Here is a 111,757-nt window from a genome sequence, read left to right as displayed (position 1 = left end):
ACACGAATGGCACGGACGGGAATTTCTTCTGTAGTGTAATTGCGCTGTTACCCACTTCGCCGACCAGTATTCCACCGAAGGTCAGATGCTCTGGAGCTTCCGCCAGGATACGCTTAATGGCATCCAGACCGTCGCGCCCGGAGATCAGGGCGAGTTCCGGTTCGTAGCGGTATTCGCGCGGCAGGGATTTCATCTCAGCGCGTGTGACGTAGGGCGGGTTGGTGGCGATGACATCGTAGCGCTTGCCCTTGAGCGCCTGGAACAGGTCGGAGCGCAGCAATTGCACGCGCCGACCGAGACGGTGGCGCTTGATGTTGAGGCGTGCCACCGCCAGGGCCTCGATGGAAACATCCGCGGCCTCGACGCGCGCCTTCGGGAAGGCCTGGGCGCAGGCGATGGCCATGCACCCGCTGCCGGTGCAGAGGTCCAGAATACGACTCACACGCTTGGCATCGATCCAGGGCTGAAAACATTCGAGAATGAACTCACCCGTGAGCGATCGCGGCACGATCACGCGCTCGTCCACGTAGAACGGACGTCCTGCAAACCACGCTTCCTTGAGCAGATAGGCCAGTGGTTTGTGAGTTTTGATGCGCTCCGACGCGAGGGCGTCGATGATTTTAATCCGGGAAGGAGTGACCGGCTTATCGAGCCTTTGTGCAAGCCGGTTCGGCGCTATCCGAAGCACGTGGCTCACCAGCCAGGCGGCCTCATCCTGGGGTGTCTCGGTGCCGTGACCATAATGGAGTTTGGCGCGTTGGAAGCGACGTGTGACCGCACGGATGACTTCCGCCGTGGTGCGGGAAGTTTGACGTAACGGTGGGCGCGACACTATTTTTTAAGTTTAACCAGATCTTCACGGACGGATTCAGCCGAGCGCTTGAACTCGGCGGCCTCCTGCGCGTTCAGCGGCAGTTCGATGACCTTCTGCATCCCCTGTTCGCCGAACACCACCGGCACGCCCATGCAGATATCCGTGAGCCCGTACTCGCCGTCGAGCACGGCCACCGCCGGCAGGATATGCCGGCGGTTGCGGCTGATGGCGTCGATCATGAAAGCAATGGACGCGGCCGGCGCGTCATAGGCGCTGGCGGTCTTGCGCAGGCTCAGGATTTCCGCGCCACCCTCGCGTGTGCGCTTGACGATCTTTTCGATTTTTTCCTTCGATAAAAAATGCTCGATGGGAATACCGTTAATGGTGGTGAAGCGTGTCATCGGTACCATGCTGTCGCCGTGGCCGCCGAGCACCATGGCATTGATGTCCCTGACCGAATAGCCGGTCTCCATGGCCACGAAACTGGCCATGCGCGCGGAATCGAGCACGCCGGCCATGCCGAAGACACGTCGTCGTTCGAAGCCCGAGCGTTTCCATGCGGCGTAGGTCAGCACGTCCACAGGATTCGTGACCACCAGCAGCAAGGCCTGGGGGGCATGCTTGATGGCCGTGTCCACGATCTCGTTGAGAACGGCGAGGTTGGTATCGAGCACGTCCGAACGCGACATCCCCGGTTTCCGCGGGACACCGGCGGTAATGACCACCATTTCCGAACCGGCCATGTCCTTTAAATCATTCGAGCCGGCGAGCTTGGTATCAAAATTGTAGATCGGCGCGGATTCCTGGATGTCGAGCGCTGTTCCCTGCGGCACGCCTTCCTTGATATCGATCAGCAGGATCTCGCTGCAAGTCTCATTCTTGGCGAGGTTGTGTGCGGTGGATTCGCCCACGCGTCCGGCGCCGACAATGGTGATTTTTTTCATGACTGTTCCCTTGGTTTTGACTTAACTCTATCTTCCGAAGTTATCTCGGCAACTTGTAACGAATGGAAAGGGTAGCTCCTTTACCACGGGGTGGCTCGAACACAATTTCATCATTAGCTTTCATCAGCTGTTTCATTACCTCACAGCACACAGGCATTCTATGTGTGGAGCCAGGATAGCCGCCAAGTTTGCGATGTAAATCGCCAGAGACGATAGTAACTTCACGAATCCCATATTTATTCGCCACTTTGAATATCTCGCAGAGAGCGGCTCTGAAGGTATCTGTGTTTGGCATGTATAATTTTTTCTCAATTCGTGACATTGAGTTAGTCAGTAGCTGTCGCCAAATCTACTCGTGCCTAAAAGAGTAAACACTTGTGAACGCAGTGAAGTATTTGCAATGATGTGGACATAAAGCAGACTCATTTGGCAAGGAAGAGTTCGGTATAGCCGTGCTTCGCGCAAGTTGCCATAACAGCGATTGTAGCTGGAGAATCATCATTGCTAGTTCCTACTCCGATTACAGACGCTCCTTTCATTGTTTGTTTAAACCATACGGGAGAGACAACATATGGCGCCCAACCAGCATATCCACCAAAACTGTTTTTTGAATTAACCAAGCCACAATACACTTCGATTCCATATTTCGGAAGCGGAACCCATCTAAACTTCGCCGATTCGGAGTCTAGCAATTCGTCTTTTACAACATTTGCTATTATTTCTTTTTCTTGATCAAGAAGCTCACGCGCGAGAACTGGTTGAGAGATTAGAAGCGCAAGACCGAATGGAAGAATATGCAGGTTGTGATTTTTCTTCATCATTAAGGACTCCTTGCCCTTGGATTAAGACCAATCCAGCACACATCAATAGCCAGTATAGCCGGACAGAAAACCTGTCCGGCGTGGAAGATCATTTTTCCGGGCTCGGGTAATGGGCCGGGTATCCCGCGCGCGCTACGCCCGAATCAACCGCGGCTTTGGCCACGGCTGGCGGGACGGTTTTGATCAGGCGCGGATCGAGGGGTTTGGGAATGATGTAATCCCGGCCGTATTCCAGGTGTTTGAGACCATAGGCGCGCAATACCTCCGCAGGTACTGGCTCGTGCGCGAGTTTCGCCAAGGCCTGTACCGCGCCCCTGAGCATGGCGCGCGAAATGGAGCTGGCATGCACGTCGAGCGCGCCACGAAAGAGATAGGGAAAGACGAGCACATTATTCACCTGGTTGGGGTAATCCGAGCGGCCGGTGGCCATGATGAGATCAGCGCGGACACCAGTCGCCACCTCAGGGCTGATTTCCGGATCAGGATTGGCCAGCGCGAACACCACCGGTTTCGGCGCCATGGATACCACCATCTCGGGCGAGACCAGGTTGGGGCCCGAGACGCCAATGAAAACGTCTGCGTCCTGCATGGAATCGGCGAGGGCGCGCTTGTCAGTGACCTGGGCATAGCGGCGCTTGTAAATATTGAGATCCGGTCGGCCGGGGTGAATCACGCCCTGACTGTCGAGCAGCAGCATGTTCTCGCGTTTGGCGCCGAGCGTGATCAATAGCTGCATCGTCGCCAGTCCCGCGGCGCCCGCGCCCAGCAGCACGATGCGCGCCTCGGGCAGATTTTTCCCCTGGAGTTCGAGGGCATTCAACAGGCCGGCGCTGACGATCACGGCGGTGGCGTGCTGATCGTCGTGGAACACCGGGATGTCGAGGCGTGCGCGCAACATCTCCTCGATCAGGAAACACTCGGGCGCGGCGATGTCTTCAAGATTGATGCCGCCGAAAGTCGGCGCGATGTTGGCCACGGTGTTGATGAAGCTGTCGCGGTCGGGCGCGTCGATCTCGATGTCGAATACGTCAATGTTGGCGAAGCGCTTGAATAGTACTGCCTTGCCCTCGAGCACGGGTTTGCTCGCGAGCGCGCCGCGGTTGCCCAGGCCCAGAATGGCGCTGCCATCGCTGATGACCGCCACCAGGTTGCCCTTGTTGGTGTAGCGGTAGGCGGCCTCGGGATCCCTGGCGATCTCGCGCACCGGCTCGGCCACGCCTGGTGTATAGGCGAGCGAGAGATGCTCCTGGGTTTCGCATGGCTTGGTCGGCACCACGGCGATCTTGCCCGGCGTGGGCAGCGCGTGATAATCGAGCGCCGCCTGTTTCTTGTCATTCGTCATAAACTGATTGTAGCCGGCTTGCTAACGCCCGTTTGTCCTGCAATAGATCTTGTCTATTCGATGATCTTGATGAGTTCACCCGCGACCGGTTCGCCGTCCGGGAATTTGTCGTTGATCAGGCGCAGAGTGGATTCGCTGTATTCGGTCAGAGGTGATTTTTTGGCCAGACTGGAAAATGTCTCACCTGCCCGCGTCCGCATCAGGCGCAGGTGCTGGCCTTCGGCCAAGTTCTTTTCCGCGGGCTTCAGGGGGCGCAGGCTAGCGGCGGTGGCAATAAAATTGGGATCAAAGCGAGTGAATGTGGTGGGCTCCTTGGCCGCGCCGAAGAACAAATAGGCATTCTGCCCGTAATGAACGGCAGAGATACGCGTCTCGCGTTTGCCAAAGGGGCCGGCCATCTGATCCGTTCCCATGACCGATGGCAATTTTACATCCGGTATCGGCCTGCCATTGAATTGGGCGCCAAGTTTAACCTGGCTTTTCAGGAATGATTCCGGCGAGGCAGTATTGTCCGAAGGCAGGGCGACTTTCCTGACCAGCACCAGGGCTTCTTTCTGGACTGTCCAGCTGACAATGGCATGGGGGGAATTCTCGATGTGCCATCCTTCGGGAAAGGTTAATGCCAGGTTGAGGTCGCGGTGGTAGAACATGCGACCGCGCCGGATTCCTTCCTTGGCGCTGTCACCGTACGCCAGTTTGTCGATGCGATTGAGATAGTCCTCGCGCTTGATGCCTGGTGCTGAAAGCGTTTTGAACTTGTCCGCTTCCGCGACAACTTCCTGCAATCGCTTGTCGGCGCTGGGATGACTGGCGAAGACACCGTGATAAATGCGTGGTGGGCGCTTCTCGGCTTCGGCGCGTTTTTTCTCGAATTCCTCCTGATTCTTGAGCAGGCCCACGACCCCGATCATCGCCTGCGGGTCATATCCCGTGCGCGCCAGGTACTGGGCGCCGAGGCGGTCGGATTCCAGTTCGTGATCGCGACCGTAACCCGAGAGCATGGCGTTGCCAAAGACATTGAATAAATCCTGTGTGCCCTGGATCCCGGTGGTGGCTCCCACGATGGCCCCCACCACGCCGGTGGCGGTAGCGGCGGAATGTTGGCGCACGCCGTGACGGGCCGTGACATGGCCGATCTCGTGACCCAGCACGGCGGCAAGTTCGGCCTCGGAGTTGATATAAGCGAGTATGCCGCGGGTGATGTAGATATGGCCACCCGGCAGCGCGAAGGCGTTGACCTCCGGACTGTCGAGCACGGTGAAGTGATACTTAAGGTGCGGGCGGTGGCTCTGCGCTCCCAGTTTCTCCCCGATCCCCTGGACGTAGGCCTGGAGTTCCGGGTTGGGGTAGACGTTGTATTGTTGCTTGACCTTGCTGTCGTAACTGTCCCCGAGCTGAATCTCCTTGGCCTCGGTCATGAACACGAGATCCGGCGTGCCAGTGACGGGGTTGGTGGCGCAGCCAGCGGTGAAACCTGCTGCCGTGACGGTCAGCAGCAGGGGAACGAGTAAGTGGTGGATGACACGGTTACGCATCGGCTTAATCGCGCCATGTTAGCATGGCCGGGTGTGCCACACGCAGGCGCAGCCGGCCCTTGGACTCGGTGACCCAACCGCGCGCGATAATGCGGCGGCCGACCCATACGGAAGGTTTGCCGGTAAAGTATTTATTCCAGTCCGCGCGCGGCACGGTCAGTGTCAGGTTCGGCGATAGATCAAAGTACATCAGGTGCCGTCCCTGGCCGTGCCGCAGAATCTTGCCCTCGATGAGCAGAAATCCGGTGTCGCGCCGCGTCAGGCTATCAGCTGGTTTTGGCGTATAGGCAGGTTCGTTCCACACGCCCCGGAGCGCGGCACGCGCTTCGTTCTCGGCGGCTAAATTGGCAGACAGCTTTTCCAGGTTGGGCGGAATCGCGATCGCCCACGCCAGGCCCTCACGCAACAATCGCTCTCCGGCGTCGCTGCCATCCGCCAGCCGGACACGCGCCAGCAGGCGACCATAGTGGTCCTGACGTTCCTGTTCGAACACGAGTGCCACGCGCTTTTTTTCGATAAGGTTGACGAGGCGCTCGCGCGCCGTCCTGGCCAGTGGCTGGTTAGGCGCGCCGTCTTTTCCAAACTCGGGAGCGTTGATACCGATCAGCCGAACTTGCCGGTCATCGGCGAGGACGAAACTGTCACCGTCGAGCACATGCCGGACCGCGACTGTTTCGTCGGCAACAGAAGCCGTTGAGACTAGGATGCCAGAAAACAAAAAGGCGCTCACTCGGAGCGCCTTCTTCAAACTCATCGGAAGCACGAGTGTTATTTTTTCATGCCGTACTTCTGGCGGAACTTCTCGACGCGCCCGCCAGTGTCCACCAGTTTCTGTTTGCCGGTGTAGAACGGATGGCACACGGAGCACACTTCCAAGTGCAGGTCTTCAGCGTGGGTGGAACGGGTCGCGAACGTGTTGCCACAGCTGCAATTGACCGTGATTTCCTTGTAAGCGGGATGGATGCCTTCTTTCATTTCATTGATCTCACTGGATTTCCGCCCTGCGTTGCCCGGGCGCACCTTGAAAGGGCGGGCATTCTAAGCGGAATCAAGAGCTTGGGCAAGCTGCGCGTTTAGCGCTTCGATTTCCGGACGAAATCGAGGGCGCTAAGACAGGGAAGTCTCGTTTAGCGCTTCATGGAGTCGAAGAATTCGCCGTTATTTTTGGTCGCGCGCAGCTTTTCCAGCAGGAATTCCGAGGCCTCGAGTTCATCCATCTGATGCAGCAGCTTGCGCAGGATCCAGATCTTTTGCAGCTCTTCCGGTGCCAGCAGCAATTCTTCGCGGCGGGTGCCGGAACGGTTGATATTGATCGAGGGGTAGGAGCGCTTTTCCGCCAGACGCCGGTCTAGATGGATTTCCATGTTGCCGGTGCCCTTGAACTCTTCGTAAATCACATCGTCCATTTTGGAGCCGGTGTCGATCAGGGCCGTGGCGATGATCGTCAGGCTGCCGCCTTCCTCGATGTTACGCGCTGCGCCGAAAAATCTTTTCGGCCGTTGCAGCGCATTGGCGTCCACACCACCCGTTAAAACTTTGCCTGATGCCGGAACCACGGTGTTGTAGGCACGGGCCAGGCGGGTGATGGAGTCGAGCAGGATCACGACGTCTTTTTTGTGTTCGACCAGGCGCTTGGCCTTCTCGATCACCATTTCGGCGACCTGCACGTGGCGGCTGGCCGGTTCGTCGAAGGTGGACGAGATGACCTCGCCGCGCACCGAGCGCTGCATTTCTGTCACTTCTTCCGGGCGCTCGTCGATGAGCAGCACGATCAGGTACACGTCGGGATGATTGGCGGTAATCGCGTGGGCGATGTTCTGCAGCATCACGGTTTTACCGGCCTTGGGAGGCGATACCAGAAGTCCGCGCTGGCCCCGGCCAATGGGTGCGATCAGGTCGATCACGCGTGCCGTGAGGTTCTCGGTCGAGGAATTGTCGCGTTCGAGCGTGAAGCGGGAATTCGCATGCAGCGGCGTCAGGTTTTCAAACAGAACCTTGTTTTTGGCTTCGTCCGGATTCTGGAAATTAATCTCATCGACCTTGAGCAGGGCGAAGTAGCGTTCGGATTCTTTCGGCGGGCGGATGTTGCCTTTTACGGTGTCTCCGGTGCGCAGGTTGAAGCGCCGGATTTGCGAAGGCGAAACGTATATGTCGTCGGGCCCGGCGAGGTAAGAGGCATCCGCCGATCGCAGGAAGCCAAAACCGTCCTGCAGGATTTCGACCACGCCCTCGCCGATGATGTCCTCGCCCTTCTTGGCCTGGGCCTTGAGGATCGCGAAGATCAGGTCCTGTTTGCGCAGCCGGCCGCCGCCTTCCACTTCCAGAGCCGCGGCCATTTCGGCAAGCTCTGTCGCGGGCTTGCGCTTGAGTTCAGAAAGATTCATCAAATTTGCGTTCATGTGGTCACCGCTTTCCGAACACACTGGGGGGCGCTACCGACCCACCGTGAAGCCCGGGGAATGAATAATCAGGAGTTAGTTGGAAGAAGGAACGTCTTGGAATTTTTGTACTTCAAATAAACGATAGCACCAGTTGCGGCCCTCGTCCAGTACCGAGGGCCGGTGCCGCCTTTACAGATTGCCGTCGATAAATGCCGCCAGTTGCGATTTGGATACCGCGCCCACCTTGGTGGCCTCGACGTTGCCATTCTTGAACAGCATCAGGGTCGGTATGCCGCGGATACCGTACTTGGGCGGCGTCTGCGGGTTTTCGTCGATGTTAAGTTTGGCTACTTTGAGTTTGCCCTTGTACTCCTCGGCGATTTCCAGCAGTACCGGGGCAATGATCTTGCACGGTCCGCACCACTCCGCCCAGTAGTCCACCAGCACCGGTACCTCGGCCTTGAGCACTTCCGTCTCAAAGCTGTCATCGCTGATGTTTACAATGCCTTGACTCATGTGTCTAACGCCTCCGTCTGTATTCAAATGGGATTCGGCCGAACAGCTGGCCGCGGGCAGAATGAATGGGTTGAAGACCCATAGTTTGGGCTGAAAAAGCCCTTAAATGCAAGTCAAACCACATTCATCCCTTAAAAGTGCCGATAGGCAATCAAAATGTTATGCTTGCGGTCCCGTTTTATGAGTGATCACCATCTCACTGACAAGTCCTTCGCCGGACTGAACCTGCCCGAACCCCTGTTGCGGGGTGTGCACGAGGCTGGCTTCGAGTTTTGCACGCCTATCCAGGCCGAGGCCTTGCCTTTGGCGCTCGCGGGCCAGGATGTCGCCGGTCAGGCGCAAACCGGTACCGGCAAGACGGCGGCGTTTCTGCTGGCCGCCTTTAACCGTTTGATGCTGCACCCGGCGGAAAACCGCCGGCCCAACCAGCCGCGGGCGATCATGCTCGCGCCGACGCGCGAACTCGCGGTGCAAATCCACAAAGACGCCGAGGTGCTGGGCCGGCACGCCGGCTTCAAGCTCGGCCTGGTGTACGGCGGCACCGGCTACGACTCGCAGCGCAAGATGCTGGAAGAGGGTGTGGACGTGTTGATCGGCACACCCGGGCGCATCATCGATTATTTCAAACAGCATGTGTTTGATCTGCTCGCGGTGCAGGTGTTGGTGCTCGACGAGGCCGACCGCATGTTCGATCTCGGTTTCATCAAGGACATACGCTTTCTATTACGGCGCATGCCGGAGCCTTCCAAGCGCTTGAGCATGCTGTTCTCAGCGACGCTTTCCTACCGCGTCACCGAGCTGGCCTACGAGCACATGAACAACCCCCAATTCATCAGCATCGAGCCGGACAAGCGCACCGCCGACAAGGTGACGCAGGTGCTGTACCACACTGCCATCGAGGAAAAGATTCCGTTGCTGATACATTTGCTGCGGCAAAAGGACCCCACCCGCAGTCTGGTGTTCACCAACACCAAGGACGCGGCGGAAACCATCTCTGCCTGGCTCAAAGGTAATGGCCTGAACGCCGCGGTGCTGTCGGGCGATGTGCCGCAGAACCAGCGCCTGCGGATCTTGCACGATTTCATGGAAGGCCGGCTGCCGGTGCTGGTGGCGACCGACGTGGCCGCGCGTGGCCTGCACATTCCCGATGTTTCGCACGTATTCAATTTCGATATGCCGCAAAACGCGGAAGACTACGTGCATCGCATCGGCCGCACCGCGCGCGCCGGTGCCAGCGGCGATGCCGTCAGTTTCGCCTGCGAGCGCTATGTTTTTTCGCTGCCTGAAATCGAGGCCTACATCGGACACAAGCTCCCTACCGCCCCCATACTGGCGGAGATGTTGCCGAAGCTGGAGCCGTCGGCCCGACGCGAATATCATCCCCGTCCCGGCGTTGAGCGCGGTCGCGGTGGTCGTCCGGAACGGGGTCGGGGGCGCGATCGTGATCGTGGTGCACGGCGTCCGGAACGTGAACGGCCGCGCGCGCCGGAGGCCAACGTGGCGGTGTCGGAACCTCGCGAGTCTCACCCCCCGGAGCTCGCGCCGGAAGTCCGGGTTCAAGCAGCAGAGCCGCGCACGGAGCGACCTGTTGAGTCGCGGCCGGCTGCCCCCCCGGTGCCGCCCAAGCCGGTGCCGAGTTCGAAACGTCTGGTCAAGCCAATACTGCGCCGCACAGGCGGCGACAAACCGATCATCGGTTAACTGCACATCACAGGAGACGATCATGGCCCGGATCATTTTTCCCGATGGAAAAGAGTTGAAGGACATCCCCGCCGTCCAGAGTCGCCTCGCCGGTATCGGTATCACGCTGCATAACTGGCCAGCGCCCGCGGGCGCGCGCGCAAAAGAATTGCTGGAAAAGAAAAGCCTGAGCGACACCGAAAAGGAAGAGTTGCTGGGTTTTGTCCAGAACCGCTTCGAGGAACTGAAGCGCGAAAAGGGCTACCAGACGCACGACATGGTGGTAATCCACGAGGACATACCGGGGCTGGCTGACATGCTCGCGAAGTTCGACAAGATTCACACCCACGCCGACGACGAGGTGCGTTACATCCTCGAGGGCACCGGTTACTTCGGCTTCGTCGAGCCAGATGGAAAGCAGTTTCTGCTGGAAGTGAGCGGGGGCGATTACATTAACGTCCCGGCCAACACCGAGCACTGGTTCGAAATGCGCGGCTGCACCCGCTGCAAGGCGGTGCGCTACTTCATCGACACCTCCGGCTGGACGCCGAACTACACCGGCCGCGCTCGCGAAATCGCGGAAGCGGCGGCCACGGCCTAGGACATCAACCGCGGTAGTTTTTCCTTTGCCCAAAAAAAACGGCCCACCGAAGCGGGCCGTCAGTCGAGTCAATCCAGCAGGTCTGTCACCACCGGTGCCACAATCGCCGGCAACGCTGCCGGCGATTGCGCCATTAACAACACATTACGGAAGCTTGACGGCCTGGATGTCGGCCTTGGCCCCCAACCCCAACGTCCTGACGAACGAAACCTGGTGACCGCGGGTGGTGATGTTGTCGTCATGCACCGCGAAGCCGACGTGGTAGACCCCGCCATCCTTCAGGGTCTTGTCGTCGTCGTTGGTGAGGCCTAGCGGACGGGTCAGCACCACGGTCCACATACCCTTCTTCCAGCTGCCGGTGGCCTTGTTGTCGGCGCCGGAACCGGTGGCGTCGCTGGCGCTCAGGACGTAGCGCGGCAGCATGTCGCCCTCTTTCCACCCGGCCTTCGGGTCAAAGGGGACGGCGTTCTTGCCCTTGATCAGGAAGCTTTCCTTTTTGCCGGCCTGTTTCGCGGTTACCGCCTTGGCGCCGAATTTTTTGGCGTCGTACATGAACTTGGGCTGTTTGGTGTCCTTGTCCAGGTTCGAGGCGAAGGGGTTCTTGCCGGCGTCGAAATTGCGGTATTCGAGCACGTAACCATCGTCACCCATGCCGACCGGATTGCTGCGGTGGGCGCGCCACTGGATCAGGTCGACGAAGCCGCCATCGGCCTTGATCCTGGCGATTTCTTCAACCGACTTGCCGGTCGTCCAGTCCGACGGGTTGGTGCGCGTGGCCGGCAGGTATTTGCGCACGTCATTTTTCTTGATCGCCGCCATGAGCGGGTTGGCCGCCACTTCGTCCTTGGATTTGACGCCGGGCATGTCGCGCGAACCGTCGTGGCAGGTCAGCCAGCAACCCTGTTCCGCGAATCCCGGCACCTTGCCGTCGTCCAGCATCATGGACAGGCGATCCTCGTAGATGGGCGGCTGCTTGCCTTCCTGGACGTCTTTGTCGAGACGCGGCCCGCCGTAGACCTTCCACTCCTTGCCGTCGAAACGGTAATAGGGGTACTCGATGCCGGCCTTGCCGTTGGTCTTCCACTGGTAACGGAAGTAGGCGTTCTTGGCGTCGTAGGCGGCCTGGACCGACAGTTCCACATAACCGTTTTTGCCCTTGACCGGCATCGGCTCGAGGCGGCCGCCTTTCACCAGCTCGTTCCCTATGTCCTTCTCGGCATCTTCTTCGTCGTGGCATGAGGTGCAGGCATCACCGCGCTTGGTTTCCTTCACGGCGCCTTTGTGATTATCGCTGCGCAGCCACTCATAAGAAGACTGCCCCGGGTAGAACAGCGGCACTTTGACAACGGGAATCTTGGACCAGTCGATGGTGGCCGGATCGGCGGCCAGGGCGGGCCCGGCGGTCAAGGCGGCAAAGGCCAGGATAAATGCTCTCTTGTTCATGATAACTTCCTCCATGACTGATGATGAAACGTTAAGAGCTTCTTGCAAAATCTATGTCGAAGCCCGCGCCTTGCAGCTGAATCGTTGCCGGCCCTGCCATCGGCCGCGTTATTTGAGCTGCCGTTTTTACTTATCGAGCGACAGAATCCACTGCGCCAAATTCTTCATCGCATTCATGTCCTTGGTATCGATGGTCTTGTGTTCTTCTTCCGTGCCGTCTTCCAGCTTGACTATCGGGGCCGTGGTGAAGTTCTCGATCAGCTTCTGTTGGCCTTCCGGTTTGCCCTTGTACTTGGCAGAAATTTTCTTGTAGGAGGGACCCTTTTTAGTCTTGTCAATGGCGTGGCACTTGAAGCAGTCATTTTTTTTGGCAAGCTTCTGGGCCGCGTCCGCATCCACGGCGAATGCCTGCGACGTCGCAAAAATGGCAACGGGAAGAGCTAGCAACAGGCTGACTAGAATTCTCAGTTTCATTCCTTTCTCCGTTCAGGCAGACAACTATTTATTGTCAGGATCATTAACTAACTTTTTAAAATTTCGTCAGGCAAAATGCACCGACACGAATCTGGTCAAATTAATACAGGGAGTGATACATATCGGCTTTGATAAATATCAATTTAGTGCGGGTCAGACTAAATTGATAAATATCAATTCATGGAAAATGGATGTAAATATCATCTGTAGTAAGGTGCTCTGATAGTTGAGCCTTTTTATAAGGTTCTCCTCTTAATTGTCACGCGACGCCGCATCACAGCGACGTTTGGGGGAACAAGGCATGCGCATTAAAAAACTCGTACTGTGGTTGTCGGCGGTGATCGTGTATCTGGCGACTTCCTCAGTTCTTTTTCCAATGGCAGCGACCGCTGCCATAGACGCCAAAAGCCGTGCCGCGGAACCAGCCACAGAAAAACTCGACAACGCCACGTGTCTGATTTGCCACGGCACACAAGCCGAGAAACTGACTGTACGCCGAAAGGACGGGAAAGTTCGCGCGCTCCGGGCGATCGAAGAAAAACCTTTCGAGAAAGGCATCCACGGAGAAATGACCTGCGTCGCTTGTCACCTGGACATCACCAGTAACAAGGCGCCACACAAGAAAGGATCGGCACCCAAGGCCAACTGTGTGACTTGTCACCAGGCGCTGTGGGAAACCGTCAAGGAAGAAAAATTAACCCAGGAAAAAGCACGACTGGGAATCGTGGTCCAGAATATCGACGCGTACAAGAACTCCTATCACGCGCGGCCAAGCGCGGACGATAAAACCCTCCCCAATGCCGCCTGCGACAACTGCCACGATTCCCATTATTTCAATGTCCCGCCGCGCGGCACTTCCAAACGCACCGAGTGGCACCTGACGGTGCCGAAGGTCTGTGGCGAACAGTGTCACACCGAACAGATCGAGAGCTATGCGGAATCGGTGCATGGCACTGAAGTCATGGACAAAAAAAACCCCAAGGCGGCGGTGTGTACTGATTGTCATACCACCCACAACATTGCCAATACGTCCAAAGACGTCTTCAAGCTCCTGATCATCGAGAATTGCGGCACCTGCCACCTGGAAAATTTCCTCACTTACCGGGACACCTATCACGGCCAGGTCACCAAGCTGGGTTACGCGTATACGGCCAAGTGTTACGACTGCCACGACAGTCACAAGATTCTGAAAGTGGATGATCCGGACTCAAAAGTGCACCCGGACAACCGCCTCAAGACCTGCCAGGAGTGTCATGACGGCAAAAAGCTTCCGTTGGCGACGGCGGGATTTCTCACCTTCGGTCCCCATGCCAACGATCACGATTTTGAGCGTTATCCGCAGATGTGGATCGCCTCGAAATTCATGCATTGGTTGCTGTTGTTTGTGTTCGCCTACTTCTGGGCGCACTCACTGCTGTGGTGGTATCGCGAATACAGGGATCGCCAGGACGGCAAGAGCCAGACGCGCGTTCGCGTGGACGAACTGCCGGCAGAGGAAACTAAACAGATCCGGCGTTTCGGACCCGTGTGGCGGATTGCCCATCTCGTCTTTGCCCTGAGCGTCATGGTGCTGATCCTGACCGGCATGGCGGTGTTCTATTCGTATACCGATTGGGCGCCGGTGGTCATGAACGCGCTCGGTGGGCCGAAGGTGGCGGGCATCATTCACCGCACCAGCGCCGCCATCATGCTCGGTATATTCTTCATGCACCTGATCGGCGTCGCCTTCAATATCTACCGCAACCGGAAAACCTTCCGCTGGTTTGGCCCGGACTCGCTGATACCCAACTGGAAGGACCTCAGGGACGCATGGGGCATGTTCGTGTGGTTCGTCGGCAAGGGACCACGACCTGAATTCGACCGCTGGACTTATTGGGAGAAATTCGACTACTGGGCGGTGTTCTGGGGCATGGCCATCATCGGTGGCAGCGGCATGCTGCTGGCCTTCCCGTACGTAACGGCGTCGATCTTCCCGGGATGGATATTCAACGTGGCGTCGCTGGTCCACGGCGAAGAGGCCTTCCTGGCCGCTGTGTTTCTGTTCACGGTGCACTTTTTCAACAACCATTTCCGGCCGGACAAGCTGCCGCCGCCGGATATCGTGATGTTCACGGGCACACAGTCGCTGGAAGAGTTCAAGCGCGATCATGCGCTGCAATACCAGCGCCTGGTGGAGAGTGGAGAGCTGGAGAAGTATCTGGTGGACGCTCCGTCCCAGCCCATGACGCTGGGGTCGAAGATACTGGGTATTACCCTGCTCGTCTGCGGGCTGATACTCCTGATCCTGGTAACAGTCGGCTTCTTCGGCGGTCATACGCCGCACAGCTTTACTTTGTAGCCGGGCTGACGCAGCGGCGTGGGGTTGATGTTGACGATCGTCAATATGTCCCGCGGCCGATCGTGTCAGTTTGTGTCAGTTACGATAGAGACGAAGCGATGAAACGAGGCAGCAAATCATTGAAGCAGCAACGGCACGACGGTCACGCGGATGCCGATCCCGCGCCCGTGTGCGCGCAATGTCAATCGGCGGGCGACGCGTCGACCGCTCCCTGTTCATGTGAAAAGCAGGATTGCCAGTACTGCGAGGCGAAACTGTACGCGGGTCTTTCCGGAAAACAGGTGAATGAAATCCGTGGTCGTCTCAGTCACTGCCAGAGCGGTCCACGCCGGATGCTGTTTCGCGCCGGCGATCCATCGACGCACCTGTACGTGATCCGCGAAGGCCAGGTTAAGCTCACCCGGACGGACATCGATGGCCGCGACCATCTCCTCAACCTGGTGGGTCCCGGTTACTTCCTTGGGTTCGATACCATCGGCAACCCTTCGTACAGCTACAACGCGGAGACCCTCACTCCGATCGTGCTGTGCCGGATCAAGCATAGCGACATCGTGCGGCTGCTTACGGAAGAACCGAGGGTGTCACTCAACGTGCTCCTGGCGGTCAATGAGCAATTGGCGCAGGCGCGAAATTTGATTCGTGTGCTGGGACAAAAAACGGCGGTCGAAAAGGTCGCCGCGCTGCTTCTGAACCTGTATCCACCAAAGACCGACGGCGGAACCGGTAAGGTCATAGTGCTGCATTTGTCACGTCAAGAGATGGCGGAGATTCTGGGCCTCACGGTGGAGACGGTCAGCCGCATCATGGCGGAGCTCCGGCGAAAAAATATTATCCATGCCCCCCGCGGCCGCATCGTGATTTCCTCCCATGCGCGTCTCCGGGCGCTGGCCGACGGCTCGCCACGCGCAAGCCTCTCGAAAAGTGAAGCCCGCTCGCGCCGCCAAAGCGCCCCATCGCCTGGCAAGCCACATTCACGACGTAAGCGCGGAGAGAGTCAGAACTTGCGGCTGTCGTAAGCCCAGTGCAGCAGCGCCTGCCGTTGCCGCGGCCGGCAGGCCTTGTCGCCTGGGCGACAGTTTTTTTATCTGGGCGATGTGCCGGGTCATGGCCTTCCAGCGCTTGATCTGGCGCGCGTCATCCGGGCAGCGCCGGCCCAGGTAGTAGCGGCAATACCATTGGAACCACCCGCGCGGGTCTTCCGGGTAAATCCAGCCTTTCTTCTTCCAGTATGAAAGCGGTTTTGAAGCGTTTACTCCGAAGCAATTCAGTGCCGGATCGTGACGTTCATGACATAACTTGGCTTTGGCGAACCACGATTTGGGAAATTCCTGGCGGCAGTCGGTCATGTACTTGCCACCAAAGACACCGAGTTCAAGCATTTGCTTCGGTGTCAGTTGTGGCTTGAAGTCCGGATGGAATTTTTTGCCGACCGGTACAGAAGGCCAGTAGGTGTAATTTTTCTGCATCAGGTCATTGACCGTCACGCGTCTTTTTTTCATCGTGTCGATTCTCGCGCTAACGTCGTGCATCTGCGGATGGCAGCAGCCCGCGAAGTTCCGCTTCTGACAAATCACGCCACTGGCCGGGCTTCAGGTTGCCGAGTTTGATATTCATGATGCGGATGCGCTGCAGCCGGTGTACTTGGTACCCGAACACCTCGCACATGCGCCGGATTTGCCGGTTCAATCCCTGCGTGAGAATGATGCGGAATGCGCTGTTGGCGACGCGGCTTACCCGGCAAGGCTTGGTGCGGGTGCCGAGAATATTCACGCCGCCGGCCATGCCGGCGAGAAAGGCTTCCGTCACCGGCTTGTCCACGGTCACGATGTATTCTTTCTCGTGATTGTTTTCCGCACGCAGGATGGTATTGACGATATCGCCGTTGTTCGTGAGCAGAATCAGTCCCTCGGAATCCTTGTCCAGCCGCCCGATCGGGAAAATCCGCGCGGGATGATTGATGAAATCGACAATATTGCCTTCGATATGGCGCTCGGTGGTGCAGGTGATGCCGACGGGTTTATTCAGACAGATATAGATATGCCGTTGCTTCGCGCCAACCACGCGCTTGTCCACGCGGACTTCATCGCCCTCATTGACCCGCGTCCCGAGTTCGGCGCGCTGGCCATTGATGGTCACCCGACCGCTGGCAATCCAGGCATCCGCCTCGCGGCGCGAGCAAACTCCGGTTTCACTGATGTATTTATTTAATCTCATCGAACAGTAGAAAAGCCGAATCAGACTGAGACGTTGCCAAATGCAAGAATTGATCGCATTGTCACTGCCAGTTTCGCCGGATAATCCAGCCTAGCCATGCCGATGGGCTGTGTATCGCAGGACCAGGTAACCTACGATCGCCGAGACGACCGAGCCCATCAGGATCCCCAATCGGTCTACCGTTGAATATTCCGCCGCTGTCTGATCGAAAGCCAGCGAGCCGATGAACAGGCTCATGGTAAAGCCGATCCCGCACAGCAACGCGACACCATACAATTGCCACCAGTTGGCACCTTCCGGCAGTTTTGCGAGGCGCAGCTTGATCGTAATCCAGGCGAACACGAACACCCCCGCTTGTTTGCCCGCAAACAGCCCTAGCGCGATACCGAGCGGTACCGGCGCGAAGGCTTGTGCAAGTGACATCCCGGCCAGCGACACGCCGGAATTGGCAAAGGCGAACAGTGGCAGAATTCCGTACGCCACCCATGGATGCAGGGAGTGTTCGAGCTGAACCAGTAGCGGTTTGGCGTTCTTTGCCTTGGTTCTCAGTGGGATCGCGAAGGCCAGCACCACGCCCGCCAGCGTGGCGTGCACGCCGGACTTGAGCACGGACACCCACAGGACAATGCCGACCAGCACGTAGGCGGCCATGTGCACGACGCCGCGGAGGTTCAGGGCGAACAGGACCAGCAGTGCGATGGCCGCCGATGTCAGCGAGATTCCCGAAAGATCGCTGGTGTAGAATAGCGCGATGATCACGATGGCGCCCACGTCATCGAGAATGGCGAGCGTCACGAGGAACAGCTTGAGCGAGGCCGGAACGCGATTGCCGAGCAAGCTCAGCACGCCAAGGGCGAAGGCGATGTCCGTGGCGGTGGGAATCGCCCAGCCTTGCAGTGCTACCGGATCTCCCCGGTTCAGGAAGAAATAAACCATCGCCGGCACGACCATGCCGCCGACCGCGGCGATGGTCGGGAGCAACAACTGTTTATAGCTCGAGAGCCGCCCTTCCAGCATTTCCCGCTTCAGCTCCAGTCCTATGAGCAGGAAGAAAACCGCCATCAGGCCGTCGTTGATCCAGAGCAGCAGCGGTTTGGCTATCTGGAATTCACCGATGCGGATTTCCACCGGCGTGGCCAGAAATCCGTCGTACAGGTGGGTGATGGGCGAGTTGGCGAGCACCATGGCGATGGCGGCGGCGATAACGAGCAGAATGCCACCGGCAGATTCCAGGCGCAGGAAGTCACGGATGATTTTAATCGGCACGTTATTTCTTCCAACAGGTTGAGCGCATAGCCCGGTGTGCCCAAGGCGGGGTCGCCGTCAGATCAGCCCCGAGTTTACTCACTCCGGGCCATGAATGCTGAACAGCCACCAGCGCTCGACCCGTTTGGTGTCGCGCGGCTGTCTTTCAAAATAGATTTTCATGGTTTCGCGGGTGTTCGTGGTGATCTCGTACCAGTGTTTGCGAACATACCGTTCCGGACTGCCGTGATGGCACTTCCCGGTTTCGCGCCAGGTGCGCAGGACCGCTCTCACTACGAAGGTGCGACCGCGCCAGGCGAACTCGCGAGGGAGACCCGGTTCCCCGGCCGCCATGCGCGCGGTGTCATACGTGGCAGTAACGGGCTTGATGGCTTCGCTGACGAATCGCTCAGGCATATTGAATTCGCAGACAACACAAGATGTAGACATTGAAAATGACGCCTCTTAACATGCTCATGATGACGCCCGGCCCCGATTCAACGCAAGTCGCTAATTAAGTAATGGCCCATTCTCTCGACGACCTCCCGCCACGCGCGGCACTGGTGGAAATTGCGCGCGATTTCCATGCACGCGGCTGGATGGCCGGCACGGCGGGGAACCTTTCCGTGCGCGAAGACGACGGGCATTTCTGGATTACAGCGAGCGGTAAACCGAAAGGGCGGTTGGAGGAAACCGATTTCCTGCTGGTGCGTGTCAAGGATGGCGAAGTGGTCGAACGCGTGGGGCCGGACAACAAACCCTCGGCCGAGACCTCCATCCACCGGGCGATCTACAGCTTGTTCCCCACCGCGCGCGCCTGCCTGCATGGCCATATCGTGGAAGCGGCTGTCGCGGCAGACCGGGCGAAGCAAGGCGCGAAGGGCCTGCGACTACCGGCCACCGAGATGATCAAGGGCTTCGACATTTGGCAGCAGAATCCCAAAGTGGATTTACCGCTGTTTGAAAATCACCTCGATGTCACGAAGATCGCCAGGGATATCGAAACACGTTTCAAAAAATTGAAACCGGCTGTCACCGCCATGATGATCCGTGCCCACGGTCCGACCGTGTGGGGCGCAAGCCTGCAAGAGGCATACAACCGCTTCGAGATTCTGGAATATCTACTGCGTTATCAGGCGCAGACCCGCGCGCGTTAAAGCTAGAACCCGGCGCTGACGTACAAACCGAAGCTGTCGCCATCCACCTTGTTGGTAATCGCGCCACTGGTCATTACTAACGGTTGATTCGATTCATATTCGATCAACGTGTAGCGTGCGCCCAGCTCAATGCGCTCCGCTACCATGTAACCCGCTTGCAGCAGGAATCCCATTGAATCATCGAAATCCACCCGGCTGGTGGAGCCGTTGATAGTCGCTTCAAAGGTTGGAGACAAGTGATAGGTGATACCGGCACCGAGGGCGAAATTTCCCTGTCGCGAGATTACGAGGACATCCAATGGCCAGCGGTCGAAGTCGGCCTCGCCATTGGAAGCATCGACGCTGTCAAATTTGTAATTGATTCCTGTCCGCAGACGCAAAGATTTGTCGGTATTGAGGTCAAAGTCGTAACCAATTCCCAGATTCAGGAGCTGACCTGCCTGAAGGTCGCCACCACCACCGCTGACGACCGCCAGCTCATCGCCACCAAAGGCAATTTCACCGGTAAGCACGAAGCCTGCCGACTGTGCACTCAGGGGGATGGATGTAAGAAGCGCGAACCCGGTCGCGATCAGACTGTCTATAGCCCTGATTTGAAAATTTTTTTGTTGTTGCATGGGAAAAATCCTCCACGGGTTGTTTTTCTGGAAAGGTAAGCCATGGCGACTTGTTTGTCCGTCAATAGCATACGGATACCGGGCTACTTTTTTCAAGTATCCGGCGGCCATCCGGCAAATGCCACGGCTGGTCGCGATTTCTCCCAAGCTGCGCTTCTCTGGTATGGTGTCACGTCATGAAACGTTTGCGCATGGTGTTTTTTGGTCTGCTGGTGCTGTGGCCCGGTTTCGTGTTGCATGGCGACACCGCCGGGGCGGGCAAGGTTGTGCTGCTCAATATCGGCGGCGCCATCGGGCCGGCGACCAGCGACTATGTCCACCGTGGCCTGGAAAAGGCCAAGGACGCCGGCGCCGTGCTCGTGGTCCTGCGCATGGACACGCCCGGCGGGCTCGATACCGCCATGCGCAAGATCATCCAGGACGTTATCGCCTCGCCGGTCCCGGTCGTTACGTTTGTCTCCCCTTCGGGTGCGCGTGCCGCCAGCGCCGGCGCTTACATCCTGCTGGCTTCCCACATCGCCGCCATGGCGCCCGCGACCAACGTCGGCGCCGCCACGCCGGTGCGCATCGGCGGCGTGCCCGATCCGGGCGCGGGTTCCAAACCGCCGGAGCAGCAGAAGGAAGACAAGCAGGATTCGGCTGACAAGAAGGGGAAGGACAAGAAAGAAAACCCGGCCAAGGCCGGCAAGCCCGGCATGGACGAAAAGGCGTTGAATGACGCCATTGCCTACATCCGCGGTCTGGCGCAAATGCGCGGACGCAATGTCGAGTGGGCCGAAAAGGCGGTGCGCGAGGCCGATTCCATTTCCGCCGAGGAAGCGGTGAAGCAGAACGTGGCCGATCTGATTGCGGCCGACACCGCCGACCTGCTCAAGAAACTCGACGGGCGCAAGCTCAAGCTTCAAGGCCGAGACATCACCCTGAAGACTCAGGGAGTGGAGCTGCAGGCCTACGAACCCGACTGGCGCAACAGGATGCTGGCGGTTATCTCCGACCCGAACGTGGCCTATATCCTGATGCTGCTCGGCATCTATGGCCTGTTCTTCGAGTTGTGGAATCCCGGCTACGTGCTGCCGGGCGTGGTCGGTGGCATCTGCCTGCTGCTGGCGCTGTATGCATTTCAGGTGTTGCCCATCAATTTCGCCGGCCTCGGCTTGATCATTCTCGGCATCGCCTTCATGGTGGCCGAGGCCTTCATGCCGAGTTTCGGTGCGCTCGGCATCGGTGGCGTGGTCGCCTTCGTTGTGGGCTCGATCATCCTCATGGACACCGACGTCGAGGGGTACACCATCGCCTGGCCATTGATCGCCTCCGTCGCGGTCGTCAGCGCGGTGTTTTTCTTCGCCGTTGTCGTGATGGCGCTCAAAGCACGCCGGCGCGACGTGGTCAGCGGCCGGGAGGAAATGATAGGGGCTATTGGTGAGGCGCTGGAGAATTTCAAGGAAGCCGGCCGTGTGCGTGTGCACAGCGAGCAGTGGCAGGCGCAATCGAACGTCGCTCTTAAACGTGGTCAGAAGGTGAAGGTGCTGGCACTGGAAGGATTAGTATTAAAGGTGGAGCCGTACAACCCGGAGGATAAATAAATGCAATTGATCTCATCGAGTTTTATTCTGGTCGTCATCGTCCTGCTGATTTTCTCGGCGTTCCGCATTTTGCGCGAGTACGAACGCGGCGTGGTGTTCATGCTCGGGCGCTTCTGGAAGGTCAAGGGACCGGGCCTGATCCTCATCATCCCCGGAATTCAATCGATGGTGAAGGTAGACTTACGCATCATCGTGATGGACGTGCCGCCGCAGGACGTGATTTCGCGCGACAACGTTTCGGTCAAGGTCAACGCGGTGGTATATTTCCGCGCGCTCGACCCGCAGCGCGTCATCATCCAGGTGGAGGATTACTACTCCGCCACCAGCCAACTGGCTCAGACCACGCTGCGCTCGGTGCTCGGCAAGCATGAGCTCGACGAAATGCTGGCCGAGCGCGACAAGCTTAATGCCGACATTCAGAAAATTCTCGACGCGGCCACGGATGCCTGGGGTATCAAGGTCACGAGCGTGGAAATCAAACACATCGACATCGATCCCACCATGGTGCGCGCCATCGCACAGCAGGCCGAGGCCGAACGCACGCGACGCGCCAAGGTGATCCATGCTGAGGGCGAGCTGCAGGCGGCGGAAAAGCTGGTCCAGGCTGGGGATCTTTTGAGCAAGAGCCCGTCGGCCCTGCAGCTGCGTTATCTGCAGACCATGGCCGGCATGGCCAACGAGAAAAGCAACACCATTGTCTTCCCGCTGCCGATGGACCTGATTACGCCGTTCCTGGAGATGGCAAAGAGGATAAAATGAGGCTTACTGTACCAGCCACGCGTCGATGGGCATGGCACCGGTGGTGAAGCCGAGTTCGAGCGAGGCCGCGTAACCCTCGGCATTGGGCAGCGCAGTCCCAGTCTGCACAATAAGGCTAGGCACGCCCTGGATTACGGTGAGCGGCTTCCATTTGCCATCCGGTCCACGCATTACCAGCGGTTCCTCATTCAACTGGAAATGTGGCGCCCACTTGCCATCGGCGTTCGGGTAGTAGCGCGCCTTCACGATGAACAGCAGCGTGCTGCCCCCGCCCGTGGTTTTGTAGAAATTCACCGCGCGTTCACCCGGGCGGGTTTCGGATGAGACGGACTCGCCGGCGCGGATGATCCACTTCTCGCGCGGCTTGCCCTTGTCCTTCGATTCAACCACGCCGCTTTTCACTTCAATTTTTGTCTGTACCGCCTTGGTATCCTCGGTGTGCTCCAGGATCATGAGCACAACGGGAGCGGCGTGCAGGCCGGGGGCGAATGCCAACAGGAGGATTGTCAGGAAAAGAGTGACGCGATGGATCATGAGAAAAGACTAGTGGTTGGTCGAGGTGCTGTCTACCCGCATCCGCGAAAGTCATTCCGGTGGCACCGGGCGTTTTTTTCTGTTTCCGTCTACCGCCACATAGGTCAGCACTGCCTCGGTGACCTTGACCACCTCGCCCGGATTCGGCGAACGCAGGCCACGTTCGGCATAGACCTCGACATCGACCGTGATGGAGGTGGTGCCGACTTTCACTACCGTGGCGTAAAAGCTGACCAGGTCGTTCACGAAAGCCGGTGCGACGAAATGGAAGGCGTTGACCGCCACGGTGACCACGCGGCCCTTGGCGCGGCGCACGGCCGCGATTGATCCGGCGATGTCCACCTGCGACATCACCCAGCCGCCAAAGACGTCACCGGCGGCATTCGTATCCTTGACCATGGGCACCAGCCGCAGCGTGGGTTGCCGGTCAGGGAGCTTCACGAGATCGGTCATTTGTTCTCCGTCGCGAGCCAATCGCGGGGTTTGAGGAAAATTTCATACAGTTCCGCTTCCGGGCTGCCGGGCGGCGGGGTCCAATCGTAACGCCACTTCACCAGCGGCGGCAGCGACATCAGAATGGATTCGGTGCGCCCGCCGGATTGCAGCCCGAACAGCGTACCGCGATCGTAAACCAGATTGAACTCGACGTAACGCCCGCGCCGGTAGAGCTGGAAATCCCGTTCGCGCTCGCCATGGGGCGCGCCTTTGCGTTTTTGCACAATGGGGAGATAGGCAGGCACGAAATGATCGCCCACGCTGCGCATGAAACCGAAGGCATGATCGAAGCTTTTTTCGCTGAAATCATCGAAGAACAGGCCGCCGATCCCGCGTGGCTCATTACGGTGTTTGATGAAGAAATATTCATCGCACCATTTCTTGAAGCGCGCGTAATTATCCGGGCCGAAGGCATCACAGGCGGCCTTGGCCGTGCGGTGCCAGTGGGCCGCATCTTCCTCGAAACCGTAATACGGTGTCAGGTCAAAACCGCCACCGAACCACCACACGGGGTCGGCCCCGGGTTTCTCGGCGCTGAAAAAGCGCACGTTGCAATGTGAAGTCGGAACATATGGATTGAGTGGATGAATGACCAGCGACACACCGAGCGCTTGGAACGAGCGCCCGGCCAGTTCCGGTCGGTGCGCGGAAGCGGAAGGCGGCAGATTTTTTCCATGGACATGCGAAAAATTCACCCCGGCCTGTTCAAAGACTTCGCCGTCTGCCAACATCCGTGATCGCCCGCCGCCACCTTCGGGCCGGTCCCAGGTGTCCTCGCGGAATTTTTGTTTTTTCTCTTCCTGTTCCAATGCGGCGCAGATACTGTCCTGCAACTTAAGCAGGTAGCTCTTGACAGCATTGACATCAATGGTTGTCATGGCATTTAACCCGGTCGCACCAGTACGCCGCTCACCGCGTCTCGGATGGGCGTGGGTGACGATGCATCGCCTACCTGTCCCGACAGGATAACATCCACTTCGTCCTTGAACTGGCGTGCGACTTCACGATCGGAGCGTATGGGTTTGCCACCACCACGGTTGGCGCTGGTAGAGACGATGGCCATGCCCGCGGCCCGGCACAAGGCCGCCGCCTGCTCGTGGGCGGTCACGCGCACGGCCAGCCGAGAATGTTCACCGGTGATCCAGCCGGGCACACCGTTACGAGGCTCCAGCAGCCAGGTATGTGGCCCGGGCCAAGTGGCGGCGACTGCAGGCGGAATGTCATCCACGTAGGGCGCCAGTTGTTCCATATTGGCAGCGAGCACAATCAGGCCCTTCTGCACCGGCCGGCGTTTTAGGCGCAGCAGCCGCAACACCGCCATACGGTTCATGGGGTCGCAGCCGAGGCCGAAACAATACTCGGTGGCGTAGGCAACCACGCCGCCTTTCTGGATGGTACGCGCGGCCTGGGCGACATCGCCGGAAATCACGGTGCGCGCTCGCGTGCAATGGCACGGTAGCCGATGTCGTGGCGGTACTGCACCTGGGACCATTGAATCTGGTTAACGACTTCATAGGCGCGCTTTTGAGCCGCGCCCACAGTGGCTCCGAGCGCGGTGACGCAGAGCACGCGCCCGCCGCTGGTCACCACAGAGTTGTCCTTCAGCGCCGTCCCGGCGTGGAACACCTTGGTCGCTCCCGGCATCCTGCCTCCCGCGACACTTGCTCGTCCCTGTGCGTCGCGATCGGTAATAGATTCGTCCGGCAGGCCGGTGATGACGTCGCCCTTGTGGTACGTGCCGGGGTAACCGCCGGCGGCCATGACCACGCCGAGCGCGGCGCGGCTGTCCCATTGGGCCTCGACCCGGTCGAGCTTGCCGTCGAGAGCGGCCTCGATGAGTTCGATAAAGTCCGACTTGAGGCGCAGCATGATCGGCTGGGTTTCCGGATCGCCGAAGCGGCAGTTGTATTCGAGTACTTTGGGCGTGCCGTCGAGGCCGATCATGACGCCGGCGTAGAGAAATCCGGTGTAAGGGTGTTGTTCCTGGCTCATCCCGCGCACGGTCGGTTCGATCACCTCGCGCATGATGCGCTGGTGCATGGCAGGCGTGACCACGGGCGCCGGTGAATATGCCCCCATGCCGCCGGTGTTGGGGCCGGTGTCGCCGTCACCGACGCGTTTGTGATCCTGCGAGGTAGCCAGTGGCAGGATGTGTTCACCATCCACCATGACAATAAAACTCGCCTCTTCACCAGTGAGAAATTCCTCGACCACCACGCGGTGCCCGGCATCGCCGAAGGCGTTGCCCGCGAGCATGTCGCGCACCGCCGCCATGGCCTCATCCGTGGTCTGCGCGATAATCACACCCTTGCCGGCGGCGAGGCCATCGGCCTTGACCACGATAGGGGCGCCAACCTTCTTGATGTAGGCCTCGGCCGCAGCGACTTCCGTGAAGTTGCCGTAGGCGGCGGTCGGAATTTTGTGACGCGCGAGAAAATCCTTGGTAAAGGCCTTCGAGCCTTCGAGTTGGGCGGCGGCCTGGGTCGGGCCAAAGCAGCGCAGCCCCGCGGAGCGAAAACGGTCCACTACTCCGAGCACCAGCGGCGCCTCGGGACCGACGACGGTGAGATCGATTTTGTTTTGCTGTGCGTAGTTGAGCAGACCGTCCACGTCCTCCGCGGCGATGGCAACATTCTCGCATTGGGCCTCGCGCGCGGTGCCAGCGTTGCCGGGCGCGACAAAGACTTTTTCGACCTTGGGCGACTGTGCGATTTTCCACGCCAGCGCGTGCTCGCGTCCGCCGCCGCCAATGACGAGGACTTTCAGTTTCATTTAAGTTTCAGCGCAAAGTGATGGCAGGTGATGTCCAGGCGATGTGCGAGATAGAAACGATGGGCACCGAAGCGCTGCACGCCGGAATCGAGATGAAATTCATCGCAATGATTCTGTTTCGCCTGTGCTACCAGCCAGTCCAAAAGCTGGCCACCATGCCCGCGTGAGCGCATGGCCTCCGCCGCGACCAGATCGTCCACGTAGAGAATCTTGCCCCAAGCCAGCGTTTCGAGATAGCGGAACCCGGTCACGGCGCACACCGCTCCCGCCTCTTCCAGATAGGCCAGATGGAAGCCCGTAGCCTGCTGTTTTCGTACCCGCGCCGGAAAGTCAGCAGCTTTGAGATGCGGTCGCAACTCGACCATGACCGGGTAGCAGCGCGCGATGTCGGCCTCGTTCTCGGCGAGCGCGATTTTCATCGTTCAGTGGCGGAAGTGGCGCATGCCGGTGAAGACCATGGCGATGCCATGCTGGTCAGCAGCCTCGATAACCTCCTTGTCACGCATCGAACCGCCCGGCTGGATGACGGCACTGACACCGACTTCGGCGGCCTGATCGAGCCCGTCACGAAAGGGGAAGAACGCGTCCGAAGCCATGACGCAGCCACGCACTTCCAGGCCGGCATCAGTGGCCTTGATCGAAGCGATGCGCGCACTGTAGACGCGGCTCATCTGGCCGGCGCCCACGCCGATGGTGCGACCCTCCTTGCAGTACACGATGGCATTGGACTTGACGTACTTGACTACTTTCCAGGCGAACAGCAGGTCACTCAGCTCCTGTGGGTTCGGCTTGCGCCGGGTGACGACCTTGAGTTCCTTTTCCGTGATCTGTCCGTGGTCGGCATCTTGAACCAGCAGACCACCAGTGACACGCCGGTAGTCCAGTTGCGGCGGGCGCGCGGCGCCCCAAGCGCCGGTTTCGAGCACGCGCACATTGGGCTTGCCTGCGAGAATGGGTTTGGCGTCGTCATGGACTGAAGGCGCGACGATAACCTCCACAAACTGGCGCTCGAGGATGGCCTTGGCCGTGGGCGCGTCCAGCGGGCGATTAAAGGCAATAATGCCGCCGAAGGCCGAGGTCGGGTCGGTGACATAGGCATGCTTGTAAGCGTCGAGCACGGTATCGGCGATGGCGACGCCGCAGGGATTGGCGTGCTTGACGATGACGCAAGCGGTTTCCTCAAAAGACTTCACGCATTCCAGCGCCGCATCGGCATCGGCGATGTTGTTGAAGGACAGCTCTTTGCCTTGCAGCAGCCGTGCCGTGGCGACGCAGGCCTCGGTCGGACGTCGCTCCACATAGAACGCCGCTTTCTGGTGCGGGTTTTCGCCGTAGCGCATCGCCATGGCGTGAATGAATTGCGCACTGAAAGTGCTCGGAAAATCGGCGCGCGCGCTGCCCGGTTGTTCACGCCCGAGGTAATTCGCGATGGCCCCGTCGTAGGCGGCCGTGTGCGCGAAGGCCTTGGTCGCGAGATGAAACCGGGTGGCGTCGCTCACGGACCCTTTCCGGGTCTTCATTTCCTCGACGACCAGATTGTAATCGGTGGCGTCCACGATGACGGTCACCGCGCCGTGGTTCTTGGCCGCCGCGCGCAGCAGCGTCGGGCCGCCGATGTCGATGTTTTCAATCGCGTCAGCCAGCGTGCAATTCTTGCGCGCGACGGTTTCCTCGAAGGGGTACAGGTTGACCACGACCAGATCGATGGGCGGGATGTTGTGATCTCGCATGGTCTTCGCATGGCTATCCAGGTCACGCCGCCCGAGGATGCCGCCGTGAATCTTCGGGTGCAGTGTCTTGATGCGCCCGTCGAGCATTTCTGGGAAGCCGGTGTAATCCGAGACTTCCATCACTGGCACGCCGTTGTCGGCCAGCAGTTTGGCGGTGCCGCCGGTGGACAGAATTTCGATATTATGGTTTTTCAGCGTGCGCGCGAATTCGACCACGCCGGTCTTGTCGGAAACGCTGATCAGCGCACGCCGGATGGTCGTCATAAGAAAGCGCGGGACGGAGAAGACAGAAGTTGGAAAGGGCGTATTTTAAGTTCCGCCGCCCGTGTCCGCAATCGCGGGATTCAGTCGAGCTTGTGCCGCTTGAGTTTTTTACGCAGGGTATTGCGGTTGATGCCGAGCATGGCGGCTGCCTTGCTCTGGTTGCTTTTGACGTGGCGCATGACGATTTCGAGCAGCGGCCGTTCTACCTCGGCGATGACCATGTCGTAGATGCCCGAGGTTTTCTCACCGTTGAGGTCGTTAAAGTAGCGTTCAAGCGATTGCTTTACGCAGGGGGCCAGCGGTGCCTTGCGGTCTTTGGTCATGCCGCGAGCTCCATCGATTCCGCATGGCGGTCAAAGAACTCCCGCACCATCGCGAGCTGCGCTTCGCGCGTCTCTACCTGGTTGACGCGGTGGCGAAAGGCGGCGCCATCGCGCAGACCCTTGCTGTACCAGGAGATGTGCTTGCGCGCCATACGCACACCGCTGTATTCGCCGTAGAACGCGTACAGGGTTTCGAGATGATCCAGCAGCGTGTCGCGCACCTCGGTGACCGGCGGCGGCGCGAGTCTCTCGCCCGTCATCAAATAATGTTCGATTTCCCGGAAGATCCAGGGATTGCCCTGGGCGGCACGACCGATCATGAGGCCGTCGGCGCCCGTGCGGGCAAGCACGAAGGCGGCTTTTTCGGGTGTGCTGATGTCGCCGTTGGCAATAATTGGTATTCGCACCACCGACTTGATGGCGGCGATGGTGTCGTATTCGGCCTCGCCCTGGAAGGCGTCGGCGCGCGTGCGCCCGTGTATGGCAAGCGCCTGGATACCGTTATCTTCGGCGACGCGCGCGATGGCCGCGCCATTCCTGTTAGCGCTGTCCCAACCGGTGCGGATCTTGAGTGTTACCGGAACATCGACGCTTTTCACGACGGCATCGAGAATATCAGCGACGAGTTTTTCGTTCTGCATCAGCGCCGAGCCGGCGTACACATTGCAAATTTTCTTCGCCGGGCAGCCCATATTGATGTCGATGATTTGCGCGCCGTTATCCACGTTGTAACGCGCGGCCTGTGCCATCATCGCGGGATCGCTGCCAACGATTTGCACGGCGCGCGGGTCTTCCTCGCCGGTGTGATCGGCACGGCGCAGGGTCTTTTTGCTGCCCCACAGCAGGGAATTCGACGACACCATTTCCGAGGCGGCCATGCCGGCGCCAAGCCGGCGGCACAGGCTGCGGAAGGGCCTGTCGGTGACTCCGGCCATGGGCGCGAGGAACAGATTATTTTTCAGTTTGTACGGTCCGATTCTCATGATCGGTTTTCTCTACCTGGTTACGTCGCGAAAGGGCGGCAATCTTAACCAAAAACTCCAAGCGCAGGGAAGAGGGCACGCGATGAACGGTGAAATGAATATACATATTGGTGTGGAGCGCCCTGTTTCAGTGTGTGACCAAGCGGATTTCGTAGCCGACGGCTTTTCCCTCGGGATTAATGACATCCAATAGTGCGGTGGCGACCACGTTTGGCGTCAACACGCCCTCCAAAGGTGTCTCTGAATATTGAATAGGCGAAAAAGTCCGGCGCGCGATGACATTCCCGGCGTTGCTGGTGAGACTTACTTCCATCCACGGGTAGTCCTGGCGGAACGCAGCGCGATTGACCAGCGTGGCGCGTATGCGCAGGGCGTTCTCATATTGTGGATGCGGCGCGATGCTGGTTTGAAGCAACTCGATGCGCCCCACGTCCCGCAACGGTTGCAATTTACACCCCGTATAAAGACAGATATCCACCAAATAGGGCCGCCAGGTCGGGATGGTGGCCAGTTCATTGCGGTAGAAATACACGAACTGACCCGCGAGCAGCATTAGCAAGGTGAGGCTTCCGAATCCCCAGAGCAGGAAGCTGGAGCGCAGCCGTGGTTTGGCGAACAGCGGTTGTTTGGTGACGATGGGAATGCCCGCCTCTTGGGCTAATTTTTCGTCGATGGTCCGGAGCTTGTCGATGCGCCGTCTCCCGGAGCGGCGCCTGCTTTTTCCAGAACGTCTGCTTTTATCTTTTTTTGTCGCCTCGGGTTCTTGAGACAGTACGGCTTCTGCCTGATTGGAATTGGGCTTTTCTTGCAACAGCCGTTGCTCGGCATGAAAGACCGCGGAGCAGATGCCGCAGCGCACCATGCCGCCATGCACTTCAAGCTGCGCAGGCGTGACCTTGAAGGTCGTGAGGCAGGCGGGGCACTGGGTGTACATTTTATGAGCTTAGCCGACTTCAGCCTGTTTGCGCCCGGCCAGCAAGAACCATTTTTGTTTTTCACGGCGCGTGAAATCAAACGGCGGTTCGTAATGCGGCCGCACTTCCGTGGCCTGATCGTCCCCAAGCAGGCCCGACAGCACCAGCCACCCGCCCGGCCGCACGCGCGCTTTGATCTCCGGCGCCAGTTCGATCAGCGTGCCGAAAAGAATATTGGCAATCACGATATCGGCCTGGAAATTTTGTGGCAGCTCGGACGGGAGCATGACTTGCATTCCATGGTGAATCCCGTTGTGTGTAGCGTTGCGGCGCGTAACTTCGAGCGCCTGCGCGTCGATGTCCACGGCATAAGTTTCATGTGCGCCAAGTTTGAGCGCGGCAATGGAAAGAATTCCCGAGCCACAGCCGTAGTCGAGCAAAGTTTTGCCCGCCAGCGTTTGTTCCGAAAGCCATTCGAGGCATAGCGAAGTAGTGGGGTGATCGCCGGTGCCGAAGGCCAGCCCCGGATCGAGGATGATATTGATCGCTGAGGGTTCGGGCGCTTCGCACCAGCTCGGCACCACCCACAGATTATGTCCAACCTGCAGCGGCTTGTAATGCGCCATCCAAGAGTGCGCCCAGTCCTCGTCGCCGAGCAGGTCGATTTCGTGTGGCGGCGTTTCCGCGACGCCCATCAGCTCGCGCACACGCGCGAGAGTGTCTTCAGTGTTGGTATATTCCGGGAACAGTCCGGTGACCTTGACCTGCGACCACAGCGGATTCTTGTCCCAATGGGTTTCGAAGATCGGCTGATCGGCAGCATCCTCGAGTGTCACCGAAATCGCGCCCCATTCCTCCAGCGCTTCCACGAGTGGTTGGGCGTGAGTTTTAGCGACGTTCAGCTTCAGTTTCAGCCAAGGCATGGAACGGTGTCATAGAAACTCATACAACCTTGCCCGATCTGGGTTCAGAGACCTAGCTTTTTTTGCAGGTAGTGGATATTCACGCCGCCACGGATGAAGGCGGCGTCGTTCATGATGTCCTGGTGCAAGTGAATGTTGGTCTTGATGCCTTCCACGACCATCTCGGACAGGGCGATGCGCATCCGCGCCAGCGCTATCTCGCGCGTGTCACCGAAGGCGATGAGCTTGCCAATCATGGAGTCATAGAACGGTGGCACGAAGTAATTGGTGTACGCGTGTGAGTCCACGCGAATGCCGGGCCCGCCTGGCGCGTGCCAGCCGGTGATGCGCCCCGGTGAGGGGATGAAATTCTTCGGGTCTTCGGCATTGATGCGGCATTCGATGGCGTGCCCGCGCCAGATTATATCTTTCTGACGGTAGGCCAGTTTCTCGCCGGCCGCGATGCGCAACTGCTCGCGCACGATGTCCACGCCCGTAACCATTTCCGTGACCGGGTGTTCAACCTGGACGCGCGTGTTCATTTCGATGAAATAGAACTCGCCATTCTGGTACAGGAACTCGAAGGTGCCGGCACCGCGGTAGTGGATCTTGCGACAGGCCTCGGCACAGCGCTCGCCCATTTTGTGCCGCAGTTTTTCGGGGAGGCCCGGCGCCGGGCTTTCTTCCACCACTTTCTGGTGACGGCGCTGCATCGAGCAGTCGCGTTCGCCCAGGTGGATCGCGTGGCCGTGGGTGTCGGCCAGCACCTGGAATTCGATGTGGCGCGGGTTATCGAGGTACTTCTCCATGTAGACCGTGTCGTTGCTGAAGGCGGCCTTGGCTTCGGATTTGGTGAGCGTCAAGGCATTGAGTAGCGCGGCCTCGGTATGCACCACGCGCATGCCCTTGCCACCACCACCGGCGGAGGCCTTGATCAGCACCGGGTAGCCAATGTCCGCGGCCATCCGGTGAATTTCCTTGTCGCTGCCAGTGACCGGCCCATCGGAACCGGGTACGCAGGGCACGCCGGCCTTTTTCATGGCCCGGATGGCGGAGATTTTGTCGCCCATCAGGCGGATGGTTTCGGCGCGCGGGCCGATGAAGATGAAGCCGCTCTGTTCCACGCGTTCGGCGAAATCGGCGTTCTCCGAGAGAAAGCCGTAGCCGGGATGGATCGCCTGGGCGTCGGTGACTTCGGCGGCGCTGATGACGGCCGGGATATTCAGGTAACTGTCGGCCGCACGCGGCGGCCCGATACACACCGACTCGTCCGCGAGCTTGACGTACTTGGCCTCACGGTCGGCCGTGGAGTACAGGGCCACGGTGCGAATGCCGAGGGCGCGGCAGGCGCGCTGTATACGCAGCGCGATCTCGCCGCGGTTGGCGATAACCACTTTCTCGATCATGGCTTACTCGATGATGAACAGGGCCTCGCCGTATTCCACCGGCTGGCCGTTTTCCTTGAGGATGGCCTTGACGACACCGGCCTTGTCGGACTCGATCTCGTTCATCATCTTCATGGCCTCGATGATGCACAGGGTGTCACCGACATTGACCTGGCTGCCGATATCGACAAAGGACGGGGCGCCGGGTGTGGAAGAGCGGTAGAAGGTGCCGACCATGGGCGAGGCGACGGCGTGACCTGCCGGGGCCGCAGGGGCAATGGCAGCTGCCGGAGCCAATGCGGGAGCGGGATGCGCGGGCGCCACGTGTGCCGGCGTCATGTGCACGACCGGGCTACCCGTGGGACTCCGGCTAATGCGGATAGCCTCCTCGCCTTCGCGAATTTCGATCTCGGCGAGGCTCGATTCCTCCAGCATCTCGATGAGCTTTTTGACTTTACGTATATCCATGCGTCTTCCCTATTTTTTTAATCGTTCAATGGCGGCGGACAGCGCCAGTTCGTAGCCTTGGGCACCGAGGCCGCTGATCACGCCGACGGCGAGATCGGAAAAATACGAGTGTTTGCGGAACTGCTCGCGTGCGTGCACGTTGGACAGATGCACCTCGATAAACGGGATATGTGCTGCCGCCAGCGCGTCGCGCAGTGCCACGCTGGTATGGGTGAACGCCGCCGGGTTTAGCAGCACAAACGCCACCTTGTCTTTCATCGCCTGCTGCACCCGCTCGACCAGCTCATGCTCCGCGTTGCTCTGGTAAAAACTCAGGCGATGTCCGGCGTGCTCGCCCAGCTTGGCCAGTCGTTGATTGATGGTCTCCAGCGTGGTGGTGCCGTAATGTTCCGGTTCCCTTGATCCCAGCAGATTGAGATTGGGGCCGTTCAGTACCAGGATTTCAGCCATGTTCTATTAGAGTCATTAAAGGAATTCCGGAATTTGGCGGGAGGAACTGTGCCAAATTGCATTTAATTTCCGTGTTACTGCTGTTATTTGTCGTTATCTCCATCATTTTCACATTGTGCATGTGAAAATGCTTTTTGTCCAGCCATGGGGGTAATAATACACGATAGACGAAGTTAGGCCAAATTAGCCCTAAGATTGCGGATAATATCTAGGAAGTTTGGAGTTTTTCTGTCTTGACCGCGCCAATCAACGGCTCTATCAGGCTTTCGAGTTCGTTCTTGTTGAACGGACCCAGTTTACGCACGGCGATCGAGCCGCTGCGGTCGATGATAACAGTAAACGGCAGGGCGCCGGAGCTGTTCCCGTAGCGGGCGACCAGATCGAGGGTATCATCGGCGCCCATCAGGACAGGGTAATTAATGCCGGCGGACCGGCTGTACAGCATCACTGCCGTCTTGTTGTCGATAGCCACTCCAAGTATCTGCAGACCGTCCGCCCCATGCTTTTTCTGAAGTTCGACCAGCAAGGGAATTTCCTCACGGCACGGCGGGCACCAGGTGGCCCAGAAGTTCAGCACAATGACCTTGCCGCGCCATTCATCGAGGGAGTGTTTTCTTCCATCGAGTTCGGGCAGGGTGAAATTAATCATCTCGCCGCCACCGTAGGATAGCGTGGTGGTGACCTCCTTTTCCGAGCGCAAGGATTGGGCCGCCCAATAGCCGCCCACCAACGCCAGTACCGCCAGAATCAGCAGCAGGAAATTTTTAAAAGTGGGTGACATCCGTCAGGCAGAATGCCCGCGGTCAGACTTGGCGCAACAGGGCAAAAAATTCATCCACGTTGCGGAAGCCATAAGTGCGGAGTTCCCGGCGCTCTTGTCCATTGGCGGAAAAGAATAGCATGGCCGGCGGTCCGTAAACACCAAAGCGTTGCTTGATCGCCTTTCCGTCCGGGTGGTTCGGGTCGGTCACATCAATCTGCAGCATCACAAAACGCTGGCGCAATTCCGCACGCACGCGCGGGTCGGCAAAGGTGGCCTTTTCCATGCGCAGGCAGTCGGTGCACCAGTCGGCGTAGTAATCCACGATCACCGGCTTGCCCGCAGTTTTGGCGGCTGCCAGCCGGCTTTCGAGGTCGCTCAGATTGCTGACCCGGACGAACAAATGCTCCTCCGCGGGGGCCGAAGCACCCGGCATCACGCCGGAGGAAAACGAGGATAGCGGCAGTGGATTGAGGACGTCGCGATTCCCGGCGAAACCGCCAAGGAACGCCAGTATGCCCCAGATCAGCAGGAAGGTGCCTGAGCCTTTCCAGAGGTAACGCCAGCCGCTCGCGTGCTCGGGCAGGCTCTGGGTGGCACCGAGATAGACGCCGGAGACGATGAAGAAGGCCGCCCACAGGAACAGCACCGGTACCTGCGGCAGGTAACCCAGCAGGTAGATGGCGACCGCGATCAACAGCGCGCCGAAGAAATGCTTCACGCTATCCATCCACTTGCCCAGCTTGGGCAGCAGGAATCCGGCGCCAATGCCGAGCGCCACCAGGATCGCGCCCTGTCCGTGTGCCAGCGAGAACATGATGCTGGCACCGAGCAACGGATCTTTTGCGGCGATCGCCGCGCCGAGCACCGAGACCAGTATTGGTGACACGCAGGCGCCGATGATGAGCGCCGAGATCAGGCCGAGGATGAACGCCCCGATCAGTTCGCCGCCGAACCATTGTTTGACGTGGCCATGCATGCGCGCTGAGTGATGGTGCAGCAGTGACTGGATCGAGGAGGGCACTTGCAGTTGATAGAATCCGAACATGGACAGCGAGAGCAGCACCAGGAGGCCGGCGAAGATACCGATGGCCGAGGGGGTCTGGAAGTAAGCCTGTAGCTGATCCCCGGTGGCGCCGGCGACGCCGCCGGCGACGGCGTAGGTGAGCGCGGTGCCGAGCACGTAGGTATACGAGAGCAGCCCGCCGCGTAGCTTGGTGATCTGTGTACCTTCGGTGCCCACGATGATGCCCGACAGGATCGGCACCATGGGCAGCACACAGGGAGTGAAGGTGAGCAGCAGACCCGCGCCAAAGGCCGCCAGCACAGCGATAACGAATTTGCTCATGTCGCGTGAGTCCGCGTTGCCGGGTATTGAATGCGACAGGATCGAGGTGCCTGCCACGCTCAACACGCCGCCACGAAATTGCACATCGTAGGTTTTGGTTGTCGGCGGGTAACAGATGGCAACACCTTTTTCGGAGCAGCCCTGGTAGGTCAGCTTGAGTTGCATGTTCCGGTCAACGGCGCCGAGACCTGTAACCGGAAGGGTGACCTCAAAGTCTTTTTCGTAAACTTCGGTCTTGCCGATGAACTCGTCATTTTTGGTTTTGCCCGGCGGCAGGGTGATGTTGCCAAGACGCACATCGGAAATCGGTGCACCATCGGCCGTCACCAATTCGAATTTGGTTTTGTCACGGTAGAGATAACAGCATTCGTCGATGTCGATGCGCGCCAGCAGTGTCGCGTTGTCGTGTGCCATGACGCTGACCTGGAAGGCCTGCTCCGGATCCACCGGTTCCTGTTCGCCGCCTATGGGCGCCAGACGGCGAGTGAGATCTTTGAGCGATGAAATTTTGTCGGTTATTACTGTGGCCGGTGTGGTGGAGGAGACGGGCTTCGTCTTGCCCGGCGGTAGTTTGAAATCGACTTCCTTGATGATGGGCGGGTAGCACACACCCACCGGTTCATTGCATCCCTGCGAGGTGATGCGCAGGCGTGCCGTGTTGGTGCCCTCGGCGCGTGTGAACGGCAGGCGAATCTTGACAGCCTTGGTGTAAGTTTCGACTTCGCCGAACAACGGATCCTGTTTTTTCTTGCCGCGCGGGAAAACCGGGTTCTTCAGCTGGGTGCCGTCCAGTGTTTCGAACTTGAATTTGTCCCGGTACATGTAGTAGCCGGGGGCAATTTTCCAGCTGGCTTCGAGCGTGGTGGCGTTGAGTGTGCGCGTGGTCAGGCGGAAGGCCTGGTCGCCCTCGAGCAGTTCCTCGTCGGGCGCGGCAGCATGCGCTGGAGACAACAGCAGGAACAGCAAGGCAAGGAGGGATTTCATCATTATGTTTTATCCGGGTTGCGAATCCAGGCGAGATAGTCAGGGAGGCCGTCGGCAATAGGGACCGCGATCACCTCGGGAAGTTCATAGGGGTGCAGCTCCAGAATGCGTTTCTGGATGGAGCGAAACGCGCGCGCCATGGATTTGATGATTAGTAATTGCTCGGTCGCCGATTCCACTTTGCCTTTCCACAAGTAAATCGATTTGGCGATGGGTAGTATGTTGACGCAAGCGGCGAGTCGTTCCGTCACCAGAGCCTGGGCAACGCGTTCCGCCGCCTCGGTATCGGGACAGGTTGTGAGGACCAGTTGGTATTTGTGCCGTTTCATCAGGTTGGCGTTCCATTGCCCGCCTTCATGACGGCGCGGGATTCCGATTTATTCATTGTAGCGAAAGCGCGTTGAATGCGCCCCGGATGCGAGGTGGCAGCTAACCGGGTTATGCTGCGGTTTTGACAGTGAAGGATACGGCCTGATGCTTTTTCTGTTGTTGCTGGCGATACCGGTGGCCGAGATCGCGGTATTTGTTCAGGTCGGTTCGCTGATCGGCGTAGGCGCGACCCTGCTGCTGGTGCTCGCCAGCGCCGTATTCGGCATCTGGCTGGTTCGTACACAAGGCTTCGCCGCCGCCACCCGGGTCCAAGCCATGATTGCCCAGGGCGAGTCACCCGCCCTGGGCATGCTGGAAGGACTGGCCTTGCTGGCGGCCGGAGTGCTGCTGCTGATCCCGGGATTTGTGACTGACTTGGCCGCCTTTGTCCTGCTGATCCCTCCCCTGCGACGCGGGATCATCCGGTTTTACCTGGGCCGTGCCCGTCTGGTGGGCAGCGTTACCCACCATTCTCACGGGACACCCGGGACGGACAAGCCCGGAAGCACCCCCTTGGAGGGGAAATCCCGCCGGGAAGACTGATTTCTTCCCCCCGGTTGACAAGAAAACCTCGCCGATTATCATTAGCACTCTCTTGAGCCGAGTGCTAATATCCCCGGCACCCGGATTTTAAGGGTTTTTATGTATCCCAAGCCGTACTGGAAAGATCACTAAAGGAGCACAACATGAGTGTACAAGCCGCTAGCAAAGGAGAACCATCCGTGAAAATCCGTCCGCTGCACGACCGCGTGATCGTGCGACGTCTCGAAGAAGAGCGTAAGTCGCCCGGCGGTATCGTCATCCCCGACAGCGCCAAAGAAAAACCGATCCAGGGCGAAGTTGTCGCCGTGGGTCATGGCAAGATTCTTGAGGACGGCAAGCTGCGTCCGCTGGACGTCAAGGTCGGAGACAAGATCCTCTTCGGCAAGTATTCCGGCACCGAGGTCAAGATCGGCAACGAAGAACTGCTCGTGATGCGTGAAGAAGACATCATGGGCGTGGTCGAGAAGTAATCAACCCAAACGAATTTTGAAGAGAGGAAACTATGGCTGCTAAAGACGTTATATTCGGCGATCCCGCCCGCACGCGCATGCTGCGCGGCGTAAACATCCTGGCCGACGCGGTGAAAATTACCCTCGGTCCCAAGGGCCGCAACGTGGTGCTGGAAAAATCCTTCGGCGCCCCGACGGTGACCAAGGACGGCGTCAGCGTCGCCAAGGAAATCGAGCTTAAAGACAGATACGAAAACATGGGCGCGCAGATGGTGAAGGAAGTCGCTTCCAAGACTTCCGACGTGGCCGGCGACGGCACCACCACTGCTACCGTGCTGGCACAGGCGATGCTGCGCGAGGGCCTGAAGTCGGTGGCCGCGGGCATGAACCCGATGGACCTGAAGCGCGGTATCGACAAGGCCGTCACCGCGGCGGTCGCGGCGCTGAAGAAAATCTCCAAGCCCTGTTCCGACCCCAAGGAAATCGCCCAGGTGGGCACCATCTCCGCCAATGCCGATGAATCCATCGGCAAGATCATCGCCGATGCCATGGCCAAAGTCGGCAAGGAAGGCGTGATCACGGTTGAGGAAGGTTCCGGTCTCGATAACGAACTGGATACCGTGGAAGGCATGCAATTCGACCGCGGTTATCTGTCGCCGTACTTCATCAACAAGCAGGAGACGATGAGCGCCGAGCTCGAGAATCCGTCAATCCTGATTTACGACAAGAAAATCTCCAACATCCGCGAAATGCTGCCGATCCTGGAAGGCGTGGCCAAACAGGGCCGTCCGTTGCTGATCGTTTCCGAGGACGTCGAGGGCGAAGCGCTCGCGACCCTGGTGGTCAACAACATTCGCGGCATCCTCAAGGTCTGCGCCGTGAAGGCCCCGGGCTTTGGCGATCGCCGCAAGGCCATGCTGCAGGATGTCGCTATCCTGACGGCGGGCACGGTGATCTCCGAGGAGCTCGGCATGAGTCTCGAGAAAGCTGACGTTAGCCTGCTCGGTTCCGCCAAGCGCGTGGTGGTGGACAAGGAAAACACCACGATCATCGATGGCGCCGGCAAAAAGGTGGACATCGAAGGGCGCATCAAGCAGATCAAGGCCCAGATCGAAGAGGCCAGCTCCGATTACGACAAGGAAAAGCTGCAGGAACGCATGGCCAAGTTGGCCGGCGGTGTGGCCGTGATCAAAGTCGGCGCCGCGACCGAAATGGAAATGAAAGAGAAGAAGGCGCGCGTGGAAGACGCGCTGCACGCGACCCGTGCCGCGGTGGAAGAAGGTATTGTCCCGGGCGGTGGTGTGGCTCTGGTGCGTGCCGTCACGGCAATCAAGGGGCTCAAGGGTGACAACCATGACCAGGACGTCGGTATCCAGATCGCGATCCGCGCGATGCAGGAACCGTTGCGCCAGATCGTGGAAAACGGCGGTATCGAAGGTTCGGTGGTGTACCACAAGGTCGCCGAGAGCAAGGAGACCAACTACGGTTATAACGCCGCGACCGACGAGTACGGCGATATGCTGAAGATGGGTATCCTCGACCCGACCAAGGTGACGCGTACCGCGCTGCAAAACGCGGCCTCCGTCGCCGCCCTCATGATCACGACCGAAGCCATGGTCGCCGAATCGCCGAAGGAAGAATCTCATGGCGGTGGTGGCATGGGCGGGATGGGCGGAATGGGTGGCATGGGCGGGATGGATATGTAATTGCCGTTCCGGCATACGCGGTAAATCGAAAGGCCCCGGCAACGGGGCCTTTCTTTTTTCCCTTCCCCATCTCCCCTGGAATATCTGTCGCTGGCAATTTCCTTCAAATTGGATGATGATTTCCCGCGTCTGCTGCTTTTCAAGGCAAACCAATCACCTAAGGAGGAGCTATGCGCACAAAAACATTGATGTTTGTGGCCGGCCTGTTCATGGCGGGCAGTGTCGCCGCCGCGGCGGAAGGACCCAAGGTTGAGTACTCGGCCGACTCCTACATGGAGACGGCCGAAGGGACGATGGAGGGGAAGGTCTACTCCGCGCCCGGCAAGGAACGGCGCGAATCCGTGCAGCAGGGCGAGAAGATGATCACGATCATGCGCCACGACAAGAAGGTCATGTGGATGCTGCAACCCGAAGACAAAACGTACATGGAGATGAAGATGTCCAAGGGGGGCCGCAAGGATGATCTGAGCAGCTACAAGATGGAAACGACCACGGTCGGGCCGGAGACGGTCAATGGCGTGAAAACCACCAAGAGCAAGATGATCATGACCGGTCCCAAGGGGGACAAGCTGGGCGGGTTCGGGTGGCGGACGAAGGAAGGAATCGTGGTGAAGATGGACGCCATTGCCGTGGACAAGAAGAGCAAGGAGCGCATCAAGAGCGAGCTCAAGAACCTCAAGGTTGGCAAGCAGGATTCTTCGCTGTTCGAGATCCCTTCCGATTACACCAAAATGGATATGGGCATGGGTGGTATCGGCAAGATGATGATGGGCGATGACGACAAGGATGACAACAAACAACCGAAAGAGAAGGGCAAGAAGAGTGGCTTCGGCTGGAAAGACGCTGTTGATCTTCTGAAGTAGGTGGGGAACGATCATGAATGCGATGATGAAAAATGCTTTTATCGTGGCGATAGCGCTCGCGTCCGCCACGCTGGTGAGGCCGGTATTCGCCGAATTCGGGGTGGACTGTCACGACCCGAAACATGTGAAATTGAAAATTGCGGCGAAGAAGACTTACGAGGACATGCTTGCGCACGACAAGGCCGGGAGGACAAAAGCGGCCTTCGATGCCGCCAAGAACCTCGTCCCCGACTGCGCCAGCAATAACAAGCAGGAGATTGGGCGCATGGAGGCAGCTAAATTGGCGGTTCTCAGGAAAACGAGCCTCAAGCTGGGCGAGCAGGCCGAGAGCAAGGGACTCTTCACCGAGGCCTACAAGTACTTCAGCGAGTACTACCATGGAATCGCCGCGGACCGGGTGCAGATGAAAATCGCCACGGCGAAGCCCGGCGATTTCGAGACCGTGCGCACCGGCGTCAACTACTTCCGCAACACGCAGAAATACCTGAGCAGGAGTACCGCCGAGGCGATGGATGCCGACCGCGATGCGCGCGTCAATGCGATCCCCGGCCATCTCGACAAGCTTCGCGCCATCGCGACGAAAAATGGCGAGAAATTCCTGGCCGACGAGGACAAAATTTTTAACGCGCGCAAAACATCCGTGGCAGCGAAGGGCAATACGCTCGCCGAGCTAAACAAGGCGAGAGACTGGCTTGGTCTCTTCGGACAGGAGAATCGCGCGAACGATCGGGCGGTGAAGCGCGGCGACACCCTGCTGGCGGACGACTCCCGGAAATCGCTTGAGCTCGCGATCTCTTATTACTCGTTCCCGATTGACGACTTCAGGGAGAAGCGGGCCCAGAAGGTCAAGGACAAGGCGCGCCGCCTGGGAGACGCCCACCTGAAGAAGGGCGAAAAGCAAATCGCGGCAGATTATTACAATCTTGCCGGACTCGGCGACAAGGCCTCGAAACTGGAGGAGTCCCACGAGGCGGAAAAGGAGAAGGCCGAGACCAAGCGCCAGGGCCAGTTCAAGAAGGACCAGAAATCGCTCGAAGAGGAACTCGGGCTCTGACGCCGCGCGCGTCATGAAACGCCGGCGCCCGCCGGTGAAATAACGAGGGGAGGAGCGTATGAACAGGATCGTTGCGCATGCCGTTGTCAGTGTTCTCTTGCTGGCCGCGCCAACGGCCACATACGCCGGCGAGACCGGCATGTCGCACGACGACACGGTCAACCCCGGCGCGCCCCTGCCACATATCGCGCCGCCGGGAGGAAGCACCAGTCCGCAGCCGCTCTCGACGAATACCACCCCGCGTACCGGAGCCACGCCGCTGCCATCCGGCCTCCCGCCGCGCGAGGTGCAACCCGGCGAAGAGACGCCGCAGACCGAGGATGAGTTGTACGTCGGCAGGAAAGCAGGTGGTGGGTCGGTCAGTTCCGGCGACGAAGACGAATTTGAAGACCTGGATATCGAGCGTCGTACCGTGCAGGGCGCGGAGAAACCCGGCGCGCCGTCTAAAAGACCAAGTGCGGGACCCGGTGGCCAAGGCGTTGGCCTTCCGCCACGACGCAAGGAAGGGCCGATGGCGCGGGGCGCACCGACCCCCGGCGCACCGGCGCCGGGCGCGGATGTGACCGCCAGCAAACGCGGACCGAACTGCGGCACCTTCTGGACAACGCGCGTGGAGGATCCCGAAGTCAATGTGAATCCTTGCCCGAAGAATTGCACCCGCGGCGAGCGTCAGCTCGTCAATACGTACAAGCAGGGCAACAAGACGCTCTACGACGCCAGGTATCAGTGCTACCAGATGGCCACGGTGCCGCAATCCAAAGGGGGTGCGGCGCTCACTCCCGACAATTCCCCGCCCGCCCGCGCCCGGGCGGTGATAGAGAAACCGGCAGCCGTACCGGCGGGTACCGTCACTCCCGCAAGCGGACCCTGGGGCATATTTGCGCGCCTCAAGGGGTCGCGGTTCGCCAGCGCGGACAGCGTGCGGGCGTTGTGGTATCCGAATAACGACACCACCAAGGCGCCGACCCTGTCGGCCAGCGTTACGATCCGTGGGCGTCACGGTCCCGATGAGATCGCTATCCAGATTCCGCTCGATCCGGCCAAATCCGGGGGGGTCGGAAATTTCTCGAGCGGCCCCCTGCATATCCTCTTGTTTATGCCGGACGAGAAGACGGTTATCTATGCCGGCCGGTATACGGTAGACACTGGCATTGCGCGCAAAGATTTGCGCAAGGCGGTGGGGGCGGAGGTCGCCGTGAAACCAACGACATCCACAGCCGGTACGGCCCAGCCCGCGGGAAGCGGCGAGCCGCGGCTGGTCACTGGCGGGACGCAGGGCGTACAGGTGGCGGGCGGTGAGACCGCGTCAACTCAATCGGGGATTGGCGGCGCGCCACGCGAACTGAACCGCCCCGCCGCCGCGGACCGTGAGGTTTCGACGCGCAACATCGTCCCCGGACCGACGCTACTGGCGGTAACCGATGTGACCGCCACCACGCTGACACTCAAATGGAAACCGCTTGCCGGAGCGGGCGGTTACACGCTCCACGCCGCAGCCAAAGGCCTCAATCATTCCGTCACCGGGCCGGAAGTGAAGCAGCCAGCGAGCATGTCCAATGACCTGAGCGCGCCATTATCGGGTCTCGTCCCCGGTGTGGAGCACAGTGTGTGGGTCACCGTGAATTATCCGGATGGCAAGCGCGGCAGCAGCGATCCGAAGAACGTAACCACGGCAGCGGCGGAAAATCCCAAGGGCTTGAAGACCTCTGCCATCGGACCCGGCGCGATACGGCTGGAATGGGAAGCCAGCCCCGGCGCCAGCCATTACCTGGTGCAGGGCAGTAATCTGCAGCGCACGCAGACCACCAACACCGCCGTCGCCGTTTCCAATCTCGCCGCCGCCACTCACGAATGGAGCGTGATCGCGGTCTATCCGCCGGGTGTTTACAACGATTTGAATCCATCGCGTGTTTCCGCCACCGTCGCCGCCGATGTCTCCGGCCGGGCGCGCTATCGGATCACCATCAATGGCTTTCGTGTGGACCAAGAGACCATGGATGATCCACTGCAGCGAGACGGGAAAGGCGACGAGGTCTACTTTGCCCTAAGGGTCGAGGAGTATGACCGAACTAACCTGACGCGCAGCGGCCACGCTTTGGTAAAGAGCCCGGTTTTCGGTGACAAGAACGGCTTTCCTGCTCAGAGCCGGGTAATGGCCGGTAGAGCGGGCGAATCCGGAGGATTGCGGCGCGGTGACCTCTATCCGGGTGCCAACCCGGTGACCCGATCGAGAGAGCCTTCATCGATTGATCTGCCGCTCTTCGTTTGGGACGGATACCTAGAAGCCGGCAAGAGCGCCCTGCTCATCTATCCCGCGATTTGGGAGTGGGACGGCGAACAGGCCGGCGAGCGGTTCAGCCATTGGTTGGGGGACTTCAACAACGATGGCTTTGCAAATACCTATGGCGCAATCAAGCGCGATTCGGTCATACAGCAGTTTACGGCCGATCGAGTGAACGTGCTTACGCTGGATGCGGCTGCCCACGCCACTGGCGCGACGTGGATCAACATCACGAACAGCGAATTGTCGGGGGACCGACCCATTGGATTCTCGCAGGTCAGGAGCGCCCTGGAATCGATTTTTACCTTGGGAAGCTATACCTATTTCGAACGCGTGATCGTGCTTACACGCGAGGCAATCGAGAGAGAACTCGCGGCACGCAACACGAGCAGCCTCCCCCCCGGAATTGTTGCTATCAGATACAGAGATGATCCAGCTGCGGACGGAACGTTCGGTGGGGACTACACGCTGTACCTCCAAGTTGAACGACTGCCATGAAACACGCGCCTGCCAGCGGGATTTTGCTTGGCTGCATGATCGCCGCTTCCACGGCAGCGCAGCAGCCCGACGTACATGAACTTACCCCCTGGCTCGACGTCCCCGCCGCCTGGTCGCGCACGGTCGAAAACGACGTTGTCGCCGTCTCACCCGACGACCTTCCACTGGGCGCGCAACTGCTTCTGCTCGTTGAACCGGCGACAAAATCTCACGAATCGCTCGCCGTTGCCTACGCACAGGCGCTGCGAGACCTCGGGCCGTGGCGGGCGGTGGGCGAGCCGGTCGAGCAGCGCTTCGACAACGGCTGGGTATTCCGCATGGGGGTAGGCGTCGCCACGCTCGAAGGCAAGAACTACACGGCACAGACCGCGGTCGCCCATAGCGGCGATCTGCGCGTGCGCTTCTGGGCGCTCGCCGATTTGGACGACACGTTTAACCGCTACAAGAACGCGGTCGGGACCGCCATCGCGAGCGCGCAGGACATCAGCCATCCGCCCGCAATCGCCACGGCGCCGTCTGGATCGCCGGTCAAGGCCGCGGCTCTCAAGACACACAAACCGGACACGGCCTTCGGCAAGGGAATCTCGGGTGTTTACGTCGGCATCGAACGCGGTCTTTCCGCGAGTGCCGGCGTCGGCAGCGGCCCGCAGCAGGTCTTCAACCAATCCACCGGGCGCTACGAGACCTCGAACACCGGCACCGCACCCGCGGTGCAGACGCAAATCAGCGACTACGCGGAAGTGGATGTGTTTTATCCGGACGGCACCTACCGTCGGCGCCTGCCAGTACGCGGGCTGGCGTCCGACCCAAACTGGGAGCGCCGGCAGCAGAAGGACCTGTGGGGCACTTGGCAGCGGAATGGCAACAAAATCATCGTGCGCCGCGGCGCCTACACCACGAGCTACACCGTCGAGAACGACAACACGCTCATTTCGGATCGCGGTCGCCCCTGGGCGAGGATCGCCCCGAGCAGCGGCAAGCGCCTCGACGGTATGTATGCCCGCGCCGATTACCGCGATGCCGTCGCGCCGCGCCTGGTGCTGCGCGCCGACGGCAGCTACGAAGACCGCGGCGACTTCCTGCGCATGATCGGCTCGGCCACGAACCTCGTGGCGCCGGACGGCGACGCGATGCTCGCGCGCTGGAGCGACGCCGAGGCGCGCCGCGCGCTGGCTGGTGACAGCGGCACTTATACGTACGAGAACTTCACGCTCACCTTGCGCGACCGCGACGGGCGTGTGTGGCAACTCAATGCCTACGTGCCGCCGGGCGAGGCGCTGCCGAGGCCGCGGCGCCTGGTCATCAACGGCCGCGCGCTGGTGCGGGATTGAGTCCTGCAACGAACCCATAAAAATGTTTCCGAGAAAATCAGGAGAAGAACATGTCTTGGCGCACTGACCCGAAATATCTGAAAATGATGGCGTTTATAATCTGCCTGTTCGCAGGCTCCGGGGCCGCCGCAGGGCCGTTGCCATCCGCCCTTTCCGACCTGCGCCTGATCCCCGGACTCTCCGGGCTTGAATGCCCCAAGACCGAGGCGGAGCCAAAATCGGCCGATGCGCCGCATGAGATCGAGGGGCTGGTCGGTGGAGCCTCACTTAATTACACGCAGGCGCTCGGTAACATCAAGGCCGCGCTTGAGGGCAGCGTGAGCGCCAAGGCGATGAACGCGCTCGACGCGAACCCGGTTGCCAAGGACCCGGTCGCCGCAACCCGGCTCGGTTTCATCGCCATGGCGGCAGAGAAACCGCTGGCTACCGTGGCGCTTGCAGTAAAGGCGCATGAAACGGCCCCGACCGAGCCAGTGTTTCTGGCCAACCTCGCGGGCATTGCCAATTATTATGGGTTGCACCGCGAGGCGCTCGCGTTCGCGCAGAAGGCCGAACCGCTGGCGAAAAAGATGCCGGCATTCCAGCACGCTGCGTTGCTCAGCAACAAGGGCTACGCCCTGAATTCGCTCGGGCGCCCGCAGGAAGCAGAGGCCGCGCTGAAAGAAGCCATCCGGCTGGCGCCTGATCTTTCGGAAGCCTACAACAACCTCGCCTTTTCACTGGGTGATCAGGACAAGTGCCCGCAAGCGAAACGTTATTTGCGCGCCAGCAAAACACGACGGCCTGCAGCAGTTTTAAAAACAACACCACAAATAACAGAAGAAACAACCGATAGCGAAGAAACACCGGAGCGCCTGCCGTTAGGCCAAGTGATTGATTTATCCAAAGGCAAACGCGGTGTCTTGCCGGCAGTACCCTACGCGTCTGATCCATCTCAGGTCGAAGCCGTCGCAAAACAACTCAATAATCTCCGAGAACAAACGAAACCACTTGAAAAAGACTTTAAAGAGATGGCTGCCGAAGCCAAGGGAGACGCTATCAAACGCCTTATGCATTGGAGGGCGCAACAAGACACATCCGGTATTCTTACGGCCGATTTTGCCGAAGCCCTGCTCAATGCGCTCGATGAATATACGGTACATATTATGGCGTTCCATCAGACATGGTTAGGCGACGACAAGCATCCGCAACATCCTGATCCCGACATGCGCTCCTTGACTGATGCCGCCGCCGAAACTCACAAGCGATTGATTGGCACCACGATTGAGCAGAGCCGTACATGGTCTGAACGTTATAAATCCATCATCAAGGAATATGACCGCGAGATAAAACCCTGCGAGAAACTTACGAATCCGTCGAGCTGCAGGTCGCTCGCCGAATTACGAAAAAATTCCGCCATTTGCATGCTCGGCAAGGGACATGCCTCTCAACTTATACCCTTTATGAAAGCTTACGATCAGGCAGTGCGTAATCTCTATGCAGAATCTTTTTATCGGGCGAGTGCTGTGGCTGCGCACTTTAGCGACCCGGCGCTTAAGAAATGGTCGAAACTATTACTTGGAGCATACACCGTGAGTTCTCTTGAATTATTGCTAATGGAGGTTACACCATTGCGAAGCGTCATCAGATACTGTGAAGCAGCCAACTACACACCCATGGACGTAATGTTCGCAGAACTAAAACAAATGGCAGCTGATTGTGAAGCCTCTGCAAAAGCCAAGGCCAGCGCATCGGTTTTTGAAATATCAGCGAACTGCGAACAAATCGAGGTTGGCGTTTCGACACCGGGGGGTGTGGGTCTGTTCTCACAGGTGTCTTATGAATTCTCGCAGCGCTTCGCCCGCATCAAGGACCCGAAGGAGCGCTTTCTCGAAAAGCAGGCCGGACGCGACCCGGATGTCAAGCTTAACTTGCCGGGATATGGCGATGCCTTCGACGGCAAGCTGACGGTCTTTACCGGCGTACAAGCCAAGGCGTCCACGCCCGGCGGCGTTGCCGAAGTCAGCGTGAAGGCAGGAGGTTCCACGACCTTTGGCGGCGATGGCAATATCGTCAATGCCGGCGGAAAGGTCGAAGTGTCTGTGTCTGTGCAAGCTGGCGCTGGTGGCGCGAGCGCAGGCGTCGAGGTCTTAGTTTCGAGTCACGGCGGCAGCAAGTGAATGGCGGACCGCCCGGAACGAATGCATGCGATCGGCGCGAACAGCACAACGAAGCCACCGAAGAAACGGCAACGCTAATTAAGCCCGTCGATGTAAACGTTTTCTGATCAGACTTACGCCATCACGTACAGGCAGCATCACGCACTCGACGCGCGGGTCGCGGTGGACGTGCTTGTTGAACTTGACCACGGCACGGTCGGCTTTTTTCTTCGGGGCGAGCACCCGTCCGGACCACAGCACGTTGTCAGCCGCGATCACGCCACCGGGACGCAGGTGTGGCAGGACCGCCTTGTAGTAGTTCACGTAGTTTTCCTTGTCGGCGTCGATGAAAACAAAATCGAACCTGGCCGAGGCCGGCAAGGCGGCAAGCGTCTCCAGGGCAGGGCCGAGGCGTATTCTGATCTTGTTTCCGTGCGGGCTGCGTTTGAAAAACGTGCGCGCAATCTTGGCGTGCTCCGGCTTAAGTTCGCAGCTGATGAGCTTGCCGTTTTTGGGCAGCGCTTCGGCCATGCACAGCGCGGAATAGCCGGTGAAGGTGCCGATTTCCAGGATGCGCCGCGCGCCGGACAGGCGCACGAGCATGGCGAGCAGCGCGCCCTCGTGCGGCCCGATCAGCATCTGCGGATCGTCGCAGTGCCGCCGGGTGTATTTTTCCAGTTCACGCAGCAGCTTGCTGCCCACGCTGGTGTGACGCAGGCAGTATTTTTCGATTCTTTTGGGGATTATCGCTTTCACGAGCGGTTTTTCTGGTTCAGCAACAGGAACCGCCAGATGTGGCGCTGTCTCCCGGTCCGGTGGCAGCGGACTTCGGTTCGCAACCGAACAGACCGTAATGGACGCGTGTGTCACCGATGATTTTGAAATGTGGCGCGTAGCGCGTTTGGCTCAGCATCGCGGCGGTGTTACCGCAGACCGGATGCGGCCGGCCGGGCTCGAACACGTGATGGTCGTCCAGCATGAAACGCTGCGGGTGCTCCGGAACGGTGCCGAGGTAATGTGCCACTTGCCCGTAATCCTCGCAACGATCCTCGAGGTCGAGCTTGAAGGCGCGCACGGTGAGCGAATGGAAACCGATCATGCCGGCCTTGCGTTCGATAGCGGGATCGGTGAGCGCGAGTTTTGAATTGCTCACGATCCGGTAATCGGGGCACCCGACCCTGGCCAGCAGCCGCCGGAAATCCTCGAGGTAGAGCGCGCCGCCCAGACACTCGCCCAGCAACACCGGATCTTCGGCCAGCGGCGGCGGGATTCTGCGATCGGCAAACACGTCGGAGAAATACAGCTCACCGCCCGGCTTGAGCACGCGGAAAATTTCCGCAAATACACGCTCCTTGTCCGGCGAGAGATTGATGACGCAATTGGAAACCACGACGTCGACCGAGTCGTTTTCGATGCCGAGACTTTTCAGGTCCTCGATGTAGCCCGACAGGAATTCGACGTTGGGTCGCGCGAAGCCGAATTTTTCCATGTGATACCCGACGTGACGGCGGGCGGTGTCGAGCTGTTCCGGCGTCATGTCCACGCCGATCACATGCCCGCCGGGGCCGACGAGCTTCGAGAGAATGAAGCAGTCCCTTCCCGAACCCGATCCCAAATCGAGCACCGTCCTGCCCGTCAGCTCGGGCGGGATCGGCGAGCCGCAGCCGTAGAATTTGGCGATGACGTCGGGGTGAATCTGCTTGAGAATTTCCCGGGCCGGCGGCGCGAACGAATCGCCGCTGCAACAGACGCCGGTTTTCAGGTCGCGGTTGGTCTTGAGCACGCGCCCGTAATAGTCTCTTATATTCTCGAATATCTGTGCTTCGCTATTCATCTTTAACCCCCGCCTAAAATGAAGAAACCCAACCCCGCCGACGCGGCGGCGACCGGCAAAGTGACGATCCACGCGGCGATAATACCAGCGATGGTTTTCCAGCGTGCCTGTCCATTGACCACGCCGGTTCCGAAGAGTGCCCCGCAAGACACGTGGGTCGTGGAAACCGCCAGCCCGAACTTTGATGCCAGCAGCACCAGGACGCTGGTAACAAGATTCGCCGTGAATCCCAGACCGGCGTTCATCGCCGTGACGCGATGCGCCATCGTTTCCGCAACCTGGCGGGAAGATATCAGACCGCCGAACGCCATCGCGAGCGCCACGGCGGCGATGACGAAGTTCGATGATAGTGCCTGGCTGGCCAGCAGAATCGCCGCGATCTTGGGCGTATCGTTCACCGCGCGGGCAAAGCAGACTGCGCCCGCGCTGGCGAAGTGAGCGGCATCCAGAACTGTCTTGGCGTTCACGCCCACGAATGTGCCGGCATACTGCTCGCGGCAAATTCTTTCCTCCGCGATCCTGACCGTGGGCACGGTCATCGCCGCTGTCGCGATCGCCTGCGGCGGCGTGGTGCCCGCGGGAAACCGCGCCATCACCTCCGTTCCCACGCATACGCAGATTTCCTTTTGTACCCCGAGCCGGGTCCGTATCCATTGGAAGGCGGGGCACAGCAATATCACCCCGCCCAGCGCGAGCAGGGGGCTGAGCACCAATGGCAGAAAGAAGTCCGATCCCAACCTGAGGAAGTTTATCTGCGTGGGCGCCGCCGCCAGACCCGCCCCCACGAGCGCTCCCATGATCGCGTGGGTGGTGGAGACAGGCAACCCGAGCCGGGTCGCCAGCCACACCGTGAACGCCGCGGCGCAGGCAACCGCCATGGGGAATTGCCGGGTTTGCAACACCGACTCCGGGACCAAGCCTCTACCGGAAAAGGTTTGTAACAGTTCCGAAGCAAGTGCCAAGGCCACGAGCGAGCCGACGAACGTCATCGCCGTCGCCCAGCCCAGCGCTACGCGGTAATCCGTGGTTCCGCTCCCGAAGAGCGTGGCGACCCCTTTGAAGTTGTCGTTGGCGCCGTTAGCATAGGCGAGAGCCACCCCAAAGAAAACGGCGGCGAGCAGCTCCATTACGCGATTTCCCCCGGCGATGTTTTGATCATAGAGTAAAAGAATCCCGGGAAAGTTCCTGTGCTTAATTTCCCTGCGATGCGGAATATATCTGGTGGTCCGGTTTACGCAAGATTACCGCCAGAAACCCGCCCCACGGCAATACGTCGGGGAGCACCGCCTCGGCCACGTGCGCGAAAGCACCGCCGCCGGGCAGAAAAATTGCGCTGCGCACCGTGATCCGTGGCGCGGGTTCGAGTGTCTGGGCCCAGCGCCTCAGCTCCGCGGATACGTCCCAACGTGCGCCGCGATAGGCACCGCGATCGTGTTTCCGCCGGTAGAGCAGGCTGCGGCGATTGAGCAGCCCGAGCAACACCGCGCGCCGCGCCACCCGCCACATCTCCCGCAACGCGCCCGGCGCATCGGGGATGAAACAAAGACTGGTCACGGCGGTGATGTAGTCATACGCGCCATCGGGCAGCGGCAGCTCTGTGGCCGTGCCGCGCAGATAGTTCACGCCGCCACCGAGGCGGCCCGCGTATTCCAGCATGGCCGGATCGGGGTCGAGCCCGGCAACCCGCAGGCCGGCGGTGGCGAAGCGGCGGCTGAAATGGCCGGTGCCGCAACCGACGTCGAGCAGCGTGGCGCCAGTCGGTGGATTCAAAAGGCGCATCATCAAGTCGAATTCGCGGTCGGCGATCCATCTCCCGCGCGCGGTTTGGTACCACGCCTCGTACTCGCCTGGGTTCATTCCTGTCTGGTTGTCTCCGCTGTGGAGCGAGGGTGATCGGTTAGGGTAGGTCGCTTCTTACTCCCACTCCATTTCCTGAAAGACCTGCTGCGCATTGCGGCCCTTGAGTTCTTCGTAAAGTTTGATATGCCGAAAGCGTGACTGGTCTATCTTCCCGACGTCATAAATCTCGCCGCCGCCGTCCATGAACGCCTTGACTTGCGTCCGCAGCGCGACCAGATAGTCGTAGGTATCGGCGCGTGCCCGCGCGAGCGTGGTCGCCGGCCCGTGGCCGGGGACGACGTGTTCGGGATTGAGCGCCGCCATCTCCTCAAACGCCTTGATCCACGATCGGCTGCGCGACTCGGCGGTCACGACGAGCAGGCGCTCGACATAGACGATGTCGCCGGCGAAGACCACCTTCTTCTGCGGCAGCCACACGAAGCTATCGCCCGGGGTGTGTGCCGTTCCCGTGTGACGCAGCACCAGGCGCACGCCGCCGACCTCGAGTTCGAGACGATTTTCAAACGTTTCCCCGGCATGCACCGCTTCGGTCCCCGCCATGAGTTTCTCGCCGACTAATCTGTTCAGGGTGATCAGCTGGTCAGTGGTGCGGGCACGCTGATCCGCGACCGCAGCTGCCGAGGCGATGATGCGCGCGCCTTGCGCCTTGAAGTAGCCGTTGCCGAGCCAACGGTGGTCCTGTCCGCCGGTATTGATGACGACCCGGACGGGCTGCTTGGTAATGGATCGGATCGCCTCATGGATCTGCTTGGCGCCGTTGTAGCTGCCGCCCGGGTCCACCAGCACGACGCCGTCGCGTGTGACAATCACACCGAAGGTGGCACTGTTGCCAAAATTTTCGGGTGAGCGTTGACCGATGTCGCCAACCAGCGCGTACACGCCGTCGGTGACTTTCTGCACCTGCAATGGTGCCGCGAATAGGGGAGTGATGTATATCAGCAGCGCAGAAAACAGTGCAAACTTTGCCAGAGATTGGGTCATCTGTTTGACTCCTCGGTATAAAACAAGGGTTGGGTCAGAAGAAAGCTCTCGCGGGGAGAATGGCTGATATTTTTCAGCTTTTCTTGTTGGTCTCCTCGACCGGCAATCCAGCCAGTTTCCATTCTGGATATCCGCCTTCCAGGCGGCGCGCCTTGAAGCCTTTTTGCCGGAGCCTTGCCACCGCATCGTACGCCAGCACGCAATAGGGCCCGCGGCAGTAGGCGACAACATCCTGTTGCCGCGGCAGGCTCTCCAGATGTTCCTCCAGCTCTTTCAGCGGAATATTGATTGCACCAGACACATGCCCCGCATCGTATTCTTCTCGCGGGCGCACATCGAGCACCGTCACAATCCCATCGCGAACACGGGCGAGCAGTTCGGCCCGCGGCACCGGTTCCATGTCGTCCTTTTTGGTCAGGTAGTTCTGCACCAAGCGCTCCACTTCGGCCAACTGGCTGGCAGCGAGCCTGCCCATCACTTCGATCAGTTGGACCACTTGTGGCTCGGCCAGCCGGTAATGAATGTAGAGTCCTTCGCGCCGCGTGTTGACGAGTCCCGACTGGCGCAGTATCTGCAGATGTTGTGAAGTGTTCGCGACCGATAACCCGGTTAGTTTGGCTAGAACTTCGACCGTGCGTTCCCCCTGGGCCAGGTATTCCAGCAGTTCCAGACGGTGACCGTTTCCGACCGCCTTACCAAGTCGGGCGATCTGGACGTACAACTGTTTTTTAAAGCTCAGGTTTGACACGTTGGAAATGGCTCTATAAACTATTCAATAAACTAATTGAATTATATATTCCCTAACGGGAAAAACAAGTTATTCCGGGAGAAAAGCCGGCAATAACTGCGCCGGGAGAGAAAATATTAAGGTCAAATCGAGACCAACCTGTGGAGTGATTGTGTATGACGGAATTCATTTTGAATTACGAGCCGACCATAAGGTTGAGCTTTTTCCTCGGGATTCTGGCGGCCATGGCGGGATGGGAATTCCTGGCGCCGCGCCGCGCCCTGATCCTCGCCCGCCCGGCGCGCTGGACCGCGAATCTGGGAATTGTTTTCCTGAACAGCGTGATCCTGCGCCTGATCTTCCCCGCAGGGGCCGTGGGCGTGGCGGTGTTCGCGGCCAGTGAGGGCTGGGGGTTGTTCAATCATTTCACAGTTCCGTATGTGGTAGCGGTCGTGCTGTCGGTGGTCGCCCTGGATTTCGCCATCTACCTGCAGCACGTCATGTTCCATGCGGTGCCGGCGCTGTGGCGGCTCCACCGCATGCATCACGCCGACCTCGATTTCGATGTCACCACCGGGGCGCGCTTTCATCCGATCGAGATCGTTCTCTCCGTGCTCATCAAGTTCGCGGTGATCGTGGTGCTGGGCGCGCCGGTGCTCGCGGTGATTGTGTTCGAGGTGCTGCTCAACGCCACCGCCATGTTCAATCACAGCAACGTGCGACTGCCGCTTGCGCTCGACCGCGTATTGCGGCTGCTCGTCGTGACGCCTGATATGCACCGCGTGCATCACTCGATCCACGCTCATGAAACCAACAGCAATTTCGGTTTCAATCTGCCGTGGTGGGACCGTCTTTTCGGCACCTACCGCGACCAACCCGAAGAGGGTCATGAAAGGATGACCATCGGAATCCGCGATTTCCGCGAGCCGAGGGTGGCTGACCGCCTTCCCGGCATGCTGGCGATTCCGTTCCGCGGCAAGGTGACGGACTACGCCATCAACCGTCGCGAATGGGGGCCGGCCAAATGAATGCGGCTCGATGGATACGCATCGCGCTGGTGCTGGCCCTCGCGGCTGCTGTCGCCGTGGCGTTTTACTACCGCGACCGGCTGAGCCTGGAGACGCTCGATGCCTCGATCCGGCAGGCCGGTATCCTCGGTCCGCTTATGTTCATGGGAATTTATGCGCTGGCCACCGTGCTGTTTCTGCCGGGCTCGGTACTGACGCTCGCCGGTGGCGCGTTGTTCGGGCCGGTGGCCGGGACATTTTACAACCTCACGGGCGCGACCCTCGGCGCGACCCTCGCCTTCCTCGTCGCGCGCTATCTCGCCTCCGACTGGGTGACGCGGAAAACCGGCGGAAGGCTGAAGCAGATGATCGAGGGCGTGGAAAAAGAAGGCTGGCAGTTCGTGGCCTTCACACGTCTGGTCCCGTTGTTTCCGTTCAACTTACTCAACTATGCCCTGGGCTTGTCACGCATCAAGCTCTTGCATTACGTCATCGCCTCTTACCTGTTCATGTTGCCGGGTGCGCTGGCCTATACCTATCTCGGCTACGCCGGGCGCGAGGCCGTGGCCGGCGGCGAGGGCCTGATCCAGAAAGGGCTGCTCGCGCTTGCGCTGCTCGCGGTGGTGGCATTCCTGCCGCGGCTCATCCGCCGCCTGCGCCGCCCCGCCCCGCCGTCATTGAGCGTCACCGAACTCAAGCAGCGGCTGGACCGGAGCGAGAACATCCTGGTGCTGGATGTCCGCAGCCCCGAGGAATACAGCGGCCCGCTGGGGCATATACGCGACGCGAAATTGATTCCGATCGCAGAACTCGGACGGCGCCTGGAAGAGCTCCGCGACGGCACCGACCGCACCGTTGCCGTCATCTGTCGCACTGCCCGGCGCTCGGCCCAGGCCTTGGGACTGCTGCAACAGGCCGGATTCGGCAACAACTTGCGGCTGATACGCGGCGGCATGACGGCCTGGAACAAGGAGGGATATCCGGTGGAGTACGGCGGCTTTCCCGAAATGGCTTCCCTGTCTCAATCGGGGAACCCATCATGACCTCGAGCACCGCCGGGAAATTGCCCCTCGCGCCGCCGGCTCCCGGCGAGTATGTGCGCCGTGTCCAGCGTTCGAAGGCGATATCGTTTTGATCTTCTGAGGACACGACCATGTGCGAATTGTTCGGGCTCAGCAGCAACCGGCCGGTGCAAGCGGAGGAATTGCTCTGCCGCTTCGGCGCGCGCGGCGGTGACACCGCCGACAACCCTGACGGCTGGGGCCTCGCCACGCTCGATGACGGCGCATTTCGTCTGACGAAAGAACCGATTGCCGCGGCCCGCAGCACCCGCTTCCAGCAACTGTGCGGGCAGACGCATTCTTCGCTGATCCTCGGGCATGTGCGCAAGGCCAACCCGCCCACTGCGCTGGTGCTCGCGAACACCCACCCGTTTCGCCGCGCCTGCTGCGGGCGTGAATGGGTGTTCGCACATAACGGCATCCTTCCCGACACGGTCGGACTCGTTCTGCCGAACACGCTGCACCTGTGCGCGCCGTCGGGCGACACGGATTCCGAGCACGCCTTCTGCGTGGTGCTGGACCGTATCGCGGCGGCTTTCTCCTCATCGGACGCGACGCAAGGCCATGATTGGCTCGATGCGCTCGCGCGGGCGGCCGAGATGCTCGCCTCCCACGGCCGCTTCAACTTCCTGATGTCGGACGGCGTGCACCTTATCGCCTACGGCCACGACCGGTTGCACAGCCTTGCCGACGCGCGCGCCACGTTTCGGCTCGATGCCGCGACCGAGACGGTGGTCATCGCCACCGAGCCATTGACCGAAGGCCCGGGCTGGATCGCCTTTGAACCCGGCGAACTGCGCGTCTACCGCGCCGGGCAGCAGATCGCACAGTTCATCACCCACCCGCGCGCCATGGAGTCCGGCGAGGACGCGCTGCGCATCAAGTCTATTGTGTCCGATACCGGGCGGCCCGCGCCGCTCAAGAACGGAGGGCCGCCATGAAAAAAGTATCCGTGATGTGTTTCCACGACGAGCTGTGCCTGGTGTTTAACGCCCTGATGACGGCGCTGAGCCTCTTGCGAGAAGGCGCGAAGGTGACGCTGTTCTTCGGCTCGCGCGGCATCAATGCCGTGCACCGCGAGAAGTACATGGCGCTCACCTGCCTGCCGGACGCGCCACCCGAGGTCGGCCAGATGATTATGAAAAGGATGGACGAATTGGACCTGCCACTCCTCGAGGACATGTTCGTCATGCTGATCGCGGAAGGCGCCACCGTGCTGGCCTGTCCGCTCAATCTCTCGGTCTTCGGAATGGCGGAGCGCGACCTCGTGGACGGCGTCAAGGTGGCCGACCCGGCAAAGTACTACAAGGAAGTTGTCATCCCGGCTGACATGAATCTGACCTTTTAGGGAACCTGGCGACACGCAACCGGCGAAGGAGGAAACAATGTGGAGCGATATGGGCAATCACGGTTGGGGGTGGGGTTTCGGCCCGCTTCCCATGCTGTTGTTCTGGGTGCTGATCATCGTGGCGATCGTGGCGCTCGGGAAATGGTTTTTCGATCGTTCGGGTGATGCGCCACGCGGCAAGTCCGCGCTCGACATCCTTAAGGAGCGCTACGCCCGCGGCGAGATCGACAAGGACGAATTCGAGCAGAAGAAGCGTGACCTCGAAAGCTGAGAAGGGAAATCCCGTGAAGATCGAAGGAGAGAGCTGATGGACTCCAAGACTATTGTGATCCTCGGCGCCGGAATCGGCGGCATCGTTGCCGCGAGCCTGCTGCGCAAGGCATTGCCGCGCGCACATCGCGTGGTGCTGGTGGAGCGCGAGGAGCGCCATGTGTTCCAGCCGTCCCTGCTGTGGCTCATGACCGGAAGCCGCACGCCGGAAAATATTTCCCGCCCGGTCGATGCGCTCAAGAAGCGCGGCATCGAGCTGGTGCGGGGAGACATCGAACGCATCGACCCCGCGCGGCGGGCGGTACAGGTGAATGGAACCGAATTGACGGGCGACTATCTCGTCATCGCGCTGGGCGCGGAGCTCGCGCCCGAAACCATTCCCGGGCTGAGCGAGGCCGGGCACAACTTCTATTCGCTCGCGGGCGCACAGGCGCTGCGCGATGCGCGCTTGAGACTGAATGAAGGAAAGCTGGTCGTGCTAGTAGGCGGCGTTCCCTTCAAGTGTCCGGCGGCGCCGTATGAGGCCGCGATGCTGCTGGAATCCGATTTGCGTCGGCGTGGTTTGCGCGAGCGCGTCAGCGTGGCTATCTACTCGCCTGAACCCGGGCCGATGGGCACGGCCGGCCCGGAAGTTTCGGCCATGCTGCGGCAGATGGTGGAAAGTAAAGACATCGCCTATTACCCCGAACATGTGGTCACCAAGGTTGATTCGCAAGAACGGCAAATTTACTTCACCAATAACGCCACAGTGAAATTCGATCTTCTGGCCTATGTCCCGCCGCATCGCGCGCCGCAGGCGGTGCGCGATGCCGGCCTGTGCGGCGAATCCGGCTGGGTACCGGTGAACCGGTTCAACCTCGAAACGAAATTTCCCGGCGTTTATGCCATCGGCGATGTCACCGGCATCGCGCTCGCGATCGGCAAGCCGCTGCCCAAGGCCGGTGTATTCGCCCATAAAGAAGCCGAGGTCGTCGCGCACAACATCGCGTGCGCTATTACCGGCCAAGGCGAGGTGCAAACATTCGAAGGGTACGGCGAGTGCTTCGTCGAAATCGGCGACGGCCGCGCCGGTTTCGGCAGCGGCAATTTCTACGCCGAGCCGAAACCGCAGGTGGCCCTCCACCCGCCCAGTCGCTGGCGGCATTGGGGCAAGATCGCCTACGAGAAATACTGGTTGTTCAAATGGTTCTGATACAGCACGGGAAATGGCGAGGAGGGTAAGATCGGTGACGTAACCTGGGGCAGTGCGTCTTATGCATGAGGAATTGGGCAACGACGGCAGATTTTGGATGGCATCAGGAAGAAAACAACAGTATCCGACGCATAGTGGTTACACCCATCATTAGCTTCAGATGTTTGAGCCAATTTCGCGTTTAGATACACAATTATTTATTCGAGGTCCTCTCAAGTCCTTTGATGAATATATCGTCTACAGTTTTGGTGGCGTATTCTGTCGGGGTTATTTTTACCATCTGCGAACCCTTCTTTATTCCCCATATCAACAGCGCTATCAAAACCGCTGTATAAAGCAATGCAAAACCGTACTGGATAAAAGGAGTATTCGGAAGAAACTCGAGTATATTCTTTTCTCTTATAAAGCCTGTGCCAAAGAAGACTTCATCAAACTGTTTTTGATAAAGCGTGTAGGGAAGGTAGCCAAAGAAAAAACCAGGCAGGGCGGCCAGACCTGTCATGTACCCCATGCCTGTCCTGGCATAGGTTCTGATCTCGCAGCCGAGCATCAGAACACTGCCTATGCCCAGGAGTGGGCCGCCAACAAGATGGCCCAGATGAAACCCCCAATTGTACGCGCCCGATTCCACTACGATTGGAATGGGCCAGCCAAAGCCTATCCAGGTAACAAGTATTGCAATATTCAACATGAGCACGGCAATAATCAGCCCCACAAATGGCATGAGTCCCGTAAACATGGTCCGGGCAACCCGCGCAACGCCCAATGACTCAAACTGCTTTGGCTTCATATGAAGCGCGTGCGGCGCCATGACGGCGCACTCCGTTCCGAAACCGGATTTTGCGATACCGAAGCCGAGCATGGAACCAACCAGCGTATTAAGGAATATGTCCAGCGTGGACATGTGCCCAATACTGCTGGCAGAGGCACCCTGGAATGCCGTCCACAAAGAAGATAGTAATACGGTAAATAAAAATGCCATCAGGATTAGGCGTAAAGGATCCTTGTATGGCTGGTAGCTGGCGTCAAAACCCAGGGTATCAGTCTTGTACCCAAGCTCTACACTTTTAAGAACGGTTGCTTTTGACTCCTGATGTTTCAGGAATCCACTCACACCCATTTTTGACATCAGATAAAACGCAAGAAATGCGAAGGGGACGCTGACGAGCGCAACAACGATGGAGGTGAGGCTCATGGCGGGAATGCCACCGAGGTAGTGCCATGTTGTGCACCCCTGCGCGAGCCTGGTGCCAAAACCAAAGATGGCTCCGCCGGAAAATGCAAGTACCGAAACACGCCAGGGATACTTGACCCAGGCTTTGTTCTCCCGCTCAAGAATGGTTACAAGTACGGCCCCCAGAAATATGCCGATGATGATCCAGTAGATGTCATAGCCATAGGCTCTTTTTACGAAATCCGTTTTGGTAATGTGTTCTTCCACTGAACCGAACATTTGTGCCAGGCCCGTGGTGACCGGGATTGGGTACTTGTATTTAAGATAATGAATGACCTCGGCGAGCCCCACGAGGAATCCGCCCCAAACAAAGGACCAGGGTTTTGTAAAAATCTTCGAAATCATGTCAGTGACACCTCCATAGCCTGTTCAATCAACATATGCCGTTAAGTCTAAAAATGGCGGAGAGGGTAGGAGTCGAACCCACCAGAGACAGGTTTGCTGCCTCTCATCGGATTTGAAGTCCGAGGATGCCACCGGGCCATCATCCTCTCCGTGCACAATTTTTAGACAACCAATATCTCACCCCTGCCGCGTTCCGTGACGTGACCGATGGTGAACGCCTCAATGTCGTTTTCACACAGGCGAAACAGCAGGCGTGGCGCATCCGCTTCGGGCAGTGCGATCAACAGCCCGCCCGAGGTCTGGGGATCGAACAGTAACTCACGCCACACCTCGGGCACCGCGTCGTCGAACCGGACGCTTTCGGAAAACGCCTGGCGATTGCTTGCGAGTCCGCTCGGCCGGATACCACGCGCGCACAGATCCAGTGCCTCCGGGAAGTGCGGCACTTTCTGGTGTTCGATGCGAAGACGCACGCCACTGGCGCGCGCCATTTCGAGTGCATGTCCGAGCAACCCGTAGCCGGTGATGTCGGTGCAGGCGTGCACGTCGTGCAGCAACATCGCCTCCGCCTCCGCGCGGTTGAGCCGGCGCATCACGGTGGCCGCGCGTTCCACGAGCGCTGCCTCGGCGCACTCCTGTTTGAGCGCGGTGGTGATAATCCCGACCCCGATGGGTTTGGCGAGAATCAGGCGATCGCCCGGTTGTGCGCCGCCATTGCGGATGAGACGCGCGGGATCGATCAGGCCGGTAATGGCCATGCCGTATTTCACTTCCTGATCGGCCACCGTGTGCCCGCCCACGAGTGCGACACCGGCTTCTGCGAGCTTGTCAGATCCGCCACGCAGTATATCGTGTAACACCGATAGCGGCAGACCATTGCGTGGGAAGGCCACCAGATTGAGCGCGGTCACCGGCCGACCGCCCATGGCGTAGATGTCGGAAAGGGCATTGGCAGCAGCGATCTGCCCGTAGGTGTAGGGATCGTCCACGATGGGCGGGAAGAAATCCACGGTGTTGAGCAGCGCGAGATTGTCCGCGATGCGATACACGCCCGCGTCGTCCGAGGTTTCCGGACCGACCAGAAGATCGGGGTCGGTGCTGCGCGGAAGTCGCGCGAGAACATCGGCCAGCCGGCCGGCGTCCATTTTCGCCGCGCAACCGGCGCAGCTCGCCCATTGGGTCAGACGGATTTTTTCCGGCACGGTCATGCCTGCTGCGCCTGCGCCGCGACGCGCGTTTCGCCCTGGCGGCGCGTCACGCCCGCGCGATCGAAATAATCGAGCAAATGCACGGTGAATTCCCGTCCGGCGCCGATGGCGTCGCGGAACTGGGGGAGCGTTACGCTGCCCTGTTGCGCGAGCAATTCGTCGAGCCGGCGTCGCCAGATCTCGGCATCTCCGCGCGTGACATAAAGATCGGGCGCGAGCTTCACCACGCGCCCGGCGCGCTCCAGCTCGCCGAGAAAGCGGGTGAGGCGCGGCGCCGGCTGGCCCACGACACGCGCCAGCGCCTCGAGTTTCGGCAGCGGTTTGCCGCGAAACTCCAACGTGGATTCGATGCGATCGGCCAGCAGGATTTCTGCCGCGGAGAATTGCTGTCGATGCCCCGCCAAGCACAAGCCGTCGGATGTCTGCTGTACGCGCCCGGCGGCGAGCAGTCGGGCGATGAGCGCGCGGAAGACGCGCGTATCGAGGCGCGGACAGGCCTGCTCGTGCAGGGTTGCCGGCGGCATGGCGGTGGCACGCGGATGCGCGTGCAGGTAATCGATGATGGCGGTGTGCAGGTGGTCGAGCTGAGCGTCCAGGGCGGCAGACGGCGCGACCCAGATATCGTCGCCGATTTCCTCGTGCACCAGGTCGGTTTGCGCCGCCAGGCGCTCGCGCAGTTGCTCCGGCGTTTGCGCCAGTTGTTCCGCCAGTTCCGACACATGCCAGCCGTCGGCGCCGCGCGCCTCGAGCCATGCCTGTAACGCCTCGTCGACATTCCCGGTTTGCAGACGTTGCAGGCGCGCGCGTCGCTCGGGCCGTGCGACGGCGCGACGGGTGGCAAATGGATCGAGCACGGCGCCGCCACCGACGGTGACCTCCGCCGATTCGTTGCGCAGGATGAAGCGGTCGCCATACAACAACGGCATGCCTTGCTCCAGCCGCAGTTGCGCCTGGCCCGCGCCGTCTTGCGGCGTTTCTCTGATCCATATCAGACGCGCGAACCTTTCCGCCGCGCCGCAGTGGAAACGCACTCGCCGGCGGTCGCGCGGCGTCTGTTTCAATCCGTGCGCCAGCCGCAGGGAGACGTCCACGGTGTGCGCGATGCGCTCGAGGCGCGGGTCGCCGATTACCATGCCGCGGGCGAGCGCGTCTTTTTCAACGCCCGCGAGATTCATGGCGCAGCGATTGCCCGCCGCCACGCTCTCAACGGCTTCGCCGTGCTGTTGCAGGCCGCGCACGCGCACGATCTGTCCGCCCGGCAGAATCCGCACGCTGTCGTCGCGGTGCACATGCCCGGAGGCCACCGTGCCCGTCACCACCAGCCCGAAGCCGGGCAGGGTGAAGGCGCGGTCGATCGCCAGACGGAACCAGCCGCGATCGTCACGCGGCGGAATGACGCGCAGCGCCCGAGTCAGTTCCCGGCGCAACGCCTCGATGCCCGCGCCGGTGTGCGCCGACACCGGGACGATCGGTGCTGTGTGCAGGAACGGCGCCACGTCCGCGAGCGCACGGATTTCTCCGCTCACCGCCTCAATTCGATCCGATGCAACGAGGTCACTTTTGTTGAGCGCCACCACGGCGTGGCGGATGCCGAGCAGCGCGATGATCTCGACATGTTCGCGCGTTTGCGGCATTACGCCGTCGTCGGCCGCGACCACCAGCAGCACCAGATCCATGCCGCCTGCGCCCGCCACCATGTTGTGGACGAAGCGCTCGTGGCCTGGCACGTCCACAATGCCCACGCGGCCCACGCCTTCGAGATCGAGATGCGCAAAGCCAAGGTCGATGGTCATGCCGCGGCGCTTTTCCTCCGGCAGCCGGTCGGTATCGATGCCGGTCAGGCGCCGGATGAGCGCTGTTTTGCCGTGGTCGATGTGTCCGGCCGTGCCGATGATCATGGCCGGGTGGCCGTTTCGATCGCCCCGATCAGCGGTTGCACTTCGAACAATCCGCGCAAGTCGAGCAGCACCTTGCCGCCGTGCACGCGTCCGATCACCGGCGGGCGCAATTCGCGCAGCGCTTTCGCCAAGGCTTCGGGGCTGCCGCGCAACGGCGTGAGCGCAATGAGCCGGGTTTCCAGGGTCTGGTCAGGCAACGAGCCGCTGCCGATCTGCGAGTGTCCGGGCTCGACCGTCACCGTCGCACGATTCTGCGCCCAGCGCTCGACGTGCGGGCGCACGGTATCCACGAGTTTCTGGATTTCATCCAGACTGCGTCCGATCAATGCATACGCCGGTAATGATTGCTCGATCGTGGCTGGCGAGAGATAGGCGCGCAGCGTGGCGTCGAGCGCGGCGAGGATGAGTTTGTCGCAGCGCAGCGCGCGTTTCATCGGATTGCGCTTGATGCGTTTGATCGCCTCGGCACGCCCCACGATCAGCCCGGCCTGCGGGCCGCCGAGCAATTTGTCGCCGCTGAAGGTGACGACATCCGCACCCGCGGCAATGGATTCCTGCACGGTGGGCTCGCCCGCAAGCCCCCAGCGCCGCATGTCCACGAATGCCCCGCTCCCCAGATCCGTGACGACGGGCACATTGTGCTTGCGCCCCAGCGCGACAAGTTCCGCGAGCGATACCTCGTGGGTGAATCCCTGCACGCGGTAGTTGCTGGCGTGTACCTTGAGCAGAACCACTGCGCCTTCCTCCAGCGCGTGGCGGTAATCCGACAGATGCGTGCGGTTGGTGGTGCCGATTTCCATGAGCTTGCAGCCACTCTTCTTTACGATATCGGGAATGCGGAAACTGTCGCCAATCTCCACCAGCTCGCCGCGGCTGACGACAACGCGCTTGCGGTCGCCGAGTGTGTTGAGCGCGAGATACACCGCGGCGGCATTGTTGTTCACCACGGTCGCCGCCTCGGCCCCACTCAGGCGGCACAGCAGTTCCTCCACCAGCGTGTCGCGATTGCCGCGCTGGCCCGCGTCGAGATCGTATTCGAGATTCACTGTGCCGGCGGCAGCGGCCATGGCCGCTACGGCGGCCTCGGAGAGCGGGGCACGTCCGAGATTGGTATGCAACAGAGTGCCGGTGAGATTGATGACGGATTGCAGCCGTGGGTTGAACCAGGAACCCACTGCCTCGGCTACTTCGCTGGCGAGCATATTCACATCAGGCGCCGCGCCGCCGTCCTGGCGCAGTGCTTCGCGGTGATTTTCAAGGTGGTGCTGGATTTCGGCGACGAGATACTCGTGTGCCACGCGCGGCCTGAGCGATGCAATCAGCGGATGTTCCAGAACCTGATGGACGGCGGGCAGTGATCGAAGAGGGGAGGGTTTGGGCATGGGTCGATTATCGCAGAGGTCCCCTGGATTGACATGACTCGACACACTCCCTCCCGCCACACCGGTTTAGATCAGGTTTTTCGAATGTAGTAATGGAACTTTTCACCTTCCTCCTTGGCCTCGAGCAGTTCGTTCCTCGTCGTTTTGGCGAACGACGGGATGTCGTTTTTCGAGGCCGGGTCAGTGGAAATGATATGCAGAACCTCGCCACTGGCCATGCCATCCAGCGCCTTCTTGGAGCGCAAGACGGGCATCGGGCAATGCAGGCCGGAAGCATCGAGTTCTTTGTTAAAAGCGGTCATCGTTTTCTCTCCTCTCTTGGTTTTAGTGTGGTGTTTTAAGGAACTTAATCGGATCGCGCGGCGTTATGCCGCAACTACCGAGAGTTGGTGCGTCAGGTGCAGGACGATTTCCCGGAAGGTCGTGGCCGTCGGCGAATCCGGCTGCGCCAGCACCGGCGGCAGCCCCAGGTCTCCGCACAGGCCGATCTGCGGATCGAACGGAATGCGGCCCAGCAGCGGTATGCCGAGCTGTTCGCTCAGGTCCTGCGCTCCGCCGGGGGTAAACAGATCCACGTGACCCTGGCAGTGCGGACAGACGAGCCCGCTCATGTTCTCGATGAGCCCGAGCAGGGGGATGCCGAGTTCGCGGCAAAGCGCGGCGGCGCGTGTGGCGTCGGCCAAGGCCACCGCCTGCGGGGTCGTCACGAGCAGCGCGCCGCGGAAGGGGATCGCCTGATGCAGCGAGAGAGGAACGTCGCCGGTGCCGGGCGGCAGATCCACGATCAGGTAATCGCACTCGCCCCAGTCCACGTCGTGGATGAAGTCGTGGATAAGCTTGTGCAGGATGGCGCCGCGCCACATCAGCGCCTCGCCTTCGGGAACCATGAAGCCGATCGAGACGATCTTGATCCCGTGGATCTCGAGCGGCCGGATGCGTCCTTCTGCGCCGGTGCGCAGGCGCCCGTCGCGCAGTCCCATCATGAGCGGGACGCTGGGCCCGTAGAAATCGGCGTCGAGCAGCCCACAACGCGCGCCCGCTTGGGCGAGTGCCGCGGCAAGGTTCACGGCGACGGTGGACTTGCCCACCCCGCCCTTGCCGCTCGCCACGGCGATGACGTGCCGTGGCGCGGGCGCCCGGCCCGCCTCCGGCGCGGTCATGGCTTCTTCAGTCCGTCCAGGCATTGTTGCAGCCACAGGGCATGAGTGCGCCCGGCCTTGGCCAGCTCCACGAACCAGCGTGCGATTTCGGGAAAGTCTTCCTGCGCCGCAACCTCGGCGTAGCGCGTGTAGAGCGCGGTGAACTCGTGGAGTTCCGCCTCGATCGCGGCCGTAAGATCGTCCTCGAGCTTTCCGCAGACAAGCTCCGGCGTCTCGGCGCCGTGCTCGACGAGCAGATCGAGGAACTCGAGCGCGTGTCCTCTTTCCTCGTCCGCGGCGGCGCGCAGCACCTGCGCGATGTCGGGTCGCCGCGCCATGTCCGCGAGGCGCGCGCCGAAGTGATAGCGCATGTTGGCCTGGGCCTCGCGCCGGTAGGCATCCTTGAGATGATCCAGCGTCTGCGTTTCCCCGAGTTTTACGGCATGTCCGGGCATGTTCGGTTACTCAGCGCAGCGCCTGTAGAAACGCGGCGATGTCGCGCTGTTCCTGTTCCGTTCCCTGGAACGGCGGCATGAGTGAAACTTTTTTCCCGTCCTGCACCATCGAGTACCCCTTGCCAGGCACGACAAGCTTCGAAGGTTCCGCGATCGATTCGAGCAGATAATCGGCGTGATGGATGCCGCCGGCGTAAGAGAGGCTGGGGCCCACTGCGGGCTGCGCGGGATTGCCGGGGAAGGCGTGGCAGGCGGCGCAGCCTTTTTCCATCATCAGGCGTTTGCCCGTGGCGGGATCGCCGGTCACCGATGACACAAGTTGCCGCGCATAGTGTTCATCCGCCGCGCCCTTCTCAAAACGCAGCACCTGCCAGGCGGACAGGCGCTTGGCGCCGTCGCGCTCCGCCTGTGCGCCGTTCCAGAACGCCAGCGCCACCGGCACCAATCCCTGTTTGGCAGAATCGACGCGCACGCAATATTCACCGCCGGCGGCAAGTTTGCGCCGGAACACCACGCGCCACCGGCCGTCCTTCAAAACGCCTTTCGCCTGTATGCCGTCGGAGGCTTGCACGGTGAGCGTGCCAAAACCCTCGGCGGCGAGCGTCTCTGTTGTTCCGTCGGCGCGCCACAGCCACATCGTCACGGGCGCGCCCGGATTTCCCATGCCGATATAGGGCAAGCGCACGCCGGGCCCATATTGCATCGGCCATTGCACCGCCGCCGCGTCTGCGAACTTGCCGACGCCGCGCGTTTTCTCCACCGAGGCATCGGACCATTCGAGCCGCAGCGCCAGCTCTTCCGCGCTGTACAGCGCGCGCACGGTCACGGTGCCGGCCTCGGCGATCTCGCCCGGCAGACGTATCGTGTTCTGCGGGTAGACGCGGACCGTCGTTGCCGGCGCGGTCTGCCACAAGGCATCGTCCGGATCGAGCGGCAACGGAGCGGAAGCCTGCTTCGCGAGAATCGCGCCATCGTCACGCTCCGCCAGCGCCACGACGCCCGCGAAAGAGAAAGCGACAACCAACAGCGCGGGCAACACGCGCCCCCATTGGCGGATCATGCCGTCTCCGAAGGTCATGTCGTTTCTCCCGTGTAATTGCCGGCCGCCACCTCGAGATTGTCGAGCTTGTCTTCCAGGCTCTCCTTTTTGTTGAGGGCAACGATTGGAATCACGCGCCGGGAACGGCCACCGGGAGACGCGGCCGCGGCGGGCGGTTGGGGCGCGCCCGGTTTGCGGTAGTAGTCCGCGTCCAGCTTGAACATCTCCTCGTGACGGTAGGCGATGAGCAGGTCCATCAGCTCCGATTCCTTGCCGCGGCGTTTTTTCTCGCGCTCCTGCTCCAGCCGCTTCAGCACCTCCGGCACGCGCGGACCCAGGAGCCCAGTGAGAAACGCATCCGGAATGCGGCGCTCGCCCGTCATCCGGCCTTGCGCGTCGTATTTGGGAGGCGAAAGGGGCGGAACGTAATAAACATTCGGCTGAGTGCCATACTCCGCGTGCAGCGGCAACGCCACTTTCCATTTTTCGACAAGCTTGTGGACCGGTCCGTCCACATCATCCAGATAACCGATGAAGCGAATGCGCCCCACGCACTGCTGCGCGCAGGCCGTCGCCAGGCCTTGTTCGATCCGCGGATAGCAGAAGATGCACTTCTCGGACTTGTTGGTGACGGGATTGAAGTAAATCTTCTTGTACGGGCAGGCGGCGACACAGTGCTGGTAGCCGCGGCAGCGCTCCTGGTCGATGAGCACGATCCCGTCTTCCTCGCGCTTGTAAATCGCCTGGCGCGGGCAGGCGGCGAGGCAGGCCGCGTTGGTGCAATGGTTGCAGATGCGCGGCAGATAAAAATAGTAGCTGTTGGGATGTTCGCCCGCGCCCTGGTCCTCGTCCCAGTTGGGACCGTTGACGGGCGGCGTGACGGGCTTCAGCTCCGGCCGCTCATTTCCGGCGCAGGCGGAATGCTTGTCCACGGTTACGCAACCCAAGGCTTCTTCGTAGTTGAGTTCGAACGGCGCGCCGTAGTCCTGATGGAGATCCGGAATACGTCCGGGCTTGAGGTTCCCGGCGTCATCGAACCCGCCGCCCGATTCCTCCCACTTGCGCGGGTAGCCGTTGCCCGGATGGGTTTCGACGTTGTTCCAGTACATGTACTCGCGGCCGTTGCGGTTGGTCCACTGGGTCTTGCAGGCCGTGGTGCAGGTCTGGCAGCCGATGCACTTGTTGAGGTCCATCACCATCGCGATCTGGCGTTTAGACATGGTTGCCGCCCTCCGCCTTCGCCACGTCCACCGTGGATTCGTAGGCGATCTGGTTGCCGTCCCACTCGGCGCCGAACTTGAGATGCCCCCAGCCGCCGGCCAGCTCCAGGGGCGACAGCACACCCGCCACCGGCGCGTCCATGCCCACGCGCTTCCGGAACTGATGCGGCTCCCAGGCGTGATCCATCATGAGCGTGCCGGGGCGCACGCCCGGCAGCAGCTTGGCCATCGCCGTGAACTCACCGACGTCATTGAATATGCGCACGGTATCGCCGTCGCGGATGCCGCGCGCGGCGGCGTCCGCGAGGCTGAGGTTCACGTGCGGCACGCCGCGCTGCTGCCGCAGCATGTATTTGTTGGAGCGCCACGTGGAGTGGATGCCCCAACGCGTGTGTGGCGAGTAGAACTTGAGCGGGAATTTCGCGGGGTGCAGCGATTCGCGCGCCGTGGGCACGGCCGCGCCCAGCTGCAGGAACACCTCGTGGTCGATGTAGAACGTCTGCCGGCCGGAAAGCGTGGTGTAGGGCCGGCGCAGGTAGAACTGCTGCTCGAAGGAACGGTAGGGTTTGTTCGCGTACAACGGCGAGGTGAGCCCGGCGTTGGTGTTGAGGATGAGAAAGCCGCGCTCCACCGCGTCCTCGAACTTCCACGGCTGGAACGCCGGGACGTTCTCGACGAGCCACTTCACCACGTCCTTGTCGGTGTTGAGCTTGCCGTCCATGGTGTAGTCTTTGTGCAGCGTGTCGAGATCGCGCGTGACCGGCATGTCCTTGTCGTCCACTTTCACCGTGAACTCCGTGTCGGTGAGCTTGGTAATGCCGCGTTTTTTGGCAGCCGCTTCGATTCCCTCCGCGAACAGCCGGCAGATTTCCCACTCCGATTTCGTCTCGCCGACAGGCTTCAGGCCCGGCGGTGGCACGGTGAGGTTGACGAAGCGGTGGTAACCCACTTCGCCGCGGATGTCCCAGCCCTCGTAATGGCTGATGGCCGGTAACACGTAGTCGGCGAGCTCGGCCGAGGAGTCCATGCGGAAGTTGACGTTGACGTAGAGCTCGGTCGCGTCGAGCACAGACTTTTTATAGTGCTCCGAGGATTTGTTGCGCCGGAATATGTTGTCCGCGAACAGGATGCGCGCCTTCGGCTCGCCGTAATTGGCCATCCATTTCTCGTCGCGACTCCGTTCGGCCAGCTTCACCAGGTCGTCCGGACTCAATCCCGCGCGGCGCTGGAATTCCCGTGCGTCATCGTAGTGCTTGTGGAATGTCTCCCACATTTTTCCGGACAGCCACTCCCCGAGGAAGCCTGACTCGAAGCGCGCCGGCTTGGGGGTCGAGAGCGGGCCGATCCCGCCCAGGCTCCACTGGTGCTCGGTGTCCACGACGTCATGGCCGGTGAGCGCGCAGAACAGCGCCTGCGCCCAGTTGGTGAGGATGCCCCAGGCATACTTGTGCAGGGAAAATCCGATCGTGAGTCCGGGATCGTGCGCCCGCGAATACTCGTGCGCCAGCTGGCGCACGAGGCTCGGGTGGATACCGGTGTATTTCTGCGTCTTCTCGGGTGAAAATTTTGCGGCCTCCTGCGCCACCAGCTCGAACACCGTCGTGACCTTGACCGATTTGCCATTTTTGTCCTTGACCGTGAAACGGCCCTTCAGCGCCGGGTCGATCTTGCCCAGGCGCAGGGTACCGCGCTTGCTGCCGCGTGTGCCGGGCGCGGCCACGGCCCGCTGCGTCGTCCGGTCCCAGACATAAAAGATTTCATCATTGTTTTCCTTAACTTCGGGCCCCCCTTCTTTCGCTTCTTCGCCCGTCTTCTTGACGGGAGGTGCCTTGGCCTCGTGCAGGAGATCGCTGGCGCGCAGCAGCTTGCGGTTGTCGAGGCGCACCAGGAACGGCAGGTCGGTCTGCTCGCGGATGAACGCCTCCTTATAAAGTTTTTCCTTGAGCACCACGTGCACCAGCGACATGGCCAGAAAACTGTCGCTGCCGGGATTGATCGAGATCCACTGATCGGCATGGATCGCGGTCGGGTTGTAGTCCGGCGCGATCACGACGATCTTGGCGCCGCGCCACTTCGCCTCCCACAGGTAATGTGCGTCCGGGATGCGGGTAACGTTGGGGTTGAAGCTCCACAGCACGATGTAATCCATTTCGAACCAGGCATCGAGCGAGGTGCCGACGTTGGGGATGCCGTAGGCCAGCGTGGCACCGGTGAACATGTCGCCCACGGCGCTCGAGGGATAGAGCCGGGTGGAACCGAGTAGCGAGCCGAGCCGCAGCGGGCCCGCACGCCGGCCCTGGGACAGGATGCCTGTGCCGCAGTAGACCATGACGCCGCCGGGGCCGTGCTGGGCGAGCGTGTCCACCGTCTTTTCGCTGATTTCGGCGATGGCCTGGTCCCAGGGAATGCGCGTCCATTTGCCTTCGCCGCGGCTGCCTGCGCGCTTCATCGGATACAGCAGGCGGTCCTTCTCGTACATCGCCTGCGAGTGAATCGTGCCCTTGTTGCAGCCGCGTGGATTGGCGTCGGGGATATCCAAGGCGATCTGCGGATACTGCGCCAACTGCTCCTCGCGCGTCACCATGCCGTCCTTGGCAAAGATCTTAAAGGCGCAATTGCCCTGGCAGTTGGAGCAGTGGAACGCGAACCCCTGCGCATCGCCGCGCGTGGCGGCGAATTCCCGGCGGTAGAAATCCTCCCAGGCGCGGTTGGGATAACCCTGGAGCGGGTCGTCCACCGTCACGATCTTGGCCAGCGCATCGAGCGGCAGGCCGAGCTTCAGGGCGCACAGGCTGCCGGAGTATTTGAGAAAATCGCGTCTTGTGGTCATGCGCTCATCCCTCGTTGTTCTTGCGAGACTCCTGCAAAAGCGTCTTCACGGTGTCGCGCCCCTCGGGCGAGAACCAGTCGTATTCGCCCAGCACGCGATGGGTAATCCGTCCCTGCCGGTCGATGAGATACGAGACCGGTACCCCCGGGTTGCTGTAGAGATTGCTGATAATGCTGTCGCGGTCGTGCAGCACGGGAAAGGTGAGTTTCAATTCTTCCGCGAAGGCCTTGACCTTTTCGGTCGAGGCCTGATCCACGGATATGGCCACGATCTCGAAACCGTCGGTGCGCAGGGACTGATAGAGCCGTTCCATCGCCGGCATTTCCTTGCGGCAGTTGGCGCACCACGTGGCCCAGAAATTGAGCAGCACCACCTTGTCTTCGAAGTCGCGGAGGCTCACGAGTTTTCCGTCCAGGTTCCGCAGCATGAAGGCGCTCGCCGGGACCGGATTTTTCACCTGCCGCAATTCCCCGGCCGTGGTGGTGACCGTGGCAACACTGAACGCTGACAGGAACAGTGCGATCAGCCCGAGTCTGGTGGTCGAGGTGGTCATGGCATCAACTCTCTGTGCTGTCTATTTCTCCAGCGGCAGGCGCGGGTCGGCGGACCACTCTTCCCAAGAGCCGGAGTATTCGAGCACGTTGTCGTAGCCAGCGAGCTTCATCGCCATGGCCATCATCGTGGAGCGGCCGAGTCCGATCTGGCAATAGGTGATCACCTTGGTGTCCTTGGAGATGCCCTTCTTTTCGAGAACCTTTTTTATATCGTCCGCCGATTTGAACGTCTCCAAGCTGTCGGCGAATTCGGTCCACTCCAGAAACACGGCACCGGGGATGTGACCGCCGCGCGCCGCGCCTGGAACGAGATCCTGACCGATGAATTCCTTGAACGAACGCGTGTCCGCGAGCACCGTTTTCCGGTCGCGTTTTTTCACGTCCGCCAGCGTCACCACGAGTTCCGGGCGCGGCGTGGCGGTGAATTTCTTCTTTTCCACCTTCACCGCTTCCTGTGTTACCGGACGGTTCTCCTTCATCCACTTGCGGAAGCCGCCGTTCAGCACCTTCACGTTTTTGTGCCCAAAAAAGTCGAGAGAGAACCACACGGCCGAGGCGAGCGGGCCCTCGCCGCCGTCGTAGACGACGACCAGGGTGCTGTTATCGATGCCCGCCGCGCCGAATATTTTTTCGGCGTCCTGCGGGCTGGCGGGATAGCCGTTCTCCTTGCGCGTTTTCAGCGTCGCCAGCAGCTGGTAAAAAATGTTTACCGAGCCCGGAATATGCGCGCGCTGGAAGGTTCCCGGGTCCACCGCGTCCACCACGCGGACGTTGGGCTGATTCATGATTTTGACCAGCTCATCCGTCTCGATCAGCAACTCCGGACGTGAGTAGCCTTTTGCCGCCCACGCGGGCGACGCTAAAAACAGCACCAGGATCGCCGCCAAAATCGTTTGCATACGTTTCATTAAATACATGACTTCTTGCCCCCGTTTGTTTGTGCCATCAATCAGTTCGTCTGATTTACGAATTACAATTCACGATTTGCTTCTTGCAGCCTTTTTTCCTGGGCCCCCGCCGGGGGCCGCGGATTTACAGTCAACCCTTGAAGAATTCCTTCTTGCCGGGCGGATTGAGGATGGTCAGTTTCGCCACCTCGATCTTGCCCTTGTCCTGGCCCTGGTCCAGGATCTTGCCTTCCAGCTCGACCTCCAGCCCGAAGGCCTTGTCGAGCGATAGCTGGTCGAGGTCCTTGCCGGCGAACGTGTTAGGATCTTTTTCCTGGCCGAGTTGCTTGTCGAGCGAAGCCTTGTCAAGGTTTTTGCCGGCGAGCTTGATGTGGAAGTAATCGCCTTCCTGCGTCCAGAAGACCATCGGATCGGCCCATTGCAGGTAGCACTCGCCGATCTTGCCGAGCTGGGCGCACTTCTCGCCGAGTATGCGCCCCTTCATCGTCTCCGCCAGCGCCAGGTCCACGGCAAACACCATCGCCAGCGTGACCAGTAACAACGTGATTCTGTTTTTCATATCTCAGATATCCTTCGTCAGAACGTCACTACGAGATCGCTGCTGCTCACCCAGCTCGCGAGTGTCTTCATGGATCCACGCGGGATGCCGTCGATCATCTCGCCTTCCGGAATGCGGCAGCCGTCGAGCGCCAGCCCGCAGGCATTGACCTCGAGTCCGTACTCCATAAGTTCTTTCAATAATTCCTCCAGATTCACCACGCCCTCCGGCGGTTTCTGGCCGCGCTTGCCGACTTCCACGCCGTCGTCCAGCAGATGCACGTGCACGTTCATGCCTTCTGCGATCGAAGCGCCCGCGAAACGCAGCGCATGCCATGCCTTGTTGTCGCCCTTGTAGGGTGGGTTCTGGATGATGATGGTGATGGTCTTGGCGCCGTTTCCCGCCGGCGCCGGTTCAACCGCGGGCGAATCGCCGCAGCTGGACAGCATTTTCTTCAGACCCTCGGGAACCGGACGGCCGGAACAGTCTCCGCTCATGATGGGCCTCCCGGAACTGCCGGTTTGTGGAACCTTTTTCGCCTGCGCGAGGGTGTAATAACCGGTCAACGCACTGCCTACGAAGATGGCGGCGAGCGTGACGATGCTGCCCGGCGCCAGCAGCGGGACACCAGTGAGGCCGTGGCCGACGGTGCAGCCTGCGGCGAGCGAGGCGCCGACACCGAGGCCAACGCCGCCCGCGAACATCTTGGCGAATTCCTCCGGCTTGGGGATGGACAGTTTCATGGGGCCTTCCTTGCGCGCGGCGAAGTAAGCGCCGAGCGGCAGGCCGAGCACGAAGAGAATGTCCCAGCCGCCGAAACCCTTGGCCGGAATCGAGGCGCCGCTCGTGAGGCGTGTGAGATCCACGGCGCCTCCGATTACCGACATGCCAAACTGGCGCTCGACCAGCGCCGACAGCGGCCATGCCATCACGCCGACCGACCCCAACAACAATCCCGTGCGCCGCCAGGTCCAGGCGCCGGCCTTTGTGGTTTCTGTGCGCATAAGGAATACGAGCAGCAACACGCCCAGCGGGACCAGCAGTGCCCACAGCGGCAGACCGAGCGACGTGGCGTTGAACGATACCGCGCCAAGGCCGTGAACGGCATCACGCAAACCTTTCAGCGGTCCCACTTCGAACAGGGTGGCGCCCAGCATCAGGCCGATGACGCCCGCCACCGCACCCAGGTTGCCCGCGCCGGATTTGAACCATACCCCGGCGGCGCAACCCGCCGCCCAATGCATGGCGACGCCGAAGAGCAGGCCGCCCAGAATGGCGCCCACGGGAAAAAAAGAAGGAAAGGTCGGTTGTGCCCACCCCAGCGCGAACACTGCCGGCATGGCGATCATCTGTACCGCAATCGCGAGCCCCAGGGCCTTGACCTTGGTGTAATCGCGCTTGGTAATGACGAAACGGAAACCGGAATTGAGGCAGAATGCCCCGCGCTGGGCGATATAGCCGTACAAACCGCCGATCACCAGACCTGTTATCACTGCCGTGCTCATCTATAACCCCCTCACAAACAGAAAGCGGCGTTGGCCGCTTCCCTGAAATACGTTTTGTTATCCATCACCTGAAATGCCAGCCTTATATTGACAATATCAGGGAGTTCTTATACTAATAAAGTAATCACTTGATTAAAAGAATATAGAATTTTTAGACCTTGTCAAGCAGCTACTTCTTGGCAGGGAAGGAATTGAGCCAATGCCTTAATCCGGCAGGTGTTTTACTATGTCTTTGCCGGACGAAGGTGGCCGAGATAGTCCGCGGGGACGGCAGCCGATGAGAATCAGCCTGATCAATGTGCAGATATCCGAGGGCAATAATATCGTGCCGCCCCTCGGCATACTTTATATCGCCGCGGTTCTGGAACAACAGGGGAATGAGATCCAGGTATTCGATATTGATCCGGACGTTTCCCCGTGCATCGATCAAGTCAGGAAATTTTCACCGCATATTGTCGGCATCGGCTGTTATACCAATACCTATCCGAAGGCGCGGCGTCTGGTCGCAAAGCTGAAACAGGAGTTGCCGCAGGCGATCTTTGTCTGTGGCGGCGTCCATGCTACGGCGAAACCGCAGGAAACCATCCGCGAACTGAAAGTGGACTACCTGGTGTACGCTGAGGGCGAGCGTTCGATGAGCCAGTTGGTGGGATGTCTGGAGTCCGGTTCTCACCAGGAAATACCCTCCATCAAGGGGCTCTATTACTGGAAGGACGGCGAAATTGCCCACACCGGCCCGCCCGATCTGATCGATGAACTCGATTCCCTTCCCTTTCCGGCGCGTCATCTGCTCGACTACCGTCCATATCTTGTTCCGCCGGGCATGATCCGTGGCTACGCGATGGAGTGCGTGACCACCATCTTCACCAGTCGCGGTTGCCCTTACCCCTGCACCTATTGCGCCAGCCACATCGTGCAGGGAAAAAAGGTGCGGCGCCGCACGGCGGCCAACGTGGTCGCCGAGATCGAATCGCTCGTGCGCGATTACCGCATCCGCGGCTTTTACTTCTGTGACGACCTCGTCACGGGCGACCGCGAGTGGATGATGGAATTCTCCCGCCAGCTCGCGGAGAAAAATCTTGGCTTGCGCTGGGCCTGCCAGTCGCGCGTGGACTACGTGGACGAGGAAATGCTGCGCCCGATGAAACAGGCCGGCTGCGTGCAGCTCGACTTCGGCGTGGAGAGCGGTTCGGACAAGACGCTGAAGACCATGAAAAAGAAGGCAACCGCGGACGAGGCGCGCGCCGCGTTTGCGTTGATGCATCGGATGAAAATGCGCGCCTGCGCCACCTTCATCCTCGGCTTCCCCGGCGAGACCGAGGAGGACATGGAAGAAACCTACCGGCTTGCCAAGGAGATCAACGCGGACTACACGGCTTTCTATTTCCTCACGCCCTATCCCGGGACCCCGATCTACAACATGGCGGTACAGAACGCCTGGATAGACCCCAAGCTGATCGCCGAGGAGCGCTTCACGCACCGGCAGGCCGCCGTGCCGATCATGGCGATCGAGCATTCTCCCGAGAAGCTTGCCGCGATACGCCGACGGTTCCAGAACCGCTTCTTTGTGCGCAATTACCTGCGCTGGCGCAACCTGCGATTTTACGGCTCGCTGCTGCTGGCGCTGCTCAGTAGCCCGCGCGACACTGGACGCGCCCTCGCTGGCTTTTTCAGAACGCTGCGCCTCGATGATTTAGTCGAGTCGGTATTCGAGCTGCACCAGCGGCGCCATCGCGCGCGCTTCGGAGCCCGCTGAATGTCATTCGCCGGATTTTTGCAGGGGGGATTTCTGGCCGTCTATTTCCTCGCACTCGGCCTGCTCTGTCTCTACGGCCTGCACCGCTATCACCTCGTGTATCTGCGCTATCGGTACCGGGATCGTCCGCCCCTGACTGCGCCTGTCCGCGACTGGCCGACGGTTACTGTTCAGCTGCCCATTTATAACGAGCGCTACGTCGCCCCAAGGTTGCTCGAGGCGATCCGGTGGCTGGATTATCCGCGCGACCGCCTGGAGGTGCAGGTGCTGGACGATTCCACCGACGACACCACGTTGCGGCTCGAACCGGTGATCGCGCGCCTTCGCGCGGAAGGGTGGCGCGTGACGCACACGTGTCGCGGGAACCGCCGTGGCTACAAGGCCGGCGCGCTGGCCGAGGGGCTGGAGCAGGCCGACGGCGAGTTTGTCGCAATCTTCGACGCCGATTTTCTGCCGCCACCGGATTTCCTGCGGCGTATGCTGCCGTATTTCACGGACGCGAACATCGGCATGGTCCAGGCCCGCTGGGGATTCCTCAACGGCGATTACTCCCTGTTGACGCGGTTGCAGTCCATTTTCCTGGACGCGCATTTCCTGATCGAGCATCTCGCGCGCCACCGTTCCGGACGCTTCTTCAATTTCAACGGCACCGCCGGTGTGTGGCGCAAAAGCTGCCTGATAGATGCCGGCGGCTGGATGGCCGACACGCTGACCGAGGATCTCGACATCAGCTACCGCGCCCAGCTGCGCGGTTGGCACTTCGTGTTCGCCGCGGACGTGATCGCACCGTCGGAACTCCCGGTGGAAATGACGTCTTTCCGTCTGCAACAGCACCGCTGGGCCAAGGGCTCGATTCAGACCGCACGCAAGTTGCTGGTCGCCGTAATCGCAAGCCCCTTCTCCTGGAAAGTTAAAGTCGAGGCGTTTTTTCATCTCACCAACAACGTCGCGATGCTGCTGCTGGTGTTTTTCTCCGTGGCACTGCTGCCGTCCGTGCTAATTCGCCAGAGTCTCGGTTGGCAAATGGCGGCCTGGATTGAGCTGCCGTTGTTCGTATTGGCGGCGCCTTCTGCGGCTTTATTCTATGTCACGGCGCAGCGCGCCGCCGGCGTCGGCGGGTGGTGCAGTCTCGGTCGCGTCCCCCTGCTGATGGCATTGGGAACGGGCATGGCGCTCAATGCCGCACGGGCGGTGCTGGAGGGATGGCTGGGACGCGAATCCGAGTTCCGGCGCACACCGAAGCACGGAATACAGACTGGCGCGGATTTCCCGGCAAGCAAGGTTTATCGCGGCAGGTTGGATGCCGTTACGGCGGGCGAGTTGCTGCTGTCCGCTTATTTTCTTGTCGCCTTCGTCTTCGCCATGGCGCAGCGGTTGTACATCCCCGCGCCGTTCCTGTTCATTTTCTTCTCCGGTTATGCCTATGTGTCCTTGGTCTCGCTGCGGCAGAATGCGGGCCGGTGGCGTGCCGGCAGATGGCAGCTAAGTCAGGATATTCCGGCGCCATGAGTCTTGCCATGATTCGCAATCCGACTGGAAAGATTTTTCTCCATGGCATGGCGCTGGTAATCCTGTTTGCCGGCATGCTGGCGCTGGGCGATCTGAAGCACGCGGTGCCAACTTTCCTGCTGCTGTATTTTCTTGCCTTCGCCGCCTATGCCTGGGTGGTGCGCAAGATTCTCGCGGACGCCAGGGCTTTTTCGACTCCGGCGGCAATATTTGTAATCGTGGGTTTAGCCTTGTTGTTCCGCCTGACGCTTTTTTTCAGCGCCCCAAGTCTTTCGGACGACATCTATCGCTACGTGTGGGACGGAATACTGGTTAATCACGGCATCAACCCTTATCAATATGCTCCGGGCGCGCCGGAGCTGGCCCCGTTGCGCGATGCACTCCACGGGCATATCAATCACCAGGGCGTCGGCACGCCCTACGGGCCGGTGCTGATGGGCGTGTTCGCCGCCGTGCAGAATGTCGCGCACTCTGTGTATGTGATGAAAATCCCATTTGTGCTTTTCGACGGTTTGATCGTTCTCTTGTTGCTGCGTCTGCTGGACATCGCAGGCAAACCGCGAAGCCTCGTGCTGATCTACGCCTGGAATCCACTCGCGGTGGTGGAAGTCGCCGGCAGCGGGCATAACGACACTGCCGCCATTTTGCTGCTGCTGGGCGCGATCTATTTATTGATGCGCGGGCACGGCCGCCTGTCCGCCGCGGGACTTGTCGGCGCCATCGCCGCCAAGTATTTCGCGTTGCTGTTCCTGCCCGCCATGTGGAAGCGCCTTGACCGGGCCAAATGGCTGATCCTGCCGCTCGGCCTGGCGCTGCTGTTCGCTCCGTTTGCCAGCGCGCTCGACCAGCATTTTGCCAGCGTGTTCACGGTCGGTACCTACTGGCGTTTCAACGACGGCCTGTTCGCGCTTCTGAACTTCGTCACGGGTTCAGCGGACGTCTCCAAGGCGATCGCGGCGGCGATTTTTGCTGGTGTCGCGATCCTGGTTTACCGTAGCGATATGCCGGTACTGAAAGGCGCGCTGTGGCTGATGGGCACGGCGCTTCTGCTCACCAGCACGCTGCATCCTTGGTATCTGCTGTGGCTGCTGCCGTTTCTGTGTTTCTATCCGCAACGCGCGTGGATCCTGTTCACGGGGCTCGTCGCGCTTTCGTACCATGTGCTGATCCGTTATGCCGCCGAAGGCGTGTGGGAGGAAAGTCCGTGGGTCAAGCTCGCCATCTATGTACCGTTCTTTTCCCTGCTGCTGGTCGATATGTGGCGCAGCCAGCGGACGCGCGCCGCCGGGTTTCTGGCCGCGGCGAACCGTGGAGAGTCGCAGTGATGAAACGCAATCTTGTTACCGCGCTGATCGTAGCCGGGGGATTATGGCTGGCCGGGTGCACTGAGGCGCCCCCCCCGTCCACGGCGCCTTTCGATCACCGACATGCGCTGCTCGACCAGGTGCTGCAAAAACATGTCGAGAACGGTCTGGTGAATTACCGCGCGCTTCAGGCCGATCAGGAAACGCTCAATCGTTATTTCCAGACGCTCGCTGGCGTGGACCCCAAGGCTTACGAGGGCTGGACGCGCCAGCAGATGCTGGCCTTCTGGATTAACGCCTACAACGCCTACACCCTGCGCGTGATCGTGGATCATTATCCCGTCACGCGCTCGATCTTCGCCGACCCCCTGCGCCGTTATCCCGCCGACAGCATCCGCCAGATACCCGGTGTATGGGGTTGGCGGAAATGGCCGGTCATGGGAAGCAAATTCACGCTCGACCACATGGAGCACACCATTCTGCGCCAGGAACTGATAGAGCCGCGCATACACTTCGTGCTGGTGTGCGCCTCGATGGGCTGCCCTTTGCTCGAAAGCCGCGCCTTCGACGCGGAATATCTGGAACAACGGCTGGACCGGGCGGCGGTCAACTACATCTACCGCGACCGCAAGGTACAGATCGACAAGGCAGGCAACGCCGTGCGCTTGCCGCAGATCTTTAACTGGTTCGCCGGGGATTTCACACCCGATGCGCAGACCGCCGCGATCTTCGCCCGTTACCCGCACGCGGCGGTGGGTTCGCTCACCTGGGTTTATCGTTACGCCAATGCCGAAGATCGTGAATTTCTGCGCCAGGGAAAGTTCGGGCTGGCTTATCTGGAATACGACTGGGCCCTCAACGACGGGCGCTGACTTATGTCACCGAAAATCGGAGTTATCATCCCCGCGCGCGACGAAGAGGATTCGATCGCGCATGTCCTGCGCGACATCCCGGCGGATCTCTCTCCGTGTGTGGTCGTGGTCAACAACCGCAGCACCGACCGCACCGCAGAGATCGCCCGCGCGCACGGCGCGGTAGTGATCAATGAACAGCGGCCGGGCTACGGGCGCGTCATGCTCACGGGCCTGGAATATTTTGCGCGGCATCCGGTGGACATCGTGGTCTTCCTCGACGGCGATTACAGCGATTATCCAGCGGAGATGGGACGGCTGGTGCAGCCGATTGTCGAGGAAGGTTACGACCTCGTATTGAGCACCCGTTTGAATCCGCTGCTCGATAAAGAATCGCTGGGACCGCACGTCATCTACGGCAACAAGCTGGTGGTGTTCCTGATGAATCTCCTGTCTGGTTCGCGCTACACCGATCTCGGCCCGTTCCGCGCGATCCGTTACGACGCGCTGCGCAAACTCGACATGCGGGACCTGAACTACGGCTGGACCGTCGAGATGCAGGCCAAGGCCTGGCGTCTGGGTCTCAAGGTCATGGAGGTGCCCATGCGTTACCGCAAGCGCATCGGGCAATCGAAAATTTCCGGGACCATCAAGGGGACGGTGCTTGCGGGCAGCAAGATGATATATATGGTGTTCAGGCGTTGCCTGTGGCCGCGGCGGCGGTAATCCGCCAGTGCTTTGGGTATCATGGCCGGGCGGGCGCCAACGTGTGCCGGCGTCAAGGCTATGAACAACTCCGCCAAACAAACGTTCGATGTGGCCCTCGCTGCGATTCCTGAACCATTGCGGGCCCAGGTGTCCGCCCATTGGCAGGAACTCGCGCCGGAGGTGGCGCAACTTCCGCCGGGAAAGTGGCTCGAAACCCTGCCGCGCGTATTTGCCACGAGTGAATTCGTCGCCCGTGCCTGTGTCCAGCAGTCGGCGCTGTTAAATGATCTGATTTCTTCCGGCGACCTGCTGCGTCCCTATCCGGCCGGCGATCTGGCGGCGCGCGTGGCCAAGTCACTGGCGGAGGCCGCGGACGAGCTGGCGCTGAAAACCCGGCTGCGGCAGTTGCGCCGGCGCGAGATGGTGCGTATGGCCTGGCGTGATCTGGCCGGCTGGGCCGATCTCAGGGAAACCCTCGCCACACTTTCGGAGTTCGCCGATGCCTGTGTCGACGGCGCACTCGCGAAACTCCATGCCTGGGCGGTGGAGAAAAGCGGAGAACCACGCGGCGAACAAAGCGGCAAGCCCCCAAAGTTGGTGGTGCTGGCCCTGGGCAAGCTCGGCGGACAGGAACTCAATTTTTCCTCCGACATTGATCTCATTTTTGCTTATCCGGAAGAGGGCGAGATACAAGGTCCGCCGGCGCTGAGCAACCACGAATTTTTCCTTCGCCTCGGCCAATCACTGATCAATGTGTTGAATGAAAATACCGCCGACGGTTTCGTGTTCCGCGTGGACATGCGCCTGCGCCCGAACGGCGCCAGCGGCCCACTGGCGTTGTCGTTCGCGGCCATGGAGCACTACTACCAGACGCACGGACGTGAGTGGGAGCGCTATGCCTTCATCAAGGCGCGAGTCATTGCCGGTGACAAGGCGGCGGGCGAGGAGTTGCTCAAGACGCTGAAGCCGTTCGTGTACCGCAAGTACCTCGACTACGGGACCATTGAATCGATACGCAACATGAAAGGCATGATCGAGCGTGAGATGGTGCGCAAGGGCATGCATGGCAACATCAAGCTTGGGAGCGGCGGCATCCGCGAGATCGAGTTCATTGCCCAGACACAGCAGCTGATCCGCGGCGGCCGCGAACCGCAGTTACAGGAGCGCCATCTGCTGGCGGTACTGCCGCGCATGGTAGCGGCGGGTTGCATGGACCCTGGCACAGGAGATGAGCTGATGCAGGCCTATGTGTTACTGCGCAATGTCGAACATCGCCTGCAAATGGTGGCCGATCAGCAAACCCAGCAACTGCCCACCGACGAAACCGCGCAGCTGAAGCTGGCCTTCGCCAGCGGTTTCGCCGATGTCAAAAGCCTGGCCGTTGAGCTCGAACGGCAGCGTGACAATGTGCATCGGCATTTTGCGCAACTGTTTCGCACCGAAGGCGAAGCCACCGGTGAGCACGAAACCGACAAGCTCGCATCAGTCTGGCTGGGTACGGCCGATGCCGAGATCGCGAAACAGATACTGCGTGACAGTGGTTATGCACAATCGGAAGAGGCACTCAGTCTGGTAAACGGGCTGCGCGAGGGGCCGATGGTGGCGGCGTTTTCAACAGGTGCCCGTGCACGCATGGACCGCGTGGTGCCGCTGGTGCTCGAGGCGGCGGGCAAAAGCGACGAATCGCTGACGACCTTGCAGCGGTTGGTACATCTGCTCGAGGCCGTCGGCCGGCGCACGGTTTACTTCTCGCTCATGGCAGAGAATCCGCAGGTGCTGACCCAGCTGGTGCGGCTCGGCGGCGCGAGCCCGTGGATCGCCAACTGGATCGCGCAGCATCCGATCGTGCTCGATGAGTTGCTCGATCCGACGCTATACGAGTTGCCGACACCGGAGGCGTTGCAGGATGAGTTGCGGCAGCGGTTGGCACATATTCCGGAAGAGGACCTCGAACTGCAAATGGAAGTGTTGCGTGAGTTTCGTCATGGGCATGTATTGCGCGTGGCGGCGTCCGATGTCGGCCCGGGCCTGGCGCCGGAGCAGACCGGCGCGGCGCTGGCGGCGGTGGCGGAAAGCATGGTCACGGCGGCACTGGATCTGGCGGCACGCGATCTCGAACGCAAGCACGGTGCACCGCAATGCCCGGGCAGGGAGACGCCACCCGGCTTTGCCGTCATCGGTTATGGCAAGCTTGGAAGTCGTGAGCTCGGTTACGGTTCCGATCTCGACATGATTTACCTGTATGAAGGATGCGCAGACGGCGCTACCCGCGGGTCGCGCCCGCTTCCGAACGAAGCCTTCTTTGCGCGCCTCGGCCAGCGACTGATCCACATTCTCACCACACGCACGCCCGGTGGCATCCTTTACGAGGTGGACATGCGCCTGCGTCCGAGCGGCAAGAGCGGTCCGCTGGTGACGAGCCTGACCGCCTTCCGCGATTACCAGCGTGACCATGCCTGGACCTGGGAGCATCAGGCCCTGGTACGGGCGCGGCCGGTAGCCGGTAGGCCGGGGCTGGCACGACAGTTTGCCGAAGTTCGCGAGGAAATCCTGTGCCGTCCACGCGATCTTGCCAAGCTCAAGACGGAAGTGCGGGAGATGCGGGGGAAGATGGTGGCGGAAAAAGTGGATCACGATACGACCCAGGCCGATGTGAAGCATGACCCGGGTGGTATCGTGGATATCGAATTTATGGTGCAATACTGGGTCTTGCGGTGGGCGCACAATCATCCCGGGCTCACCCGCCACACGGAAAATATCCAACTCCTGGAAGCCCTCAAGGCCGAGGGTCTGCTGGAACCGGCACGGGCGCAGTTGCTCACGGAGGCTTACCGCCGTTATCTTTCCGTGGAGCATCGCCTCAAGCTGATGGAGCGCGGTGCGCTGGCCAATCCCGCGGAACTCGGCGACTGGCCGGAAAGAGTGCGAGAGGTTTGGAAGGAAGTATTTGATTAAGAGTTTGAACCGCTGAGATCGCAGAGCACGCTGAGTTTTTGAAATTGGGATTTCTCTGCGTCCTCTGCGCGCTCTGCGGTGAAATTTAATATCTTGGAGATAACTTCGATGTCGATGGCGGATCGTGACGGTGTCATCTGGTACGACGGCAAACTGGTGCCGTGGCGCGAGGCCACCACCCATGTACTGACCCACACCCTGCATTACGGCATGGGCGTGTTCGAAGGTGTGCGCGCGTATAAAACTCCCAAGGGTGCGGCGATTTTCCGGCTGCAGGCACACACCGACCGCCTGTTCCGCTCGGCGCATATCCTCGATATGAAAATTCCCTACGACAAGAAAACGCTCAATGAGGCGATTCGCGCGGCGGTGCGCGAAAACAAGCTCGAATCCGGCTATATCCGCCCCATGTGTTTCTACGGCGCCGAGGGCATGGGCCTGCGCGCCGAGGGACTCAAGGTGCACGTGATTGTGGCGGCCTGGTCGTGGGGTTCGTACATGGGCGAGGACGGCATCAAGAACGGCATCAAGGTGCGCACCGCGTCGCTCAATCGCCATCACGTCAACATCAACATGTGCCGCGCCAAGGCCAACGGCAATTACATGAATTCAATGCTGGCGCTGCGCGAGGCCCTGTCCGCCGGCTGCGACGAGGCCATGTTGCTCGATACCGAAGGTTACGTTTCCGAGGGCAGCGGCGAGAACATTTTCATCGTGCGTGACGGTGTCATCTACACGCCCGATCTCACCTCGGCGCTGGACGGCATCACGCGCGCCACCGTCATGCAGCTGGCCGGCGATCTCGGCATCAAGGTGCTGGAAAAGCGCATCACCCGTGACGAGGTCTACATCGCCGACGAGGCCTTCTTCACCGGCACTGCCGCCGAGGTTACGCCGATCCGCGAGGTTGACGGGCGCGCCATCGGCACCGGCAAGCGCGGGCCGGTGACTGAAAAACTGCAATCGCTGTATTTCGACATCGTGCACGGCCGCAACGCCAAATACGCCGACTGGCTGACACCGGTGGCGTGAGGAAGTTGCCGTGGCAGCCAGCATGAAAGAAGAAAAGCTGATCGAGCCCAACGCGCAGATGCGCTACGAGGTCACGCGCGCCGATCTGCCGTTGTCCTGTCCGATGCCGGGCATGTCGCTGTGGAATTCGCACCCGCGGGTGTATTTGCCCATCGAAGACAGCGGCGAAGAGCGCTGTCCCTACTGCGGGGCGGTGTACGTCCTCAAGGACAAATAAACCATCTGGTTGTTGGCGGAAACTAGGCAGCGCCAAGCTGCGGCTTGTGTGCCTTATGGAATCCCACCGTTCCTCCAAGTACCGAATTCCCGATGACATTTTTGAATCCCAGATCCACGAGCAGGGCGGACAGCTCTTCCGTCGAATAGAACAGGCGGATGGTCTGGATGAAGTAATCGCGGCATTTCATCGACGCTGGTCCGCTGCGGAACAGCCGGGGGATTACCCCCATGAGGACTTTTAAGTATAGGTAGTAGGCCTGCTCCACCAGCTTGTTGGCCGGCCGCAGCATGTCGCAATGGTGGAAATGGCCGCCGGGCTTGAGTACCCGGTTGATCTCGGAAAAGACGTCGATGACGCGCAGGTGCCGAGTCGCCCATTGCAGTGTCACCACATCGAAATAGTTGTCCGGGAAAGGCAGACGGTGCACGTCGCAGATGAATGACTTGATTCGAAATCCGTGATTTTGAGCGCGGTCCCGGCCGACCTGCTGCATCGCGATGCTTCGGTCCGCCGCGTACACGTCGAGTCCCGGTTGTTTTTTCAAAAGACTGATCCCGATTACATTGGTGCCGGCGCACACGTCCAGCACCTTGTGATGGGGCTGGATGTCGATGGTGGAGATGAACCGGTCGCGCAGCCGGTTCAGCATGCCGAGACTGGCAAAGATATTGGCGCGGTCGTAATAACGCGCGACGTCGGAGAACACGGCATTGATTTCATTTGACCAGATAGCTTTGAATGCCTTTTCCCGGTCATTTTCTTTTCCGGCATAGCAGCAGTTCATGGTGTTCACTTGTTCTGGAATCGATGCGTTCATTCTGACACCTTATAGTGGAATTCTCTCCTATATATGCGAATCTGCGTGTCCGGTAATTGACATAATTCAACTTTTGCAGGAAAACTAGTTTCCCCCGGCAAAACGGGCGATGGCGAAGATCCCCAGCATGGTGAAGGCAATTGCCAGCTTGGCGGCGGTTCCGAGCACGATTCCCACGGTGGCGCCGAAGCCGGCGCGACCGGCTTTCCCCAGGTGGCGCTGAGTGGAAAACTCTCCGATAGCTGCTCCGAAAAAGGGTCCCAGCAGCACCCCGGGAAGACCGAAGAAAATACCTATGACAGCACCCATTACGGCACCGGTGATGGCGCGTGGAGAGGCGCCATAGCGTTTGGCGCCGAAGGCGCTGGCCATGAGATCGGCCGGATAGGTGAGCAGCGCGAGTATGCCCAACACCGCCAGCGTGCCCCAGCCGACGTACGCGAAATTGTCAACCCAGGCGGCAACCACAAGACCGGCGAACACCAGCACGGCACCGGGAATGACCGGGAAGAACAGGCCCGCGAGTCCCACGAGCATAAGCGCCACGGCAAGCACCCACAACAGGATGGTGACGGTCGTCACGAGTTTGGCCGATCAGATGAAATTGGTTTCAACGGCGTGCTCAGGAATGTCTCTCTTGTTTGTTCCCTGCCGCATTCTTGATGACATGTACCATGAACGGCAACATCAGGGCGGCACCGATGCCGATGAAAACGGGACCGTAATGATCAAACCGCCATGACGCCGGGAGAATGTCGACGCCCGCGACATAGTTTGCCAGTCCGAGACCCAGCAGTGCGGTTCCGATGATGTCGAGAATGAGAAGAACGGGTGGAAACAACAGGGAATTCTTTTCCGGCATGTCAGTCTCCTGTGGCCGTGTTTCCGGGCCAGTATAGCAAAGGCGATTCCGTCGATTCTGGCGGACCGCTGGCGTGGTTGATGCCGCCTTCACACCTGCCTAGAATCGCCGGGATGCGAGGAATGCCCGCCGGGATTCAGCCGATGACTTTCGTCCTGCGACACAACGGACGATAACGCCGCGCTTGGAAAAAAATCCTCCACGTTTCCTGATCGTTGGACCGTCCTGGGTCGGCGACATGGTGCTCGCGCAAAGCCTGTTCAAACTCCTCAAGCAACGTCATCCGGATTCGCGTCTCGATGTGCTTGCGCCCGCCTGGACGCACCCGTTGTTGGCGCGCATGCCGGAGGTCGACGAGGCAGTCGCTGCTCCCTTTGTTCATGGCCGACTCGATTTGGGCGTGCGCTATCGGCTTGGACGCCATTTGCGGACACGCGATTACGATCGCGCCATTGTCCTGCCCAATTCGTTAAAGTCCACGATCGTTCCTTTCGTGGCGCGCGCCCGCGTTCGTTCCGGTTTCATCGGCGAGTGGCGCTACGGATTGCTCAATGACATCCGCAGGCTGGACAAACGGAAACTCCCGCGTACCGTGGACCGGTTCGTGGCGCTGGCGCTGTCTCCTGATGAAGAGCTGCCGGACATCCCCTTGCCGCGGCTGAAGCCGGATACGGACAAGGCCCGCGCCACGCTGTCGCGTCTGAATCATCCATTGCCAGCGACGCCGGTACTGGGCCTGTGTCCCGGTGCTGAATACGGTCCGGCCAAACGCTGGCCGGCGGAAAATTTTGCCGAAGTGGCGAAGGCAGGACTCGCGAAGGGCTGGGAGGTGTGGCTGTTCGGTTCCAACAAGGACAAGCCTGAAACGGACGCCGTTCAATCGCTCACTCAAAACCGTTGCTTCGATCTTGCCGGCAAGACCACGCTGGAGGAGGCCATCGATCTGTTGTCATTGACCGCCGCCGTGGTGACCAATGACTCCGGGTTGATGCACGTGGCCGCGGCGCTCTTGCGGCCGGTCGTGGCCCTCTACGGTTCCTCGGACCCGAAGCATACGCCGCCCATGAGCAGCAAGGCCACCGTGCTTTACCTTGGCCTCTCGTGCAGTCCGTGCTTCGAGCGCGAATGTCCGCTGGGACACCTTAATTGTTTGCGACAGATCGGGCCGGAGCGCGTAGCGGCGGCGCTCAAGGGGTAAGCCGGAAAAAAATCTGCTATCGTTGGCGCGATGCTCAAGGACGCCGTCGACCTTTCCGCCCTGCACCGCGTGTTGGTGATCAAGCTCCGCCACCTCGGCGATGTGCTCCTGACCTCTCCGGTTTTCACGGTCCTCAAGAATCATGCCCCGCATCTCGAGATCGATACGCTGGTGTACCGTGATACTGAACCGATGCTGTCGGGCCATCCCGCCATCACCAACATCTTCACTATCGACCGCGACTGGAAGCAGGAAGATTCAACGTCGCGTTTGGCACACGAGTGGCGCCTGCTGCGTAATCTGCGCAAGCGTCACTATGATCTGATCATCCATCTCACGGAAAATTCTCGCGGCGCGGTGCTCAGTCTGTTGCTGAAGCCGCCTTATAGTGTCGCGCGCGATTACCCCGCCAAGCGTGGGCGTCTGTGGCGCAACAGTTTTACCCATCTCTACCCGTCACCGAGTCGGCGCCATACGGTGGAAATGCATCTCGATGCCCTGCGTCGCCTTGGCGTATGCCCGGGTGCGGACGAGCGCCGGTTGGTGTTGGTCCCGGGCGCCGAGGCCGAGCGCTCGGTGCGCGATTTGCTGGCGCGCCACGGATTGGCAACCAGGGGGTTTATCCACCTGCATCCCACATCGCGCTGGATGTTCAAAAGCTGGGACACGGACAAGAACGCCGCGCTCATTACTGCCTTGCAGCAGTCGGGCGAGTCGGTGGTGCTTACTGCTGCGCCCAGCGATCCCGAGCTCCAGTATGCCGCGCGCATCACCGCGCAGCTGAAGAAGCCGGTGGTGGACTTGTCCGGCAAGCTCAACCTCAAGCAGCTTGCCGCGCTGACGGCGCAGGCCAAATGTTTTGTCGGCGTGGACTCCGTGCCCATGCACATCGCGGCGGCGGTGCAGACTCCCTGCGTCGCGATGTTCGGGCCGAGCAACGAGCTGATTTGGGGTCCGTGGCAGGTGAGTCACCGTGTGTTGACGCTGCCGTATTCCTGCCGGCCCTGTGGCATTGACGGCTGCGGTGGCGGAAAGATCAGTGAATGTCTGACCGATATATCTGTAGATGATGTCCTGAACGCGATAAATGAGCTAATTAAAAAATGAACTGCCAAGACGCCAAGACGCCAGAAAAAGGCGGTCAAAACTTGAAAAAATCCAGAATAGAACCTGACAAAAGGCTCGATCAGCTTGCGAGCGTAATCGTAGATGCGGCACTTGAGGTTCATAGGTATCTTGGCCCAGGTTACCTTGAGTCTATTTATGAAGAAGCCTTGGCAGTCGAGCTGACGTTACGTAATTTGCCGTTCGTACGCCAAATTTCAATTCCAGTCAGATACAAAGGACAGTCAGTGGGACAAGGACGTCTGGACTTTCTGATTGACGGAGCACTTGTTGTTGAGCTGAAGGCGGTTGATGCCTTACATCCGGTTCATAAAGCTCAGGTCATCTCTTATTTAAAAGCGACTGGCCATCAACTCGGCTTGCTCATGAACTTTAACGTTCCTGTGTTGAGCCAAGGTATTCAACGAATTGTTTATTCTAAATAACTTGGCGTTCTTGGCGTCTTGGCGGTTCGCAATCAAATGCTGAAAATTGCTCTCATACGCCAGCGCTATGCGCAAGACGGCGGCGCGGAGCGTTTCGTGGCTCGCGCCATCGATGCGCTCAAGACACAGGACGTCCGCGTTACGCTGGTGACGCGTGAATGGAGCGGTGGCGATGGGTTCGAGGTGCTGACGTGCCGGCCGTTTCATGTTGGAAGCTTGTGGCGTGATTACGCCTTTGCACGTTGTGTCTGCAGGACGTTGGCGCAAAAAAAATTTGACCTGGTTCAGTCGCACGAGCGCATCGCCTGTTGTGATATCTACCGCGCCGGGGATGGCGTGCACCGCGAATGGCTGAAACAACGTGCCCGCGCCCTCGGTTGGGCCGGCCGCTTGCGCCTCGCGCTCAATCCCTATCATGCCTATGTGAAAGCGGCGGAAAAGGGCATGTTCACCGGCCCGCGACTCAAGGCGGTGATCTGCAATTCACGCATGGTACGGGACGAGATCAAGCAGTATTTTCATCTGCCCGACGACAGATTGCCCGTGATCTACAACGGCGTGGACACGGCGGTTTATCATCCCGACCTGAAGGCGCACCGCGACGCCATCCGCGCGCGTCATGGCGTTCCGTCCGATGCCACGCTTTATTTGTTTGTCGGCTCCGGGTTTGAACGCAAGGGCATGTCCGTGCTGCTGCAAGCCATGGCCAGACTTCCGGAGAATGCTTTTTTGCTGGTGGTGGGCCGCGACAAGCAGGCGGACCGGTTTCAGCAACGTGCCCATGCGCTCGGCCTTTCGCGGCGCGTGATTTTTGCCGGGGTGCGGGAGGGCGTCAGGCTTTATTATGGTGCGGCCGATGTGCTGACATTGCCCACGCTTTACGATCCGTTCCCCAACGCGGTGCTGGAGGCGATGGCCAGTGGGTTGCCCGTTGTCACCAGCCTCAAGTGCGGCGCGGCGGAGTTGATCGAGAATGGAAAAAACGGTTTTGCCTGTGATGCCCTGGATGTCGAAAACCAGACGGCGTTTATGCGTACCCTGCTCGATGCGGAAACCCGGCGGCGTATCGGATGGGCCGCGCGCCAAACTGTGGAGCCACTGACGCTCACGGCCATGAGCGACAGTCTGGTGCGGCTCTACCGCGAACTGCTCGCGAAGCCATGAAGTTCATCGTCAATTACCGCAACTTCATCCCCATTCGCGAAGGTCTGGAGAGCAGCGGCTATACCGTTTACGAAAATCTGTGGAATCCGACGGATGAGCAACTACAGGATTGCGACGGCTATCTGCTGGACATGTATGACGCCATGAAGCGCCCATGGGACACACTGCGGCTCAAATCACGTTTGCGCCAGCGCCGGATTCCGCTGATCGGATGGAATCGCGATGCGCCGTGGAACAAGGGCGCCAAGCGCCGGCGTCTGTGGTGGTTCCGAAAATTGCGCGTGCTGGATATCTACATGGCGCACAGTCTTCAGGGGGCTGCGGCGTTTACATCCGCTGCCCACTACCTGCCCAATGCCGCGTGGGTCGCGCGCTACAACCTGGCGGGCCGTACGCTTGATGAGCTGCGTGACTCGCAGCGCTACCGCTATGATGTTTCGTTTGTCGGAACCCTGGACGCGCAGAAATATCCCGAGTTCACTGAACGCGCGAAATTCTTTGCCGAGCTGGAGCGGCGCCTGACCGGTTTTGGCGTCTCGATGTGGTTCCGTCACGGCAAGAACATGCCGCTCAAGGATCAGATCGAATTGATCCAGCGCAGCCGGATCAACCTGAATTTCGGCGCCGCCTGCGATGACGGTCCCGAGAAAAGCTGGGGCCTGCCCGAGCGCTGCTACGGCGTGCCGGCGTGCGGCGGTTTCCTGCTGAGCGAGACGCGCGAGCATGCCGCGAGGGATTTCGATATCGGCAAGGAGTGGGTGGATTTTTCGAGCATGGAAGATTGCGTCGGCAAGGTCAGGCATTATCTGGCGAACTTTCCGGAGGTGCGCGCTATCGCCGAGCAGGCCCACCGGCGCGTGCTCCGGGAGCATACCTATGAGCACCGAGCCCGGACGATGGTGGCGGCCGCACGGGAATGGAAGGCGCGGGCGCAAAGCCGTGCCGCACCGGCGGATTGATCCCATGCATATCGTTCACACCGAGGCCTCGTGCGGCTGGGGCGGGCAGGAGATCCGCATCCTCACCGAGGCAGGGGGAATGCTCCGCCGCGGGCACCGGGTCACGCTGTTATGTCCGCCCGAAGCGCGTATTCTCGTCGAGGCGCAGCAGCGCAAAATTCCTGCCGTGGCACTGCCCATCGGGCGCAAGCGTTTGCAAGGCGTCTTGGCACTGCGCCGATGGCTCAAGGCAACGTCGGCCGATGTAGTCAATACACACAGCTCAACGGACACATGGCTGGTCGCGTTGGCTTCATTGTTGCTGGAGCGTCCGCCGCCACTGGTGCGCACCCGCCACATATCGGCACCGGTACCGAAGAACCGGCTGACGCGTTGGCTGTACCAGAAAGCCACGACGCACATCGTCACCACCGGCGAAAAGCTGCGCCTGCAGCTTGCCATGGAGAATGGCTACGATCCTGCCACCATCACCTCGGTGCCGACGGGAATGGACACTGAATACTTTGTTCCCGGTATTCGCGCTGCTCGACGTGCGCAGCTGCACCTCGACAGCAACACATTGATAGTCGGGATCGTTGCGACCCTGCGCAGCTGGAAGGGGCATGAATACCTGATTGACGCCTTCAGCCGCTTGTCCGCGCAACCGTCCCGGCTGGTCATCCTGGGCGACGGCCCACAGCGTGAGGCACTGCATCAACGCGTGCAAACCCTGGGCCTGCAAGATCGCGTGTTTATGCAAGGCGATCAGCCCGAGGTTCTGCCCTGGTTGCAGGCCATGGATATTTTCGTGCTGCCGTCCTATGCCAACGAAGGCGTGCCGCAGGCCATCATGCAGGCGATGTTGTGCGCGCTGCCGGTGGTAACGACCCCGATCGGCAGCATCGGTGAGATCGTCACGCACGATTCCACCGGCCTGATGGTCAAGCCGAAGGACTCCGACGATCTGTGGCAAGCGCTCGAAAAGCTCGCGGCGGATGCCAGTCTGCGCAACCGGCTGGGAACGGAGGCGCGGCGGTTTGCGCAGGCGCATTTCAGGCTGGATCTGATGCTCGACAAAATGGAAAAGGTGTTTGCCGGCGCTATCGCCGCGCCGCGCCATTAGATTATCTCGCCACGCCCACACATGAAATGCCGGATCATTTATCTGCACCGCCTGGAGTTCACGGGCTCGGGCCAGACCATCCAGGTCTTGCGCGATTACGATTCCCTCGCACGCCTCGGTTACGAGGTGCATGTGTTTTACCGCGCCCCCCGTGCGTTGTCCGATGCCGAGCTGGCGGAGGCGGCATCACGGCACGGACTGACAGCGGAGACGCCCCTGAAATTTCACTGTATTTCGGAGGGGTTCGGCGGAAAACGCCGCTTGTTCCGCGCCGCCGATTCGCTGATGGAGAAAAGCGACCTTCCTGTTGTGATTGCCGTGCGCACGATGGACCATGCGCGCCTGGCGCTGGCTCTGCGTCGGCGCACGCACCGCCAGCCGGTCCGGGTGATTATCGAACTGCATGAAGGTGCTTTCCCGCACATGGTTTACCGCGAGCGCGGACGGCGCGTGCGGGCATGGTTCAGCCGGCGCAGCGAACGACACGTGCTGCGAGAGGTGGATGGTATTGTCGCCACGGTGGGATCGCAGGAGACGCTGTTAAAAGAAATTTTCCCGGCGCACGCACGTGTCGCGGTGCTTCCCAACGGTGTCGATCTTCCTGCATTTGAGAATGCCTCCAGCGCGACCACGGCAGGCGATGGACGTTTTCACCTGCGCTACGCTGGCCAGTTTTTGGCGTGGAAGAACACCGATATCATGATCGAGGCCATTAAATATTTGCCGTCGTCAGTTATCCTCGAACTGGCCGGCGGAAAGCCCGGCGCCGAGGAACAGACACGCCATGCGATCGAAGTGGTGGCACGACGTCATGGTGTCGAGCGGCGGGCTCACTATGTGGGTTTCCTGTCGCCGAAGGATGTCCCGGCCTTCCTGATGCAGGCGAATGCGCTGCTGCTGCCGCTGGGAAATAATGTCCAGTCCCGCTATTTCACTTCACCGATGAAACTGTTCGAATACGCCGCGAGCGGGGTGCCGATGGTGGTGGCGCGTCAGCCGACCACCCTGAGCCTGGTGCGAGACGGCGAGGAAGTGCTCATGGTCGGTCCGGACTCGGCGCGTGAAATGGCTGATGCGGTGAGTCGGCTCATGACTGCGCCAGAGTTGGCCGCCCGCCTGGCCGCCCGCGCCCGCGCATGGGTAAGGCAATATTCCTATGAGGAGCGCGCGCGGCGCTACCATGAGTTTTTGGAGGCTCTGTCGCAGGCTTGAGTGCCACTGCAGGCTCGCCAATCAGGGAATGCGTGAAACCGTGGCCGGGCTGGATCGCCCGCGCGATAGTTCAGGCGGTTTTCGCGGTCGACGTGGGTGGTTTTTCGAACAGGAACATGACGTTGACGCTCATCAGGTTCGGTGGGAACAGCTTGGCCGCGAGTTCGCGCAGCACATTGCGCCGGTCATCCACCATCATGGATACCGTCGGCAGCAACAGGTCGAACTTGTGCGCCATGTGCGTGGCGAATGCATACGAGGTGGTATACGAGGGCAGCCAGCGATGCCGGTCCTGAATGGGTTCGGGGGGCATAATGTGTTTGCCGCCTTCCTTTCCCCGCAGGAAACGCAGGCGCTCTTTCCAGTGGTAAGAATTTGGCAGGATCACCATGAGCTGGCGGCGAGAAATCCGCACCAGCTCGCTGAAGGAAAACCAGATATTGTCGGTATGCTCGAGAATATCGAGTGCCACCACAGTATCGAATGCGTTGTCCGGGTAAGGGATGCCCTGTTCGATATTACAAACCTTGCTTACGAACGGCCCGGGAAAGAGATCGATGCCGCTGTACTCTATGGTCGGCGGAAGGTATTTTTTCATCCGGCCGTCACGGCAGCCGACGTCGAGCAGCGTAAGGGTGTTCGGATCGAGAAGCTGCACGACTTCTTCGAACTTCGAGCGATATAATCTCATTTCCGGGGACTCTCTTAGTTATTAATGATCTGCGCGCTTTTCAGGTTGCTGGCACACATGTCGCTCGGTATCGTGGTGTTCGTGCGCCTGAGCATGAGCACGCGACGAATGATCTTTACGGCGCCGCGGTGGTCTCTCCTGAAAACAGGCGAAGTTTGCCTGATCGCGGCGTCTGCCGCCAGCGTGGCGCGCACGGTCATTCACCGATGTATGCTGGCCGGTGCTTGCACCGTAAACGGTCGCAATGTGCCGTCGGAAGTCCAGGCATGAGGGCGGCCGGCATGGCGCGTCTCGATCGCGCCGAATATTTCCTGTTGTGCGCGCTGGCGCTGGTTCTTCCCATCCTCGAAATGCCCAAGAATCTCATCCTGTTTCTGTTGCTTCTGCTGACGGTGATTCGGATCGTGGGCCGCGATATCACATGGCGGTGGCCAGACCGGGTCGAGACCAGTCTGCTGTTCATCCTTGCGGTATGTATTTTGAGCACCGCCATCAATTGGCCGCTCGTCAACGGTCTGAAGGGCCTGAAAGATACGCTATCGCAGGTGCTCGTGTTTTGGCTCATCTACCGTGCAGGGTATTCTGATAAGAAGAACTATGGCCTCGCAGCGCTGGTTGCAGTGGGCGTAGTGTTTGGTCTTGGCTGGGGTATCGTCAACGTGTTGCAGTTTGGGCAAGGGCAGCTCCAGTTCCACTCAGCTGGTATTGTCTCGCAATCGGCAATCTATCTTGGTGTGGCATTCATCATGACACTCGCAGTGGCATGGGGTGATGTCGCGATGGTAATTACCCGGCGAATAAGAGTGTTGTGGTGGCTGGGCACGGTTGTCATGGTTATTGGATTATTCCTGATGGGTAGTCGCGGGCCCATCGCCGCGGTACTGATTACGGGTTTTGTGCTCGCGATCATGGCTGGCAAGCGCCATCTCTGGCTGGTGTTGACCGGTTTAGTTGGGGTGGCGCTCGCTCTAGCCGTCGCGCTGCCTGATCGTTTCTCTCAACACCGCGCGCTTGAAAAAACTTGGCAGACCATTGCTACGGTTGCCTTGGTCGCGGCTGACCAGGAACGTTACGACAATTGGCGTATCGCGATACGTCGTATCGCACAGGGAGATAGTCTGGTGCTGGGCATTGGCCCACGCAACTTTGCCGCGATAGACCAGGCCAAGATGCACTTCGACCCTCCGCTTACCATCAATCCAGGGCGGCTTAACCACGCTCATAATATGTTCCTCAACAAATTAGTCGAAGAGGGTATTCTCGGACTCGCTGCATTACTGTTCTTCTTCTGGTTGGTTCTTGTGAAACTGGCGCGCGATCGTCGCGATAATCGTTGGCAACACTGGTTGTGGATGGCGGGGATTGGTGCGTTGGCCGTTCCTGTGATTGCTGGTTTTTTTGCAACGCCGTGGTATCAGGAGCACGCACTCCTGGCAATGGTGGTACTGGCGATGTATCTCGGGTCAGAACGACAGGTGGCGCGAAGGCTCAGCGTTTAGCACTGCGCGCAAGCTCGATCAGCTTTGCGTATTTGCAAAAACTGTTGAAACAGCCGATCGAGATGTGAATCAGCCCCGGCACGCCATCGAGAAATCCCAGCCGTATAAAATAAAATTTGAAGAAACGAAACAGCGGGCTCAATACCAGCTTGAAGGGATTGACGCGCCGGCCGGCGCGGTGCAGCGCTTCGGCCTGCAGGGTGGTATAGCGGTTCTGCTTGGCGAGATAGTCGGCAAGGCCCTGTTCCGATTCGTGCAACAGGTCGCCGTGCAGCGTGATCGTTTTGCCATCCGTCATCACTTTTTCGTGCACCGAGTCGTCGCTCCAGCGCGCATGCTCGCGGTGATACAGCCGCAGGCTCCAGTCGGGATAGCCCTCGCCGTGGCGCAACCACCGGCCCATGAAGCGGTTGCGGCGCGCCATGCGACCGGCCTGAAAGCGTGGCGCCACCAGTGCTTCCTGGATGCTTTGCCGCAGTTCCTCGCTCACGCGCTCGTCCGCGTCGAGTGACAGTACCCAGTTGTTCTTGGCCTGGCGCGTGGCGAATTCCTTCTGTTTGCCGTAGCCCAGCCACTCCTGCTGAAGGATCCGCGCGCCGTAACGCCTGGCGATGTCGAGCGTGGTGTCGGTGCTGCCGGAATCGACAATCAGGATTTCGTCGGCAAAGGCGAGGCTTTGCAGGCAGGGTTCGATCCGGGAGGCCGCGTTGCGGGTGATGATGACAGCGGATAAAGGCAGCTCTGTTCGAGGCGCTTGCTCGTCTTTCCTTATTAATGGTTCTGCCATGGCGCTATTCTATGTGAAAATTTTCGCACACGTTTTTAGTTGTGAATGAATAATATGCGATCGACTTTGCCGATGCGCAAACGCGGCGCACCGGGTTTGTGTTTCTGTGTAAGCCACAGGTACAGTTGCCATTTCCAGTAGCGAATAAGGTTTTCAACATTGCAACCGGCGACGAGGCGGTCAATAAAATCACCGTCGGCGGTGTAACCTTTTTTCTTGAAGCCCACCGACTGAGCCAGGCGCGTGCGCAAGATAAAGTTTCCAATGTCGATATATTTTCGTTTTGGAAAGGATTCAAAGAGGTGGTAATCGTCCTGTTTGTACTTGCCGGGGCGCTTGTGGCTGTGGATCATGTTGCACAGCACCAGATCGAGATCATCGCGATGAATGGCTTCAAACATGTATTGCAGGAATTTCGGGGCGTAGTAGTTGTCGTCGTTGGTAAACATGATGAATTCTGCATCGGCCTGATTAAGCCCGATTTCACGTAACGAGTAGCCATAATCATTGTAACGGCGGTCGGTTTGTTGATAGGAGATGCGCGCATCCCTGTGCTGATAATCGCCGACAATCCGTTCCATGGTTTCATCAGGCCCGTCATGGATGACGATGAGCTTCCATTTTTCGAACGTCTGGCACAGAAAGGAGTTGAGCAGTACGTGGATGTGACGGTAGCGCTGGTACGTGACGCAGACAATGGTTAGCTCGGTATTCAGCATGAATGCGGCTGAATAACAGTGGCCACCGGGAACGATTCGGACATGGCGCTATTCTATGCGAAAATCTTCAAGTGCGTTTATTGATAATAAAAACCTCCTCGCTCGGGGACGTGGTCCACAATCTGCCGGTGATTTCCGACATCGTCGCCCGCGTTCCCGACGTCGTCATCGACTGGGTGGTGGAGGAAAGCTTTGCCGAAATTCCCCATCTGCATCCGCGGGTGCGCCGGGTAATTCCCGTGGCATTGCGGCGCTGGCGCCGCGGTATCTTCGACCCGGCCACGTGGCGCGATTTCTCCCGGTTTCGCCGCGAGCTTCAGTCCGAAACCTACGACAAGATCATTGACACCCAGGGGCTGGTAAAAAGCGCCTGGCTGGCGCGCCTGGCACGCGGGTCGTCCTGCGGGCAGGACAGTAACAGCGCGCGCGAGGCGCTGGCGGCGTTTTTTTATCAGCAGCGCTTTCCCGTGGCGCGCAGCCGGCATGCCATCGTGCGCAACCGCGATCTCGTGGCGCAGGCGCTGGGCTATCCGCTGCCGGATGGTCCGCCCGATTACGGTATCAAGGCGCCCAAAGCCAAGTTGTCCTTCAGCGTCCCGAAAAAATTCGTGTTGGGCCTGCATGCCACCAGTCGCGACAGCAAGCGTTGGCCGGTGGATCATTGGATCGCGTTCGGCCAGGAGCTGCACGCCCAGGAAATCAAATTGCTCCTGCCGTGGGGCAGCGCCGAGGAGGAGCAGCATGCCGGAGAAATCGCACATTATTTGAAGAATGCCACCGTGCTGCCGCCGCTAAAGCTGCATGAACTCGCCACGCTCATGGGCCGCGCGCTGGCGGTGGTGGGCGTGGACACCGGCCTCGTGCACCTCGCCGCTGCGCTCGGCCGCCCGACGGTGGCGATCTACACCGATTCCACGCCGGCGCTGACCGGCGTGGTCGCCCCGAAGTCCGGGAACGTGTGCAATCTTGGCGATGTCGGCCGCGTGCCGGAACCGGTGGCCATCAAACAGGCGCTCACGGGTCTGGGTTTGCTGGGGACATGAATCGCCTCGTCTATCTCTGGTTCCTGCGCCTGATGTTGCCGGTGGTGCTGGTGCGGCTGGCGTGGCGCGGGCTGCGCAACCCGGATTACTGGCAGCGCATCCCGGAGCGTTTCGGGTTCATCGAGCCCGTGACCAAGCAGCGCGTGATCTGGATACACGCCGTGTCGGTGGGCGAGGTGCGCGCCAGCGCGCCGCTGGTGCGCGAACTCAGCGAACACTATCCCTATCATTCCCTGCTGATCACCACCATGACGCCAACCGGCTCGGCGCAGGTGCGCGCGCTGTTCGTCGACAAAGTAGCGCATTGCTATGCGCCCTATGATTACCCTTCGGCGATCCGGCGCTTCCTCGATCGCACCAAGCCGGTGATGACCATCGTCATGGAAACCGAGCTGTGGCCGAACATTTTTCACCTGTGCCGCGAGCGCGGTATTCCGGTATTTGTCACCAACGTGCGCATGTCGGATTTTTCGATGCGCAAGTACCAGCGCTTCGCCAGCCTGGCGCGCGCAACCCTGTTGCAAGTATCCCGCTTTGCGGCGCAGTCGCCGGCGGACGCGAACCGGTTGATGAACCTCGGCGCCGCTCCGGAAACAGTGACCGTCACCGGCAGCATCAAGTTCGAACTCAACATCGGCGCCAGCATGCGCGAAGCCGCCGAGGTGCTGCGCCTTACCTGGGGTCAGGACCGCCCGGTGTGGCTCGCGGCCAGCACCCACGAAGGCGAAGAAGAGACGGTGCTCATGGCACTCGCGGCACTCAAGACCCAACCGCGCTTCGCCAACATGCTGCTGGTGCTGGTGCCGCGCCACCCGGAGCGTTTCACGGCCGTGGCCCGGCTGTGCAAAAAGAACTTTCGTATTGCGCTGCGCAGTGAAACCCCCGGCGCCATCGATCCCGCGACCGAGGTCCTCGTCGGCGACACCATGGGTGAGCTGCAATTATTTTATGGCGCGGCCGACGTCGCCTTCATCGGCGGTAGCCTGGTACCGACCGGTGGCCACAATCTGCTCGAGGCCTCGGCCTTGGGCAAGCCGGTGGTATTCGGTCCGCACATGTTCAACTTTCAGGAAATCAGCCAGATGACGCTGGATCGCGGCGCCGGCGTGCAGGTCCAGTCCCTGGATCAGCTCTCTGCCGCGGTATCGGATTTTCTGGGGAATGCCAATCGCCGCGACAGCGTCGGCGAGGCCGGCCGCAAGATGGTGGAGGAAAACCGCGGCGCGCTCACGGCCAACATGCGGTTGATTGAACAGTTAATTAAATAAAGAAATAGACAGGATTCACAGGATTAATTCTGAAAATCTTTAATCCTGTAAATCCTGAAAAATCCTGTTAATCCTGTTCATTCGTTTTTTCAATGTAACGTCGGCGAGTCGGTCTTTGACGGCGGACGTGAAGGCGAAGCGTGGTGCAACACCATGCGCCAGCCGGTGTCGGTGAGGCGGTAAACGTTGGTAGCGTGCATCGGTGTGCCCGGCGGTTCATTGCCGGCGCGGATATGTTCCTCCACGAGGTGAACCGCAAACGTGCCGTCCTGCCCGCGCGAGCGTCCGTTGATCATGATCTGCATGTCCGGCGAGTTGCGGAAAATCGTCAGCCACGAATCGCGGACGGCGGCGCGCCCGAGGAGGATCGAGCCGAACGGATGGATGCAGCTGACGTCGTCGTCCGCGGCCCACACGTCCATCATCGCGTCCACGTCGCGCTTGATGAAGGCGGCATAGAAGGCGGCCTCGGCCTCCTGCGGGGTTTCGAATTTTTTCTCGCTCATTGCCGCCAGTCGTTGATTTGTGCCATGGGGTGCGGAAGCATATTCAGTAAGTCGGCATCTTGGTGTCGACTTCGCGCGCCCAGGCGGCGATGCCGCCCACCACGTTGTGGAGCTTGTCGAAGCCCACGCGCTCGAGGTACAGCGCCACCTGCTGGCTGCGGATGCCGTGATGGCACAGCACCGCGATCTCGACATCCTTCGGCAGCTCGGCCGTGCGCGCCGGGACTTCGCGCATCGGGATGGTGAGGGTGTCCGGCAGTTCACAGACGTTGCGCTCCCATGGCTCGCGCACGTCCAGCACCACCAGCTTGTCGGGTTCCTGGTCGAGCTTTTGCTTCAGCTCACTGACGGTCAATTGCCGGATCATGGCGCAACCTAAAATACGAACTTCGCGGGTTCGAGGGCGTTTTGCAGTTTGGGTAGGACCGTTTCGAACATCGAATCGGTCTCGAAGGAATATTCGCCGATACGGCGGAGGCGCCGCACGTCCATCGCCGGGGCCGTGCCCACGATGGCGATCATTCTGCCGCCGACCGTGAGGCTTTGCTGAAACGCCTCGGGCAGCAGCGGTGTCGAGCCGGTGAGCAGAATGACATCATAAGGTTTCTGCCGCTCCCAGCCGCGCGCGCCGTCGCCGTTTTCGAGTGTGATGTTGTGCACGCCGTGGTGCGCCAACTTCGTGGCGGCCTCGGCCGTGAATTCGGGGCGGATCTCGACACTGATTACATGCTTCCCGAGCGCCGCCAGCAGCGCCGTCATGTAGCCGCTGCCGGTGCCGATCTCCAAAATCTTGTCGGTGGGGTTAATCTCCAGCTCCTGCAGCAGGCGCGCCTCAAGCTTGGGCGCCATCATCACTTCGCCGTGGCCGAGCGGGATGTTCATGTCGACGAAGGCGAGATTGCGGTGCGCCTTGGGCAGGTAGTCCTCGCGCGGCAGGCGCCCGACCAGTTCCAGCACGCGCTCATCGAGCACGTCCCACGTGCGGATCTGACTGTCAATCATGGTCCGGCGCGTGACGTCGAAATTTGGGGAAGACATATATTGCTTACAGGTCGTACGGGTAAACGGGCGCCTAGCCTAAAGCAGTTTGGCGGGGGCACGCAAGCTGTGGCAGTTATTTGGCGCGCGCGACTCAGTGGCAGCTGTCTTCCCCCGAATCCAACACCACGCCCGGGACCGCGATAAATTCCCAGGCGTAAGTTCCCGGTTTGAGCGTCATCTTTAATACTCCGAACGCGGTATTGTTTCGCGCCTCGCTGTTCGGCTTCGGATCGTGAAATTCGTACAGTCGGAAGCCGCCGGTGCCGGCAATGAACTGGCGAATGCCGCGCTTCGGGTCGGCGATACCGTCCGCTGTCTGCGACGCGAAGCGTTCGTATAAATGATCGTGCCCGGAAATCACCACGTCCGCGCCATGCGTGTAAAGAATTTTCCAGATCCTCCGCATCTGCGGGTGGTTACCGTGATGGCCGGAGCTGAAGCGGGGGTGATGCCAGTAAGCCAGCGTGCACCGGGCCGGATGCGCGGCCAGGTCGGACGCAAGCCACCGCTCCTGGGCGAGGGGGTCGATGTGCTCCAGCATGCTGTTGATCACCACGATGTGCCATTGCGCCAGGTCATAGCTGTAATAACCCCGGCCTGGCGGCCCTGCCTGGTCGCCGAAATAGGCGAAATAGCCGGCGGCGTCGCGCGTCAGGTATTCATGATTCCCCACGGCCGGCCGCGTGCGCGCCTTATGGCGTCCCCAGGACGGCTCGTAACAGCTGGTAAATTCAGCGGGCGAACCGGCGCGGTAGGCAGTGTCGCCGACGGCAAATACCACTCCCGGAATCCGGTCCAGGAGGAGTGCGGTCTGCTCATCGTCATCCGAATGGCACGACGCGATGTCGCCCGCGCCCACCAACACCGCTTCCTCCAGCCGCGCCGGTTCCTGTGGTCTCTGTGGTTCCTGTGTCGGGGTGGCGCACGCGGAGAGGATCAGAAACAGCAAATAATAAACGCGAGAGAGTTTCATCCGGCCTTCATGCTCCATGGCCCCGGGCCGGAGAAACCGTCCAGGGAGTCGTCTGCCTCGAACGTCATTGACGCCTGCTTTGTTGTTGCCTCACAAAATCGCCCCATGGATTGTCTTAGATTGTAGCTCGGCGAATAACGCAATCCAGCCGGTAAATATCTCATTGTTGTTGCATTCCCCCCATGAATCCTTTAGCGTGAATCCATCTGTATGAGCTAGGGGTGCTGGCCGGTGGCCAGCTGAGATACACCCTTCGAACCTGAACCGGTTAGTCCCGGCGTAGGAAAGCTATCCGAAGCTTCTTCAGTTTCACCCCGCCGCTCATACCCCGGTCAGTTTTTACGAGGTAGTCCCATGAGCGCCAACCCCAAAGATTTTCTGCAACCGACCTCGACGCTTTCGGCCGAGGCCATCCGCCCGTTCCCGGCGTCGCGCAAGATTTACGTCGCAGGCAGCCGCCCCGACCTCCAGGTCGGCATGCGCGAAGTTACGCAGACGCCCACGCCCTCGAGCCACGGCGCCGAGGAGAATCCACCCGTCACGGTGTACGACACCTCCGGCCGGTACACCGACCCGACCGCGCGCATCGACCTGCGCGCCGGCTTAGCACCCCTGCGCGAGAAGTGGATTCTGGAACGCAACGACACCGTGCAGCTCGACGGCCCCAGCTCCGAATACGGCCGCGCCCGCGCCCGCGACCCGAAGCTCACGAGCCTGCGCTTCGAGCACATCCGCAAGCCGCGCCGCGCCAAAGCCGGGGCGAACGTGTCGCAGATGCACTACGCCCGCAAAGGCACCATCACGCCCGAGATGGAATACATCGCGATTCGGGAATCCATCCGTCTCGAAGAATTCCGCCAGGACCCGCGCTACGCCAAGCTCCTGAGGCAACACAAAGGCCAAAGCTTCGGCGCCGCCATCCTCGAGGAAATCACGCCCGAGTTCGTGCGCGCCGAAGTCGCGCGCGGGCGCGCCATCATCCCCAACAACATCAACCACCCGGAATCCGAGCCGATGATCATCGGCCGCAATTTCCTGGTGAAGATCAACACCAATATCGGCAACTCGGCCGTGTCCTCGAGCATCGAAGAGGAAGTCGAGAAAATGGTGTGGTCGGTGCGTTGGGGCGGCGACACGCTCATGGACCTGTCCACCGGCAAGAACATCCACGAGACGCGCGAGTGGATCATCCGCAACTGCCCGGTGCCCGTCGGCACCGTGCCGATCTACCAGGCACTGGAAAAGGTCGACGGCAAGGCCGAGGAACTCACCTGGGAAATCTACCGCGACACGCTCATCGAGCAGGCCGAGCAGGGCGTGGATTACTTCACGGTCCATGCCGGCGTGCGCCTGCCGTGGATCCCGCTCACCGCCGAGCGCGTCACTGGCATCGTCTCGCGCGGCGGCTCGATCATGGCCAAGTGGTGCCTCGCGCATCACCAGGAAAGCTTCCTCTACACCCACTTCGAGGACATCTGCGAGATCATGAAGGCCTACGACGTCGCCTTCTCGCTCGGCGACGGCCTGCGCCCCGGCTCGATCGCCGACGCCAACGACCGCGCCCAGTTCGCCGAGCTGGAAACGCTGGGCGAACTCACCAAGATCGCGTGGCAGCACGACGTGCAGGTGATGATCGAAGGCCCGGGCCACATCCCGATGCAGCTGATTAAAGAGAACATGGACAAGGAACTCGAAGACTGCTTCGAGGCACCGTTCTACACCCTCGGCCCGCTGACCACCGACATCGCGCCCGGCTACGACCATATTACGTCCGCCATCGGCGCGGCCCAGATCGGCTGGTACGGCACCGCGATGCTGTGCTACGTCACGCCGAAGGAACACCTGGGGCTTCCCGACAAGCAGGACGTGCGCGACGGCATCATCGCCTACAAGATCGCGGCCCACGCCGCCGATCTCGCCAAGGGCCACCCCGGCGCTCAGTTGCGTGACAACGCGCTAAGCAAGGCGCGCTTCGAGTTCCGCTGGGCCGATCAGTTCAACCTCGGCCTCGACCCGGAGAAAGCGCAGGAATTCCACGACGAAACGCTGCCGCAGGAAGGCGCCAAGCTCGCGCACTTCTGCTCCATGTGCGGCCCGCATTTCTGCTCGATGAAGATTACCCAGGAAGTCCGCGACTACGCCGCCAGCCAGAAGCTGTCGGAAGCGGACGCGCTGAAGAAAGGCATGGAACAAAAGGCGGTGGAGTTTGTGAAGCAGGGGGCGGAAATTTACCGTAAAACATGACCGCACCGTTCGTAACGCCGCGCTGATGCCCCAGGATTTCGTGAAAATCGCCCAGCGCGGCGAACTGATGCCCGGCAAGATGAAACGCGTCGACCTCGACGGACGGCGCATCCTGCTCGCCAACGTGGACGGCAGTTACTACGCCACCGACGACACCTGCACCCACGAGGAATCCTCGCTGTCGAAGGGCTTTCTCAAGGGCGACACCGTCAAGTGCCCGTTGCACGGAAGCCGCTTCAACCTCCGCACCGGCCAGGTTCTCGACGACCCGGCGGAAGAAAATTTGCGAACCTATCCCGTCCGCCTGGATGGCGACGACATCCTGATTTGTCTGACTTAGGAGTTGCCCGTATGGATATGCCTGCGTCAAATCTTCCCGACAACCCCACCGTCACCATGCGCTCGATCCTCAAGCGCATCGCCACCGGTCCCGAACTCAGCAAGGACATCTCCTACGAGGAGGCGCGCGCAGGCATGCGTTACGTCCTCGACGGGCTCGTGGACCCGGTGCAGGCGGGGATCTTCCTGATTGCGCTGCGCATGAAGCGCGAGACTGACGACGAGAACCGCGGCGTGCTGCAGGCGATCCGTGACGCCACGCACTCGGTCACCGCGAACGTGGACGAGGTGCTCGATCTTGCCGACCCCTACGACGGCTTCACCCGCACCTTGCCGGTCTCGCCGTTCCTGCCGGCGGTGCTGGCCGCCTGCGGCGTGGCCTGCGTCACCCACGGCGTGGAGCGCATGGGACCGAAATTCGGCGTGACCCACCGCCAGGTGTTGCGCGCCGCCGGGCTGGCGGTGGACCTGTCGGTCGAGGAGGCCGCCGCGCGTCTCGCCGATCCGGCCATCGGCTGGGCCTACGTGGATCAGAAGGTTTTCTGCCCCAAGCTCCACCGGCTCACCGATTTCCGCACACTCATCGTCAAGCGCCCGGCGATCACCACGGCCGAGGTGCTGGCCGGGCCGATCCGCGGGCGGCAACGCACGCATCTCGTGACCGGCTACGTGCACAAACCTTATCCACGCATTTACGCGCTGCTGGCGCGCCACGCGGGTTTCGACTCGGCGCTGATCGTGCGCGGCGTGGAGGGCGGGGTGCTGCCGTCGCTGCGCCAGAGCGGCAAGGCATTTTATTACCACGTCGGTGGCGCAGAACACGCGCTCGATTTCACGCCGGCCGACTTCGCCATCGAGCAATCGCTGCGCGCCGCGCCGTTGCCAGCGGGACTTGCGAGCGGATCGGAGGGCGGCGATGACGTCGCGGTCACAATCGATCCCGCCGCCATCGCCCAGGCCGCGGCGGCCGAGGGAAGCGAGGCGCTCGCCGGCCAGCCCGGTCCGGTGCGCAACAGTTTGGTGAGCGCCGCCGCGCTATGTCTGTTTCACCTCAAGCGCCATGATTCGCTCCGCGTTGCAGCCGATGTCGTGCGGGCCGTGCTGGACAACGGCGCCGCGCTCGAACGCCTCGCGCGCGCAACTTGAGCCAGAAGCTCTCGGAAGTGGAGGCGCTTCAGAAAGGTATGGAAGCCAAGGCGGTGGAGTTCGTGAAGCAGGGGGCGGAGATATATAAGAAAGCGTAATCTAAAAATGTCCCATATGGTTTTTCTACTATTTTTCTACTAATTATTGCCAAATTAGTAGTTTAGGATGGAGACCTCCGGCCGTACCATGAAAATCGGATAGGTTGTGTTCGATTTTCATGGCAGCACCGTTTTGAACAGCTTGGTTGCACTTTGCAACCACCCTGGTCTAAACTGTCTGGACGAACAGCGCGGAAACCAAACATGGCAACCCTTCACGTACGCAACGTCCCTGACAAACTTTACAAGCGTATCCATAAGCTCGCGGAAGCAGAGAATCGCTCGGTAACGGCCGAAGTCATCCGGCTTTTGAGCCAGGGCGTGCAGGCGCGCGAGGCCCGCAAGGGCGTGGCGGACGTTATTAATCGCATCCGACGGCGCGCCCAAAAGGTCGAGCTCCCTCGCGGTTGGACAGATTCTGCCGAGCTGATCCGCGAGGACCGCAACCGGTGAACCCCGCCCCGTTGCGGGCGGTGGTGGATGCCAGCGCGGCGGTAAAGATTTTTGTTCCCGAGGCGCTTTCCGCTCAGGCCCAAGAGGTATTCGCTCGCTTCGCCCTGGAAAATGGTGCTGAGTTGATCGTCCCCGATTTTTTCTTCGTCGAATGTGCCAATGTGTTTTGGAAATGGGTTCAGCGGTCGGCATACCCCGACAAGGATGTTCAGGCGCATCTGCGTGATTTAACCAGTCTCGGGCTAACGGTGATTCCAGCGCAAGCCATCGCTGAAGAAACCTTGGAGATTGCCTTGAAACACCGGATCACGGCCTACGACGCCTGTTATGTCGCCGCATCAAAGCAAACGCGGCTTCCGTTGATCACCGCGGATGAGAAGCTGGTAATGAAACTGGCGAAGGGTTCTTACGACGTGCAATGGTTGGGCGATATCGAGGTAGCATTGAAATAGAGGATTTTTGGACGGTTGAGTTCAAAAAGGCCGGTGTGGAAATTTACCGCAAGGAATAAGGACAGACAGTAGCGTGGCTAACGATAAATCTACACTAACGGACGAGCGCCTCTACCCGGCAACTTGGGACGAGGTCAAGGAGGTGGAGTTAGACGACGCCCTGCGCGCCACCCCCGCACAGCGCTTGGCCTGGTTGGAAGAGGCGCTGAAATTAGCGTGGATGGTTGGCGCCACCAAAGGAGAGTAGCAAACGTAGCCCGGATGGAGTGAAACGAAATCCGGGCTGAATCCCGGATTCAGCTGGCGCTGCATCTGGGTTGCTGACTAAAAACTAAGGCATATGGCAAACCAACCAAACCCGGATAAAGCGCCAGCGCCCTTCTGGCCTGTCATCTTTGCCGAGGTGGAGGAGGCACAGCTCAAGGCGTCTCTCGCCGCAACACCCGCAGAACGATTGGTGATAGCCGAAGAGCTGCTGGAGTTTGTGCGTTTGGCGCAGCAGGCCCGCAAAGGCTAACTCCGCAGAAAGGCATGGAAGCCAAGGCGGTGGAGTTCGTGAAGCAGGGGGCGGAGATTTATAAAAAGGCCTGATGTTATCGATTGAATTGTAAGCTTATATACTTACGTAATTATTAAAATAGTAAATCTATATATTTACTATTTACAATATAAAGTAAGTATATATACTTACTTTATGGTCAAGAAATACCAAAAAACTGCTCTTTCGCAACTGGATGCAAGCCTTGCCCAGTTCGTGCCGTTGCGCAATTTGCAGCCACCTAAAAAAGGATGGATCAGAGCTATCCGGGACGCGCTCGGCATGAGTGGGCGCCAACTGGGCGAACGTATGGATGTCAGCAAAATGTGGGTTGGAGATATGGAGCGGCTGGAAGCGACAGGCGCCACCACACTGAAAACCTTGCGGCGCGCGGCGGAGGCCATGGATTGCGTGCTGGTCTATGCGCTGGTTCCCAAAACCACGCTCAAAGAGACATTGCTGAAACAGGCCAGACAGAAAGTCCGGCAGGATATGGTGCGCGCCTCGCACACCATGGCGTTGGAAGATCAGTCTTTGTCGCAAGACGAAGTCGGCAAGGCCACGGAAACCGCCGCCGTGTCCCTGCTGAATAAAATACCGAAAACATTCTGGGACTGAGCGCGTGAGCGAAACGCGGACGACCGGCGCCACGCCGCTGGATCCGGATGAAGCCGAAGGGCTGATTCCCACCCACGTCACCACCCGGGAAGAACTCAATCGTCTGGAGCAGGAAAACATCGTCGAGGCCATGCAAGGCCTGAACACGTCCCGCCCCCAATCCATCCTGGACGAAGGCTTCATCCGCAAATTGCATCGCCAGATGTTCGGCCGCGTGTGGAAATGGGCGGGGAAATTTCGTACCAGCGACAAGAACATCGGCGTGCCGAAGGCGCATATCGGCGTCGAGCTGCACAAGCTTTGCGAGGACATCAAGGCGCAGATCGAGCACAAATCCTATCCCCCGGATGAAATCGCCTGGCGGTTCCATCACCGGCTGGTGTCGATTCATCCGTTCCCGAACGGGAACGGTCGCCACGCGCGACTGGTCACGGATCTGTTGCTGGAGAGGGTTCTGCACCAACCCCCGTTTACTTGGGGCGGCATGAGCGGAGTCCCGCAAGGAGAAGTCAGGGCGGCCTATCTGGATGCCTTACGCGCCGCGGACAAGAGCGATTACAACAAGTTGGCCGAGTTTGCGCGCCTGGCGCAACAGTCCCGCAAAGACTAGCCGCGTTGAAGGGCATGGAAGCCAAGGCGGTGGAGTTCGTGAAGCAGGGGGCGGAGATATATATGAAGACCTGAACAAAACATTAACCCGCCTTCATTTTTTTGAAAACAAAGTAATTTCGATTGAAAAGTGACTCAGCCTCTTTAGTTCGTATTCGAGCTTGGAACCAACAGAGAAGTTTTATGGAGGTACTCCGCGCTCGTACCAATGTATGTATCCACTCAAAATCCAAAAATGAGAGTAGCAGCCGTACTTTCGCCAAATGGATGGTCGTAAGCTAACTGTTCCATTTTGGTGTTGCATAAGGTTCCAATAGGGGCGCTCATCTTGAAGCAGATTCAGGTGAAGTGTCTCTCCACATCCACATGGACAAATCAAAGAAACGTGTTCAAGGAATCCATCTTCTTGGGTAACATATATTGTCTTGGCGTCTATCTGTTTTGGTAGCGCACCCTCAATGAATTGAGTCCTATATGGGGCAGCCTCTCTTTTCTGAGGCCTGCGGAAAAGTCGGTCGAATAGTAGCTTGAGCCAATGCATTGACCATGTGCTCCTAACTAAGCTCAACGATATCGAGCAAAGGCGTCACATCGCCTTTGCCCACATATTGTTGAAGGACGGTACATGGGGTGCCCTCTGGTTCCGGAAAGAGCTCCAGACTACTTAAGCTAGCTTCAATGCTGGCAATCTTACAGTTTGGAGCTTCCCTATACGGGTGTAATCGTGCAAGAAAGTCATTTATTGCCAAGGCTGCAATGTACATGTTTACACTGATTACCGCCGGTCGATATTCTTGTATGCCCTTTATATAGCCATCCTTTACTTGCTGTTCATGTGCAGCAGGATCAGTGTGTCGAAGACGTGCATGGGCAACTTGTTCCATTGTAAAGAGACCACGACTAATTAAGCTGGAACGCCCCGGTTGGAGATAATGGACCGTTCCACATACTTCTCTGATTTTGCCCTTTTGCGGACCATTAGGTATGGCATCAAGTCGGACGCCTAAATCAAAGTACGATATCGTGTAATAAGTAGCTAGTGTGTTAAGCAGAAAGCGTCCATCGACTGTATCCATGCAGCCAAAGACAATGTCACATTGTGCAACCTGACGAATCACTTCTGGGTCCCATAGGTTGCGACAGATTGGGATGACACGGGTGCCGAGACCTATCTTATCTATTGCCAGTGCGAGCATTAATGCCTTTAAACTGTGCTCGTTCGCATCAAGTATTGTGGAGTTCAGTATGCGGTTTACATTACGATCATCCATTCGATCATCATCGACAATAATAAGTTCGCCAACACCGAGCCGGATAAGCTGTTCGATTACTGGGCTGCCCGTGCCAGAACAGCCAATTACCGCAATTGAAAGACGGCGTAATCGTTCAGTTGTTCCTGCTCCGAAAAGCTGGGCATGAGATGCAACAAAACTGGGCATCTCCGAAGTATTGGCATCGGAATACCAAAAATACAAATCATCACCAACCACGTTAATCAAGTCCAATTTTATGAAGTCGTTTTCTGAACCGAGAACACGACCAAACATCTCGCCGTTTGGCAAGACAACAACACTGCCATGAATTACATCTGCTTCAACCCACCCTCGGACCAATGGCAGAAGATCACGATCAGCGATGTCATCTGTTTGGGAGAATCTCGGGTATCCCCTAGGATGGCTGTGTATCTTGATGACGGAGAGCGCATACTTTGTTGCGCGCTCGAGAATAGGTTCAAGTAGATCAGTTGGCCAGGTTACCTGTGTTTCCGTACGCACTGAGCATTGTTCGTGGGGAATCAAATGGATCTCACGTGCAACAAGACGGTGTCGTCGATCACCAGCACGTCGATTACAAAGCAAAATAGCAACAGCTTCTTTGTTGTCGCCAGGGTACAGGTGCCCCATTAATAAAGCATGCTGATCGCCGGTCAGGCTAAGCGTAGTGAAGGGATTATTCATCGCTCAAATTCCCGGGCGAGCCAATCCTCAATCAGCACGATATGCGTTCCGATATTATCTTGACCAATGACCCAAGGGTTTTGTGCTGTTCGATGTCGTGACCATCGTTGGAACGTTTGGTTTGCAATGACTTGTGTTCCTTCCGTTCGATTTATCGGTTTGCCGTCAGTTCGAATAAGCGCGGGAAAGAAGTAGACCATGTCGAGTCCGGCGCGCGGATATCCTGCTTCCAAACGGATAGCGGCTGTGACTTTTGGATGGTTGTATCTTTCATCTGTCGCAAAATTGTGAATCAGCACCCAATGGGAGCCGTCCACAATCGTTTCCCACGGAAGACCATAGTCGTTAAGAAACAACTGGTCTTCCATGGGAAGGTCGAACTGACGCCGCAAGTTTTCCATCTAACCTTCGGTCTGGTCCCGTGGTAGGGCTTTGAATTTCTCCACTCCAGGTGCCCGGAGGTCGACTTTTTCATCCAGACTGACTTTACGTGGCGGCTGACCAGCTATTTTGACGCGCAAGGTGTACTGCTCTGGGGGCGTAAGAGCAGCAAGTGTGAGGACCTCACGGCCTGTCACTATCGGCTGCTCCACAACAATCAGCTCCCCGTTTACGCGGAAGCGGTATCCGCGAGCTAATGGGGGCCGCTTCCCATGACGCGAGTATTCCTCTAGGTCGATTATCTCATCGAGGAAATCCTCTTCTTCCTTCGATTTTGCCTTTTTTTAGCCTATTTCTGCATGTTGGTCTGTCATTTGTGGATACCTCTGAAAGGTTGATGTAGCTATATAATAGCTAATAAATATGTATTGTCAATATACTTATTAGCTATTTTAAATTTACTTTTTGGGGTCTAAAAACTATAATTTACGTATATCAGTAGACGCTAACTAACCTGGAGACGACCCATGTTCGAGAAACGTACGATGACGTTTAACTTGAGCGAGCCAGAAATGGTGACTCTCGAGACGCTTTGCAATCGCAAAGGGATGTCAAAGACAGCCTTGCTCCGACAAGCTTTAAGACTTTATCA

The 111,757-nt window shown here is 59.7% G+C and carries 117 protein-coding genes, 1 tRNA gene, 1 pseudogene and 1 riboswitch (2 of these 120 only partly in view); of the genes and pseudogenes, 50 read left to right on the top strand and 69 right to left on the bottom strand.

Translation table 11 applies throughout. The features are described from left to right. From prmB to trxA, 10 genes are all read right to left on the bottom strand, one after another. A protein-coding gene (gene prmB / locus NUV55_RS11630; protein WP_296673174.1) for a 50S ribosomal protein L3 N(5)-glutamine methyltransferase crosses the window boundary here: on the bottom strand, positions 1-832 show its 5' portion. It extends 92 nt beyond the left edge of the window; 832 of the gene's 924 nt are visible here — the first part of the coding sequence; its start codon is at positions 830-832; its stop codon lies off the left edge, out of view. Beyond that, entirely contained in the window at positions 832-1,758 is a 927-nt protein-coding gene (mdh, locus tag NUV55_RS11625; RefSeq protein WP_296673172.1) for a malate dehydrogenase, read from the bottom strand. The genes prmB and mdh overlap by 1 nt, the downstream gene beginning before the upstream one ends. 40 nt (positions 1,759-1,798) lie before the next feature. Continuing rightward, the gene (locus NUV55_RS11620; RefSeq protein WP_296673171.1) at positions 1,799-2,080 is read right to left on the bottom strand and encodes a hypothetical protein; all 282 of its coding nucleotides are present in this window, start codon (positions 2,078-2,080) and stop codon (positions 1,799-1,801) included. A gap of 100 nt (positions 2,081-2,180) precedes the next feature. Further along, positions 2,181-2,579 carry a hypothetical protein gene (locus NUV55_RS11615; RefSeq protein WP_296673169.1) on the bottom strand — a complete coding sequence of 133 codons (399 nt, stop codon included), beginning with the start codon at positions 2,577-2,579 and terminating at the stop codon, positions 2,181-2,183. An 88-nt stretch (positions 2,580-2,667) separates the two neighbouring features. Beyond that, positions 2,668-3,921, bottom strand: coding sequence for a malic enzyme-like NAD(P)-binding protein (locus NUV55_RS11610; protein ID WP_296673168.1), 1,254 nt, complete (start codon positions 3,919-3,921; stop codon positions 2,668-2,670). 53 nt (positions 3,922-3,974) lie between these two features. After that, entirely contained in the window at positions 3,975-5,456 is a 1,482-nt protein-coding gene (locus tag NUV55_RS11605) for a M48 family metalloprotease (RefSeq protein ID WP_296673167.1), read from the bottom strand. A 4-nt stretch (positions 5,457-5,460) separates the two neighbouring features. Further along, positions 5,461-6,186, bottom strand: a complete 726-nt coding sequence (locus NUV55_RS11600; protein ID WP_296673166.1) for a thermonuclease family protein — start codon at positions 6,184-6,186, stop codon at positions 5,461-5,463. A 38-nt stretch (positions 6,187-6,224) separates the two neighbouring features. Continuing rightward, positions 6,225-6,431, bottom strand: a complete 207-nt coding sequence (gene rpmE / locus NUV55_RS11595) for a 50S ribosomal protein L31 (RefSeq protein WP_296673164.1) — start codon at positions 6,429-6,431, stop codon at positions 6,225-6,227. A 152-nt stretch (positions 6,432-6,583) separates the two neighbouring features. Then, positions 6,584-7,840, bottom strand: coding sequence for a transcription termination factor Rho (gene rho / locus NUV55_RS11590; RefSeq protein ID WP_296673249.1), 1,257 nt, complete (start codon positions 7,838-7,840; stop codon positions 6,584-6,586). A gap of 186 nt (positions 7,841-8,026) precedes the next feature. Beyond that, positions 8,027-8,353 (bottom strand): thioredoxin TrxA, encoded by a 327-nt coding sequence (gene trxA, locus NUV55_RS11585; RefSeq protein ID WP_296673163.1) that lies wholly within the window; start codon positions 8,351-8,353, stop codon positions 8,027-8,029. 180 nt (positions 8,354-8,533) lie between these two features. Here trxA and rhlB point away from each other — a divergent pair, with 180 nt between their 5' ends. Together rhlB and NUV55_RS11575 are read left to right on the top strand one after the other, a co-directional pair. Further along, positions 8,534-10,054: an ATP-dependent RNA helicase RhlB gene (rhlB, locus tag NUV55_RS11580; protein ID WP_296673160.1), complete on the top strand. Its 1,521-nt coding sequence runs from the start codon at positions 8,534-8,536 to the stop codon at positions 10,052-10,054. A gap of 22 nt (positions 10,055-10,076) precedes the next feature. Then, positions 10,077-10,634, top strand: coding sequence for a cupin domain-containing protein (locus NUV55_RS11575; protein WP_296673158.1), 558 nt, complete (start codon positions 10,077-10,079; stop codon positions 10,632-10,634). 144 nt (positions 10,635-10,778) lie between these two features. On the opposite strand, the gene NUV55_RS11570 is transcribed toward NUV55_RS11575, so the two are convergent. Both NUV55_RS11570 and NUV55_RS11565 read right to left on the bottom strand, forming a co-directional pair. Next, on the bottom strand, positions 10,779-12,077 hold the full coding sequence (locus tag NUV55_RS11570) for an ethylbenzene dehydrogenase-related protein (RefSeq protein ID WP_296673156.1): 1,299 nt from the start codon (positions 12,075-12,077) through the stop codon (positions 10,779-10,781). Between the two features lie 126 nt (positions 12,078-12,203). Continuing rightward, on the bottom strand, positions 12,204-12,551 hold the full coding sequence (locus NUV55_RS11565) for a c-type cytochrome (RefSeq protein WP_296673154.1): 348 nt from the start codon (positions 12,549-12,551) through the stop codon (positions 12,204-12,206). Positions 12,552-12,852: 301 nt separating this feature from the next. On the opposite strand from NUV55_RS11565, the gene NUV55_RS11560 reads away from it, so the two are divergent. Both NUV55_RS11560 and NUV55_RS11555 read left to right on the top strand, forming a co-directional pair. Further along, entirely contained in the window at positions 12,853-14,889 is a 2,037-nt protein-coding gene (locus NUV55_RS11560) for a cytochrome b/b6 domain-containing protein (protein WP_296673152.1), read from the top strand. A gap of 98 nt (positions 14,890-14,987) precedes the next feature. Continuing rightward, positions 14,988-15,905 carry a Crp/Fnr family transcriptional regulator gene (locus NUV55_RS11555; RefSeq protein ID WP_296673151.1) on the top strand — a complete coding sequence of 306 codons (918 nt, stop codon included), beginning with the start codon at positions 14,988-14,990 and terminating at the stop codon, positions 15,903-15,905. On the opposite strand, the pseudogene NUV55_RS11550 reads toward NUV55_RS11555, so the two are convergent. The 4 genes and pseudogenes from NUV55_RS11550 to NUV55_RS11535 form a co-directional block, all read right to left on the bottom strand. Next, a pseudogene (locus NUV55_RS11550) lies at positions 15,884-16,388 on the bottom strand (hypothetical protein). The gene NUV55_RS11555 and the pseudogene NUV55_RS11550 overlap by 22 nt on opposite strands. A 16-nt stretch (positions 16,389-16,404) precedes the next feature. Continuing rightward, positions 16,405-17,103, bottom strand: coding sequence for a 23S rRNA pseudouridine(2604) synthase RluF (gene rluF, locus NUV55_RS11545; RefSeq protein ID WP_296673147.1), 699 nt, complete (start codon positions 17,101-17,103; stop codon positions 16,405-16,407). Between the two features lie 90 nt (positions 17,104-17,193). Further along, positions 17,194-18,369, bottom strand: a complete 1,176-nt coding sequence (gene nhaA, locus NUV55_RS11540) for a Na+/H+ antiporter NhaA (protein WP_296673146.1) — start codon at positions 18,367-18,369, stop codon at positions 17,194-17,196. A gap of 78 nt (positions 18,370-18,447) precedes the next feature. Then, positions 18,448-18,765, bottom strand: coding sequence for a DUF6504 family protein (locus NUV55_RS11535; protein WP_296673144.1), 318 nt, complete (start codon positions 18,763-18,765; stop codon positions 18,448-18,450). Positions 18,766-18,869: 104 nt separating this feature from the next. Here NUV55_RS11535 and mtnB point away from each other — a divergent pair, with 104 nt between their 5' ends. Continuing rightward, entirely contained in the window at positions 18,870-19,505 is a 636-nt protein-coding gene (gene mtnB, locus NUV55_RS11530; RefSeq protein ID WP_296673141.1) for a methylthioribulose 1-phosphate dehydratase, read from the top strand. A 2-nt stretch (positions 19,506-19,507) separates the two neighbouring features. On the opposite strand, the gene NUV55_RS11525 is transcribed toward mtnB, so the two are convergent. Further along, positions 19,508-20,269 carry a hypothetical protein gene (locus NUV55_RS11525; RefSeq protein WP_296673140.1) on the bottom strand — a complete coding sequence of 254 codons (762 nt, stop codon included), beginning with the start codon at positions 20,267-20,269 and terminating at the stop codon, positions 19,508-19,510. A 29-nt stretch (positions 20,270-20,298) separates the two neighbouring features. Between NUV55_RS11525 and NUV55_RS11520 the strand changes: the two genes are divergently transcribed. Continuing rightward, complete coding sequence (locus NUV55_RS11520) at positions 20,299-21,705, top strand: nodulation protein NfeD (protein WP_296673138.1); 1,407 nt, start codon at positions 20,299-20,301, stop codon at positions 21,703-21,705. After that, positions 21,706-22,464 (top strand): slipin family protein, encoded by a 759-nt coding sequence (locus NUV55_RS11515; protein ID WP_296673137.1) that lies wholly within the window; start codon positions 21,706-21,708, stop codon positions 22,462-22,464. It begins immediately after the preceding gene. A 3-nt stretch (positions 22,465-22,467) separates the two neighbouring features. Here the strand turns inward: NUV55_RS11515 and NUV55_RS11510 are convergent, their stop codons facing one another. The 17 genes from NUV55_RS11510 to cutA all read right to left on the bottom strand — a co-directional run bounded on the left by NUV55_RS11510 (position 22,468) and on the right by cutA (position 37,105). Continuing rightward, complete coding sequence (locus tag NUV55_RS11510) at positions 22,468-22,998, bottom strand: hypothetical protein (protein WP_296673135.1); 531 nt, start codon at positions 22,996-22,998, stop codon at positions 22,468-22,470. A 51-nt stretch (positions 22,999-23,049) separates the two neighbouring features. Next, positions 23,050-23,451 carry an acyl-CoA thioesterase gene (locus NUV55_RS11505; protein ID WP_296673133.1) on the bottom strand — a complete coding sequence of 134 codons (402 nt, stop codon included), beginning with the start codon at positions 23,449-23,451 and terminating at the stop codon, positions 23,050-23,052. Further along, positions 23,448-24,371, bottom strand: coding sequence for an oxygen-dependent coproporphyrinogen oxidase (gene hemF, locus NUV55_RS11500; RefSeq protein ID WP_296673131.1), 924 nt, complete (start codon positions 24,369-24,371; stop codon positions 23,448-23,450). Before hemF ends, NUV55_RS11505 begins: the two co-directional genes overlap by 4 nt. 5 nt (positions 24,372-24,376) lie before the next feature. Next, entirely contained in the window at positions 24,377-24,922 is a 546-nt protein-coding gene (locus NUV55_RS11495) for a Sua5/YciO/YrdC/YwlC family protein (protein ID WP_296673130.1), read from the bottom strand. Next, complete coding sequence (gene purD / locus NUV55_RS11490) at positions 24,919-26,259, bottom strand: phosphoribosylamine--glycine ligase (RefSeq protein ID WP_367280412.1); 1,341 nt, start codon at positions 26,257-26,259, stop codon at positions 24,919-24,921. The genes NUV55_RS11495 and purD overlap by 4 nt, the downstream gene beginning before the upstream one ends. A gap of 2 nt (positions 26,260-26,261) precedes the next feature. Next, on the bottom strand, positions 26,262-26,684 hold the full coding sequence (locus NUV55_RS11485) for a GNAT family N-acetyltransferase (RefSeq protein ID WP_296673127.1): 423 nt from the start codon (positions 26,682-26,684) through the stop codon (positions 26,262-26,264). 3 nt (positions 26,685-26,687) lie between these two features. Next, a complete protein-coding gene (gene purH, locus NUV55_RS11480) occupies positions 26,688-28,259 on the bottom strand; it encodes a bifunctional phosphoribosylaminoimidazolecarboxamide formyltransferase/IMP cyclohydrolase (protein ID WP_296673125.1) in 1,572 nt (523 codons plus the stop codon). Positions 28,260-28,339: 80 nt separating this feature from the next. After that, a complete protein-coding gene (gene fis, locus NUV55_RS11475) occupies positions 28,340-28,582 on the bottom strand; it encodes a DNA-binding transcriptional regulator Fis (protein ID WP_296673124.1) in 243 nt (80 codons plus the stop codon). Next, complete coding sequence (gene dusB / locus NUV55_RS11470) at positions 28,579-29,565, bottom strand: tRNA dihydrouridine synthase DusB (protein WP_296673122.1); 987 nt, start codon at positions 29,563-29,565, stop codon at positions 28,579-28,581. Before dusB ends, fis begins: the two co-directional genes overlap by 4 nt. Positions 29,566-29,692: 127 nt before the next feature. After that, a complete protein-coding gene (locus NUV55_RS11465; RefSeq protein ID WP_296673121.1) occupies positions 29,693-30,499 on the bottom strand; it encodes a zinc-ribbon and DUF3426 domain-containing protein in 807 nt (268 codons plus the stop codon). A 9-nt stretch (positions 30,500-30,508) separates the two neighbouring features. Then, the gene (prmA, locus tag NUV55_RS11460) at positions 30,509-31,402 is read right to left on the bottom strand and encodes a 50S ribosomal protein L11 methyltransferase (protein ID WP_296673119.1); all 894 of its coding nucleotides are present in this window, start codon (positions 31,400-31,402) and stop codon (positions 30,509-30,511) included. Between the two features lie 44 nt (positions 31,403-31,446). Then, positions 31,447-32,787, bottom strand: a complete 1,341-nt coding sequence (gene accC, locus NUV55_RS11455; RefSeq protein WP_296673118.1) for an acetyl-CoA carboxylase biotin carboxylase subunit — start codon at positions 32,785-32,787, stop codon at positions 31,447-31,449. A 3-nt stretch (positions 32,788-32,790) separates the two neighbouring features. Next, positions 32,791-33,234 carry an acetyl-CoA carboxylase biotin carboxyl carrier protein gene (gene accB, locus NUV55_RS11450; RefSeq protein ID WP_296673116.1) on the bottom strand — a complete coding sequence of 148 codons (444 nt, stop codon included), beginning with the start codon at positions 33,232-33,234 and terminating at the stop codon, positions 32,791-32,793. 9 nt (positions 33,235-33,243) lie between these two features. Next, positions 33,244-33,684, bottom strand: coding sequence for a type II 3-dehydroquinate dehydratase (gene aroQ, locus NUV55_RS11445; protein WP_296673115.1), 441 nt, complete (start codon positions 33,682-33,684; stop codon positions 33,244-33,246). Positions 33,685-33,892: 208 nt separating this feature from the next. Next, complete coding sequence (locus tag NUV55_RS11440) at positions 33,893-34,465, bottom strand: TlpA disulfide reductase family protein (protein WP_296673113.1); 573 nt, start codon at positions 34,463-34,465, stop codon at positions 33,893-33,895. Between the two features lie 22 nt (positions 34,466-34,487). Then, positions 34,488-36,779 carry a protein-disulfide reductase DsbD gene (gene dsbD / locus NUV55_RS11435; protein WP_296673112.1) on the bottom strand — a complete coding sequence of 764 codons (2,292 nt, stop codon included), beginning with the start codon at positions 36,777-36,779 and terminating at the stop codon, positions 34,488-34,490. Beyond that, positions 36,779-37,105 (bottom strand): divalent-cation tolerance protein CutA, encoded by a 327-nt coding sequence (gene cutA / locus NUV55_RS11430; RefSeq protein WP_296673110.1) that lies wholly within the window; start codon positions 37,103-37,105, stop codon positions 36,779-36,781. The genes dsbD and cutA overlap by 1 nt, the downstream gene beginning before the upstream one ends. A gap of 145 nt (positions 37,106-37,250) precedes the next feature. Between cutA and NUV55_RS11425 the strand changes: the two genes are divergently transcribed. The 8 genes from NUV55_RS11425 to NUV55_RS11390 all read left to right on the top strand — a co-directional run bounded on the left by NUV55_RS11425 (position 37,251) and on the right by NUV55_RS11390 (position 48,029). Further along, positions 37,251-37,688: an FxsA family protein gene (locus tag NUV55_RS11425; RefSeq protein ID WP_296673108.1), complete on the top strand. Its 438-nt coding sequence runs from the start codon at positions 37,251-37,253 to the stop codon at positions 37,686-37,688. A 179-nt stretch (positions 37,689-37,867) separates the two neighbouring features. After that, positions 37,868-38,158: a co-chaperone GroES gene (groES, locus tag NUV55_RS11420; RefSeq protein WP_296673106.1), complete on the top strand. Its 291-nt coding sequence runs from the start codon at positions 37,868-37,870 to the stop codon at positions 38,156-38,158. Positions 38,159-38,190: 32 nt separating this feature from the next. Beyond that, on the top strand, positions 38,191-39,843 hold the full coding sequence (gene groL / locus NUV55_RS11415) for a chaperonin GroEL (protein ID WP_296673104.1): 1,653 nt from the start codon (positions 38,191-38,193) through the stop codon (positions 39,841-39,843). A gap of 170 nt (positions 39,844-40,013) precedes the next feature. Then, positions 40,014-40,706: a DUF4412 domain-containing protein gene (locus NUV55_RS11410; RefSeq protein ID WP_296673102.1), complete on the top strand. Its 693-nt coding sequence runs from the start codon at positions 40,014-40,016 to the stop codon at positions 40,704-40,706. Positions 40,707-40,719: 13 nt separating this feature from the next. Continuing rightward, positions 40,720-41,760 carry a hypothetical protein gene (locus tag NUV55_RS11405; protein WP_296673101.1) on the top strand — a complete coding sequence of 347 codons (1,041 nt, stop codon included), beginning with the start codon at positions 40,720-40,722 and terminating at the stop codon, positions 41,758-41,760. A gap of 58 nt (positions 41,761-41,818) precedes the next feature. Then, positions 41,819-44,539, top strand: a complete 2,721-nt coding sequence (locus NUV55_RS11400; RefSeq protein WP_296673099.1) for a hypothetical protein — start codon at positions 41,819-41,821, stop codon at positions 44,537-44,539. Further along, a complete protein-coding gene (locus tag NUV55_RS11395; RefSeq protein WP_296673098.1) occupies positions 44,536-45,870 on the top strand; it encodes a hypothetical protein in 1,335 nt (444 codons plus the stop codon). Before NUV55_RS11400 ends, NUV55_RS11395 begins: the two co-directional genes overlap by 4 nt. A gap of 50 nt (positions 45,871-45,920) precedes the next feature. Next, complete coding sequence (locus NUV55_RS11390; protein ID WP_296673096.1) at positions 45,921-48,029, top strand: hypothetical protein; 2,109 nt, start codon at positions 45,921-45,923, stop codon at positions 48,027-48,029. A gap of 78 nt (positions 48,030-48,107) precedes the next feature. On the opposite strand, the gene NUV55_RS11385 is transcribed toward NUV55_RS11390, so the two are convergent. The 6 genes from NUV55_RS11385 to NUV55_RS11360 all read right to left on the bottom strand — a co-directional run bounded on the left by NUV55_RS11385 (position 48,108) and on the right by NUV55_RS11360 (position 53,431). Then, the gene (locus NUV55_RS11385) at positions 48,108-48,755 is read right to left on the bottom strand and encodes an O-methyltransferase (protein WP_367280411.1); all 648 of its coding nucleotides are present in this window, start codon (positions 48,753-48,755) and stop codon (positions 48,108-48,110) included. 25 nt (positions 48,756-48,780) lie between these two features. Then, positions 48,781-49,842 (bottom strand): methyltransferase domain-containing protein, encoded by a 1,062-nt coding sequence (locus NUV55_RS11380; protein ID WP_296673093.1) that lies wholly within the window; start codon positions 49,840-49,842, stop codon positions 48,781-48,783. Between the two features lie 2 nt (positions 49,843-49,844). Then, positions 49,845-50,969 carry an inorganic phosphate transporter gene (locus NUV55_RS11375; protein WP_296673091.1) on the bottom strand — a complete coding sequence of 375 codons (1,125 nt, stop codon included), beginning with the start codon at positions 50,967-50,969 and terminating at the stop codon, positions 49,845-49,847. Between the two features lie 64 nt (positions 50,970-51,033). Further along, positions 51,034-51,699, bottom strand: a complete 666-nt coding sequence (locus tag NUV55_RS11370; protein WP_296673089.1) for a class I SAM-dependent methyltransferase — start codon at positions 51,697-51,699, stop codon at positions 51,034-51,036. A gap of 57 nt (positions 51,700-51,756) precedes the next feature. Beyond that, the gene (locus NUV55_RS11365; protein WP_296673087.1) at positions 51,757-52,683 is read right to left on the bottom strand and encodes an MBL fold metallo-hydrolase; all 927 of its coding nucleotides are present in this window, start codon (positions 52,681-52,683) and stop codon (positions 51,757-51,759) included. Positions 52,684-52,756: 73 nt separating this feature from the next. Beyond that, a complete protein-coding gene (locus tag NUV55_RS11360) occupies positions 52,757-53,431 on the bottom strand; it encodes a metalloregulator ArsR/SmtB family transcription factor (protein ID WP_296673085.1) in 675 nt (224 codons plus the stop codon). Between the two features lie 155 nt (positions 53,432-53,586). Between NUV55_RS11360 and NUV55_RS11355 the strand changes: the two genes are divergently transcribed. The 6 genes from NUV55_RS11355 (at position 53,587) to NUV55_RS11330 (ending at position 58,288) form a co-directional block, all read left to right on the top strand. Further along, complete coding sequence (locus tag NUV55_RS11355) at positions 53,587-54,438, top strand: sterol desaturase family protein (RefSeq protein ID WP_296673083.1); 852 nt, start codon at positions 53,587-53,589, stop codon at positions 54,436-54,438. Next, positions 54,435-55,460: a VTT domain-containing protein gene (locus NUV55_RS11350; RefSeq protein ID WP_296673082.1), complete on the top strand. Its 1,026-nt coding sequence runs from the start codon at positions 54,435-54,437 to the stop codon at positions 55,458-55,460. Before NUV55_RS11355 ends, NUV55_RS11350 begins: the two co-directional genes overlap by 4 nt. A 110-nt stretch (positions 55,461-55,570) precedes the next feature. Next, entirely contained in the window at positions 55,571-56,419 is an 849-nt protein-coding gene (locus NUV55_RS11345) for a class II glutamine amidotransferase (RefSeq protein ID WP_296673080.1), read from the top strand. Next, on the top strand, positions 56,416-56,826 hold the full coding sequence (locus NUV55_RS11340; protein ID WP_296673079.1) for a DsrE/DsrF/DrsH-like family protein: 411 nt from the start codon (positions 56,416-56,418) through the stop codon (positions 56,824-56,826). Before NUV55_RS11345 ends, NUV55_RS11340 begins: the two co-directional genes overlap by 4 nt. 37 nt (positions 56,827-56,863) lie before the next feature. Next, positions 56,864-57,097, top strand: coding sequence for an SHOCT domain-containing protein (locus tag NUV55_RS11335; protein ID WP_296673077.1), 234 nt, complete (start codon positions 56,864-56,866; stop codon positions 57,095-57,097). Positions 57,098-57,133: 36 nt separating this feature from the next. Continuing rightward, positions 57,134-58,288 (top strand): FAD/NAD(P)-binding oxidoreductase, encoded by a 1,155-nt coding sequence (locus NUV55_RS11330; protein ID WP_296673075.1) that lies wholly within the window; start codon positions 57,134-57,136, stop codon positions 58,286-58,288. Positions 58,289-58,481: 193 nt separating this feature from the next. Here the strand turns inward: NUV55_RS11330 and NUV55_RS11325 are convergent, their stop codons facing one another. The 15 genes from NUV55_RS11325 to NUV55_RS11255 form a co-directional block, all read right to left on the bottom strand. After that, a complete protein-coding gene (locus NUV55_RS11325) occupies positions 58,482-59,867 on the bottom strand; it encodes a YeeE/YedE thiosulfate transporter family protein (RefSeq protein ID WP_296673074.1) in 1,386 nt (461 codons plus the stop codon). A 54-nt stretch (positions 59,868-59,921) separates the two neighbouring features. Continuing rightward, a tRNA-Sec gene (locus NUV55_RS11320) sits at positions 59,922-60,017 on the bottom strand. A gap of 11 nt (positions 60,018-60,028) precedes the next feature. Beyond that, on the bottom strand, positions 60,029-61,075 hold the full coding sequence (gene selD / locus NUV55_RS11315; protein WP_296673072.1) for a selenide, water dikinase SelD: 1,047 nt from the start codon (positions 61,073-61,075) through the stop codon (positions 60,029-60,031). Next, positions 61,072-62,973, bottom strand: a complete 1,902-nt coding sequence (selB, locus tag NUV55_RS11310; RefSeq protein ID WP_296673070.1) for a selenocysteine-specific translation elongation factor — start codon at positions 62,971-62,973, stop codon at positions 61,072-61,074. Before selB ends, selD begins: the two co-directional genes overlap by 4 nt. Beyond that, entirely contained in the window at positions 62,970-64,355 is a 1,386-nt protein-coding gene (selA, locus tag NUV55_RS11305; protein ID WP_296673068.1) for an L-seryl-tRNA(Sec) selenium transferase, read from the bottom strand. The genes selB and selA overlap by 4 nt, the downstream gene beginning before the upstream one ends. A 71-nt stretch (positions 64,356-64,426) precedes the next feature. Next, entirely contained in the window at positions 64,427-64,657 is a 231-nt protein-coding gene (locus tag NUV55_RS11300) for a sulfurtransferase TusA family protein (protein WP_296673066.1), read from the bottom strand. A gap of 63 nt (positions 64,658-64,720) precedes the next feature. Continuing rightward, the gene (locus tag NUV55_RS11295; protein ID WP_296673064.1) at positions 64,721-65,515 is read right to left on the bottom strand and encodes an Mrp/NBP35 family ATP-binding protein; all 795 of its coding nucleotides are present in this window, start codon (positions 65,513-65,515) and stop codon (positions 64,721-64,723) included. Beyond that, the gene (locus NUV55_RS11290) at positions 65,512-65,949 is read right to left on the bottom strand and encodes a rubrerythrin family protein (protein ID WP_296673063.1); all 438 of its coding nucleotides are present in this window, start codon (positions 65,947-65,949) and stop codon (positions 65,512-65,514) included. Before NUV55_RS11290 ends, NUV55_RS11295 begins: the two co-directional genes overlap by 4 nt. 10 nt (positions 65,950-65,959) lie before the next feature. Continuing rightward, positions 65,960-67,027 (bottom strand): ethylbenzene dehydrogenase-related protein, encoded by a 1,068-nt coding sequence (locus NUV55_RS11285; RefSeq protein ID WP_296673061.1) that lies wholly within the window; start codon positions 67,025-67,027, stop codon positions 65,960-65,962. Next, positions 67,024-68,208 carry a 4Fe-4S dicluster domain-containing protein gene (locus NUV55_RS11280; RefSeq protein ID WP_296673059.1) on the bottom strand — a complete coding sequence of 395 codons (1,185 nt, stop codon included), beginning with the start codon at positions 68,206-68,208 and terminating at the stop codon, positions 67,024-67,026. The genes NUV55_RS11285 and NUV55_RS11280 overlap by 4 nt, the downstream gene beginning before the upstream one ends. Further along, complete coding sequence (locus NUV55_RS11275; RefSeq protein WP_296673057.1) at positions 68,201-71,038, bottom strand: molybdopterin-dependent oxidoreductase; 2,838 nt, start codon at positions 71,036-71,038, stop codon at positions 68,201-68,203. The genes NUV55_RS11280 and NUV55_RS11275 overlap by 8 nt, the downstream gene beginning before the upstream one ends. Before the next feature lie 4 nt (positions 71,039-71,042). Then, positions 71,043-71,591 carry a TlpA disulfide reductase family protein gene (locus NUV55_RS11270; protein ID WP_296673055.1) on the bottom strand — a complete coding sequence of 183 codons (549 nt, stop codon included), beginning with the start codon at positions 71,589-71,591 and terminating at the stop codon, positions 71,043-71,045. 21 nt (positions 71,592-71,612) lie between these two features. Next, complete coding sequence (locus tag NUV55_RS11265; protein WP_296673053.1) at positions 71,613-72,500, bottom strand: sulfurtransferase; 888 nt, start codon at positions 72,498-72,500, stop codon at positions 71,613-71,615. 130 nt (positions 72,501-72,630) lie between these two features. Beyond that, positions 72,631-73,059, bottom strand: coding sequence for a hypothetical protein (locus NUV55_RS11260; RefSeq protein ID WP_296673052.1), 429 nt, complete (start codon positions 73,057-73,059; stop codon positions 72,631-72,633). A 17-nt stretch (positions 73,060-73,076) separates the two neighbouring features. Continuing rightward, entirely contained in the window at positions 73,077-74,543 is a 1,467-nt protein-coding gene (locus tag NUV55_RS11255) for a YeeE/YedE thiosulfate transporter family protein (RefSeq protein ID WP_296673049.1), read from the bottom strand. A gap of 277 nt (positions 74,544-74,820) precedes the next feature. On the opposite strand from NUV55_RS11255, the gene NUV55_RS11250 reads away from it, so the two are divergent. From NUV55_RS11250 to NUV55_RS11215, 8 genes are all read left to right on the top strand, one after another. Next, entirely contained in the window at positions 74,821-76,299 is a 1,479-nt protein-coding gene (locus tag NUV55_RS11250; protein ID WP_296673047.1) for a radical SAM protein, read from the top strand. Then, positions 76,300-77,808: a cellulose synthase family protein gene (locus tag NUV55_RS11245; RefSeq protein WP_296673045.1), complete on the top strand. Its 1,509-nt coding sequence runs from the start codon at positions 76,300-76,302 to the stop codon at positions 77,806-77,808. After that, a complete protein-coding gene (locus tag NUV55_RS11240; protein ID WP_296673043.1) occupies positions 77,805-79,133 on the top strand; it encodes a hypothetical protein in 1,329 nt (442 codons plus the stop codon). The genes NUV55_RS11245 and NUV55_RS11240 overlap by 4 nt, the downstream gene beginning before the upstream one ends. Next, entirely contained in the window at positions 79,133-79,984 is an 852-nt protein-coding gene (locus tag NUV55_RS11235; RefSeq protein WP_296673041.1) for a DUF547 domain-containing protein, read from the top strand. Before NUV55_RS11240 ends, NUV55_RS11235 begins: the two co-directional genes overlap by 1 nt. A gap of 3 nt (positions 79,985-79,987) precedes the next feature. Then, on the top strand, positions 79,988-80,689 hold the full coding sequence (locus NUV55_RS11230; protein ID WP_296673039.1) for a glycosyltransferase family 2 protein: 702 nt from the start codon (positions 79,988-79,990) through the stop codon (positions 80,687-80,689). A 60-nt stretch (positions 80,690-80,749) separates the two neighbouring features. Continuing rightward, positions 80,750-83,626: a bifunctional [glutamate--ammonia ligase]-adenylyl-L-tyrosine phosphorylase/[glutamate--ammonia-ligase] adenylyltransferase gene (glnE, locus tag NUV55_RS11225; RefSeq protein WP_296673037.1), complete on the top strand. Its 2,877-nt coding sequence runs from the start codon at positions 80,750-80,752 to the stop codon at positions 83,624-83,626. A 108-nt stretch (positions 83,627-83,734) separates the two neighbouring features. Continuing rightward, positions 83,735-84,658: a branched-chain amino acid transaminase gene (locus NUV55_RS11220; protein WP_296673035.1), complete on the top strand. Its 924-nt coding sequence runs from the start codon at positions 83,735-83,737 to the stop codon at positions 84,656-84,658. A gap of 22 nt (positions 84,659-84,680) precedes the next feature. Beyond that, the gene (locus NUV55_RS11215) at positions 84,681-84,875 is read left to right on the top strand and encodes a zinc-finger domain-containing protein (RefSeq protein ID WP_367280410.1); all 195 of its coding nucleotides are present in this window, start codon (positions 84,681-84,683) and stop codon (positions 84,873-84,875) included. A gap of 22 nt (positions 84,876-84,897) precedes the next feature. On the opposite strand, the gene NUV55_RS11210 is transcribed toward NUV55_RS11215, so the two are convergent. From NUV55_RS11210 to NUV55_RS11200, 3 genes are all read right to left on the bottom strand, one after another. Then, positions 84,898-85,695 (bottom strand): class I SAM-dependent methyltransferase, encoded by a 798-nt coding sequence (locus tag NUV55_RS11210; protein WP_296673032.1) that lies wholly within the window; start codon positions 85,693-85,695, stop codon positions 84,898-84,900. A gap of 84 nt (positions 85,696-85,779) precedes the next feature. Continuing rightward, on the bottom strand, positions 85,780-86,277 hold the full coding sequence (locus NUV55_RS11205; RefSeq protein WP_296673031.1) for a DUF456 domain-containing protein: 498 nt from the start codon (positions 86,275-86,277) through the stop codon (positions 85,780-85,782). Positions 86,278-86,317: 40 nt separating this feature from the next. Continuing rightward, positions 86,318-86,557 (bottom strand): hypothetical protein, encoded by a 240-nt coding sequence (locus NUV55_RS11200; RefSeq protein WP_296673029.1) that lies wholly within the window; start codon positions 86,555-86,557, stop codon positions 86,318-86,320. Positions 86,558-86,741: 184 nt separating this feature from the next. Here NUV55_RS11200 and waaF point away from each other — a divergent pair, with 184 nt between their 5' ends. From waaF to NUV55_RS11165, 7 genes are read left to right on the top strand one after another with little or no spacing between them, the layout of a single operon-like run. Continuing rightward, positions 86,742-87,755: a lipopolysaccharide heptosyltransferase II gene (waaF, locus tag NUV55_RS11195; protein WP_296673027.1), complete on the top strand. Its 1,014-nt coding sequence runs from the start codon at positions 86,742-86,744 to the stop codon at positions 87,753-87,755. Positions 87,756-87,785: 30 nt separating this feature from the next. Continuing rightward, positions 87,786-88,862, top strand: coding sequence for a putative lipopolysaccharide heptosyltransferase III (gene rfaQ / locus NUV55_RS11190; RefSeq protein ID WP_296673025.1), 1,077 nt, complete (start codon positions 87,786-87,788; stop codon positions 88,860-88,862). Next, positions 88,859-89,305: a GxxExxY protein gene (locus NUV55_RS11185; protein ID WP_296673023.1), complete on the top strand. Its 447-nt coding sequence runs from the start codon at positions 88,859-88,861 to the stop codon at positions 89,303-89,305. Before rfaQ ends, NUV55_RS11185 begins: the two co-directional genes overlap by 4 nt. 36 nt (positions 89,306-89,341) lie before the next feature. Then, complete coding sequence (locus NUV55_RS11180) at positions 89,342-90,469, top strand: glycosyltransferase family 4 protein (RefSeq protein WP_296673022.1); 1,128 nt, start codon at positions 89,342-89,344, stop codon at positions 90,467-90,469. After that, entirely contained in the window at positions 90,466-91,428 is a 963-nt protein-coding gene (locus tag NUV55_RS11175) for a glycosyltransferase (RefSeq protein ID WP_296673020.1), read from the top strand. The genes NUV55_RS11180 and NUV55_RS11175 overlap by 4 nt, the downstream gene beginning before the upstream one ends. Before the next feature lie 4 nt (positions 91,429-91,432). Next, entirely contained in the window at positions 91,433-92,530 is a 1,098-nt protein-coding gene (locus NUV55_RS11170) for a glycosyltransferase family 4 protein (RefSeq protein WP_296673019.1), read from the top strand. Positions 92,531-92,551: 21 nt separating this feature from the next. After that, the gene (locus NUV55_RS11165; RefSeq protein ID WP_296673017.1) at positions 92,552-93,742 is read left to right on the top strand and encodes a glycosyltransferase family 4 protein; all 1,191 of its coding nucleotides are present in this window, start codon (positions 92,552-92,554) and stop codon (positions 93,740-93,742) included. Between the two features lie 70 nt (positions 93,743-93,812). On the opposite strand, the gene NUV55_RS11160 is transcribed toward NUV55_RS11165, so the two are convergent. Then, positions 93,813-94,433, bottom strand: a complete 621-nt coding sequence (locus tag NUV55_RS11160) for a methionine biosynthesis protein MetW (RefSeq protein WP_296673015.1) — start codon at positions 94,431-94,433, stop codon at positions 93,813-93,815. 24 nt (positions 94,434-94,457) lie between these two features. Here NUV55_RS11160 and NUV55_RS11155 point away from each other — a divergent pair, with 24 nt between their 5' ends. Next, positions 94,458-94,703 carry a hypothetical protein gene (locus NUV55_RS11155; RefSeq protein ID WP_296673013.1) on the top strand — a complete coding sequence of 82 codons (246 nt, stop codon included), beginning with the start codon at positions 94,458-94,460 and terminating at the stop codon, positions 94,701-94,703. After that, positions 94,700-95,932, top strand: coding sequence for an O-antigen ligase (locus tag NUV55_RS11150; protein WP_296673012.1), 1,233 nt, complete (start codon positions 94,700-94,702; stop codon positions 95,930-95,932). The genes NUV55_RS11155 and NUV55_RS11150 overlap by 4 nt, the downstream gene beginning before the upstream one ends. On the opposite strand, the gene NUV55_RS11145 is transcribed toward NUV55_RS11150, so the two are convergent. Further along, the gene (locus tag NUV55_RS11145; RefSeq protein WP_296673010.1) at positions 95,922-96,719 is read right to left on the bottom strand and encodes a glycosyltransferase family 2 protein; all 798 of its coding nucleotides are present in this window, start codon (positions 96,717-96,719) and stop codon (positions 95,922-95,924) included. The two genes, NUV55_RS11150 and NUV55_RS11145, sit on opposite strands and share 11 nt — an antisense overlap. A 35-nt stretch (positions 96,720-96,754) precedes the next feature. Then, complete coding sequence (locus NUV55_RS11140; protein ID WP_296673009.1) at positions 96,755-97,438, bottom strand: glycosyltransferase family A protein; 684 nt, start codon at positions 97,436-97,438, stop codon at positions 96,755-96,757. Between the two features lie 71 nt (positions 97,439-97,509). Here NUV55_RS11140 and waaC point away from each other — a divergent pair, with 71 nt between their 5' ends. Then, positions 97,510-98,481: a lipopolysaccharide heptosyltransferase I gene (gene waaC, locus NUV55_RS11135; protein WP_296673007.1), complete on the top strand. Its 972-nt coding sequence runs from the start codon at positions 97,510-97,512 to the stop codon at positions 98,479-98,481. Continuing rightward, positions 98,478-99,749: a lipid IV(A) 3-deoxy-D-manno-octulosonic acid transferase gene (gene waaA / locus NUV55_RS11130; RefSeq protein WP_296673006.1), complete on the top strand. Its 1,272-nt coding sequence runs from the start codon at positions 98,478-98,480 to the stop codon at positions 99,747-99,749. The genes waaC and waaA overlap by 4 nt, the downstream gene beginning before the upstream one ends. 89 nt (positions 99,750-99,838) lie before the next feature. Here waaA and NUV55_RS11125 read toward each other — a convergent pair whose 3' ends face one another. From NUV55_RS11125 to NUV55_RS11110, 4 genes are all read right to left on the bottom strand, one after another. Continuing rightward, positions 99,839-100,255, bottom strand: coding sequence for a nuclear transport factor 2 family protein (locus tag NUV55_RS11125; protein ID WP_296673004.1), 417 nt, complete (start codon positions 100,253-100,255; stop codon positions 99,839-99,841). A gap of 43 nt (positions 100,256-100,298) precedes the next feature. Further along, positions 100,299-100,619 (bottom strand): rhodanese-like domain-containing protein, encoded by a 321-nt coding sequence (locus NUV55_RS11120; RefSeq protein ID WP_367280409.1) that lies wholly within the window; start codon positions 100,617-100,619, stop codon positions 100,299-100,301. An 11-nt stretch (positions 100,620-100,630) separates the two neighbouring features. Further along, positions 100,631-101,293, bottom strand: a complete 663-nt coding sequence (locus NUV55_RS11115) for a protein-L-isoaspartate O-methyltransferase (protein WP_296673000.1) — start codon at positions 101,291-101,293, stop codon at positions 100,631-100,633. A 94-nt stretch (positions 101,294-101,387) separates the two neighbouring features. Further along, a complete protein-coding gene (locus NUV55_RS11110) occupies positions 101,388-102,269 on the bottom strand; it encodes a metallophosphoesterase (protein ID WP_296672998.1) in 882 nt (293 codons plus the stop codon). Positions 102,270-102,476: 207 nt separating this feature from the next. Further along, a riboswitch (TPP riboswitch) is annotated at positions 102,477-102,572 on the top strand. Between the two features lie 51 nt (positions 102,573-102,623). Between NUV55_RS11110 and thiC the strand changes: the two genes are divergently transcribed. The 9 genes from thiC (at position 102,624) to NUV55_RS11065 (ending at position 108,767) form a co-directional block, all read left to right on the top strand. Further along, complete coding sequence (thiC, locus tag NUV55_RS11105; RefSeq protein WP_296672996.1) at positions 102,624-104,513, top strand: phosphomethylpyrimidine synthase ThiC; 1,890 nt, start codon at positions 102,624-102,626, stop codon at positions 104,511-104,513. A gap of 25 nt (positions 104,514-104,538) precedes the next feature. Next, entirely contained in the window at positions 104,539-104,853 is a 315-nt protein-coding gene (locus tag NUV55_RS11100) for a non-heme iron oxygenase ferredoxin subunit (protein ID WP_296672994.1), read from the top strand. Positions 104,854-104,864: 11 nt separating this feature from the next. Then, on the top strand, positions 104,865-105,998 hold the full coding sequence (locus tag NUV55_RS11095) for a hypothetical protein (protein ID WP_296672993.1): 1,134 nt from the start codon (positions 104,865-104,867) through the stop codon (positions 105,996-105,998). Between the two features lie 302 nt (positions 105,999-106,300). Further along, positions 106,301-106,549 (top strand): hypothetical protein, encoded by a 249-nt coding sequence (locus tag NUV55_RS11090; protein ID WP_296672991.1) that lies wholly within the window; start codon positions 106,301-106,303, stop codon positions 106,547-106,549. After that, the gene (locus NUV55_RS11085) at positions 106,546-107,001 is read left to right on the top strand and encodes a type II toxin-antitoxin system VapC family toxin (RefSeq protein WP_296672990.1); all 456 of its coding nucleotides are present in this window, start codon (positions 106,546-106,548) and stop codon (positions 106,999-107,001) included. The genes NUV55_RS11090 and NUV55_RS11085 overlap by 4 nt, the downstream gene beginning before the upstream one ends. A gap of 73 nt (positions 107,002-107,074) precedes the next feature. Then, positions 107,075-107,248, top strand: coding sequence for a hypothetical protein (locus NUV55_RS11080; protein WP_296672988.1), 174 nt, complete (start codon positions 107,075-107,077; stop codon positions 107,246-107,248). Between the two features lie 93 nt (positions 107,249-107,341). After that, positions 107,342-107,518: a hypothetical protein gene (locus tag NUV55_RS11075; protein ID WP_296672986.1), complete on the top strand. Its 177-nt coding sequence runs from the start codon at positions 107,342-107,344 to the stop codon at positions 107,516-107,518. A 177-nt stretch (positions 107,519-107,695) separates the two neighbouring features. After that, positions 107,696-108,157, top strand: a complete 462-nt coding sequence (locus NUV55_RS11070; RefSeq protein ID WP_296672984.1) for a mobile mystery protein A — start codon at positions 107,696-107,698, stop codon at positions 108,155-108,157. 4 nt (positions 108,158-108,161) lie between these two features. Continuing rightward, the gene (locus NUV55_RS11065; RefSeq protein ID WP_296672982.1) at positions 108,162-108,767 is read left to right on the top strand and encodes a mobile mystery protein B; all 606 of its coding nucleotides are present in this window, start codon (positions 108,162-108,164) and stop codon (positions 108,765-108,767) included. A gap of 180 nt (positions 108,768-108,947) precedes the next feature. Here the strand turns inward: NUV55_RS11065 and NUV55_RS13885 are convergent, their stop codons facing one another. Genes NUV55_RS13885 through NUV55_RS13880 form a run of 4 tightly spaced genes read right to left on the bottom strand, consistent with a single transcriptional unit; the run spans position 108,948 to position 111,404 of the window. Continuing rightward, a complete protein-coding gene (locus NUV55_RS13885) occupies positions 108,948-109,307 on the bottom strand; it encodes a DUF6527 family protein (protein ID WP_367280406.1) in 360 nt (119 codons plus the stop codon). Between the two features lie 13 nt (positions 109,308-109,320). Further along, complete coding sequence (locus NUV55_RS11060) at positions 109,321-110,724, bottom strand: ThiF family adenylyltransferase (protein WP_296672981.1); 1,404 nt, start codon at positions 110,722-110,724, stop codon at positions 109,321-109,323. Next, positions 110,721-111,125, bottom strand: a complete 405-nt coding sequence (locus NUV55_RS11055; RefSeq protein WP_296672978.1) for an E2/UBC family protein — start codon at positions 111,123-111,125, stop codon at positions 110,721-110,723. Before NUV55_RS11055 ends, NUV55_RS11060 begins: the two co-directional genes overlap by 4 nt. Further along, positions 111,126-111,404: a multiubiquitin domain-containing protein gene (locus tag NUV55_RS13880; RefSeq protein WP_367280408.1), complete on the bottom strand. Its 279-nt coding sequence runs from the start codon at positions 111,402-111,404 to the stop codon at positions 111,126-111,128. 228 nt (positions 111,405-111,632) lie between these two features. Between NUV55_RS13880 and NUV55_RS11050 the strand changes: the two genes are divergently transcribed. Then, positions 111,633-111,757, top strand: partial view of a ribbon-helix-helix protein, CopG family gene (locus tag NUV55_RS11050; protein WP_296672976.1) — the 5' portion only. It continues 88 nt past the right edge of the window; the window shows 125 of its 213 coding nt (coding positions 1-125); the start codon lies at positions 111,633-111,635; its stop codon lies off the right edge, out of view.

Source organism: Sulfuricaulis sp. (genome assembly GCF_024653915.1).
In the GTDB taxonomy this organism is placed as follows: Bacteria; Pseudomonadota; Gammaproteobacteria; order Acidiferrobacterales; family Sulfurifustaceae; genus Sulfuricaulis.
Note: the sequence above shows the minus strand (reverse complement) of the source record. Positions and strands in the feature narration are given on the sequence as shown.

Coding starts and splice junctions, on each gene's coding strand:
- NUV55_RS11295 (WP_296673064.1), bottom strand. CDS start 65,515: ATGACCGCGCCGGAGGCGGGCCGGGCGCCCGCGCCACGGCACGTCATC.
- NUV55_RS11555 (WP_296673151.1), top strand. CDS start 14,988: ATGAAACGAGGCAGCAAATCATTGAAGCAGCAACGGCACGACGGTCAC.
- NUV55_RS11090 (WP_296672991.1), top strand. CDS start 106,301: ATGGCAACCCTTCACGTACGCAACGTCCCTGACAAACTTTACAAGCGT.
- dsbD (WP_296673112.1), bottom strand. CDS start 36,779: ATGATGAAATCCCTCCTTGCCTTGCTGTTCCTGCTGTTGTCTCCAGCG.
- NUV55_RS11140 (WP_296673009.1), bottom strand. CDS start 97,438: ATGCTGAATACCGAGCTAACCATTGTCTGCGTCACGTACCAGCGCTAC.
- purH (WP_296673125.1), bottom strand. CDS start 28,259: ATGACGACCATCCGGCGTGCGCTGATCAGCGTTTCCGACAAGACCGGC.
- NUV55_RS11235 (WP_296673041.1), top strand. CDS start 79,133: ATGAAACGCAATCTTGTTACCGCGCTGATCGTAGCCGGGGGATTATGG.
- NUV55_RS11575 (WP_296673158.1), top strand. CDS start 10,077: ATGGCCCGGATCATTTTTCCCGATGGAAAAGAGTTGAAGGACATCCCC.
- NUV55_RS11230 (WP_296673039.1), top strand. CDS start 79,988: ATGTCACCGAAAATCGGAGTTATCATCCCCGCGCGCGACGAAGAGGAT.
- NUV55_RS11465 (WP_296673121.1), bottom strand. CDS start 30,499: ATGTACACCCAGTGCCCCGCCTGCCTCACGACCTTCAAGGTCACGCCT.
- selD (WP_296673072.1), bottom strand. CDS start 61,075: ATGACCGTGCCGGAAAAAATCCGTCTGACCCAATGGGCGAGCTGCGCC.
- NUV55_RS11175 (WP_296673020.1), top strand. CDS start 90,466: ATGAAGTTCATCGTCAATTACCGCAACTTCATCCCCATTCGCGAAGGT.
- NUV55_RS11325 (WP_296673074.1), bottom strand. CDS start 59,867: ATGATTTCGAAGATTTTTACAAAACCCTGGTCCTTTGTTTGGGGCGGA.
- NUV55_RS11440 (WP_296673113.1), bottom strand. CDS start 34,465: ATGTCACCCACTTTTAAAAATTTCCTGCTGCTGATTCTGGCGGTACTG.
- waaA (WP_296673006.1), top strand. CDS start 98,478: ATGAATCGCCTCGTCTATCTCTGGTTCCTGCGCCTGATGTTGCCGGTG.
- NUV55_RS11355 (WP_296673083.1), top strand. CDS start 53,587: ATGACGGAATTCATTTTGAATTACGAGCCGACCATAAGGTTGAGCTTT.
- NUV55_RS11345 (WP_296673080.1), top strand. CDS start 55,571: ATGTGCGAATTGTTCGGGCTCAGCAGCAACCGGCCGGTGCAAGCGGAG.
- cutA (WP_296673110.1), bottom strand. CDS start 37,105: ATGAAACGGCACAAATACCAACTGGTCCTCACAACCTGTCCCGATACC.
- NUV55_RS11245 (WP_296673045.1), top strand. CDS start 76,300: ATGTCATTCGCCGGATTTTTGCAGGGGGGATTTCTGGCCGTCTATTTC.
- NUV55_RS11405 (WP_296673101.1), top strand. CDS start 40,720: ATGAATGCGATGATGAAAAATGCTTTTATCGTGGCGATAGCGCTCGCG.
- mdh (WP_296673172.1), bottom strand. CDS start 1,758: ATGAAAAAAATCACCATTGTCGGCGCCGGACGCGTGGGCGAATCCACC.
- rho (WP_296673249.1), bottom strand. CDS start 7,840: ATGAATCTTTCTGAACTCAAGCGCAAGCCCGCGACAGAGCTTGCCGAA.
- NUV55_RS11170 (WP_296673019.1), top strand. CDS start 91,433: ATGCATATCGTTCACACCGAGGCCTCGTGCGGCTGGGGCGGGCAGGAG.
- NUV55_RS11425 (WP_296673108.1), top strand. CDS start 37,251: ATGCTTTTTCTGTTGTTGCTGGCGATACCGGTGGCCGAGATCGCGGTA.
- aroQ (WP_296673115.1), bottom strand. CDS start 33,684: ATGGCTGAAATCCTGGTACTGAACGGCCCCAATCTCAATCTGCTGGGA.
- NUV55_RS11095 (WP_296672993.1), top strand. CDS start 104,865: ATGGATATGCCTGCGTCAAATCTTCCCGACAACCCCACCGTCACCATG.
- NUV55_RS11515 (WP_296673137.1), top strand. CDS start 21,706: ATGCAATTGATCTCATCGAGTTTTATTCTGGTCGTCATCGTCCTGCTG.
- NUV55_RS11270 (WP_296673055.1), bottom strand. CDS start 71,591: ATGACCACCTCGACCACCAGACTCGGGCTGATCGCACTGTTCCTGTCA.
- NUV55_RS11280 (WP_296673059.1), bottom strand. CDS start 68,208: ATGTCTAAACGCCAGATCGCGATGGTGATGGACCTCAACAAGTGCATC.
- accB (WP_296673116.1), bottom strand. CDS start 33,234: ATGGATATACGTAAAGTCAAAAAGCTCATCGAGATGCTGGAGGAATCG.
- NUV55_RS11535 (WP_296673144.1), bottom strand. CDS start 18,765: ATGCCTGAGCGATTCGTCAGCGAAGCCATCAAGCCCGTTACTGCCACG.
- NUV55_RS11145 (WP_296673010.1), bottom strand. CDS start 96,719: ATGGCAGAACCATTAATAAGGAAAGACGAGCAAGCGCCTCGAACAGAG.
- NUV55_RS11060 (WP_296672981.1), bottom strand. CDS start 110,724: ATGAATAATCCCTTCACTACGCTTAGCCTGACCGGCGATCAGCATGCT.
- NUV55_RS11340 (WP_296673079.1), top strand. CDS start 56,416: ATGAAAAAAGTATCCGTGATGTGTTTCCACGACGAGCTGTGCCTGGTG.
- mtnB (WP_296673141.1), top strand. CDS start 18,870: ATGGCCCATTCTCTCGACGACCTCCCGCCACGCGCGGCACTGGTGGAA.
- fis (WP_296673124.1), bottom strand. CDS start 28,582: ATGACCAAAGACCGCAAGGCACCGCTGGCCCCCTGCGTAAAGCAATCG.
- NUV55_RS11250 (WP_296673047.1), top strand. CDS start 74,821: ATGAGAATCAGCCTGATCAATGTGCAGATATCCGAGGGCAATAATATC.
- NUV55_RS11350 (WP_296673082.1), top strand. CDS start 54,435: ATGAATGCGGCTCGATGGATACGCATCGCGCTGGTGCTGGCCCTCGCG.
- NUV55_RS11240 (WP_296673043.1), top strand. CDS start 77,805: ATGAGTCTTGCCATGATTCGCAATCCGACTGGAAAGATTTTTCTCCAT.
- NUV55_RS11275 (WP_296673057.1), bottom strand. CDS start 71,038: ATGACCACAAGACGCGATTTTCTCAAATACTCCGGCAGCCTGTGCGCC.
- NUV55_RS11290 (WP_296673063.1), bottom strand. CDS start 65,949: ATGCCCGGACATGCCGTAAAACTCGGGGAAACGCAGACGCTGGATCAT.
- rluF (WP_296673147.1), bottom strand. CDS start 17,103: ATGAGATTAAATAAATACATCAGTGAAACCGGAGTTTGCTCGCGCCGC.
- NUV55_RS11185 (WP_296673023.1), top strand. CDS start 88,859: ATGAACTGCCAAGACGCCAAGACGCCAGAAAAAGGCGGTCAAAACTTG.
- NUV55_RS11390 (WP_296673096.1), top strand. CDS start 45,921: ATGTCTTGGCGCACTGACCCGAAATATCTGAAAATGATGGCGTTTATA.
- NUV55_RS11200 (WP_296673029.1), bottom strand. CDS start 86,557: ATGCCGGAAAAGAATTCCCTGTTGTTTCCACCCGTTCTTCTCATTCTC.
- NUV55_RS11505 (WP_296673133.1), bottom strand. CDS start 23,451: ATGACCGATCTCGTGAAGCTCCCTGACCGGCAACCCACGCTGCGGCTG.
- NUV55_RS11150 (WP_296673012.1), top strand. CDS start 94,700: ATGAGGGCGGCCGGCATGGCGCGTCTCGATCGCGCCGAATATTTCCTG.
- NUV55_RS11380 (WP_296673093.1), bottom strand. CDS start 49,842: ATGAATAGCGAAGCACAGATATTCGAGAATATAAGAGACTATTACGGG.
- hemF (WP_296673131.1), bottom strand. CDS start 24,371: ATGACAACCATTGATGTCAATGCTGTCAAGAGCTACCTGCTTAAGTTG.
- selA (WP_296673068.1), bottom strand. CDS start 64,355: ATGCCCAAACCCTCCCCTCTTCGATCACTGCCCGCCGTCCATCAGGTT.
- NUV55_RS13885 (WP_367280406.1), bottom strand. CDS start 109,307: ATGCATTGGCTCAAGCTACTATTCGACCGACTTTTCCGCAGGCCTCAG.
- NUV55_RS11395 (WP_296673098.1), top strand. CDS start 44,536: ATGAAACACGCGCCTGCCAGCGGGATTTTGCTTGGCTGCATGATCGCC.
- glnE (WP_296673037.1), top strand. CDS start 80,750: ATGAACAACTCCGCCAAACAAACGTTCGATGTGGCCCTCGCTGCGATT.
- NUV55_RS11285 (WP_296673061.1), bottom strand. CDS start 67,027: ATGACCTTCGGAGACGGCATGATCCGCCAATGGGGGCGCGTGTTGCCC.
- NUV55_RS11070 (WP_296672984.1), top strand. CDS start 107,696: ATGGTCAAGAAATACCAAAAAACTGCTCTTTCGCAACTGGATGCAAGC.
- rhlB (WP_296673160.1), top strand. CDS start 8,534: ATGAGTGATCACCATCTCACTGACAAGTCCTTCGCCGGACTGAACCTG.
- NUV55_RS11155 (WP_296673013.1), top strand. CDS start 94,458: ATGATCTGCGCGCTTTTCAGGTTGCTGGCACACATGTCGCTCGGTATC.
- NUV55_RS11115 (WP_296673000.1), bottom strand. CDS start 101,293: ATGTCTTCCCCAAATTTCGACGTCACGCGCCGGACCATGATTGACAGT.
- accC (WP_296673118.1), bottom strand. CDS start 32,787: ATGATCGAGAAAGTGGTTATCGCCAACCGCGGCGAGATCGCGCTGCGT.
- rfaQ (WP_296673025.1), top strand. CDS start 87,786: ATGCTCAAGGACGCCGTCGACCTTTCCGCCCTGCACCGCGTGTTGGTG.
- NUV55_RS11180 (WP_296673022.1), top strand. CDS start 89,342: ATGCTGAAAATTGCTCTCATACGCCAGCGCTATGCGCAAGACGGCGGC.
- NUV55_RS11375 (WP_296673091.1), bottom strand. CDS start 50,969: ATGGAGCTGCTCGCCGCCGTTTTCTTTGGGGTGGCTCTCGCCTATGCT.
- NUV55_RS11365 (WP_296673087.1), bottom strand. CDS start 52,683: ATGACCCAATCTCTGGCAAAGTTTGCACTGTTTTCTGCGCTGCTGATA.
- NUV55_RS11300 (WP_296673066.1), bottom strand. CDS start 64,657: ATGACCGCTTTTAACAAAGAACTCGATGCTTCCGGCCTGCATTGCCCG.
- trxA (WP_296673163.1), bottom strand. CDS start 8,353: ATGAGTCAAGGCATTGTAAACATCAGCGATGACAGCTTTGAGACGGAA.
- NUV55_RS11110 (WP_296672998.1), bottom strand. CDS start 102,269: ATGAAACTCTCTCGCGTTTATTATTTGCTGTTTCTGATCCTCTCCGCG.
- NUV55_RS11510 (WP_296673135.1), bottom strand. CDS start 22,998: ATGATCCATCGCGTCACTCTTTTCCTGACAATCCTCCTGTTGGCATTC.
- NUV55_RS11055 (WP_296672978.1), bottom strand. CDS start 111,125: ATGGAAAACTTGCGGCGTCAGTTCGACCTTCCCATGGAAGACCAGTTG.
- NUV55_RS11400 (WP_296673099.1), top strand. CDS start 41,819: ATGAACAGGATCGTTGCGCATGCCGTTGTCAGTGTTCTCTTGCTGGCC.
- NUV55_RS11560 (WP_296673152.1), top strand. CDS start 12,853: ATGCGCATTAAAAAACTCGTACTGTGGTTGTCGGCGGTGATCGTGTAT.
- NUV55_RS11370 (WP_296673089.1), bottom strand. CDS start 51,699: ATGAACCCAGGCGAGTACGAGGCGTGGTACCAAACCGCGCGCGGGAGA.
- rpmE (WP_296673164.1), bottom strand. CDS start 6,431: ATGAAAGAAGGCATCCATCCCGCTTACAAGGAAATCACGGTCAATTGC.
- NUV55_RS11260 (WP_296673052.1), bottom strand. CDS start 73,059: ATGAAAAACAGAATCACGTTGTTACTGGTCACGCTGGCGATGGTGTTT.
- NUV55_RS11160 (WP_296673015.1), bottom strand. CDS start 94,433: ATGAGATTATATCGCTCGAAGTTCGAAGAAGTCGTGCAGCTTCTCGAT.
- NUV55_RS11215 (WP_367280410.1), top strand. CDS start 84,681: ATGAAAGAAGAAAAGCTGATCGAGCCCAACGCGCAGATGCGCTACGAG.
- NUV55_RS11125 (WP_296673004.1), bottom strand. CDS start 100,255: ATGAGCGAGAAAAAATTCGAAACCCCGCAGGAGGCCGAGGCCGCCTTC.
- prmA (WP_296673119.1), bottom strand. CDS start 31,402: ATGCCTTGGCTGAAACTGAAGCTGAACGTCGCTAAAACTCACGCCCAA.
- groL (WP_296673104.1), top strand. CDS start 38,191: ATGGCTGCTAAAGACGTTATATTCGGCGATCCCGCCCGCACGCGCATG.
- NUV55_RS11335 (WP_296673077.1), top strand. CDS start 56,864: ATGTGGAGCGATATGGGCAATCACGGTTGGGGGTGGGGTTTCGGCCCG.
- NUV55_RS11520 (WP_296673138.1), top strand. CDS start 20,299: ATGAAACGTTTGCGCATGGTGTTTTTTGGTCTGCTGGTGCTGTGGCCC.
- NUV55_RS11330 (WP_296673075.1), top strand. CDS start 57,134: ATGGACTCCAAGACTATTGTGATCCTCGGCGCCGGAATCGGCGGCATC.
- NUV55_RS11620 (WP_296673171.1), bottom strand. CDS start 2,080: ATGTCACGAATTGAGAAAAAATTATACATGCCAAACACAGATACCTTC.
- NUV55_RS11100 (WP_296672994.1), top strand. CDS start 104,539: ATGCCCCAGGATTTCGTGAAAATCGCCCAGCGCGGCGAACTGATGCCC.
- selB (WP_296673070.1), bottom strand. CDS start 62,973: ATGATCATCGGCACGGCCGGACACATCGACCACGGCAAAACAGCGCTC.
- NUV55_RS11605 (WP_296673167.1), bottom strand. CDS start 5,456: ATGCGTAACCGTGTCATCCACCACTTACTCGTTCCCCTGCTGCTGACC.
- NUV55_RS11410 (WP_296673102.1), top strand. CDS start 40,014: ATGCGCACAAAAACATTGATGTTTGTGGCCGGCCTGTTCATGGCGGGC.
- dusB (WP_296673122.1), bottom strand. CDS start 29,565: ATGAGAATCGGACCGTACAAACTGAAAAATAATCTGTTCCTCGCGCCC.
- NUV55_RS11210 (WP_296673032.1), bottom strand. CDS start 85,695: ATGAACGCATCGATTCCAGAACAAGTGAACACCATGAACTGCTGCTAT.
- thiC (WP_296672996.1), top strand. CDS start 102,624: ATGAGCGCCAACCCCAAAGATTTTCTGCAACCGACCTCGACGCTTTCG.
- NUV55_RS11570 (WP_296673156.1), bottom strand. CDS start 12,077: ATGAACAAGAGAGCATTTATCCTGGCCTTTGCCGCCTTGACCGCCGGG.
- NUV55_RS11165 (WP_296673017.1), top strand. CDS start 92,552: ATGAAATGCCGGATCATTTATCTGCACCGCCTGGAGTTCACGGGCTCG.
- NUV55_RS11615 (WP_296673169.1), bottom strand. CDS start 2,579: ATGATGAAGAAAAATCACAACCTGCATATTCTTCCATTCGGTCTTGCG.
- NUV55_RS11255 (WP_296673049.1), bottom strand. CDS start 74,543: ATGAGCACGGCAGTGATAACAGGTCTGGTGATCGGCGGTTTGTACGGC.
- NUV55_RS11265 (WP_296673053.1), bottom strand. CDS start 72,500: ATGAAACGTATGCAAACGATTTTGGCGGCGATCCTGGTGCTGTTTTTA.
- NUV55_RS11565 (WP_296673154.1), bottom strand. CDS start 12,551: ATGAAACTGAGAATTCTAGTCAGCCTGTTGCTAGCTCTTCCCGTTGCC.
- NUV55_RS11075 (WP_296672986.1), top strand. CDS start 107,342: ATGGCAAACCAACCAAACCCGGATAAAGCGCCAGCGCCCTTCTGGCCT.
- NUV55_RS11220 (WP_296673035.1), top strand. CDS start 83,735: ATGTCGATGGCGGATCGTGACGGTGTCATCTGGTACGACGGCAAACTG.
- NUV55_RS11610 (WP_296673168.1), bottom strand. CDS start 3,921: ATGACGAATGACAAGAAACAGGCGGCGCTCGATTATCACGCGCTGCCC.
- NUV55_RS11485 (WP_296673127.1), bottom strand. CDS start 26,684: ATGAAAATCGCGCTCGCCGAGAACGAGGCCGACATCGCGCGCTGCTAC.